Source organism: Mitsuaria sp. 7 (assembly GCF_001653795.1).
In the GTDB taxonomy this organism is placed as follows: domain Bacteria; phylum Pseudomonadota; class Gammaproteobacteria; order Burkholderiales; family Burkholderiaceae_C; genus Roseateles.
Window position 1 is genome coordinate 5,667,526 of record NZ_CP011514.1, and the last position, 115,343, is coordinate 5,782,868.

Genomic DNA, 115,343 nt, shown 5'->3' on the forward strand with positions numbered 1-115,343 from the left:
TCTCCCGCTTGCGGGAGAGGGCAGGGGTGAGGGCCAGCGGCGGCGGAAGTACGGAGGCCCCTTGCGGGAGACCGCCTACCTGACTCGTGTGGCGCGTTGGCCGCCGAGGCATGAGGCCCCGGAGTCAAGCTCCGAAACCTCACGCCTCACCGTCCCCCATCACTTCCGTACTGCCCCGGTTTTGCTACCGAGGACTTCGTCGGGCTCTCGGCTCGATTACTTCGAGCGGATCTTGGCGAGACGCGGCTTCGGCCAACGCAACGCCACGATCGCCAGGACCAATGCAGCGAGCCACAGGCCGCTCATCGCGCCACCGCCACCGCCACCGCTGGACGGCGTGTCAGTCGTCGTGGGGGTCGAGGCAGGCGTCGAGGGCGGCGTTGCCGCCGGCGTCACCGCCAACACCGCCGCATTCGCATCCAGCATCCCGGCGCCGCAGGTGCTGGTCGTGCAGTTGCACTCGAGCTGCGGCTGCGCGCTGTTGCCAGCCACGCACTGCGCGACGCCCGCCGTGGCTGTGGGGAAGGCCCGCGCCGACGACTGCAGCGCGGTCTTGATCTTGGCCGGCGTCAGCGTCGGATCCACCTGCAGCATCAGCGCGACCGTGGCGCTGACCAAGGGCGTCGAGAAGCTCGTGCCGGTACCGGTGTAGTTGAAAGCGGCGCTGCCCGCGACCGGGGTCGTCGTGCCGCTGTTGGTGGTGGAGAGGATCGGATACAGGCAGGCGCCGGTCGAATTGACGCAGTTGCCACCCGGCGCGCTGATCGTCACCTGCGGCCCGAGGTTGGAGAAGCCGACCTTGGTGCCCGAATGACGCAGGCCCGCCACCGCGATGACGTTGTTGCAATTCGCCGGCGTGCCGACGTTGATGCCGCCCTCCTTGGTCGGATCGTCGTTCTCGACGCCGTTGCCTGCCGCCGCGACGACCGTCGCGCCGGCCGAGACCGCCGCGGTGATCGCGTCCTGATAGGTGCTGGAGCAAGCCCCGTCACCGCCCAGGCTCATGTTGATGACCTTGGCCGGGAAGTTGTTGGTGGGGAGGCCCGGCACGGTGATGCCCGCCGCCCAGCGCATGCCCGCGGCGATGTCGGAGGCCCAGCCGCCGCACTTGCCCAGCACGCGCACCGGCAGGATCTTGGCCCCGTAGGCCAGGCCGGCCATGCCCTGGTTGTTGTTGGTGATGGCCGCGATCAGGCCCGACACGCGCGTGCCGTGCCAGGAGCTGTTGCCGATGTCGTCCGCCGTGCAGCTGCTGCCCAGCCGGCCGCTGTCGATGTCGGACTGGCTGACCCAGTCGCCGGGATCGCTCGGGTCGCTGTCGGCGCCGTCGCCGTCGTTGGCGGTCGCGATCACGCTGGTGCCGCTGTTGCCGAAGCCGATCATGTCGTAGCCCTGGACGAACTGGCCGGCCAGGTCCGGGTGGTCCATGCGCGCGCCGGTGTCCAGCACCGCGACGACGACACCCGTGCCCGTCGACTTGTCCCACGCAGCCGGCGCGTTGATTGACGAGAGCACCGTCGAATCAGGCGCCTTCAGGTACCACTGGCCCGCGGTGACGCCATTCGCGGCGGCGGTTGCGTACAGCGGATCGTTGGGCACGGAGAAATGCTTCTGCCAGCGGTCGACCTCGACCGACTCGACGTCGCTATCGGCGGCCAGCCGCTTGGCGAGCTCCGCGGAGCTCATGCCGCTGGCGGTGTAGACGTGGGTGCGGCTGTCCAGGCTGCGACGCGCGTGCAGCGTGGCCGCATGTCTGAGGCCGAGCGTGGTGCCGCGCACCTGCGCGATGTCTTTCGCTTCGGAGGCCGTCGCGCGCACCGCGAGCGGCCTGGCCTTGACCGCGTCCGCCTGCGCCTTGAAGCGCACGATGACGCGCGCGAAATCGGGCTGCTGATCCGGCTTCAGGGCCACGGCGGTGGCTGCGCCGGCGGTGCCGACTCCGAACAACCCGAACACAGCCACGACAGTAGCCAGACGCTTCGGCAAAGACAGCACGGACATGCGGAAACTCCACAAAACTGAGCTAACCAGTTTAGGGGCGAGGCTGCTAAGAAATTGCTAATGAGCCGACACATTTGCTGCGAGGCACCACCTCCAAAGGGGGATTCATCACGCAAAGAGGAGTCATCCACGGACGAAGTGGTGACCGTTCGTATCAGAGGGGGTCTGGGGCCTTCCGAAGGCGTTGCGAGGTGTTTCCGGAGAGGCCGCGGCGGAAACGAAAAAGCCCCGCCAGGGCGGGGCTTCGGAAGGCGGGAACGAGGCCCGCCTGTGTCGTTGACGTCGCTTACTTGGCGACGACCTTGACCATTTCGAGCACCTTGTTCGAGTAGCCCCACTCGTTGTCGTACCAGGACACGAGCTTGACGAAGGTGCCGTCCAGGGCGATGCCGGCGTCGGCGTCGAAGATGGAGGTACGCGGGTCGCCGCGGAAGTCGGTGGCGACGACCTTGTCCTCGGTGTAGCCCAGCACGCCCTTCAGGGCGCCTTCGCTCTGGGCCTTCATTTCGGCGCAGATCTCGGCGTAGGTGGCGTTGTTGTTGAGCTCGACGGTCAGGTCGACGACGGAGACGTCGGAGGTCGGCACGCGGAAGGACATGCCGGTCAGCTTCTTGTTCAGCTCGGGGATCACGACGCCCACGGCCTTGGCGGCGCCGGTCGAGGACGGGATGATGTTCTCGAGGATGCCGCGGCCGCCGCGCCAGTCCTTGTTGGACGGGCCGTCGACGGTCTTCTGCGTGGCGGTGGTGGCGTGCACGGTGGTCATCAGGCCGCGCTTGATGCCCCACTTGTCGTTCAGCACCTTGGCCAGCGGTGCCAGGCAGTTGGTGGTGCAGCTGGCGTTGGAGATGATGGCCTGGCCGGCGTAGGTCTTGTCGTTGACGCCGTAGACGAACATCGGGGTGTCGTCCTTGGACGGGGCCGACATGATCACCTTCTTGGCGCCGGCGGTCAGATGCTTCTCGCCGGTTTCCTTGGTCAGGAACAGGCCGGTGGCTTCGACGACGATGTCGGCGCCGACTTCGTTCCACTTCAGCTCGGCGGGATCCTTGACCTGGGTCAGGCGGATGCGCTGGCCGTTGACGATCAGCGTGTTGCCGTCGACCGCCACATCGCCGTCGAAGCGGCCATGGACGCTGTCGTACTTCAGCATGTAGGCCAGGTAATCGGGCTCGAGCAGGTCGTTGATGGCGACGATCTGGATGTCCTTGAAGTTCGCCACGGCGGCGCGGAACACCATGCGGCCGATGCGACCGAACCCGTTGATACCGATCTTGATGGTCATGAGGAAAGTCTCCTGCGAGTGAAATGAATCGATGACGTCATGGGCGCGTCGCCCAGCCAGTGGACGTCGTGCCTCGGAGGTGTTCGGCCCGGCGCCGCGCGGGGCCACCACCACAGGCGTGGAGGCAGCGGGCGGGGTCGCCGGGAACCCTTGATTTGAACAGATAGTCGAGGACCGGCGTTTCGAGCGGGTTACCGGGTTACGAGGAATTTCAAAGCGCGGGTACATCGCCGGTCCTGGACGGTGGCTCGAAGCGGAACGCCAATGAAAAAGGGGTGCCGAAGCACCCCTTGTCGACGATCGCCGAAGCGCTCGCGATTTACTTCAGACGTGCCTTGCCCAGCACCACCTTGACGGTGTCGGCGACGTTCTCCGGCGTGAAGCCGAAGTGCTTGAACAGCACGTTGGCCGGGGCCGATTCGCCGTAGGTGTCCAGGCCGACGACGGCGGACACGCCGTACTTCCACCACAGGTCGGTCACGCCGGCCTCGATGGCGACGCGCGGCAGGCCTTCCGGCAGGACGCTCTTCTTGTACTTGGCGTCCTGGCGGTCGAACAGGCTTGTGCAGGGCATCGAGACGACGCGCACCGGGATGCCGGCCACGGCCAGCTGCTGCTGGGCCGCGATGGCCAGCTGCACTTCCGAGCCGGTGGCGATCAGCACGGCTTGCGCCTTCTTCTTCAGGCCGACGTCGGACGGCTCGCTCAGCACGTAGCCGCCGGTGGTGATGGCGTCGACGGCCTCGCCCGACTTCTTCAGGTAGGGCAGGTTCTGGCGGCTCAGTGCGAGCACGCTGGGGCGCTGGCTGTTGGCCAGGGCCAGCGTCCAGGCCACCGCGGTCTCGGCGGTGTCGGCGGGACGCCAGACGTCCAGGCCGGGGATCAGTCTCAGGCTGGAGACGTGCTCGACGGACTGGTGGGTCGGGCCGTCTTCGCCCAGGCCGATGGAGTCGTGCGTGAACACGTGGATCACGCGCTGCTTCATCAGCGCGGCCATGCGGATGGCGTTGCGGCTGTAGTCGCTGAAGGTCAGGAAGGTGCCGCCGTAGGGGATGAAGCCGCCATGCAGCGCGACGCCGTTCATGATCGCGGCCATGCCGAACTCGCGCACGCCGTAGTTGATGTGGCGGCCGCCGTTGGAGCTGCCGTCCTCTTCCAGGCGGAAGGCGGGCGTGCTCTTGGTGTTGGTCAGGTTGGAGCCGGTCAGGTCGGCCGAGCCGCCCAGCAGCTCGGGCATCGCGGCGGTGAAGGCTTCCAGCGCGATCTGGCTGGCCTTGCGGGAGGCGACGGTCTCGGCCTTCTCATGCGCGCCGATGACGGCCTGCGCGGCGACGTCGGCGAAGTTGGGCGGCAGCACGCCGGCGATGCGGCGCGAGAACTCGGCGGCCAGTTCCGGGAATTGCGTCGCGTAGGCGTCGAACTTGTCGTCCCAGGCCTTTTCGAAGCCGTTGCCGGTGCCCTTGGCGTCCCAGTCGGCGTAGACCTCGGCGGGCAGCACGAAGGGCTCGTGCGACCAGCCCAGCGCTTCGCGGGTCAGCTTGATTTCCTCGGCGCCGAGCGGTTCGCCGTGGGCCTTGGACGTGTTGGCGCGGTTCGGGCTGCCCTTGCCGATGTGGGTCTTCGCGATGATCAGCGAGGGCTTGTCCTTGCTGGTCTTGGCCAGCGCGATGGCGGCGTCGACGGCGTCGACGTCATGGCCGTCGACCGGGCCGACGACGTTCCAGCCGTAGGCGGTGAAGCGCTTGGCGGTGTCGTCGCCGAACCAGGGACCGACCTGGCCGTCGATGGAGATGCCGTTGTCGTCGTAGATCGCGATCAGCTTGTTCAGCTTCCACGAGCCTGCCAGCGAGCAGGCTTCATGGCTGATGCCTTCCATCAGGCAGCCGTCGCCGAGGAAGACGTAGGTGTGGTGGTCGACGATGGCGTGGCCGTCGCGGTTGAATTCCTTGGCGAGCTGCTTCTCGGCCAGCGCGAAGCCGACGGCGTTGGAGATGCCCTGGCCGAGCGGGCCGGTGGTGGTCTCGACGCCGGGGGTGATGCCGACTTCCGGGTGGCCCGGGGTCTTGGAGTGCATCTGGCGGAAGGCCTTGAGTTCCGAGACCGGCAGGTCGTAGCCGGTCAGGTGCAGCAGGGCGTAGATCAGCATCGAGCCGTGGCCGTTGGACAGCACGAAGCGGTCGCGGTCGGCCCACTGCGGGTTGGCCGGGTTGTGGCGCAGGTGGCGCTTCCACAGCGCGACGCCGATTTCGGCCATGCCCATGGGGGCGCCCGGGTGCCCGGAGTTGGCTTGCTGGACGGCGTCCATCGCCAGGGCACGGATGGCGTTGGCCATCTGGGTGGTGTTCGGGGTGACGGCGGCAGCGCTGGTCTCGGCCATGGTGGTGGTCTCGGGCAGTTGGGGCAAACCCGGCATTCTAGTGACCCTCCGCGAACTCGCTTTGGGCGCCCCGCTTTGTTGCGAATCCTCGCCATAGCTGGGCTATGGCTCCGGTTCGCGCCTAGCGGTGCATCCCAAAGCGAGTCCGCGGCGGGTCACTAGAGGGAGCGGTGGGACGGAACACTACACTCGCGCTCGAAATTTCCTGGATTGACGATGCGAGCCATGATCCTCGCGGCCGGGCGCGGCGAGCGCATGCGGCCGCTGACCGACCAAACGCCCAAGCCCTTGCTGAAGGTGCGAGGCAAGCCGCTGATCGAGTGGCACATCGAGGCCTTCGCGCGTGCCGGCATCCGGGACATCGTGATCAACACGGCGTGGCTGCACGAGCAGTTCGAGGCGACGCTGGGCGACGGCGCGCGATTCGGCGTGACGCTGCATTACAGCCACGAAGGCGAGCGCTACGGCCGCGCGCTGGAGACGGGTGGTGGCATCGCGACGGCGCTGGATCTGCTGTGCGCGGACGGCGAGGACGCGTTCTGGGCGGTGTCGGCGGACATCTTCATTCCTGACTTCGAGTTCGATGCGGCGCAGGCCGCGGCCTTCGCGGCGAGCCCGCTGCTGGCGCACCTGTGGTTCGTGCCGAAGCAGCCGCGCCATCCGACGGGCGACTTCGGTATCGACGCTGCAGGCTTCGCCACGATCGATGGCGACCTTGAGGTTTACAGCAACATCGGCCTCTACAAGCGCGCGTTTTTCGACGGCGTGCAACCGGGAGAGCACCAGCGCATCCGCGCGAGCCTCGACCGCGCGATCCACGCGCGAGCCGTGACGGCCGAGCTCTACACCGGGCCGTGGGCGAATGTGGGATCGCCGGAGCAGTTGGAAGAGCTCAACGCGCGGGGATGAAATCGAGTCTGTCGACGACCTGACAAGACCTGGCACTTTGGTGGGAAGTGCATCCCCCACGCGACCCCACGATGGCGGAACTGCCGGAGCTGTTTGATTTTTATCAGAGAGTGAGTCCGCGTGCGGTTGCACGATGCACGCAGGTGCTTCAAACACACCAGCGCTCCAGCCTTCGCGATCAAAGCGAGGCTCTTCCCGTACTTATGGTTTACGGGCGAGATGGGTCATTCCGTGAGGGTGACCACACGACGGAGTGCTGCGTGGTTTGACATCTCGCCCACCCCTTCGATTTGATCGACCGCATGTCGCGGCTCGGCAATCGAAGCCGGTGGTTTCCAAAGTTCTTCGGAGTCTTACGAACATGGGAACCCTGCATCAAACGCGTACCCACGAAGCGCGCGGTCCGATCCGCGATCGCCGTCCGCTGGCGGGCTGCGACCTCGGCTCGCTCATCAGCCTTCAAAACGAATGGGGCATGAGCGACGCACAGCTCTTCGGCCTGCGCCTCGGCGCCGACGCGGTCTGCCTGCGCACGGACGTGTCCGTCGCCTCGGCGATCGCCAACCTGCGTCACACGCTGGTGTCCGCAGCGGCGACGCTGTCGATGGTCGAGGACAACTGCGTGGAGGGCGATCCCTCTCGCCACGTGGTCGAGAGCGTGCGCCAGTCGCTGCGCGAAGGCCTCGGCATGCTGGGCATCGTCGGCCGCGCAGTCGACGAGGTGCCTGTTTGAGATCGCAATTTGCGATCTCAAAGGATGAAGCATCGCAATTGAATTGGGGGAGGAATCGAAGGGCGCAGTGCAGACTGCGCCCTTCGTCGCTTCATGAGACGAAGTTGGAGCAGAAAAGGCGAGCCGGTGCCGCGGATCCACCGAGACCGCGCAACAGATTGGTGCAGCTTCTGTGGACAAGACCTGACCCTCCTCCCACCTAGGAAGGAAGCGCCAGAAGTCTTTGATTTAAATCAGAGAGCGTTCGGGTCGATGCGCAGAGCATGCGTACTTGTGATTCCGATTGCGGCTCGACAAACGAGAGCGGCGGTTGAGATCTCGTTCAGCCTCGTTGAATCGATCTGGAGAAGTAACCCGTGCCCATCTTCCATCGCACCGCGCTGGCTCAGGAGCTGGCGACCCACATCCTGGACGACGACCTTGCACCTGCACGGTCCGGCCTTTTTCTCGGCGCCCGTCGTCGCACCGGCAAGTCGACGTTCCTGCAGCAGGACCTCTGCCCCGAGCTCAAGCGCCGCGGCGCTATCGTCATCTACGCTGACCTCTGGGAGGAGCGCGACCAGGATCCCGGTGACGTCATCATTGAAGCCATCCGCGAAGAACTCGCTCGGCATGAAAGCGTCGTCATGCGCTTTGCGCGTTCGGCCGGCATGGAGCGAGTGAACATGGGTGGGGTCGCCTTCACCATGGATCGGGTCGGCCTCGGAAAGCAGGTGTCGCTGGCGAAGGCATTGGCCATGCTCTCAGATGAGTGCCAACGAATGATCGTGCTCATCGTCGATGAGGCGCAGCATGCGATCACGACGGACAAGGGAAGCAACGCGCTCTATGCGTTGAAGGCCGCTCGGGACAAACTGAACATGGGGCCGCACCACGGCCTTCGGATCGTGGCCACTGGATCGAATCGCGACAAGCTGGCCATGCTGGTGGAATGGAAGGATCAGGCATTCTTCTGCGCTCCGATGAAGGAGTTTCCTCCGCTCGGCGTCGACTACCTGAACTGGATTTGCGCGCGTGCACCGGCCTCCGCGGCGTTGAAGGCGGGAGCGTTGTCCACGCTCTTCGAGCGCTCGGGCTACCGGCCTGAATGGATGCAGATCGGCCTGAACGCACTTGCTGTGCGAGACAACTGGACCCCGGAAGAGGCGGCAGCGGTGTTTGCCGAGGCCATCGAGTCACGGGCCGATTCGCGCATTCAGAACCTGCTGGCGTTGATCGGACTGCTCAGCCCGCTTCAGTCGGCGGTACTCCGCGTGCTGGCCGCACAGGGCCGGCGTTTCGTACCGTTCTGGAACCGTACTTTGGAGACCTTTCGATTGGTGATTGAGCAGGACGACGGTAATGATGTCGACGAACCGATCAACGTCGAGACCGTTCAACAGGCCCTGGATGCGCTCAAGGACAAGGGATTTCTCTGGCGCTCCGTCCACGGCGTCTATGCCCTGGAGGAGTTCGGCATTCGTGAGGCGCTGGAGGAGGGGCGCCTGCTGACGGAGTCGACGCAACGTGTCACGCTGATGGGGAGCCAAGCCGTATGAGGCGGCACGCGGGCTGGATGCCACGCATTCGGCCCGAGAGCAGCAACCCGCGGCGACCTTCTACGTGAGAGTCGCCGCGATCAAGCCACTCACCGCGCCGAGCCCACCGGCCTCCCGGCCCAGCGCTCACACTGCTGCCGCACCAGCTCATTCAGCAGCTGTTCCTTCTCCACGACCCCGCGCGCCCACGTCGCGTCGTTGCCCTGCCAGCGCATCTCCTCGCGCACATACCGCAGCGCCGGCTCCGCCTTCAGCGCGACCGCATGCGGCTCCAGCGCATGCAGCGTGACGTTCAGGTCCTCACGCAAGCTGCGGTGCTCACCGCTCTTCGGATCGACGAAGGTACCGTCCAGCCCGAACCGGCAGGCCTGGAACCGGTTGAACGTGTAGGGCAGGTAGTCGTCCTCATGCAGTTCGAAAGGCTTGTCGTGCGAGATCCACCTTGCCAGGCACTGGATCAGCGCCGCCAGCGCCGAGGCCTTCTCGATCGTCAGCGGCGTGTCGAGCACCCGCACCTCGATCGTCCCGTACTCGGGCTTGGGCCGGATGTCCCAGTAGAAGTCCTTCATGCTCTTCACGACGCCCGTGTGGGTCATCTTCTCGAAGAACACCAGGAAGTCGTCCCAGGTCAGCACGAAGGGCGCGCGCCCCGACAGCGGGAACGCGAACACCGAGTTCAGACGCGCCGAATGGAAGCCGGTGTCATTCCCCTGCACATACGGCGAGGACGCCGACAGCGCGATCAGATGCGGGATGAAACGCGACAGCCCGTGCAGCAGTCGCAGCGCATGGTCCGGGCCTTCGCAGCCGATGTGCACGTGCTGCCCGAACACCGTGAACTGCTTGCTCAGGTAGCCGTACAGCGACGAGATCTCCTGGAAGCGCGGCTTGTCGAAGATGCGCTGCTTGCTCCAGTGCTGGTACGGGTGCGTGCCGCCGCCCGACAGCCCGAGGTTGAGCCGATCGGCGCTGCGCACCAGCGCATCGCGCGTGGTGGTCAGCTGCTCCAGCACCTGCTCGTAGTTCGTGCAGACGTTGGTGCAGAGCTCGATCATGCTGTCCGTGATCTCGGGCGTGACGTCGCCCGGCACGGTCTCGCCCTTCATTACCCGCAGCAGATCTTTCGAACCCGGCATCAGGTCGTAGTCGTGACGGTTGACGATCTGGAGTTCGAGCTCCACCCCCATCGTCAGGGGCTTGGAAATGGCAAATGGTTCGAGGCTCATCGCTTCGCAGCCTCCTTGACTACAGGCGTTTCAGGGTGATGTTCACCGGCGAGGCGCAAGCCCCACTGCACGGCGATCGGACCGACCAGCTCCATCAAGGCGATCGTCGAGAGGATGACCGGCGCGAGCAGCGCCGCCGTCTGCGGATGGTGCAGCTGCACCTCGCTGAAGAGCACGAGCATCGTGCCCGACACCGGGCTCAGGCACACCGCCAGCGCGATGCCCTGACGGGCGTCGATGCCGCTCAGGCGCGCCATGCCGGTCAGAGCCAGCGCCTTCGCGAGCAGGCGCAGCAGCAGCAGCGCCAGCGCCAGCACCGCGCCCGTCGCGAGCGCCTGCAGCGTCCACGCGGAACCGACCGCGACGAACAGCATCAGCACCAGCACCCCGCCCGCCGTGCCGAAGTGGCGCGGCCAGACCCACGGCCGTTCCGTCGTGTTGCGCAGGATCATGCCGGCGAGCAGCGGGACCAGCAGCGTCGAGAGGTTCAGCACCCGCGCCACGCTCAGCGCCACCAGCACCAGGCCGAGCAGCATCAGCACCGAGTTCTCGTTGCGCAGGTCCAGCCGGCGCATCAGGTTCGCGGTCAGTCGCGCCAGCAAGGCCGCGACGATGATCGAACCGATGAAGGCATACAGCGGCTGCGCGACGGCCTCCAGCCAGTCGCCCTTCTGGTCCAGCGCGAGCCAGCCCAGCAGCAGCTTGTGCGCGAGCACGCCGTAGATCGTGTTCAACGAGGTCAGCGCGAGCATGCGCTCGCTCACCTGACCGGCGGCGCGCAGTTCCGCGCCGACGCGGCCGACCACCGCGGCGCTCGATGCCATGGTCAGCACCGCGCAGCTGAACGCCACCAGCGGACTGACGCCCAGCAGCATCAGGCCGATGCCGACGACGACGAAGGACGCGAGCGCCTCCGCCGCACTGGCGCCGAGCAGCGCCTTGTTGTTGCGCAGCCAGCGCAGGTTCACGCGGGAGCCCATCTCGAACAGCAGCAGCGCGAGCGCGAGATCGACCACCAGCCGCAGCCGCGCGTCGAGCGCACCGTTGGCGAAGATGCCGTGTCCGAGCGCCGCCAGCACCATGCCGACGACGCTGTAGCCGACCACGCGGGGCAGGCCGAGGCGGCGGTTGACGAATTCGCCGAGCACGCCGGCGGCCACCATCGTCAGCGAGGCCCAGAACAGCCAGTCGGGCCGGGGCGGCCAGCTGCTGAACTGCAGGAAGTTCGCAAAGTCGTTCATCAAAGCAGGAGACCCTCGTTAATGGACGGCCAGCGATTCTAGGGCGCCGACCGTCATCGCGCCCGGATGCGGGGGCGACGTCGCGCCAGGGCAATCGGCGCGCGCGCCCCGGGAAGCCCGCAGGCATCGGGATCCGCCCGCGGGTCAGTCCTTGCCTGGGCGTCATCGGGTCGGGTTTGCCGTCATTTCTGCCTGCCAATCCCTGCGGGTCGGTTGTCGCCCGTCCCGACTGAGGCGCGTTTCACTCCTCGGGGATGACCGATGACGTCCACCAAGCCTTCTTCTTCCGCCGACGACACCGAGCGTGCGTTGTCGTCCACCTCATGCGAGGTGTCTGCGGCCTCCTGCAACGCTCATGTCCATGTCCATGCCGATGCCGCCCACGCCGTCGACGGTGGGCGCCGCCGCCTGCTGGGAGGGGTTGCCGCAGCCGGCGTCCTGGGCGCACTGCCGATCGATGGATTCGCCAGATGCTTCGAGCGCAGCGGCTCGCTCTCAGTGCACTTCACGCATGGCGTGGCCAGCGGTGATCCGCTGTCCGATCGTGTCATCCTCTGGACGCGCGTTCGCGCCCAGGATGCGGATGACTGCCGGGACGTGCCGGTGGAATGGAAGATCGCGCGCGATGCCGCCCTGACCCAGATCGTCAGCCGCGGCCAGGCGAGCGCCCGCCAGTCCAACGACTTCTGCGTCAAGGTCGACGTCGTGAAACTGGAGCCGGGGACGCGCTACTGGTACTGGTTCGAAGCCGCTGGCGAAACATCGTCGATCGGCCAGACGAAGACATTGCCGGTGGGCGACGTGAAGCAGGTGCGCTTCGCGGTCTTCTCCTGCGCCAACTACGCGGCCGGCTTCTTCAACGTCTACGCCGAGGCGGTCAAGCGCATGGAGGAGACCGGCTGCTACGACGCGCTCCTGCACCTCGGCGATTACATCTACGAGTCAGCGGCCGACTATCCCGCCAACAAGGACGCCCAGGCGCTGGGCCGCTTGATCGATCCCCCGCACGAGACGGTGACGCTCGACGACTATCGACGCCGCTACGCGCAGTGCCGCGCTGACGGGCACCTGCAGCGCTTGCACGGACTGGCCCCGATGATCGCCGTCTGGGATGACCATGAGTTCGCCAACGATGCCTGGAAGGACGGCGCCGCCAATCACCAGGAGGAGGGGGAGGGACCCTTCGACTCGCGCCGGTACGCGGCGGCGCGGGCATGGCGGGAATGGCTGCCCGTGCGTGACGGACACGATCATCTCGCGTGCTACCGGGCCTTCGATTTCGGCAACCTGGTGTCGTTGAACATGCTCGACACGCGCGTCCCCGGACGCTCGAAGCCGCTGGATGTCGGGAACTATCTGTCGCGGAAGGGCTTCGACGAGGCGCGCTTCAACGAGCATCTCCGTCGCGAAGACCGTCATCTGCTGGGACGGGAACAGATGGCGTGGCTGCTGGCTCGCATGCGCATGTCGACCGCGACATGGCAGATGCTGGGCCAGCAGGTCCTGATGGGGCGGATGGAGGTGCCGTTGGCCCTGCTGATGGAGGCGAAGGTGCCGGGAAGCGGCTTGTCTCCTGAGGCCTACCTGACCGTCCAAGCTCAGCTGAACAAGGGCATCCGCCCGACGCCGCATGAGTTGGCCTTGTACGGGCTGCCAAGCGTTCCGTACAACCTCGATGCCTGGGATGGGTACCCGATCGATCGCGAGAGAGTCTTGCAGGCCGCGCGGCGGCGGCACAAGAATCTCGTGGTGCTGGCCGGGGACACGCACAACGCCTGGGCCAGCAATCTGCACGATTGGACGGGGAAACGGGCCGGCGTGGAGTTCGCGACGCCTTCGGTGACTTCCCCGGGGCTCGAGGTCACCCTCGCCAAGGGGCATGCCGGACGCTTGACCCCCGAGGAGTCGGCAGCAATGGCCCGGCTCTTCACGAATCTCGTCAAACCATTGGCGTACGCGGAGCTAGCGCGTCGCGGCTACCTGGAGATCACCGCGACGCCCGGGCAATGCCAAGGCGACTGGATCCTGGTCGACGAGGTGAAGGCGACGGCGTATGGCGCCGTAGTCGCCAAGTCGCTGCACGTGATGCCGGGGGTGGGGAATCCCGGTCTGATCTAGGTTCCGGACTTCACGACGCGGAGCTCATCACTGTCGAGCCATTCGCCCATCGGACCGCGTGAGCGCCGGCGCAGCGCGTCCTCGTCCGTCGAGGGCGCCTCCAGGACGCCTTCCCATCCGTTGCGGCCTGCGCGCTTGACCGCGTAGAGCGCCTCGTCCGCCAGGGCGATCGTCGCGGCCCAGTCGAGCGCGCGCGGGAACGCCCGCGCGAGCGGGAAGGCCGCGAAGCCCACCGAGCAGGTCACGTCGACCGTCCGGCCTTCGCCGAGGTCGAACGGCGCGCCGCTGACCTGCAGACGCGCGCGTTCGGCGAGCTCGGCGGCATGCGCCCGCGAGGTGTCGCGCGCGACGATGAGGAACTCCTCGCCGCCCCAGCGGACCAGGTAGTCCGCCTCGCGGAACACGGCGGTCAGGCGCTCGCGCATCTGCTGCAGCACCGCGTCGCCGGCCGCGTGCCCGAGGCGGTCGTTCAGCGCCTTGAAGTGGTCCAGGTCGAGCAGGAAGAAGATCAGGTCGCCGTCTTCCGGCGGCGCCACGCCGTCGTTGTGCGCCTGCTCGTGGCGACGCACCGCGAGCGCCACGTCCGCATCGATGTGCTGCGTCAGGAAGCGGCGGTTGCGCAGGCCCGTCAGCGGATCGGACAGGCTGGATTCCTCCAGCGCCACCGTTTTCGCCTGGAGATCGAGCGAGAGCCGTTCGAGCTCGGCCGTGCGCGCCCGCACCTTGATCTCCAGCGCCATCTGCGAACGCCGCAGGTACGAGGTCCGCAGCGCCACCAGCAGGTAGACCAGCGCGATCAGCGTCGCGCCGCCGAGCGTGCGCGCCCACCAGGTCTGCCACCAGTCGGGCAGCACGCGGATCGGGATGTCGAGTTCCAGCGGACTCCACACGCCGTTGCGGTTGGTGCCGCGCACGCGCAGCCGGTACCTGCCCGGATCGAGGTTGGTGTAGACCGCCACGCGCAGGTCGGCGCCGGTGCTGATCCACTCCGGATCGAAGCCTTCCAGCTGATACGCGTAGCGGTTGCGTCCGGGCTCGCTGAAGTCGAGCGCGGCGAACTCGACGCTGAAGCTGCGGTTGTCGGCGCCTATGGTCAGGCCGTCCTCGGGCAGCTTGCCGGCGGCCAGGCGCTGGCCGTCCACGCGCAGTTCCGTCGTGACCAGCGCGGGCTGATAGGCCCAGGCCTCGAAGCGCTCCGGCGTCACCACCAGCACGCCCTTGCTGCCGCCGAACAGCAGCCGCCCGTCGCACGTCTTCATGTAGGCGCGGAACCAGCCCGTGCCGATGTCGACGCCGTCGGCGTTGGTCAGCTCGTAGTAGTTGTCCTTGACCGGGTCGTAGACGAAGTTCTGCGACCAGATGCGGCCCTCGCCGTCCTCGAGCAGGTTGGCGCCGAAGGCGCGACCGAGCACGCCGTGTTTCTCGCTGACGCGCTCGAACTCGGCATCGCGACCGTCCCAGCGGGTGAGCCGGTGCAGGCCCGCCGCGGTGTCCACCCACAGGCGCTGCTTCGAATCGACCAGCAGGCCGACGATCGAGTGGTGGCTCAGGTCGCGGCCCGGACGGGCGCGCGCGGGGATCAGCTCCGTGCCGCCGGGCGCGAGGCGGTACAAGCCCTTCTCGGTGCCGACCCAGAGGCCGCCGTCCTCGGTTTCGGACAGCGCGTTCACGTCGCCGGTCAGCGGTTGGCCGCCTTCCTGCCGGAGCCGCACCGGCGTCGACGGCGCGGTCTGTACCGAGGGGCCCGATTGGCTCGATTGGCTCGATTGGCTCGATTGGCTCGATTGGCTCGACGGGGTCGGTGGCTTCGGTGGCGTCGGTTGCCCGGAGGGCGGTGGTGCTCCGGCCGGCAGCCGGTAGAGCCCGTCCTGCGTGCCGATCCACAGCGTGCCGTCACGGCCGGCGAGGAGCCGCCGCGCGCGGCCCGTGCCGGCCTGGATGACGCGCAGCAGCTGCCGCTCCCGCGTGTACTGGTGCAGGCCGCCGTCGCTGCCGAGCCAGATCGTCCCGTCCTTCATCTGGACGAGGCTGGAGATGCGCCCGCCCGACAAGCCACCGCGCTGCCCTGGAGCAGGGCGCAGCGTGGCGATGGAGCGCAACTGCTCGTCGAGCACCGTCACGCCGCTTTCGTTGCTGCCCAGCCAGATCTCGCCGGTGTCCAGCTGCACCATCGCGCGGGTGCTCGGATCGATCAGCTGCGCCTGCTTGCCCGGATCGCGGCCGCGCACCCAGGTGCTGGTGTTCGACGGGTTGTGTCGCTGCAGACCGCCGCCGTAGCCGCCGGTCCAGATCCAGCCGGCGCGGTCGCGCATCAGCGCGCGGACCTCGTTGCCGCCGAGGCTGCCGCGATTCAGCGGGTCGTGCTTCATGGTGCGCAGCAACTCGCCGCCGGCGACCGAGCGCAGTTCCAGGCCGCCGTTGCGACCCAGCCAGAGATGGCGGTCGTCCAGCGTCACGAAGGTGTTGACCGAGCCGTTCACGGCGTCCTCGGCGCGCTCGAGCAGCGTGCCTTCGCCGGTCTTCGGATCGACGAGGGCGAGGTCGCCCTGCTGCGTGCCGGCCCAGACGCGGCCGTCCGGCGCGACGAACAGGCTCAGCACGATCTTGCCGGCGAGCCCCGGCTTGCCCGGCGTCGAGAACACCGGTTCGAAGCGGTCGGAGCCAGCGCGCTTGCGCGCCAGGCCTTTCCAGGTGCCGACCCACAATGAGCCTTCGCGGTCGACGGCCAGCGACTGCACGCGGTCGTCGGGCAGGCCGCCCAGCGCGCGGTCGCCCTGGCGGAAATGCTGGAAGCGGCCCTCGACCGGGTCGTAGCGGTCCAGCCCGTGGCCGATGGTGCCGATCCAGAGCTGACCGTCGCGGTCCTCGGCCAGCGCGCGGATCGTGCCGGCGGAGACCGCGCTGCGCGGCAGCTGCGGATTGGCGTCGGAGCGGAACAGCGACAGCTTCTCGCTCTGCGGGTCGTAGGCCGCGAGGCCGTCGGCCTCGGTGCCGATCCACAGGCGGCCGTCGCGCGCCACCAGCAGTGCACGGATGAAGCCCAGGCTGCGCGCCGAGCGCACGCCGTTCTCGATCGGCGCGCCCGGTTGGCGGAAGTTGTAGCCGTCGAAGCGCACCAGCCCGGCGCCGGTGCCGATCCACAGGAAGCCGGCGCGGTCCTGCGCGATCGCCGAGATGATGTTCAGCGGGACCGGGGCGTCGATGCCGACGGTCTCGAAACGCGGCTCGGCGAGCAGCGGGACCTCGGGCGGCGCGGGCCGGTCCAGGCGGTCGGTACGCGCTTCCTCCGGCGACGCCGCGACCCCGTCCGGCGCGATCGCCATGGCCGAGGCCAGGACCAGCACGACGGCGGCGCACAGACTCGGGATCAGGGGAAGGGCACGTCGTCGCAGCATCGCGCGGGATGCTAGCTGGCGCCCCGCCCGATCTGCGGCACCGGCGCGACAACCCGGCCCCGTCAATGAGGGGCTTGGCGGGCGGTCTGCGGACAAACCCCGAGGGGGCGGGCCTACTTCGCCAGCGGCAGCGTGAGGGCGTCGATGCGCGCCAGGATCTCCGGCGTCAGCTTCGGCGTGACGGCGAGCGCGCCCAGGTTGTCCTGCAGCTGCGAGAGCTTGCTCGCGCCCAGGATCACCGTGGACACGCGCGGGTTGCGGTTGATCCACGCGATCGCCAGCTGCGCGAGCGTGCAACCCAGCTCATCGGCGATCTTGCCGAGTTCCGCGACCGCCGCGTTGCGCTGCGGTTCCTGCAGCTGCTCGCGCAGCCAGGACATGCTCTCCAGCGCGCCGCGGCTGCCGGCCGGAACGCCGTCGCGGTACTTGCCGGTCAGCAGACCCGAGGCCAGCGGGCTCCACGTCGTCAGTCCCAGGCCGATGTCCTCGTAGAGCCGCGCGTAGTCCTTCTCCACGCGCTGGCGGTGGAACAGGTGGTACTGCGGCTGCTCCATCACCGGCTTGTGCAGGTGGTGGCGCTCGGCGATCTCCCAGGCGGCGCGGATCTCGTCGGCGCTCCACTCGCTGGTGCCCCAGTAGTGCGCCTTGCCCTGCGTGATCATGTCGCTCATCGCGCGCACGGTCTCCTCGATCGGCGTGTGCGGATCGGGACGGTGGCAGTACACGAGGTCGATCTCGTCCAGCCCGAAGCGCTGGAGCGAGCCGTCGATGGCCTGCATCAGGTACTTGCGGTTCAGCGTGTCCTTGTAGTTGACCGTGGTGCCCGACTTGTCGATGCCCCAGTAGAACTTGGTCGACACGACGTAGGTGTGGCGGCCCCAGCCCAGCTGCCTGAAGACCTGGCCCATGATCTCCTCGCTCTTGCCGAGCGCGTAGGCCTCGGCGTTGTCGAAGAAGTTGATGCCGGCGTCGCGGGCCGCGGCCATCAGCTCGACGGCCGAGCCGGTATCGACCTGGTTGTGATACGTCACCCAGGAGCCCAGGGACAGTTCGGACACCTGCAGGCCGCTGCGGCCGAGTCGACGGTATTGCATGCTTTTCTCCATGGTTGCTTTTCTGAGAGGCGCGCAAGCGTAGCGGAGGCCGGCGCGGCTGTCAGACGCCGGGTCGAATGACCCGACCACGACGTCTCGGGCAAGCCGTGGGATGGGCGCTGTCCGAGCGGCGCGGAGGTGGGGCGGCGATATAGTGATCCGCGACCGGTCGCCTGACGCGACCGCAGCCGTTTCACGGGTCGATGCCATGCCCCAGCCTTCAGACTCCGCCGCCCATGACGGCGCCGCCTCCGCGGCCGCCGATGCCTTCGATGCCTCCTTCGACGGCAATGCGCCGCCGCTGCGCCTCGCGGTGATCGGCGCGGGCCCGGCGGGCCTGGCGCTCGCGCTGCTCGCGGCGCGCTACCTGCCGCAGGCACAGATCAGCCTCTTCGACGCCCGACCGCTGGAGCGCGACGTCTCCGGCGATCCGCGCACGATCGCGTTGTCGCTCGGCAGCGTGCAGTTGCTGCAGCGCCTGCGCGTGTGGCCGGCGGCGCAGGCGCAGGCGATCCGCGAGGTCCACGTGAGCCAGGCGCCGCCGACGCTGTCCAGTCCCTGGTTCGGTCCGTCGGGCGAGCCGGAGGTCCACCTCTCCGCCGCCGAGCAGTCGGTGCCGCAGCTCGGCGCCGTGCTGGCCTACGGGCAACTCGTGACCCCCTTGCAAGCTGCGTGGCAGCAGGCGAGCGCGCTGGAACCCAAACGCCTGATCAGCCGCTTCGGCCAGCCGGTGGACGGCATCAAGCAGGACCGCGCCGACGAGGTCGAGATCGACGCCGGCATCGCCGAGCGCTTCGACCTCGCGGTGGTCGCCGAGGGCGGCGTGTTCTCCGACCAGGCGCGCAAGGCGCTGGCGCACGACTACCAACAGAACGCCTGGGTGGGCACGGTGACGCTGTCGCCGGACAGCCCGGCGGGCGTGGCCTACGAGCGCTTCACGCGACGCGGGCCGCTGGCGCTGCTGCCGCTGCCGGACCGCGACGGCCAGCGCCGCGCCGCGTTGATCTGGTGCCAGCCGCAGGACGAGGACGAGGTCGCCGGACTGACCGACGCGCAGCGGCTGACGGTGATCCAGCAGCAGTTGCCCGACCGCGTCGGACGCCTGCAGGGCATCGGTCCGCTGAAATGTTTCCCGCTGGGCCTGAACGCCGAGCGCACGCTGGTGGAAGGCCGCCGCATCCGCATCGGCAACGCGGCGCAGACGCTGCATCCGGTGGCCGGGCAGGGCCTGAACCTGGGCCTGCGCGACGCCTTCGCGCTGGTCGAGGCGCTGCGGCGTGATCCGCGCATCGACATGGCGCTGCGCCGCGTCGAGTGGCAACGCGCGCCGGACCGCTGGGCGACCATCCTCACCACCGATTTCCTCGCTCGCAGTTTCGCGTGGCGCTGGCCGGGGTTGCCGGCCGCGCGGGGCCTGGGCCTCGCCGCGCTGCAGGCCTTGCCGCCGCTCAAGCGCGCGCTGGCCGGGCAGATGATGTTCGGCCGCCGCTGACCGCGACCTTCCCATGAGCAGTCCCCCGGGCGCGGCGAGCACCGCCGGCGCCGTTCCTCTTCACGATTACGCCGAACCCGGCACCACCGCCTACCGGCGCATCGCGTTCGCGCTCTTCCTGGCGGGCTTCACGACCTTCTCGCTGCTCTACAGCGTGCAGCCGCTGCTGCCGCTGTTCGCGGCGGAGTTCCACGTCGGCGCGGCGGCGAGCGCCCTGTCCTTGTCGTTGGCGACGGGCGCATTGGCGTTCGCGATCCTGTGCGCGGGCGCCCTGTCCGAGAGCATGGATCGCAAGCGCCTGATGTTCGCGTCGATGGCGATGGCCGCGGTGCTGAACCTGATCGCGTCGGTGGTGCCGAGCTGGCACGCGATGCTGGTCGCGCGGGCGATCGAGGGCCTGGTGCTGGGCGGCGTGCCGGCCGTGGCGATGGCCTACCTGGCCGAGGAGATCCACCCCAAGGGCCTGGGCCGCGCGATGGGCCAGTACGTCGGCGGCACGGCCTTCGGCGGGATGATGGGACGGGTCGGCGTGAGCGTGCTGAGCGATGCCTTCGGCTGGCGCCCGGCGATGTTCGTCGTCAGCGTGCTGGGGCTGGCGGCGGCGATCGGGTTCTGGTTCCTGCTGCCGCCCTCGAAGCACTTCGTGCGCCGGACCGGCGTGAAGCTGTCGGAGCACGTCGCCGCGTGGCGCGGGCACCTGACGCATCCGATGCTGCCGCTGCTGTTCGCGATGGGCTTCCTGATGATGGGCATGTTCGTCGCGGTCTACAACTACGCCGGCTTCCGGCTGATGCGGGCGCCGTTCTCGCTCAGCCAGAGCGCGATCGGATTGATCTTCTGCGCCTACCTGTTCGGCATCGCCGCGTCGGCGGCGGCGGGCGGCCTGTCCGACCGCTTCGGTCGCGCGCCGGCGCTGCTGTCGGGCATCGCGCTGGCGACCACCGGCGTGCTGCTCACGCTGGCGACGTGGCTGCCCGCGGTGATCGTGGGGATCGTGCTGCTCACGATCGGCTTCTTCGTCGCGCACTCGGTGAGCAGCGCCTGGGTCGGCGCGCTCGGCGGGCGCAGCAAGGGGCATGCGGCGTCGCTGTACCTGCTCGCGTACTACATCGGCTCCAGCACGCTGGGCGCGATGGGCGGATGGTTCTGGGACCACAGCGGCTGGGGCGCGCTGGTGGGGTACGCGCTGGCGGTGCTGGCGGTGGCGGCGCTGACCGCCAGCGGCTTGCGTCGCCGGGCGAAGCAAACCGCTGGGTGACGCGCTGGGTGACGCGCCGTCTGAGGCGCCGCCTGACGCATGGTCAGGTGCACCGTACGGCGCAGGGATCAGCCGAAGGTGCCCGCGCCGGAGCCGTCGCCCATCTGGAACTCAGCCGCCGCGCCGGACTCGTTGTGGTCCCTCATCGCGTCCCAGGCCATGTCCATCAGTTTCCCGGCGCCCCAGCCCCGGACAAAACTGATGATGCAGACGGGGCTGGCGATGCCGCCGCCGACCTGGGACATCAGGCCCAGGTCCAGTTCTTGGATGTCATTCATGTCGCTACTCACTTCCTTCAAGTGGATCAACAACGGCCCGCGGGGCGAGTCCCTGCAGACCGGGCAGCGTCAGTAGCGACGGGCCCATGAGGCGGCATGACACCTCGCGGGGAAGTGACACGGATCAGGGCGTGCGCACTCGGCAACTTCAGGTCATTTCCCGACGCGCGTGAATCCGAAGAATGCGGTCTCTCATGAATTCTGAGAGACCCCATGCACAACGACGCTGTCCTTGCCCGATCCACGCCGACGGTCCCCCGATTCCCGGAAGAGGAGCGCCATTTCTCGCAGCCTGCGGACGCTCGTCCGGCCGCGCCCTTCCGCGACGAGTTCCTCGATCCCGAGCCCGGGCTTTCGCCGATGCGCGCCGGTCGATGCGCCTTCATCCAGGCGCTTGCCCGTCCGCTCGATCGCGCCTTTCTGAGCGAGTTCCTCGTGGACTTCACGTGGGCGTCGTCGCTGCTGGAGGGGAGCAGCTATTCGGTCCTCGACACGGCCACGCTGATCGAATGCGGCGAGCGCAATCCGACGAAGCCCATGGACGAGGCCGTGCTCGCGCTGAACCATCAGCGCGTCGCCGCGCATCTCTGGGCGGACCGGGAGTGGAGCGTCGCCAACCTCTGCCGCATGCACGCGTTGCTGACCGACGACCACGGTCTGGCGGAGGTCTGCGACTCCGATCACTTCCTGCCCGTCGAGCAACGCGGCCGGCCGAGGGAGTTCCAGGACATCCGTCTGCGTCAGTCGGCCTACCTCCCGCCCTTCCGTCCGGGGACGGGTCACGCGACCTCGCTGCTCGGACAGGTGATGGCCGTCGCCCGCACCTTGCATCCCGTGCAGGCGGCCTTCTACCTGCTGACCCGCGTCGCCTACATCCAGTCCTTCGCCAACGGCAACAAGCGGACTGCGCGCATCGCCGCCAACCTGCCTCTGCTGGAGTCAGGACTTCTGCCGCTGTCCTACGTCGACGTGGACAAGGCTGAGTACCTCCGCGGCATGGTGGCCTTCTATGAGCTCGGCAGTGCTCGCGTCCTCGAACGGACGTTCATCCGCGCCTATGCGAAGTCGGTCGTGCGCGCGAGTCGCGTGCCCGCCGCGATGCTCGCCGACGGCTTCAACGTCGACGCAGTCAGCGAGCAACTGGCCGAGTACATCACCACCGGTCACCGTCCCGCCGATCCGCACGCGGTGGTTTTTCTCGAGTGATCTTTCCGACTCGTCGGACGCCCCGGGCAAACGCTGTCCGGGCGCACCTGATTGGTGATCCTTGTCGACACGTCCACCTACCTGACACGACGCTGAACACCCCGATCGGGGTTTGCGAGTAAGTAGTGGCATGCGTGCAATTCGACACGCTTGATGCACCATGTGCCGAGAAGGCTGACGCCCAACGACGGGCCGTTTGTTGTCTGACGGCTTCCTCGTTGGAGGGTTGGCATTCCGACCCCTCATGCACAAAGACCATTCGGAGACAAACATGAAGTTCAGCGCGCGTTGGATCACCGCTACCGCACTGGCCGCCGCCAGCTTCGCCGCCCTCGCGGCCGACCCGATCAAGATCGGGGTCTCGGGCCCGTTCACCGGCGGCTCGTCGTCGATGGGCGTCAGCATGCGCGACGGTGTGCGATTGGCAGCCCAGGAAATCAACAAGAACGGCGGCGTCCTGGGTCGGCAGATCCAGCTCATCGAACGCGATGACGAAGCCAAGAATGAACGCGGCGTGCAGATCGCCCAGGAGCTGATCAACCGCGAGAAGGTCGCCGCCACCGTCGGCTTCATCAACACCGGCGTCGCCCTGGCCGCCCAGCGCTTCTACCAGGACGCCAAGATCCCGGTGATGAACAACGTGGCCACCGGCTCCGTCATCACCCAGCAGTTCAAGGACGCGCCGGACAACTACGTGTTCCGCAACGCCGCCCACGACAGCATCCAGGCGCCGATGATCGTCGAGGAAGCCATCACCCGCCGCGGCTTCAAGAAGGTCGCCATCCTGGCCGACTCGACCAACTACGGCCAGCTCGGCCGCGCCGACCTGGAGAAGGCGCTGGAGCTCAAGGGCATCAAGCCGGTCGCCGTCGAGAAGTTCAACATCAAGGACGTCGACATGACGGCCCAGCTGCTGAAGGCCAAGGAAGCCGGCGCTGAAGCCATCCTGACCTACGGCATCGGGCCCGAGCTCGCGCAGATCGCCAACGGCATGACCAAGCTCGGCTGGAAGGTGCCGATGGTCGGCAGCTGGACGCTGTCGATGGCCAACTACATCGACAACGCCGGCCCCGGCGGCGAAGGCGCGCGCATGCCGCAGACCTTCATCCAGGAACCGACGACGCCCAAGCGCCAGGCCTTCATCGTCAACTACCTGAAGACCTTCAACCCGAAGAACAGCCGCATCGACTCGCCGGTGTCGGCCGCGCAGGGCTACGACTCGATCTACCTGCTGGCCGCCGCGATCAAGCAGGCCGGCGGCACCGACGGTCCCAAGGTCAAGGCGGCGCTGGAAGACCTGAAGGCGCCGGTCGAAGGCGTCGTGACGACCTACAACAAGCCGTTCACCAAGACCGACCACGAGGCCATCACCGCCAACATCCCGGTGTTCGGCGAGGTGAAGGGCCAGCGCGTGGTCTACGCCTACGAGAACGACTTCAAGGCCGCCTCCGAGGTCAAGGTCAAGGACGTCAACGCCAAGGGCGCGCTGACCCAGAAGAAGTGACCCCCTGAAACGGCCGCCTCGCGCGGCCGTTTTTCCGGGAGCCGTCCTCGCGACGGCTCCTCCGACTTCCCAGCAGTTCCGGACTCCGTATGCAGATCCTGACCCAACTGGTGTTCAGCGGCATCGCGCTCGGCATGATCTACGCGGTCATCGCCTTCGGCTACCAGCTGACCTTCTCGACTTCCGACACCCTCAACTTCGGCCAGGGCGACGCGCTGATGCTGGGCGCGCTGGTCGGGCTGACGCTCGTCGGCCACGGCGTCAACTACTGGCTCATGATCCCGATCGTGTGCCTGTTCGGCGCGGTGCAGGGCGCCTTCGTCGAGCGCATCGGCGTGCGGCCCGCCATCAAGATCAAGTCGGAGTTCGGCTGGATCATGTCCACCATCGCGCTGGGCATCATCTTCAAGAACGTCGCGGAGAACGTCTGGGGTCGCGACGACCTGAAGTTCCCCTCGCCGCTGCCGGAAGCGCCGATCAAGTTCCTGGGCGCCAACGTGCTGCCGATGGAGATCCTGGTCGTGGGCGGCGCGCTGGCGATGATGCTGGCGGTCGAGCTCTTCAACCGGCGCTCGATCTACGGCCGCGCCGTCGTCGCGACCTTCAACGACCGCGACGCCGCCAAGCTGATGGGCATCAACACGGGGCTGGTGATCACCTTCTCGTATGCGCTGTCGTCGCTGACGGCGGCCTTCGCCGGCGTGCTGATCGCGCCGCTCACGCTGACGGGCGCCACGATGGGCGCGGTGCTCGGCCTGAAGGCGTTCGCCGTGGCCATCATCGGCGGGCTGACCTCGGGCATGGGCATCATCGTCGGCGGCATCATCCTCGGCATCGCCGAGACGACCACCGGCTTCTATCTTTCCACCGGCTACAAGGACGTGCCGGGCCTCGTGCTGTTGCTGATCGTGCTGGCCTTCAAGCCGGCCGGCCTGTTCGGCAAGACCGCGATCAAGAAGGTCTGAGCCTCATGAGTGCCACCGCAAAGATCAATCCCAAGAAACTCGTCGCGGGCGGGATCGCGCTCGTCGCGCTGCTCGCGTTCCCGCTGGTGTCGGGCAATCCGTACTACATCCACCTGGTCGAGACGATCCTGATCTACGCGATCGTCCTGTTCGGGCTGGACATCGTCGTGGGCTACACCGGGCAGGTGTCGCTCGGTCATGCCGGCCTGTTCGGCGTCGGCGCCTACACGGCCGGCGTGCTGGTCATGAAGTTCGGCCTGCCGATCTACCTCACGCTGCCGGCGGCGATCGCCGTGACGGCGGGCTTCGGCGCGCTGCTGGCGCTGCCCGCGCTGCGCGTGACCGGCCCGTATCTGGCGATGGTGACGCTGGCCTTCGGCACCATCATCCAGATCCTCATCAACGAGATGGACTTCCTGACGAACGGGCCCATGGGCATCACGCTCACCAAGCCCCAGCTGATGGGCCACACGATGACCGAGGACGAGTACTACTGGCTCGTCGTGGTGATGCTGATCGCGGCGCTTGTCTTCGTGCACCGCGTGCTGCGCTCGCACCTCGGGCGCGCGTTCGAGGCGCTGCGCGGCAGCCCGGTGGCGTCGGACTGCATGGGCGTCTCGGTCTACCGCTACAAGGTCTACGCCTTTGTGATCAGCGCGGGCCTGGCCGGCCTGGCCGGCGCGCTGTACGCCTACTCCGAGCAGTACATCTCGCCCAACACCTACAACTTCGAGCTGACGGTCTTCTTCCTGCTGGCCATCATCATGGGCGGCCGCAAGACCCGGACCGGCGCGCTGCTGGGCGCGGCGATCATCGTCGTGCTGCCCAAGCTGCTCGACGACCTGGAGCTGTTCCGCTACGTGTCGGTGATCTTCGCGGTCATCGTGGCGGCGGTGACGGTGGTGGCCTATCGGCGCGGCAAGGTCAACGGGACGCAGGCGGCCATTCCGGTGGTCGGCAGCATCGCGCTCGCGGCGCTGTCCTTCGTGCTGCAGACGATGACCGACTGGCGGCTGTCCATCTTCGGATTGATCACGCTGTTCGTCGTGTACTACCTGCAGGACGGCATCGTCGGTTTCGTGCGCAACGCGCTGCACATCAAGGCCAAGCCGGTGGGCGAGGGCGGTCCGGTGGCGGAGAAGCCGTCCGACGCGATCTCCCAGGCCACGGGTGCCGGCGCTGGCGACGAGATCCTGATCGACGCGCGCGGCGTGCTGATGCAGTTCGGCGGCCTGAAGGCGCTGAACAACGTCGACCTGCAGGTGCGGCGCGGCACCATCCACGGCCTGATCGGGCCGAACGGTTCGGGCAAGAGCACGATGATGAACGTGCTGACCGGCATCTACGTGCCGACGGCGGGCGACCTGAAGTTCGTCGATCGCTCGCTGGTGGGGCGGACCTCGGCGGACATCGCGCTGTCGGGCATCGCGCGGACCTTCCAGAACGTGCAGCTGTTCGGCGAGATGAGCGCGCTGCACAACGTGATGGTGGCGCTGCATCACAGCTTCGGCAGCAACCTGGTGCAGGTGGCGCTGCACGCGCCGCGCTACACCGAGGAAGACGCGAAGGCGCGCGCCCGGGCGTTGAGCCTGCTGGACTTCGTCGGCCTGGCGGACCTCGCGTTCGAGGAAGCGCGCAACCTGCCGTACGGCAAGCAGCGGCTGCTGGAGATCGCCCGCGCGCTGGCGCTGGACCCGCGGCTGCTGCTGCTGGACGAGCCGGCGGCGGGGCTGACCGCGCCCGACATCAAGGAGCTGATGCGCATCATCGGCAAGATCCGCGACCACGGCATCACGGTGATCCTGATCGAGCACCACATGGACGTGGTGATGGGCATCTGCGACGTGGTGTCGGTGCTGGACTTCGGCCAGAAGATCGCCGAGGGCAAGCCGGCGCAGGTGCAGGCCGATCCCAAGGTCATCGAGGCCTACCTCGGCGGCCAGGCGGCCTGAGCGCGGAATGCAACGGAACGGACTGACATGCTGAAGATCGATCAACTGCATGCCGGCTACGGCAAGGTCGAGGTGCTGCACGGCATCTCGGTGGAAGTGCCCAAGGGCAAGGTGGTGACGCTGATCGGCTCGAACGGGGCCGGCAAGACGACGACGATGCGCGCGGTGTCTGGGATGATCGCGCCGAGCGCCGGCCAGATCACGCTCAACGGCAAGCGCATCGACGGGCTGGAGTCGTATCACATCGCCCGCCTCGGGCTGGCGCATTCGCCGGAAGGCCGCCGCGTCTTCGCGACCATGAGCGTCACCGACAACCTGCGGCTGGGCGCGTTCCCGCGCTACACCGGCGCTCGACCCAAGGGCGACGTGGAGGCCGACCTGGAGAAGGCGATGGAGCTGTTCCCGCGCCTGAAGGAGCGGCGCCAGCAGCTCGCAGGCACGCTGTCCGGCGGCGAGCAGCAGATGCTCGCGATGGCGCGGGCGACGATGCTGAATCCGGATGTCGTGCTGCTGGACGAGCCGTCGATGGGCCTGGCGCCCATCCTGGTGGACGAGGTGTTCCGCATCATCGCGCGGCTGAAGTCGGAAGGCGTGACGATGCTGCTGGTGGAGCAGTTCGCCGCGGCCGCGCTGGCCGTGGCCGACTACGGCTACGTGCTGGAGAACGGCCGCATCTCGCTGCACGGTCCAGCGGAGAAGCTGCGCACGGATCCGGCGGTGAAGGCGGCGTATCTGGGCGGGGGGCACTGATCCGCCTGAGCGCGGTCATGGGGAGAGGACGGCCAAGGTGTGAGCGATGTGTTCACTCGGGAAGTCGATATTGACCGTCCTCGAACCAGCATAGATCGAAGCCGTCGCGCATCAACACGCATTCCAGGCGGTTGTTGCTTGGCGCCGGACATCGCTGCAGGTATTTCACGAGCGTGTTGGCGTCTTCGCTGAACACGTGTGAAATCCCTTCGAGGTGGCATTGCGCGATGAGTTTGAAATCGTCCTTCACCCTCACCCGGTCCTCCGAACTCTCGCGCTCCCGGGCCGTGTTCGCGATCAGTTGCCCGCAACGAACTGGCCAGCGTGATCAGGAAACTGGTGTCCAACAGCACGCTGTTCAATGCGAGTCCCCACGCAGATCGTCCACCCAGGAGGTGGCGTCAGGCACGTCCTTCCAGGCATCGTCGCCGCGGCTCACCAAGCGCCGCATGGCCTCTTCGTCGACCTGCGCGTCGTATTCGACGAACTCAAGGAGGCGTGCATTCCGGAGTTCTTGCGTCACCAAGTTGAGCTCAGCCTTGATGCGCAACATCGCCATCTTGTAGAGGCGATTGACCTTCTCGCTGCGAAGCAACTCCTTGTCTGTGGAGACCGTCAGCGTTGTGCCATCCGGCAGCTTCACGTGTGCATTCGGGCGCGTCGCGCCGCCAAGATCCTGGACTTCACCTCGGACGTATCGCTCGACAGTCACCCAGTGATCGGCGTCATCCGCATGGAAGTCCGAGCCAGCGTTCACGACGATGGCACTCGGGAGCATGGGTGCTGAGATCTGAACAGAAACGCCAGAATGCAAAGCCGCTTTTTGCCAACGCAGCATCACCTCCTTGCGCTTGGGATCCAGGCCATCAAGACTGGTCGCGATGGACAGCGCACGAAGGTCCGAGAACAGTCGCGGCGCCGCAGCGATCGGGGCGGTCTGAATTGCTAGCGAGCCTCGCCGGACGGCGACTTCAAGCGTCTGGGTGTCGATCTCTTTCGACGAACCGCGAAGGAACGCTTGGACATCTTCCGTGAACCGAACCAGCTCGGCCAACCGCACGCGGTCCGGGGAAGCCTCGAAGCCTCCGGACAGATCCTCAAGCGACAGGGTGATTGGCTGAGCATCCATGATCCAACGATTCTAGGCGCGTGTCCGGACTCGACGGAGCAGCCATGAGCGAGGCCCGCTCACATCGATCAGGTATCGCGCCTGCATCGACAAGTCGGAATCGTCATCGCATCGACCGCGAATGCACAGGTGTCAGCCGCGACGCGCTTGCATAGAGTGACTGCATCGCCCAAACGGGCTTTCAAGCAGTCGAGGTGGATGCATGACGACGTCTCAACGTGAACCGGATCTCCCGCCGGTCGAGGTCTGGAAGCGCCAGGGCCTCTATCCGTTCTCCCACGATCCCGAGACACCGGTCGAGTTGCTGGAGCGCCAGCTCTTCGATCAGGTGGCCTGGCATCTGTCCCGCTTCCATCCCGTGTTCCGGACCTTGGCGCCGGCGGCGATCGCGCTCCAGTTCCGCGTGCTGAGGCAGGCGGTCGAATGCGGCCCGGAAGAGCTTCAGGTCCTGTTGACCGAGGTGCTGAACCTGCCGATCGAGGAGCGCCAGATGTTGGCCGAGCTGCTCAAGGACGTCTCGCTGTCGTCGGTGATCCGGGAGGCCCATGTGGTCACCCAGCGACTTCAACTGCTCGACGGCTTGGAGACCCTGCTCTTCGACGAAACGCTCCAGCCGCATGTCAAGGAGCGCGGGGAACTGCATCGCATCGTGTCCCGCAATCCCTGGCTGTTCGGTGACGAGTTCGCGCTGTCGGTCGACAACCGGTCGTTGACGGAGGTGCTGCGCAAGCACCGTGAGCTGCTGGGAGCGGAGGTCGCGATCGATGAGCCGTCCCAGATCCCGGGCGAGAAGCGCTCGATCATCGATCTCATGTTCTCCCGTGCGACGAGGCGGCACCAGCCGTCGACGCTGGAGCACCTCGTGGTGGAGTTGAAGGCGCCGCACGTCGCGATCGGGCGCAAGGAGATCAACCAGATTTCAGGCTATGCGCTGGACGTCACGGGCGACGAGCGCTTCCTGTCGGTGAAGGTCAGGTGGTCGTTCTGGCTGGTGGGTCGGGACATCCAGGAAGGCTCGCGGAATCTGGCGAGGCTTCAGGAGGAACTGCATCTGCGCAGCCCGTTCAACTACTCCGTCCACGTCGTGACCTGGGCGCAGTTGATAGACGAAAACCGTGCCCGCCTGCAGTTCCTCCAGGAGAGCCTGGACTACAAGGCCAGCCGCCAGGCGGGACTGAAGCACCTGCAGCGTCGTTATCCCGACTGTCTGGGCGAGGTGGTCCAGCGCGCGCAGGAGCCTCGGGCCTCTTATGCGCGAGCCGGATGATCCGAGGCGAAGGGGCGGCACCGCCGCCGCCTTCGCCTTCGCTCACTCAATCAGACGAACATCCCGCCCGACGCCTCCACGCGCTGCGCGTTGACCCAGCCGCTGTCGTCCGACAGCAGCGAGGCGACGACCGGGCCGATGTCGCCCGGCAGGCCGGCGCGGCCGAGTGCCGTCACCGAGGCGATGAAGCCGTTCACTTCCTTGCTGTCGCGCACCGCGCCGCCGCCGAAGTCGGTCTCGATCGCGCCGGGCGCCAGCGTGTTCACGCGGATGCCGCGCGCGCCGAACTCCTTGGCCATGTAGCGCGTCATCACCTCGATGCCGCCCTTCATCACCGCGTACGCGCCGTAGCCGGGGATCGTGAAGCGCGCCAGGCCGCTGGACACGTTCAGCACGCTGCCGCCGTCGTTGATCAGCGGCAGCAGCACCTGCGTCAGGAAGAACGGGCCCTTCAGATGCACGCGCATCAGTTCATCGAACTGGGCTTCGGTCGTGTCGGCGATCGGCGTGTGCACGCCCATGCCGGCGTTGTTGACCAGGTGGTCGAAACGCTCGACCTGCCAGTGCTGCTTCAGCGTCTGCTTGAGCGCCTCGGCGAAGGCGGGAAAGGCGCCGCTGTCGCCGACGTCCAGCTGCAGCGCCGCCGCACGGCCGCCGAGCGCGCGGATCTCGTGGACCACGGCCTGCGCCTCGCCCTGCTGGCTGCGGTAGGTCACGATGCTGTCGATGCCGCGGCGCGCCAGATGCACCGCCGCATTGCGGCCCAGGCCGCGGCTGCCGCCGGTGATCAGCGCGATCTTGGTGTGGGATGAAGTGGTCATGGTGAGCGCCTGTTCGGGTGTGTTGATCGGATGCAGGCACTTTATTGATCGACGAATGGCGTATAAACCACCTCAGCCTGATTTGACCGTTCGTCCAAGGTGAACAAATGAACGAGGCCGTTGTCCTTTCCTCACCGCCGCCGTCGATCGACACGCTCCAGGTCTTCGTCCGCGTCGCGGAGCTCGCCAGCTTCACGCAGGCGGCGCAGAGCCTCGGCCTGCCGAAGGCGAGCGCCTCGACGGCGGTCCAGCGGCTGGAGGCCAGCCTCGGGACGCGGCTGTTCCACCGCACCACGCGCCGCGTGCAGCTGACGCAGGACGGCCAGTCCTGCTACGAGCGCTGCAAGGACCTGCTCGCCGATCTCGACGACATGCAGACCATGTTCCAGCCGGCGGCCAGCGGACTGCGCGGCCGGCTGCGGGTCGACATGCCGACGCGGGTGGCGCATGACATCGTCGTGCCGCGGCTGCCGGAGTTCCTCGCGGCGCATCCCGGGCTGGAGCTCGAACTCAGCAGCACGGACCGTCGCGTGGATCTCGTGCGCGAGGGCTTCGACTGCGTGCTGCGCGTCGGACCGCTGAGCGATTCGACCCTGGTCGCGCGACCGCTGGGCGGGATGGAGATGACGAACCTGGCCAGCGCGGAATACCTCGCCGCGTTCGGTGTACCGCAGTCGCTGGAGGACCTCGCCCACCATCGGCTGATCCAGTACGCCACGACGCTGGGTCAGCGCTGCCCGGGCTTCGAGTGGTGCGACGCCTCCGGCGCGACGCGCTTCGAGCCGATGGCCGGGGCGCTCACGGTGAGCGATTCGGGCTCCTACACGGCGGCCTGTCTCGCCGGCCTTGGCATCACGCAGGTGCCGCGCCACGGGTTCGAGACCGAAGTGCTGGATGGTCGTCTGGTCGAAGTGCTCCCGCAATTCCGACCCGCGCCGATGCCCGTCCACCTGCTCTATGCGCACCGCCGGCAGCTTCCTCGGCGTGTCCAGGCCTTCATGCAGTGGCTGGCCGACCTGATGGTGGCACGTCTGTTGCCGCTATCCTCTGCTTCTCCGGCCCCGACCGCCTGATCCGCTGATCCCCTTGCGTTCCGACCCCTTCCTGGACCCGCACTCCGACCCGTCCCGGCAAGCGCGCGCCGCGCTGCTGGCCGGTGACGCCGTGGCCGCGCAGGCGCCCGGGGAGGAATGGCTGCTGCTGGCGCTGGAGGAGGGCGACGAGGCGCAGCGCGCCCAGGCGCTGCTGCACCTCGCGCGCTGCGACCGCGTGCTGCACCGGCCCGGCGAAGCGCGTGCGCGGAGCGAGCTCGCGGCCCGGCTGTTCCGCCAGCAGGGCGATGCGGTCGGCGAGGCCGGCGCGCTGTCGGTCCTGGCGCACAGCGCCTCGACCGCCGGTCACCACGAGGAAGCGATCGAGGCGGCGCTGCTCGGCCTGCGGCTGGCGCAGTCGCGCGGCGACGGCGCCACGCTGGTGGTGGCGCTGCAGGACCTCGGCGCCTGCCACGTGTGGGCGCGCAATTTCGACAAGGCGGCCGAAGTGCTGCGACAGGCCGCCGATGCGGCCAATGCGAGCAAGCCGCGGATCAGTCCGCTGATCGCCTGCCTGTGGCTGGCGCTGGGGTCACTCCTTGCCTATGCCGGCGAGCGCGAGCAGCGTGGCCAGCTGCCGCCGCTGGGCCCGCTCGAAGGCCACCTGATCAACGCACGGCATCTGCTGTCCGAAGGCGATGCCGAGTCGCACTGCTGGTGGACGCTGATGCAGACGATGGCGCAGATCTGGAAGGGCGCCACGGCCTACGCGCAGCCGGAGCTGCAGCAGACGCTCGCGCAGCTGCCGGAGCAGGAGCGCCACTGGCTGGTCGCGCTGGCGGGCTGGGTGCAGGCGGAGCTCGCCTGGGCGCGCCGCCTGTGGCCGCAGGCGCGGCGCGCGGCGGCGCAGACAGTGACGGCGGCGGACGCCGTGCAGCACGAGCCGCTGGCGCAGCTCGGCGAGCTGATCGCGAGCCAGATCGAGGAACAGCAAGGGCAGCCGCAACGCGCGCTGCAACGGATGCGCGCGCTGCGCGAGCGCGAGGCGCGCGTGCGCATCGCCAGCCTCGCGAGCCGCGAGGCGACGGTGCAATGGCAGCTCGACGCGCGCCGCAGCGAGCGCGACCGCGCGCAGCTCGCGGACGAGGCCTTGCGGCTGGAGAAGCTGTCGATGGAGGATCCGTTGACGGAGCTGGCGAATCGCCGCAGCTTCGAGGATCACGCGCGGGCGCAGCTCGCGGGTGGCGGCGTGGTGAGCCTGGCGCTGATCGACGTGGACCATTTCAAGCAGGTCAACGACCGGCACTCGCACCTGGTCGGCGACCAGGTGCTGAGCCAGATCGCGCGACTGATGCGGCAGCACGTGCGGGAGCACGACATCGCCGCGCGTCTGGCCGGCGACGAATTCGTGCTGCTGCTGCGCGGTGCGACGGAAGAGATCGCGCAGCAGGCCTGCCTCCGGCTCGACGAGGCGGTGCGCAAGCACGACTGGAGCACGGTGTCCGAAGGCCTGCAGGTGAGCATCAGCATCGGTGCCGCGCAGCGCCAGGAGGGCGACACGCTGGAGACGCTGATGGCGCGCAGCGACGCCGCGATGTACGCCGCCAAGCGCGAGCGCAAGAGCGCCGCGATGGCGGGCACGTGGCTCACCGATGAGAGCGAAGGCGAGGGCGATTCGCCGGATTGATCCTGCGCGCCAACCGCGCGTGTTTCGATCAGATACGCAAGAACCTGCGTGGCGGTTTCGCCGAAAAAACGCCGTGGGTGAAAGTCGACCCCTCAGACCCGAGCCAAGAATGAACGCCTCTTCTGCAATTTGCCGTTAGGAGGCTTCATGACTCTGCTGATGGACGCTGCGGCTCACAACACGCCGTCGCTCCCCCCAACCACTTTGCCCATCCTGGATCGAGTGTCGAATGCCTTCGATGTGATTCCAGGGCCCTACTCCATCACGGCCCGGCGTCAGCTCGAAGCGATCAACCGTCTGATCCGCCTTCGTGAGGAGGGGCGTTTCACGCCCCCGCCGGCCGGGGCGGACAAGGGGCACATGCGATATGACGCCCCTGAACGGATGCTCGAGATTTACTCGAAGCATCGTCAGCTCTTAGAAGAGCCGCGAGGAGGCGGCGATGTCGTGGCGTGGACTCGGGAGACTCGCGATGAAGACCGTTGTCGTTGACTCGAATGTGGCGCTCGGATGGCTGGCGCTGCGCAAGGACAGCGAGTCGCTTCACCGCTATGCGGGGCGTCTGGCTGAAGCTTCGGCGTTGAAGGAGGCGCGTCTCATCGCGCCGTATGTCTTCACCGCAGAGTGCGCGTACACCCTGCTGAAGCGTGGACGTGCACAAGGCTGGCCGGAGGAGGAACTTCAGATGTACGCGGAGCTTCTCGACTTCTATCCGATTGCGATGGACGAGGATGTCATGCCGCTTCCGGAGCAGGTGGAGTTCGCCTTGCAGCACAACGTGCAGGGCTTCGACGCGCTGTACCTGGCGCTCGCGATCGAGAAGAACGCAGTGCTCGCCACGGCGGACAAAGGACTGCGGGCTGCTGCGGAACTCGCCGGTGTTGAAGTGTTCTGACCCGCAGGGGCCTCAGTGCCCCTGCTCCCTCGCCCGCTTGAGCAGCAGTTCCTTTTCGCGCTCATTGCCGGTCATCGCGGCGGCGCGTTCGAATTCCTCTTTCGCTTCGGCATTGCGGCCGAGCTTCGACAGCAGGTCCGCGCGCACGCTGGGCAGCCAGTGGTACTGCTTCAGCGCGGGTTCCTCCATCAGGCGGTCGACGATCTCAAGACCGACTGCGGGACCGAAAGCCATCGACAGCGCAACGGCGCGATTGAGTTCCACTACCGGCGACGGCTGCCGTACCGAGAGCGCTTCGTAGAGCGCGGCGATGCGCGGCCATTCGGTGTCTTCGGCGCGGCGCGCCCGCGCATGGCAGGCAGCGATCGCCGCTTGCAGCGCGTACGGTCCCAGGCCTTGACCGTCGTTCAACTCGGCAGCCAGGCGGTCCGCGGCTTCCAGCGCCGTCAGACCGCGTTCGATCGATGCCGCGTCCCAGGTCGATCGATCCTGCTCCAGCAACAGCACCGGCTGTCCCTGCGCATCGACGCGCGCCGCGGCGCGTGAGGACTGCAGCTCCATCAGCGCGAGCAAGCCCAGCACCTCGCCCTCGCGCGGCGCGAGCTTCACCAGCATGCGCGTCAGCCGCAGCGCCTCGTCGCACAGGTCCTGCCGGATCCAGCGCTCGCCGCTGGTCGCCGCGTAGCCTTCGTTGAAGATCAGGTAGAGCACTTCCAGCACGGCGGACAGCCGCTCCGTCAGTGCCTCGCCGCGCGGCAGTTCGAACGGTATGTTCGCCTCGCCCAGGGTGCGCTTCGCGCGGACCAGCCGCTGCGCCACCGTCGGCTCCGACTGCAGATACGCACGGGCGATCTCGCCCGTCGTCAGACCGGCCACCATCTTCAGCGTCAGCGCCACGCGCGCTTCCAGGCTCAGCACCGGATGGCAGGCGCAGAACATCAGCCGCAGCACGTCGTCGCCGATCTCGCGCGCCGCGCGATCGTCATCCAGGCTGTCGACGAAGTCCGGCACGATCATCGCCTCGCGCGCGTCGAGCTCATGGCCGAGCTGCTCCAGCTTGTCGCCGCTCAGCTTCACGTGGCGCAGCCGGTCCAGCGCGCGGTGCTTGGCCGTGGTCATCAGCCACGCCGCGGGCTTGTCGGGCAGGCCTTGCCGGGGCCAGGTCTCCAGTGCGGCGACGAGCGCGTCCTGCGCCAGTTCCTCCGCCAGCGGGACGTCGCGCGTCAGCCGCGACAGGGCACCGATGATCTTGGCGGACTCCTGCCGCCAGACGGTCGTGATCGCGCGATGGGTCTCGTCGGTCATGCGCGCGATCGTACGGCCTCGGACGCGGGGATGCCGCTCCGCATGCCGGGCGATCGCGCCCGCCCGGGATCAGGCGCCCGGGAACTGCGTGATGTCCATGTACATCAGCTCCCAGATGTGCCCGTCCGGATCCGCGTACGCCTGCGAGTACATGAAGCCCATGTCCTGCGGCGCGCGCGGCACGGTGCCGCCAGCGGCCAGCGCCTTGGCGATCAGCTCGTCCACCTGCGCCTTGCTCTCGCAGGACAGGCAGGTCAGTACCTCGGTCGTCGTGTGCGCGTCCGAGATCTTGCGCGGCGTGAAGGTCTGGAAGAACTCCTCCACCAGCAGCATCGCGTAGATGTCGTCCGAGATGACCATCGACAAGGCCTGCTCGTTGGAGAACTGCGGATTGAACTCGTAGCCCATCGCGCCGTAGAAGCGCTTGCTGCGCTCGACGTCCTTGACGGGAAGGTTCACGAAGATCTGCTTGTGGCGCATGACGAAGCTCCTGGCGGGTGTTTAGGGGAATGCGGTGGGGGTCCACACTCCCACGACGGTCGGGCTCCGCCGGTTTCGACAGACCCCGGCACGGTCGTCGAAAGATTCTTCAGGACCTTCAGGCCTTCGACTCCGCGTAGCACGGCACCATGGATCGGACCTCCACCGTGCACCACTCCGCCGCCGGGCATTCGCGGGCGATCGCCAGCGCTTCCTCGCGCGTCGTCACGTTCAGCCAGAAGAAACCGCCGACCATCTCCTTGGCCTCGGCGAACGGGCCGTCGATGGTCGTCATGCGGCCGTCGCGCTTGGCGACCCGCGTCGAGCCGTTGACCGACTGCAGCGACTGTGCCGCGTGCAGCAGTCCCTTGGCCTGCAGCTGGTCGGCGTAGGCGGTCATGCGGTCGTAGGCCTCGCGGCCTTCCTCCGGCGTGCGCGCCTCGCGCTGGCCGACAGGTTCGTTGATCAGCAGGATGTAGCTCATGCGGGTCTCCGGGAATGTGCGGGCTATTGGACACCACACGTCCCGGTCACTGTCAAAGGTCAGGGCACGTTCGGATCACGAAGACCAGCACCGGCTGGCTGCCGTCCACCCCCTGCGCCGTCGATCCGCCCGGCGCGCTGTCGATCCGTCGTTTCCCCGGGACGGGCCGCCATGACGGCTCCCTACACTGCGCCGCATGACTCCCGCCCCGTCCCGTCCCCTCTGGCGCGATGCCCGCCGACTGCGCGCCTCGTGGCACGCGTGGCTGAGCAACGATGCCCAGCCCAGCGGCCCCGGCTGGCTGCAGTGGGTGTGGACCGTGCTGTTCTCCTGCACGCTGGCCGTCGGCTTCACGGTCCTGGGCTTCGTGCTGAACGCGCGCAGCGCCCGCTGGACCGACCCTGCGATCTGGGCCTGGTGGTACTGGAAGAACGTCATCGTCTGCCTGACCATCGGCCTGATCATCCAGACGCTGTTCACGATCTTCGTGCCGCTCTTCGGCGGCCGCGCCCGCATCCGCACCTGGGCGGACTGGCAGCGCACGGTGTTCTTCTCCGCGGTGCCGCTGCTGGGCGTGCTGATCGGCTGGGTGTCGGGCATGTGGCTGGCGGGCCTGGCGGACTGGGTCCGCATGGACTGGTCCCAGGGCGGGAAGATCATCGGCATCACCTCCGCGCTCTCGCTGTGCATCACCTTCGTGCTGCATCACTGGTTCGCGTCGAAGAACCGCCAGCTCAAGGCGGAGCGCCGCGCCACCGAGGCGCAGCTGCGGCTGCTCCAAGGCCAGATCGAGCCGCACTTCCTCTTCAACACCCTGGCCAACGTCCACTCGCTGATCGACTACGACGCGCCCAAGGCCAAGGAGATGCTGGGCGCCTTCACCGCCTACCTGCGGGCGTCGCTGGGCGGCCTGCGGCGTGAGACGGGGCCGCTGGACGACGAGTTGTCCCTGGCCACCGCCTACCTGACCGTGCTGCAGACACGGATGGAAGACCGCCTGCGCTTCGAGATCAACGCCACGCCGGAGGCCCGCCTCGTGCCGCTGCCGCCGATGCTGCTGCAGCCGCTGGTGGAGAACGCGGTCCATCACGGGCTCGAGCCCAAGATCGACGGCGGCACCGTGAGCGTCGATGCCGCGCTGCGCGACGGCTTCCTGGTGATCGAGGTGCGCGACGACGGCGTCGGCCCCGGTGCCTCGCGCCGCGCCGGCAACGGCATCGCGCTGGACAACCTGCGCGAGCGGCTCATGACGCATTACGGCGACCGCGCCTCGCTGACCCTCGAACCCGCCGAGCCCGGTTGCCGCGTCACGCTGCGCGTGCCGCTGGATGTCTGATTCCTCTCTCTCCCGTCATCGACCATGACCATCACCACTCCCGCCGCCTTCACCGCGCTGATCGCCGACGACGAACCCCACCTGGCGCGCGCGCTCGCGGCGCAGTTGAACGCCGTCTGGCCGGAGCTCGACATCGTCCACATCGCCCGCAACGGCCAGGAGGCCGCCGAGCAGATCGCGGCGCTTCAGCCGGACCTGGCCTTCCTCGACATCCAGATGCCGGGCCTGACGGGACTTGAGGTCGCCGAAGGCATCGAGGGCGCGACGCGTGTCGTCTTCGTCACCGCCTACGACCAGTACGCGGTGCAGGCCTTCGAGCAGGAGGCGATCGACTACGTGCTCAAGCCGGTGGAGGCGGAACGGCTCGGTCGCACCGTCGAGCGGATCCGCCGCGCGCTGGCGAAGCGGGATGCGGACGCGTCAGGCGACGACGGCGTGGACGCACGTCTGCTCGCCGCGCTGCAGCGCCTGCATGTGCCGGGCAGCACGACGGCGAAGCCGGCCGGACCGCTGCGCTGGGTGCGCGCGACGCAGGGCGACCTGATGCACCAGGTCCCCGTCGACGAGGTGCTCTTCTTCCGCGCCGACGACAAGTACACCTGCGTCCAGACGGCGACCGCCGAGTACCTGATCCGCACGCCCATCCACGAACTCATCGCGCAGCTCGACGGCGAGCGCTTCTGGCAGGTGCACCGCTCGACGATCGTGAACCTGGACCATGTGAGCGGCACGCGCCGCGACGAGCTGAGCCGGCTGTTCGTGCGCGTGCGCGGCCATGCGAACGAGCTGCCGGTCAGCCGCGCCTACGTGCACCTGTTCAAGTCGATGTAGACGTCCGGGCGGTTGGTGACCGCGGGTCGACAGGAACGCCGCGACGACGGCCGGTTGGCGATCCGGCGGCGAAAGTCCCGTCACGAGCGAGACCTACACTGCCCGTCACATGCAGCTCGATCCCCGCTCGATCACCGTCATGACCGCGCTGATGGCCGCTGTCCTGGGTGCGGTGCTGCTCGGCGTGCGGCGTAACTATCCGCCGACGATCCGCGGATTGCTGCTTTGGGCCCTCGCGCCGATGACCTGCGCGCTTGCGGCCGGCGTCTACTCGCTGCAGGGCCTGCTGCCGGAAATCGCCGTGGCGCAGACCGGCAACGCACTGCTGCTCGCCGGCTGCGGGCTGTTCTATTTCGGCTCGCAACGCTTTTTCGGCCAGCGCGTGACCTGGCGCCTGTGGGGCGCGGTCGCGCTGCTCAGCCTGGCCGTGCTGACCTGGTTCCTGGTCTGGCCGGACTACCGCGTCCGCATGGTCGTCTTCACCGGAACGATGACCGCCTGCGTGCTCGCGCATGCGCGGCTGATCTTGCGCGACGGCCGCGGCTTCGCGGCGCGGTTGATCGGCGCCACGCTGCTGCTGCAGGCGCTCGTGCTCGTCGCGCGCGGCGCGGCGACGTTCTGGGTCGACGGCACGCAATCGTCGCGCTTCGCGATGACGACGGTGCAGACGGCCTACATCGCGAGCTACTGCTTCAGCGTGCTGCTGCTGAGCGTGGGCGTGCTGCTGATGGCCAGCGAACGCGTGCGCGAGGAGTTCGAGCTGCTCGCCACCCGCGACGCGCTGACCGGCGCGTTGACGCGTCGCGCGGTGCTGCAGGCCGGGGGTGAGGAATTCGACCGCTGGCGTCGCTACGGGCAACCGCTGTCGCTGCTGCTGCTCGACATCGACCACTTCAAGCTGGTCAACGACCGGCACGGTCACCAGGCCGGCGACCGCGTGCTGGCCGGCGCGGTGGCGGTGATGCGGGAGCAGCTGCGCGCGACGGACCGGCTCGGCCGCTACGGCGGCGAGGAGTTCGTGATCCTGCTGCCGTCCACCGATGCCGAAGCCGCGCATGCGTCGGCCGAACGCGTGCGCGCCGCGCTCGCCACGCATGTGCCCGAGCCGGGCATCCCGCCGTGCACGGCGAGCCTGGGCGTGGCCTGTGCGCAGGCGGGCGACGTCAGCGTGGACGCGCTTCTGGCGCGCGCTGACGCGGCGCTCTATCGCGCGAAGGCGAACGGACGCGACCGCGTCGAGTGAGGCGCGCGCCGCCGCCCCCCTTTTTCAAGACGAGGTGACCGGCGATTCACGTGCATACGCGAGGGCTGTTCGGGGACTAACACGTGGCAACGGTGTCAAGCCGCACTGCACAGTCCTACGGAAAGGTCCTCATGAAAAGAATATTCGAGTCCTTCGCTGCGCCGATCGTCCTGGCGGCCTCGGTGCTTCTCACGGCGGCAGGTGCCCAGGCCTCGCCCGGGGAAGATCCACCGAAGTCCTGGCGCTCGGCCAGCCAGACCCTGAGCCGCGCTTTGGCCCCGGAGTGGCTCGTCCATCCGGTGGGCCACCCCGCCTGCAGTGGCACGCTCATCGGCGCCAGGGTGGTCCTTGTGCCGCAGGTCTGCGCGTGGGGGGAAGACCGGCATCAGGTCGCCCATTCGGTCAGGTTCTTCAACAACAACTTCGAAGCGTCCGCCAAGGCCATCGTGATCCGCGGTCCCCGGGAGCACTTCAGCGTGATGCTGCTCGACCAGGACAGCGGACGGCGAGCCGCGCCCCTTCCCTCCTATTGGAGGGCGTCGCAACTGCAGGAGCAGCTGGGAAGCATGACGCTCTTCGGGATTCCTCCTGCCTTCACTGGCAACGTCGTCAAACGCAGCTTCGAGGCCGGGATCCCCGCCGTCAGCGACATCCGCGTTCCTCCGTGGACGCACGGCAGCAGCCCGGTGTACTTCCGGGGGATGGGGATCTTCCAGGAAGACGATGGCGTCGAATGGTTCATGGGCATGGTCGCCCACCACAGGGTCTCCAGAGAGCACCCGGGTGTGTCGTTGGACGGAGCCGACCGATCGCTCTATCGACAGTTGCTGAAGAGCGGGGCGCGCAACGACGCCTTGGCGTTTGCGATGAAGCGGCTGAACCCCTACGAACGGGCCGCGATGGACTGGGGCACCGACGAGGAGCGGCATCGGGCGGCGCTCTCTCCCGAGACTTTCGAATTGGGCGCCTTCGGCAACCGCGGCACGATCGGCAGCATCTATCCGCGCTTCAACAAGGCCAGGGAGCTGTTCGAGTTCTTCCGCCTGGTCGCCACGGATCCACAGCATCGTTACGGCCCGCTTCCGTCCGGCTCGCAGGACAACGCCCAGTGGGAGTTCCTCGGCACCGATCTGCCGGACCGGGCGTCCGCATCGGCCTCTTTCAAGAGCTGGGCGATGGACCGCGCGGGTGGGAAAGTCGGCGAGATCTTCGCGCGATGGAACGAGCGACAGCACAAGATCGAGTACTTCGAGTTGAAGCAGGTGAACGAGCAGGGGCTGTACGAGGACATCCCGGCAGACGCGCCCGACAGCCGGCATTGGGCCTATCGCGGCGCGGATCTGCCGGTGTCGCGGCAGGTGAAGGGGGTGGACTGCGGCGGTCGCACGGGGCAATAAGCCGAACAGGCCGCAGCCCCCTGTCACTTGAAGAACCAGTACCCCACGAGGATCGCGCCCACCAGGCCGACGACGTCGGCCAGCAGCCCGCAGGTCAGCGCGTAGCGCGTCTTCTTGATGTTGACGCTGCCGAAGTAGACGGCCAGCACGTAGAAGGTGGTCTCGGTCGAGCCCTGGATGATCGCGGCGAGCTTGCCCTCGAAGCTGTCGACGCCGTAGGTCTTGAGCACGTCCACCATCAGCCCGCGCGCCCCGCTGCCCGACAGCGTCTTCATCAGCCCGACCGGCAGCGCCGGGACGAAGTCGGTCGGCAGACCCAACGCGCCCACGCCGGCGGCGATGCCGCGCACGACGAATTCCATGCAGCCCGTTGTGCGGAACACCGAGATCGCCACCAGGATCGCGATCAGGTAGGGAATGATCTGCACCGCGACGCCGAAGCCTTCCTTGGCGCCTTCGACGAAGGACTCGTAGACGTTGATCCGGCGCCAGGCGCCGACGGCGATGAACATCACGATGATGGTCAGGATCACGCCGCTGCCCAGCACGCCGATGTACTGCGACATCACTTCCGGCGGATAGCTGTGCAGCCAGCCGAAGACGGCCGCCATGATCCCGATGAAGCCGCCGACGAACACCAGCACCGGCGCGCTGAACAGGTTGATGCGCTGCACCCAGGCCACGGCGATCAGCCCCGACATGAACGAGATGAAGGTCGCGATCAGCGTCGGCAGGAAGATGTCGGCCGCGTTGAACCCGACCAGCCCCTGGTCCACCGCCATCGCCTGCCGGATCGCGATCACCGTGGTCGGGATCAGCGTGATGCCGGCGGTGTTCAGCACCAGGAACATGACCATCGCGTTGCTGGCGGTGTCCTTCTGCGGATTGAGCTCCTGCAGCTCCTTCATCGCCTTCAGGCCCAGCGGCGTGGCGGCGTTGTCCAGCCCCAGCATGTTGGCCGAGAAGTTCATGACCATCGAGCCGCCCGCCGGATGGCCGCGCGGCACCTCCGGGAAGATGCGGCCGAAGAACGGTCCCATCGCGCGGGCGAACAGCTGGATCACGCCGGCGTTCTCGCCCACCTTCATCAGGCCCAGCCACAGGCTCATCACGCCGACCAGGCCGAGCGAGATGTCGAAGCCGGTCTTGGCCGTGTCGAAGATGCCGGACAGCACCTGCGTGAAGATCGTCAGGTCGCCCTGGACCAGCCGCGCCAGCGCGACCGCGAAGCCGATCAGGAAGAACCCGATCCAGATGAAGTTGAGCACCATGGGCGCGCATTATTCCGGCCGCGCGCACGCCCGGCCGCGGCGACTGGGGATTGCGAGCATCACGGTGTGGGGGCAGGTCATAACTCTTGTCTCGATGCCGCGCTGACCTGGACCTGTCGCGGATGCCTGAAGAAGGGAGGTCGAGGGCGAGGTCGCCAGGGGTGAAGGTCATTGAGCCGCCCGGCGAGGCAACGAAGAATCGTTCCTGGCGCCTCGCTGTCAGAGGCGCGAGGAGAGTTGTCTTGCAGTTCCGTTGTCGATTTCCGCGCCTGTGGTTGGCGGGTCTGTCCTGGCTGATCGGCGGCGCCGCTGGCGCGTCGACCCTGCCACCCTGGTTGTTGGGCGATGAGACCTGTTCGGCCACGCTGGTCACGCCGCGTGTCGCCATCTCCAGCTATTACTGCCTCGGACACGTGCGCCCCCTGCGGCGCACCGATGCTTTCACCATGCGGCAATGGTCGACCGGTGAGGCACTCTCCGGGCAGGTGATGGTCGATCTCAACGATGCACCCGTCACCTACGGCGCGATGCCCGGGCGGCAGCTGGCCTTGTTCGTGCTCGATCAGCCGTTGTCGGCCCTGAACGACGGAATGACTCCCTTGCCCAGCTATCGAGAGGAGACCTGGCTGATCCAGGACCGCGCCGTCTCCCCGACAGACTTGAGCATCCGTGTGCCGCAGCGGCCCCGCCATCGCCCGTCGGAGGCACGTCCAGCGGCGGAGTTGAACCGGTTCGGCACTTACGTGCAGGTGCGTGACTCGACGAGCGAGATCTACGCCACCCTCGGTGACCGTCCCCTGACTTATCGCTCGGTACGCTCGCTACGCGCGGCCGAGCCTCAGCGCTTCGACGTCGGTGACTTTCCACTTCCGCCCGATGACGGGCCGGGCGTCGATCACCTCGGACGATCGCTCAAGCGCGCGATGAACGGGGAGATCGTTCCGGACCGACTGATCGACGACACCTTGCTGCTCACCGTGGGAACGGCGACGGACGAGATCACACGCGTCTGGAGCGCGGCGGGCACGCTCGCCCGGTCGCGGCGCGGCGGACTTCACGTCGAATTCCCATACACGCCGGGCACGAGTGGCGGGGGGCTGCTGGCGTCGCGCGGGGAACTCCACGACCGGCTTGTCGGCCTGGTCACCAACGATCAGGTCCACCTCCGCTTGAGCGCCTTCTGGCCCGCGATCTATCGCGAATTGATGGCGAGGGGGCTGAAGGAGGAGGCGCTGGTCCTGGCGGGTCGTCTGATCGAGCAGCCGTCCGGTGCAGACCGTGCGAGGGAGGCCCGGATCGGTGACGTGCGCTTCTACGACAACCCCTACAGCGACCGGGTCGAGTTCTTCCGACGGATATCGTCCGGCGCCGAGGGGACTGCCAGCGTGTTCCCGACCGATGCCCGCGACAGTGACCAGTGGGCCTACCTCGGGACCGAGCTTCCCTCTCGCAGGGCCGTCGTGCACCCGAACCTGCGGGCGGGCGCCAATCGCTTCGCGGCCTGGACGCCGACCCCGCCGCTCAGCCCTCTTCCAGGAAGCGCTCCCGCACTTCCAGCACCTGCGGCAGCACGCCGATGAAGAGCTCGACCAGCGCCGGATCGAAGTGCCGGCCGGCCTGCGCGCGCAGGTGCTCGACGGCCTGCTCGATCGGCCACGCCGGCTTGTAGGGCCGGATGCTGGTCAGCGCGTCGAAGACGTCGGCGATGGCGACGATGCGGGCTTCCTGCGGGATCGCCTCGCCGGCCAGCCCTTCGGGATAACCGCTGCCGTCCCACTTCTCGTGGTGACCCAGCGCGACGCGGCGCGCCAGGCCCAGCAGTCCGGTCGTCTGGTCGCCGAGGATCTCGGCGCCGATGGCCGGATGGCGGCGCATCACCGTCCATTCGGCCTCGGTCAGCGGACCCGGCTTCTGCAGGATGGCGTCGGGGATGCCCAGCTTGCCGACGTCGTGCATCGGCGCGGCGTGCAGCAGGTCGTCCGCCTCCTGGTCGGTCCAGCCGGCGGCCAGCGCCAGCAACTGGGCGTAGTGGCTCATCCGCACGACGTGCCAGCCGGTCTCGTTGTCCTTGTATTCGGCCGCGCGGCCCAGCCGCTGCACGATCTGCAGCCGCGTCTCGCGCAGCTCGTCGACGCGCACCAGCGACAGGTGCGTGCGCACCCGCGCGCGCACGACCGGCGGGCTCACCGGCTTGGCGATGTAGTCCACCGCGCCGGCTTCGAAACCTTCGGTCTCGTCGCGCGAGTCGGCCAGCGCGGTGACGAAGATCACCGGCGTGCGCTTCGTGCCCGGCTGCGACTTCAGCACGCGGCAGACGTCGAGGCCCGACATGCCCGGCATCATGATGTCCAGCAGGATCAGCTGCGGGGACTCGGTCTTCGCGAGCTCCAGCGCCTTCTGCCCGTCGCGCGCGAACAGCAGCCGGTAGTCGTCCTGCAGCACGTGCCGCAGCACCTGCAGGTTGGCGGGCTCGTCGTCGACGAGCAGCAGCTTGGGGCGATGGTCGGCCATCATGGAGTCAATCCCGCGCACCGGACGCCGCAGCGGCGGCCGTGCTCAGCTGCGTGCGCAGCGACTGCAGCAGCAGCAGCGCCGCGTCGAAGTCGAAATCGTCCAGCGCCTGCGTCAGCGGCCCCACGCGGTCCGCGCCGAAGGCGGACCGCAGCGCGGCCAGCGATTCGTCGTCGAGCTCGCTGCGCTTGAGCGCGGCGGCCAGCCGGTCGATCAGCGTCTTCTTCTCGCGCAGTTCCTGCGCCACGGCGACTGCGGTCGCGGACGGTTCCGCCAAGGGCATGGAGGCGCTGGCGGCGAAACCGGACGGCGTGCCGTCGAGTTCCGCGACCGCGTCCAGCGTGTTCTGCAGCGCCAGCGCGAGGGTGTCCACGAGCGCCATCAGGTCCTCCTGCCTGCCGAGCCGGAGCGCCGTCTCGACGGGCTGCGCCGCCGCGAGCAGTCCCGGCATCGCCAGGCTGCCGGCCACGCCGCGCCATCGGTGCACCAGCCCGCGCATCTCGATCCATTGCCGCGTGTGCGTCAGCTGGTGCAGACGCGCGACGCCTTCGCGCTGTTCCTCGGCGAAGCGGCGCAAGCCGCGCTGCCAGGCCGTCACGCTGCCCCACAGGCGCAGGCCCTGTTGCCAATCCAACGGGCCCCTGGAAGCATCGGCGATGCGGGCATCGTTCGAGTGGCGCGTCGCCGGCACCGGCCCGGCCGAGGCCGGCGAGCGTCCCGGCGTCAAGCCCAGCACGCGGGCGATCTCGGCGAACAGCCGGGCCGGTTCCACCGGCTTGACCGCGAAGCCGTCCATGCCGGCGGCCAGCGCCGCCTGGCGGTCTTCCTCCAGCACGCTGGCGGTCAGGGCGACGACCGGCGTGTGGCCGCGACCCTGCGCGTGCTCGAAGTTGCGGATCCGGCGTGTCGCGCCCAGGCCGTCCAGCAAGGGCATGTGCACGTCCATCAGCACGGCGTCGAAGCGCTCGTCCGAGAAGGCCTTCAGCGCCTGCAACCCGTCCGAGGCCAGAGTGACCTGATGGCCCTCGCGGCCCAGGATGATCTGCAGCAGCTCGCCATTCTGCGCCACGTCGTCCGCCACCAGCAATCGCAGCGGCGGCAGCGTGACGGCGACCTCGGTCTCATCGGACTCGGCGCGCGACGCGTCGCCCGCCGACAGCGGCAGCCAGACGTGGAAGGTGCTGCCCTGGTCGACTTCGCTCTCGACGGTGATGCGGCCGCCCATGCGCTCGACCAGCTGGCGCGAGATCGTCGTGCCCAGGCCCGTGCCGCCGAAGCGGCGCGTCGTGGAGGCGTCCGCCTGCGCGAAGGCGTCGAAGATCCGGTCCAGCCGGTCGGCGGCGATGCCGATGCCGGTGTCGATGACGGCCAGGTGGATCTGTCCGCCCTCCTGGCGCATGCGCAGCGTGACCATGCCGCGCTCGGTGAACTTGATCGCGTTGCCGACCAGGTTCAGCAACACCTGCTGCACGCGCAGCGGGTCGCCCTTGAAGAAGCGCGGCTCGGCGCCCGGATAGTCGAGGTACAGCGCCAGGCTCTTGCGCTGCGCCAGCAGCTTCAACGAATTCAGCGCCTGCTCGCAGACGGTGCGCAGCGAGAAGTCGACGACCTCCAGCTCCATCGCGCCCTTGTCGAGCTTGGCGGTGTCCAGGATGTCGTTGAGCAGCGAGAGCAGCGAACGCGCCGACCCGCGCACCGTCGTCAGGTGGCGGCGCTGCGAGTCCGCCAGCGTGGTGTCCAGCAGCAGTTCGGTGAAGCCCAGGATGGCGTTCATCGGCGTGCGGATCTCATGGCTCATGTTGGCCAGGAAGGCGCTCTTGGCCGCGGCGGCGGACTCCGCGCGTTCCTTGGCCTCCTCGAGCTGGCGCTGCAGGCGCTTGGGTTCGGTGATGTCGAGGATCACGCCGTCGATCCACTGCGGCTTGCCGCCCGCGTCGCGCACCGCGCGGCCGCGCTCGGAGACCCAGCGCTCGCCGGCCTCGCGGGTGTGGACGCGGTACTCGATCGAGTAGGGCGCGTCCGCGGCGACGGCCGTCTCCACGGCCGCGTTCACGCGCTCCTGGTCGTGGCGGTGGATCAGCGCGGCGAAGTGCTGGGCGCCGTCCAGGAAGTCCTGCGCGGACCAGCCGGTCAGTTCCTCGACGGCGTCGTTGATCAGCAGCATCGACCAGTTCGCGTCCAGGCGGCAGCGGAAGGTCACGCCCGGGCTGTTGGCGATGACGGTGCGGTACTTGGTCTCGCTGTCGCGCAGCGCCTGCTCCATCGCCATCATGCGGCGACGTTCGTCCATCAGGTCGGTGTTGAGGCGACGCAGCGCCAGCAGCCCGTTGGCGCCGGCGGTGATCGCGCTGATGGCCAGCGCCATCACGGTCACGGCCAGCGCGAGCCAGCCGGCGTTCTCGATGCTCGAATTGCAGGGGCCGTCCCCCAGGCCGACGAAGCGCGCCGCGCCCATCGCCGTGTAATGCATCCCCGCGATGGCGCAGCCCATGACGACGCCGCCCAGCGCGATCGCCCAGTGGCGGTGGATCCGGCCGGCCAGGCCGAAGCGGATCCACAGCGCCAGCATCGCCAGCAGCACCGCCACGACGATGGAGGCGCCGAACCAGACGGGGTCGTAGCGCAGCGCGACGGACATCTCCATCGCCGCCATGCCGGTGTAGTGCATCGCGCCGATGCCGGCGCCGACGAGCACGCCGCCGACGATGAGCCGCCACGTCTCCAGTTGATGGCGCGCCAGCAGCGCCAGCGCGACCCAGGACGCGATCAGCGCCGGGACCATGGAGATCGCGGTGATGTGGGCGTCGAAGGAGATCTGCGCGCAGAGCTGGAAGGCCAGCATGCCGATGAAGTGCATCGACCAGATGCCGCCGCCCAGGGCCAGTGCGCCGGTGGCCAGGATGGCCTGGCGGCGCCAGCCCTTGGCCGGCTTGGCCACGCCCGCGACCTGCAGCGCCAGCGCCGAGGTCAGCGAGGCGACGACCAGCGACAGCAGCACCAGCGACCAGTCGTAGCGGCCGGTGAGCAGCAGCGTCGGGGCGCCGTCGCGGAGCAGGAAGAACTGCGGCAGGACCGCGGAGAGTTCAGGCACGGAGGGGGCAGGTCTTGCGCTCGCGCGAGCGCAGGACCAGGGCATGGGAGGAGTCCGCCATGGTGCCAAGAAGCGTCGTTCGCTATGCGGCACAAATGCGCGGGTTCTCCAGCCCAAATGAAAGCGCCCCGCGTGTGCGGGGCGCTCTGCGGCGGATATCGCCCAAACTCGACCGACCTCCCGGTCGGCTTCGCTGTCAGAACGCGGGAACGACCGCGCCCTTGTACTGGGTCTGGATGAACTTCTTCACCGCGTCGGTCTGCAGCGCGGCGGCCAGCTTCTTCACGGCGGGGGCGTTCTGGTTGTCGTCACGCGTGACCAGCCAGTTGGCGTACGGGGACTCGCCGCCTTCGATCGCCAGCGCGTCCTTGGACGGGTTCAGCTTGGCTTCCAGCGCGTAGTTCGTGTTGATCAGCGCCAGGTCGACCTGCGGCAGGATGCGCGGCAGCGTGGCGGCCCCGATCTCGCGGAACTTCAGCTTCTTCGGGTTGTCGGCGATGTCCTTGGTCGTGGACAGGATGTTGGCCTTGTCCTTGAGCTTGATCACGCCGGCCTTGTCCAGCAGCAGCAGCGCGCGGCCGCCGTTGGTCGGGTCGTTCGGGATCGCGACGGTGCCGCCTTCGGGCAGCGCGGCCAGGGTCTTGTGCTTGGTCGAGTAGGCGCCGAAGGGCTCCACATGCACCGCCGCGACGGCGACCAGGTGCGTGCCCTTGCCCTTGTTGAACTCGGTCAGATACGGCTTGTGCTGGAAGAAGTTGGCGTCCAGGCGCTTCTCGGCGACCTGCACGTTGGGCTGGACGTAGTCGGTGAAGACCTTGACCTCGAGTTCCACGCCCTGCCTGGCCAGTTCGGGCTTGATCAGGTTCAGGATCTCGGCATGCGGCACCGCGGTGGCGGCGACGGTCAGCTTCTCGGCGGCGGCGGTGCCGGCGGCAGCCAGGGACAGGGCCGCGACGGCGGCGGTGAACAGCTTCTTCATGGGTAAAACTCCTCTGAGGGACGGTGCCGGATGCCTGCTTGGGGCGCCCGGCGATGGAAGGGGGAGGCAGGGTTCAGCGATGGGAGACGCGGGCGACGAGCCAGTCTCCGAACATCTGCAGCAGTTGCACCAGCATCAGCAGCAGCACGACGGTCACGACCATGACCTCGGTCTGGAAGCGCTGGTAGCCGAAGCGGATGGCCAGGTCGCCCAGGCCGCCGCCGCCGATGACGCCGGACATCGCCGTGTAGCCGACCAGCGTGATCGCGGTGACGGTCAGCGCGGAGACGAGGCCGGGCAGCGCCTCGGGCAGCAGGCCCTGCCACACGATCTGGCGGGTGCTGGCGCCCATCGCGAGGCCGGCTTCGACGATGCCGCGGTCGACGCCGCGCAGCGCGGTCTCGACCAGGCGGGCCAGGAAGGGTGTCGCGCCGACGACCAGCGGCGGGATCGCGCCGGCCACGCCCAGCGAGGTGCCGGTGACCAGCAGCGTGAACGGGATGAGGACGATCAGCAGGATCACGAAGGGCAGCGAGCGCAGCACGTTCACGACCAGGGACAGCAGCGTGTACACCTTGGGCGAGGACACCAGCCGGTCGCGGTCGAACAGGTAGAGCGCGATGCCCAGCGGCAGGCCGAGCAGCGCGGTGAACAGCAGCGAGCCGCCCAGCATCAGCAGCGTGTCGCCGCCGGCGGTGGCGATCTCGGGCCAGTCGATGGCGCGCAGGGTGTCGAGCAGGGAAGGGGTGGCGGCGAGGCTCATGCGCGCAGCTCCTCGACCTGCACGCCGCGCTCGGCCAGCAGCTGGCGCGCGGCGGCGTGGTCGCCGCCGCTGACGGCGATCGTCAACTGCCCGTAGGGCTGCTTCTTGATGCGGTCGATGCGGCCGGCCAGGATGCCGAAGTCCAGATTGGCGTGGCGGGCGACCTCGCCCAGCAGCGGTTCATAGGTGCGTTCGCCGAAGAAGGTCAGGCGCCAGAGGCTGCCCGCGACATGCGCGTAGTCGTCGCGCTGCTCGCCTTCGTCGACATGTTCCGACGCCAGCACGAAGCGTCTGGCCGTCCCCGAACGGGGGTGGAGGAAGACCTGCGCCACCGGTCCCTGCTCGACGATGCGGCCGGCTTCGAGCACCGCGACGCGATCGCAGACGCGGCGGACGACATCCATCTCATGCGTGATCAGGACGATGGTCAGCTTCAGCTCGTCGTTGAGCTCGGCCAGCAGGTCCAGGATCGAGCGCGTGGTCTCGGGATCGAGCGCGCTGGTGGCCTCGTCGCACAACAGCACCTGCGGGTCCAGCGCCAGCGCGCGGGCGATGCCGACGCGCTGCTTCTGTCCGCCCGACAGCTGCGCGGGGTACTTGTCCGCCTGGTCGGCGAGACCCACCCGGGCCAGCAGCGCCTGCACGCGCGGAGCGATCCTGGCCTCGTCCCAGCCGGCGATGCGCAGCGGCCAGGCGACGTTCTGCGCCACGGTGCGCGAGCTCAACAGATTGAAGTGCTGGAAGATCATCGCGATCTTCTGCCGCGCGGCGCGCAGGCCGGCGGCGTCCAACGCCTGCAGATCCTGGCCGGCCACCGAGACGCGGCCGCTGTCCGGTCGCTCCAGCAGGTTGATCACCCGCAGCAAGGTGCTCTTGCCCGCGCCCGACGCGCCAATGATGCCGAACACCTCGCCCGATTCGATCTTCAGATCCACGCCCTGGAGCGCCGGAACACGGCGACCCTCGACGTCATACGATTTGTGCAGGCTTTGGAGTTCGATCACGGACAGATGAAGGACGCTAGCGGCAGGTGACACCCGTTGCCGTCGTGCGCCTCTTTGGGGCGGAAACCGTGATGCTTAGGGATTACCCGGCGTTTGGCAAGCAATCAATGCTTATATGCATATGCCGAGGTGGGGAATCTGCTGAATTCGAATAACGGAAAGAGCGTCTTCTCCACGCCGGACCTCGGTCGGACTCCCTCTCCCGCTTGCGGGAGAGGGTGGGGGTGAGGGCCAGCGGAGGTGGCAGTCAGCAAGATTTCCACGAAGGGGAGGCCACTCAGCCCGACGCACATCCTGCGCTGAGGGTCAGTTCTTGCGTGAGGCTGCAGGCCCTCACCCCTGCCCTCTCCCGCAAGCGGGAGAGGGAGTCAGAGAGCGAGGACTGATCAGACCGGAAGAGCGAGCGATGCGAGCTCTCTGACGAGATCCGCAATGTTGTTGCGCAGCGCAGATTCCGTGGCGATGCGCAGTTGCTCGCTCGGATTCAGGCTGTCGTCGATGCCGGCCTTCTGCGTCGTGCGCAGCGTGCGCTGATACAGCACCTTGCCGCCGCCGGCCGCACGCTCCGTCAAGGTGTAGCGGATGGAGAGGGCGACCTCCGGGAGCACCGGCACGTTCGGCTGCGCCAGCGCCAGCACCTCGACCTGCAACTGGTAGCGCCCCGTGTCGGGAACGTCCGGCATCAGACCCAGGCGCCGGAACGACTCCTGGTAGGTCTGGTTCAAGGTCATCGCGTTGATGCGGCTGCCCCACCACCGCGAGGTCTCCTGACCGCCGCTGACCGGCAGCAGGTCGATGTTGCGACGCAGCTGCGGGCTGAGCCAGGAGCGCAGCTGCAGCGAGTCCATGTCGGTCAACGACGACTCCAGCGGACGGGCCGGCGTGCCGCATCCCGCCAGCAGCGCGCAGGCGCACGCCGCGGCAGCCAGCAGGGCCATCGCGGAACGGAAAGGAGCGGGGCGGCGGTCGATCATGCCGGGCATCTTGCCTCCGCGAAGCGGGCGTCGATCGCCCGAAGTGGACCGCTTTCGAGGCTCAGAGTTCGAGGCTTGGTGCGCCTAATGCGCCTAATGCGCTTGAGGCGCTCAGAGCCGCCGGTGCTGCAGCGCCGGGAGTTGCTCGCGCACCTGCGCGATGCGCGCGGGATCGATCTTGGCGACCGCCAGGCCTTCGCCTTCGGGCACGCAGGCCAGGACCTCGCCCCACGGGTCGATGATCATGCTGTGGCCCCAGGTGCGGCGGCCGTTCTCGTGCGTACCGCCCTGCGCGGCGGCGATGACGTAGGCCTGGTTCTCGACCGCGCGGGCGCGCAGGAGCAGCTCCCAATGCGCCTGACCTGTCGTGAAGGTGAAGGCCGCCGGCACGCTGATCAGGTCGAGCGGTCGTTCACCGCTGAAGCTCATCGCGCGGTACAGCTCCGGGAAGCGCAGGTCGTAGCAGATGGACAGGCCCACACGCAGCGTCGCGCCGCCAGGGATCGCGGCGTCGACCGTCACCGGCGCTTCGCCGGCCTCGAGCACGCGGGCCTCGTCATAGCGCTCGCGGCCGTTGTCGTAGCAGAAGAGGTGGAGCTTGTCGTAGCGCGCGGTCAGCGAGCCGTCCGGCGCGAAGACGCAGGTGGTGTTGCGCACCCGCTCCGCCGGCACCGGCGCGTTGTCGATCGCCATCGGCAGCGTGCCGCCGAGGATCCACACGTCGTGCTCGCGCGCCGCGCGGCTGAGCGCGCCCTGGATGGGCGCGTCGAAGTCGCCGGGCCGTTCGGCGAAGGGCAGCTTGTCGGTGTCCTTGTGGCCCATCAGGCAGAAGTACTCGGGCAGCGACACCAGCGCGGCGCCCTGCCGGGCCGCCTCGCCGATCCAGTGGCGCGCCCGCTCGAGGTTCTCCTCCAGCCGAGTGCCGGAGACCATCTGGACCGCGGCGATGGTGACCGGCGCGGCGGTGCGCGGGCCGGCGTTGTGGGATGGCGTGCTCATGGGGCGGTCTCTCCTTGCGCGGTGGCCGTGCTGTTGTAGCTGCCTTGCGGTTGGGCGCGTCGCGGCAGCTGCTCGATGCGGGGATCGGACCAGGTGCCGGTGACGCGGAACTCCTCGCTGTTGGCCGCGGCCAGCGGCTTGCGCAGCAGCCACTGCGCCAGGAAGGCGCCCAGCCCGATGGCCGGATTCACCGCCGCGTAGGCGAGCGCCGCGCCGCCGGCATTGATCTCGGGCAGGACCAGGACGTGCAGGTCCTGCGTCTCGGCGGCGAGGTCCGCGCTGCCTTCGATCAGCACCGCGGCCTGCAGGCCCTTCATGCGCAGGTTGTCGCTGCGGGCGACGCCCTTGCCGATCCTGACGTCCCCGGTGACGTTGTCGAAGGCGAAGCCTTCCGCGAACACATCGCGGAAGTCCAGCATCAGCCGCCGCGGGATGGACTGCAGGCTCAGCACGCCCAGCAGCCGCCCGACGCCGGGCTCCGCCTTGAGGAACTGGCCCTTCTCCATCTCGACATTCAGTTGGCCGCTCATGCTCGCGTAGTCCGGCGACAGCGGCGAGCCCTGCCACGAGACCTTGCCGGTCAGCTCGCCCTTGCCGCCGCGCAAGACCTGGCCCTGGCCGAGCCGCTCCAGCAGTTTCCCGCCGTCCACGACGTCCAGCTTCCAGTCGAGTTCGGTCCGGCGCAAGGCCTGACCCGCCTCGGGCGCCCACTTGCCGGAGGCGCTCAGCGTCGCGTCCGCGCTCTTCAGCACGAGCCGGCCCAGGTGCCAGTCGCGCGCGTCGCTCTGCTGCTGGGCGTCGATCTCGAGCCGGCCCAGCCGCTTGCCGCGCAGCTCGAAGTCGTCGACGACGATGTCCAGCGTCGGCACCGACTTCGGCTGCTTGTCGAGCAGTTGCTCGACGCCGTCGACGTCGCTGCGCGGGACGGACAGGCGCGACAGCCGCGCATAGACGCGGCCCGGCTGGTTGGGCTTGGCGGCCCGCACCTCGATCAGGCCGCTGAGCTGCTGCGCATCCATCGAGACGCGCCAGCCCGCGCCGGCGTCGTGCGAGATGCCGGCGCTGACGCCGTTCAGCGTGCGGCCGGAGACCTGCAGCGTCTGCGCCTTGAGCGTGAGTTGCGAGGGCGCATAGCCGCCTTCGGCCATGCCGTCGGTGGCGCTGTCGAGCGCGGCGCCGTCCTTGGAGCCGGTCAGCGCCGGCAGCGCCGTCTGCCAGGCGTCGGCGTTGAACTGGTCGAAGGTGGCGCGGGCGACGACGCCCTGCGCCGGCAGTTCGGGCAGCTTCTCGCGCACGGCGACTGCGCCGCGCAGGACCTTGGCTTCGTGCGTCGTGACGTCGCGCTGGTAGAGCGCCTGCACCGGGCCGGCCTCGACGCGCAGCTCCTCGCGCTGCGTGCCGGCCGGCGCTGCGATTGACCGCGTGGCCACGCGCAGGGGCCAGGTCTCGTCAGCGGCCTTGTGCATCGGCGCCGGCAGGTTGACTGTGATGCCCTGCATCGGGCTGGCGACGGTGACCTCGGTCTGCCCGCCCCGGAGCACGCCCAGATCGAAACGCACCGCGGCCTGACCCGTCATCACCGACGCGACCTGCTGGAGCCCCAGTTCCGGCGCGTTGCGCAGCGCCTCGGCCGTCACCGTGCCCAGCGCCGAGAAACGCATCGAGCCGTCAGGCTGGCTGCCGCCGTCGAAGGTGGCGTCGCCGCCCAGCACGCGCGCCTGACCGCCGCGGATCTGCAGGCCCTTCTGGTCGAAGCTCACCAGGGCCTTCGCCTGGCCCAGCATCGGGGTGTCGGGCCGGATGCGCACGTCGTTGCCGGTCAGCGTGACCAGGCCCTTCACCGTCGTGTCGTCGATGTGCATCAACGGCAACCGCAGGTTGAGCTTGAGCGCCAGCGGACCGGTGGCGGTCGTGTTGTCCAGCACGTGGCTGGTGAGCGCCGCGACCGGCGAGCCCTTCACGTAGCGCAGGCCGTCGACCAGCGCGCCGCGCGCCTGGCCGTCGATCTCCAGCACCGGTGCGTGGTGGTAGAGATCGGGGATCGTGCCCTGGACGTTGAACACCTCCACGCCCATCAGCTTCGTCTTCGCGTTGCGGATGCTCATGGACGCGCGGTCGAAGATCAGCTCGGCGTCCAGCTGTTCCATCACGGGCCACGGCGACTGGAAGGCGGGATGCTCGTCGTCGGCCGGGTGGCTGGGGACGTAGGCCAGGTTCAGGTTGCGGACCTGTCCGGCCACGCGGAACTGCCCCTTGCTGCGCGGCGCGTCGAAGGGGAAGTCGAGCAGGTCGCCCTGCAGCCGCACCTGGATCTTCTGGACGGAGCCGTCGCGGATCGCGTCGCGGACATACCGTCGCGCTTCGTGACCCATCGAGGCGGGCAGGTAGCGCAGCACGCGCGGCGCGCTGATCTCCTCGATGCGGCCGGTCAGGTCGAGCTTGCCGGCGTCGTGCGCCCGCTTGCCCTCGCCGCTCTGCCAGGAACCGTCGATCTCCGCGCGCAGGTCGTCGTTGACGATCCGGACGCCGTTGAACTGCACCGACCAGCGCGTGCGGGGCTCCGACGGCGCCGAGGCGGCGCTCGCGACCGAGGCCGCCGCCAGCGGTCGGGTGACCGGCGCCGCGACCGGGATGGTGGGCGGCGCGCGCTTGCCCGCCAGGGCGGCTGGGCGCTGCGCCTGCCAGCGCAGGGTGGCCTCCGCCTGCTTCAGCGGCAGGGTGGCTTCCTCGAAGACACCCGGCAGCGTCACGTCACCGTCCTTGATCGCCAGCGTGGCCGTGCCGCCCTGCTCGTTCGCGTCGAACTGCAGATCGGCGCCGCTGACGCCGGGTCGGCCGGTCGGGGGGGCAGAGCCGGGATCCGCGGGCGGCTCCGGCGCCGCCGCGGTCAGATGCAGACCTTGCAACTGGCCCTTGGCGCGGTAGCTGCGCGGCGCGTCGAGTGAGCCGTCCCAGTGCAACTGCAGCGCGTTGAGCAGGCCGCCCGGTTTCATGTCGGAGATCAACTGGCGCTGCGCCTCGGCCAGCGGCAGGCGGGCCAGGATCTGCGCGCCGAGGGTCAGGTCCAGCTGCTGGGCCTGGAAGTCGCCGCCGGTCAACGCGCCGGTCTTGGGGTCGCGCTTCACATCCAGGAGCCAGTCCGACCGCGGCCAGTCGAGGCCGTCGCCCGCCTGGAAGCCGAGTCCCTTGGCCTCCAGCGACAGCGATTGCGGTGTCTGCTTGAGCACCAGCCGGCCGCCGATCTGCGCCAGCGCCAGTTCCGGCAGCCCCGGCGCGACGCGCAGCTTCACCGCGCGCAGGCCCATGTCCAGGGTCAGGCTGCGCGGCTCGCCGCGATCCACGTCCAGCCAGGCGCGCAGCGCGCCGTCGCCTTCGTTGAGCTCGAAAGGCAGGTCCACGTAGCGACGCAGCTCGCTGACGTCCGTGCGCGGCAGGTGGCCGAAGAGCTGTCCGCTCCAGCGCTGCAGATCGCCGGGTCGGTCGAGCAGGGACTGGGTGAATTCGCCGCGCAGCGTGAAGCGCTCGCCCCAGCCGGCCGGCGGCGTCGCGTCCAGTCGCAGACGGTGTCGGCGCAGACCGTTGCGCAGCACCAGGTTCAGGTCGAAGAGCTCCAGCGGCGGCGCCGCGCGCAATTCGTCGACCCAGCGGATGCGGCCGTGCAGGATGACGAATTCATGCTGCTCGAAGAACCAGTCGGCGGCGTTGTCGGAGGCCTGCGTGTCGGACGGGCCGTCGACGCTGAGACCGGCGATGTAGACACTACCCTTGGCATCCCGGCGCAGCAGCAGCTCCGGACTGTCCAGCAGCAGCTGGGAGAAGCGCAGTTCGAAGGCCAGCAGCGAGCGCGGCGACAGCGCGGCGCTGACGCGGGGCAGATGCAGGGCTTCGTGGCCGGCGGCGTCGGTGATGCGGACGTCGCGCAGGTCCAGCGTGGGGATCCAGCCCGAGGATTTGGCGCTGATGGCGCCGATCTTGACGGGTACCCCCAATGCCTGGGTGGCTTGCTTTTCGAGCTCGGGTCGCCAGTCGTCGATGTGGGGCAGAATCGCCCAGTGCAAGGCCAGCCAGGCCGCGATCAGCAGGGAGAAAACCCCTGCGGAAGCCACTCCGAGCCAGAGGGCGCAACGTGCCCACCAGCGTCGTTTCGCGACCGCGGAACCGGAGTCAGAACTGGTGGCGGCGGACGAAGACATGTAAGGGTGGACGGCGGTCGCCGAATCTAGCACAGCCATTCCGGCCATGAGCCAGCGAGAGCATTCTTTACCGATGGATTCAGTTGCCTCGGCAACCTCCGACCCGACGAGCGTTCCGACGCCCGCCGCGTCCGCGGAGCACAGCCGTTTCGTTCAGCGCATCCGCCGCCGTTACGCGGCTGAATTGTCGTTGCTGCCGCCCGGGCTGCCGGACGACGTCACGATGCGTGCCGTCGTCGACCAGCTCCGGCAAGCGGGACGCCCGCTCCCCGCCGCGTTGCGCGTGATGCGCCAGCTGGTGATGGAACGGCTGGCCGTGCTCGACGTCGAGCAGGGCGCCCCGATGACCGCCGTGACGCAGGCGATGACGCACCTGGCGGAAGTGACGCTGGACATCGGCGTCGTGGCCTGCCGCGCCGAACTCGATGCGCAGTACGGCGCGCCGCGCGACGCCGTCGGCCAGGACATCGACTTCTGGGTCGTGGGCATGGGCAAGCTCGGCGGGCGGGAGCTCAACGTCTCCTCCGACATCGACCTGATCTATGTCTACGAGGAAGACGGCCAGACCGAAGGCAACGGCGCCGGCGGTCAGAAGATCTCCGCGCACGAATACTTCGCCCAGCTGTCGCGGCGCCTGTCGACGCTGATCGGCGACGTGACCGAGGACGGCCAGGTCTTCCGCGTCGATCTGGCGCTGCGGCCGAACGGCAACTCCGGTCCGCCCGCCGTCAGCATGGCGATGCTGGAGGAGTACTTCCTCGTCCAGGGCCGGGAGTGGGAACGCTTCGCGTGGCTGAAGAGCCGCATCGTCGCGCCCCGCGAGAGCGTCAGGAGCGGCCGCGCGATGCAGTTGCGCAGCCTGGTGACGCCTTTCGTCTACCGGCGTTATCTGGATTACGGCGTCTTCGAAGGCCTGCGGCAACTCCATCGCAAGATCCGCGACGAGGCCCAGCGCCGCGCCGCCGGCCGGCCGGAGCGGGCCAACGACGTCAAGCTGTCGCGCGGCGGCATCCGCGAGATCGAGTTCATCGTCCAGCTGCTGCAGGTGGTGCGCGGCGGGCAGTTCCCCGAGATCCGGACCCGCTCGACGCTGAAGGCGCTGACGCGCCTGGCCGCGCGCGGGCTGATGAAGCCCGAGACCGCCACGGCGCTGGCCCAGGGCTACGACTTCCTGCGTCGCGTCGAGCACCGCATCCAGTACCTGGACGACCAGCAGACCCACTGCCTGCCCGCGGCGGACGAGGACATCGGCTGGATCGCGCGCAGCCTGAACCTGACCTGCAACAGCCACGCCTGTCCGCTGCTGGACAAGCTGATGGAGGTGCGGGAGCTGGTGGCGACCGAGTTCGATGCGCTGCTGCACGACGGCGTCGCGCCGGGCGGCAAGGGCAATTGCAAGAACGGCATGTGCGGCGGCCCGCCGCTGCCGATCGACAGCGAGGAATTCCTCGACAAGCTGCCCGCCGAACTGGCGGGCAACGTGCGCCGCTGGGCGCAGCAGGCGCGGGTGCAGAACCTGCGCGAGGAATCGCGGCTGCGGCTGGCCAAGCTGGTCGGACGTGCGGCGATGGCGGTGCGCCAGGGCGAGTGCACGATGGACGCGGCCCAGCGTTTCGTCGACTGGATCGAGCCGCTGCTGCGCCGCGAGAGCTATCTGGCGCTGCTGGTCGAGCGGCCGGCGGTGCAAGGCCGGCTGCTGCGTCTGCTGGGACTGGCGCGGTGGCCGATGCGCTACCTGATGCAGCATCCCGGCGTGATCGATGAGCTGGCCGACGCGCGGCTGCTGCACGAGCGCTTCGACGGACCGGCCTTCATCCAGGACCTGCAGGCGCGTCACGACGCCTGGGCCGAACACGGCGAGGCGAGCGAGGACGCGCTGCTGGACAGCGTGCGCCGCGCGCATCACGCCGAGGTCTTCCGCACGCTGGTGCGGGACGTGGAGGGGCAGATCAGCGTCGAGCAGGTCGCCGACGAGCTGTCGCTCTTGGCCGATGCGACGCTGCAGTGCGTGCTCGCCTGGGCCTGGGACCGCCTCAAGCAGAAGCATCGTCCGATGCCGCGTCTGGCGGTGATCGCGTATGGCAAGTTGGGCGGCAAGGAACTGGGCTACGGCAGCGACCTGGACCTGGTCTTCCTCTTCGACGACGAGGACGAGAACGCCTCCGAGATCTATGGCGCCTTCATCCGCAAGCTGATCACCTGGCTGACGATCCGCACCGCGGCCGGCGAGCTCTTCGACATCGACACCGCGCTGCGGCCCAACGGCAACTCGGGGCTGCTGGTGACGTCGTTGTCGTCGTTCGAGAACTACCAGGGCGGTCGCGGCAGCAACACCGCGTGGACCTGGGAACATCAGGCGATCACGCGGGCGCGTTTCTGCGCGGGCGATGCGTCGCTGGCCGAGCGTTTCGAGGCCACGCGCCGTGCGGTGCTGACCGCGCCGCGCGATCCCGCGGCGCTGCGCGAGGAAGTCGTCGCGATGCGCGAGAAGCTGCGCGCCGCGCGGCCCGTGCGGGCCGGGTTCTTCGACATGAAGCACAGCCCGGGCGGCATGGTCGACGCCGAGTTCGCGCTGCAGTACCTGATCCTGGCGCATTCCGCGCAGCATCCGGAGCTGCTGGCCAACGCCGGCAACATCGCGCTGCTGCAGCGCGCCGAGGCTTTCGGACTGCTGCCCGCCGATGTGGGCCGCGGAGCCGCCGATGCGTACCGCGAGCTGCGCCGCGTGCAGCATCGGGCGCGTCTGAACGAGCAGTCGACCTCGCTCGACGGCGAGGCCGCCGAAGCGCTCGCGCCGCAGCGCGACGCGGTGCTGGCGCTCTGGCGCGCGGTCTTCGGCTGATCTCGCGGAGCGGGACCGGATGCCGGGACGCGTGTGGCTCCTCGTGGCGATGGCCCTGGCCATCGGTTCGATGGCCGCCTGGATCCAGGCGCCCCACGTGCAGGCCGCGATGGAATGGCGGCCGGAGCTCGCGGGGCGTGAGCCCTGGCGCGCCGTCAGCGCGGCGTGGTTGCACTGGAGTCCGCAGCACCTGATCGCGAACCTCGCGGGCTGCGCCGTGATCGGTCTGCTCGGCATCGCCGCGCGGCTGACCGTGCGTGACGCGGTGGCCTGGCTGCTGGCGTGGCCGCTGACTCAGTTCGGGTTGCTGGTCGAGCCGTCGCTTGAGCGTTTCGGCGGCGCCTCCGGCGTGCTGCATGCGGGTGTCGCGGTGGCGGCGATCGGCATGATGCGGATGCGGGCCTCGCACGGGCGGGAGCGCGTGATCGGACTGCTCATCGGCATCGGACTGATCGTGAAGGTCGCGGCGGAGCGTCCCTTGTCGCTGCCGGCCTTGCGGCACTGGGACGGCTGGAACATCGCGATCGCGCCGCTGGCGCATCTGACGGGGCTGATCGCCGGCGTGACCGCGGCCCTGCTGTGTGCGTTGGCCGCGCGGGCCTGGACGCGTCGCACGAACCGCCGGGCATGATCCGGCGCCATGGAACGCAAGCAGCATCTCGACAGCACGGCCGTGGTCATCCTCCTGGGATGCTGCGTGCTGTGGGGCCTGAACCAGGTTGCGGCCAAGGCGGCGCTCACGGAGATCGGCCCGCTGTGGCAGGCGGCCTTGCGCTCGGGCCTGGCCGGCGCGCTGGTGTGGGCCTTCGCCGCGGCGCGCGGCATCGCGCTGTTCCGGCGTGACGGCAGCCTGCCGGGCGGGCTGCTCGCGGGCCTGCTCTTCGCCGCCGAGTTCGCCTGCATCTTCGTCGGCCTGCAGTACACGACGGCGTCGCGGATGGTGGTCTTCCTCTACCTGTCGCCCTTCGTCGTCGCGCTGGGCATGCCCTTGATCTCGCCGGCGGAGCGGCTGACGAAGCGGCAGGCTGCGGGACTGCTGGTCGCCTTCGGCGCGGTGGCTTTCGCGTTCGGCGAGGGCCTGCAAGGGACGGGGCCGACGATGCAGTGGCTGGGCGATGCGCTGGGCGTGCTGGCCGCGCTGCTGTGGGGTGGCACGACGCTCGCGATCCGTGCGACGAAGCTGTCCTCCGCCAGCGTCGAGAAGACGCTGCTCTATCAACTGGCGGTCTCCGCATTCGCGCTCGCGGCGGGTGCGATGGTGACCGGGGAAGCGCTCCCGCTCGACTGGTCCTGGCGCCTGCTGGGACTGTTCGGTTTCCAGGCGGTGATCGTGTCGTTCGTGAGCTACCTGCTGTGGTTCTGGCTGATCCGCCACTACCCGGCGACCAAATTGTCCAGCTTCACGCTGAGCACGCCACTGTTCGGCCTGATCGCGGGCGCGCTGCTGCTCGGCGAGCCGATCACCCCGCGCCTGATGCTCGCCCTCGCGGGGCTGGCGGCGGGGATCGTGATGGTGAATCGCTGAGTCGCTATCAGGGCGAGTTGAGGAAGTCGAGCGCAGGATTGCGGGGGCGTTGCGGGGGATCCTCGTCAAAATTGCGTTTGACCCAACGGGCGATTGGAGAGTTCTCAGGCAGCGCATCCTGGCGACGCTGTTCCTTCATGAATTGCTGGAGCATCTCGCCGAGAGAGACTTCGGGCTCCGCATTCCGGCTCACCTGCTTGATGGGAATGCCGGGGGTAGCGTCAGCCGTCAACTGCCGTTCAGTCGCTTTCATGATGTATGGCCTTCAGGTCAATGAGTGATGGAGCCGTGCTGCATAGCGCATGTTCAGGTTGAGGTCGAAGAAGTGTTTTCGATGGATCCATACCAGACCTTCTTCTTTGGTAATGGCCGCCACGTCGATCGGACCTGAGACAGTTTCGGATGACGACGTCACACGTTCTTTCAAGGACTGATGCTGGAGAAGAGAGGCTGCCAAATGCGCCATCTCTTCGACACCCAGGCTTTGGAGGACTCCAAGCAGCGGAGACCGGTTGACCAGCCGGTTCAGCCGCTTCCATTCAGACATGAAGTCGTGCTGACAGCTGTCGGAAATCTCGTCGACGCACGTATGTGGGACCTCGATGCCGGCCGTTCGAAGTTTCTCGAAGACCTTCTCGAAAGCGACCCGGCTTTGCTCATCGACGATGTTCTCGAGGGAGCGATCGAAGCCGTCTGTGAAGGCATTGATCATCGAGCTGATGGCGAGCGGTTGAATCATGGCGCCGTCGTCGAGGGTCACTTCGTAAGAGGTCTTGAATTGATGGAACAACTCACTTCCGACATGTCCGAAGATCTCCAGTTGCGTATATGCCGGGAAGATCTGGTCATCGCCGTAGCCGGCCACGACAAATCCTGAGCAAGGCAGAAGCGCTTGAGGCGCTGCATATCGAAGGCGATGCGCCAACTCGGCGACATCCTCCACATCCATAGCCGACAAGGGCTCGAACCCCGCAAATTGATTCAGCACGCGCTGTGTCCAGGGCTGTAGATCGTCGAGCAACCGTTGCAACGAATCGGCCGAAAGTGGTGCGGACACGCCCTTCACGGCAAGACGTTCGCGAATGCGTTCCGCCTGCCTGTTCCAAGCGGTTCGGCGCTCGTCGAGCGGTAGACCGACGTCGAAGATGGAGAGATCACCGTTGCGTGCCAGGCGGGCAATCTCGTTGACTGCAGAGTCGAACTGTTCGGTTGTGCGTCGGTCCCTGAACGCTTCGGGAAAGAGTCGATCGTTGGCGGTCAGAAAGTCGATGAGCGCCGTCGCATAGTCGCTCGCTTGGCCGAACGTCGTCGACCCGAGGTGGGATCGAAACAGCTTGATCGCCAGTTCCCACGGCACACCGTCAAGGTTCGCCGACCCGTAGACGGCCGCAGCCATGGAGCCATGCTTGGTCAACTCGAAGATCTTGTTCGCCGACTTTGAGTATCGCGGGTGTTGGGCGCCGGACGAAGTGGTCACGGCACTGTCAGCGCCGATGACGATCGCCCGTTTGTTGAGAAGAAGTATTTCGCTGGTCATCCGATTTCCCGCTTCAGCAGAACTGAGGGTTCGAGCGCCATCTTTCTTGTGCGGAGGCGATCGAAGGAAGACTGAAATTGTTGGTGAGCGACGTCGTCGCTGGCAATTCGCTCATTTCGGTAGGACCGATGCAATGGCATGCAGTTGCTCCCTCCAAATGGGAGCGCATGAGCGCTTGATGTCACCCCTTTGACCCTCGAATGGGGGTAGCGCTCGCCGCTTCGCATCACCGGCCACCGATTCGCCTCCGGAAATGTCGGGAGGGGCTCGCAGTCCGACAGTGATCCCCTCGCTGCCGGATGAGGACGGGGCGCCCGCGTGGCGTCCGACGTGCCCTCGTGATGTCGCCGGCAGACCTCGTCTGCAAAGGAAGGCGACCATGTTGTCCAACGTCAATAACCGCGCCGTCCCGTCGCCGATCGATACGACGCCCAGCGCGCCGCCGAACACGCCGGTGTCGACGTCGACGGGCGGGCAGGGCGGTGGCGCAGCGACGCAGTTCCCCGGGCTGGCGGCGCGTCCGGCCGGCCCGTCGTCGCTCGGTGCCGGCGCTCCTCCGCGCCGGTCGAATTCCTTGCCGACATTGCCTTCGCAACAGGCCACGACGACGGCACTGTCGTCGGGCAATCCGGCGCCGACGCGCCCGGCGCTGAGGCTCGACACCAACATTCCGCCCGTGCAGCCGCAGACGGTCTCGCCGAGCCAGGTGCCATTGCCCGAGACGCCGGTGTCGCCCAGCAAGGTACCGTTGCCCCGGACCCCGGTCTCCCCTAGCAAGGTGGCATTGCCTGACTCACCGGTGTCCCCGAGCAAGGTGGCATTACCCGACAGCCCCGTGTCGCCAAGCAAGGTGCCCTTGCCAGAGACGCCGGTCTCGCCCAGCAAGGTGGCGCTCCCCGAGACCCCGGTGTCACCGAGCAAGGTGGCGCTTCCCGCGTCGGGTTCGACGTCACCGGCGAGCACGACCTCCTCGCCCCAGACGCCGCCGCAGGAAGGCAAGCTCCCGGCGAAGGAGGACTCCGTCGCGGCAGGCAAGCTGCCGCAGAAGACCTCGCTGGGCGGTCCCCTGCCGACCGCGCCCAAGCTGTCGTCCACGACGTCCGCCGTCGCGTCCTCGTCCACAGCGTCGTCGTCCTCCTCCTCCACGCCACAGCCGTTGCCGAAGCCGAGCGCGAACCTCAAGCCGAAGCCGACACTGACGCTCGACAACCGGCCGTCGACGTCGGGCGTGACGCCCTCGACCACCACGGCGGTCGCGAAGCCCGCGGTCACCACGGCCACGGTCGCGCCCACGACCTCCACCACCGTCGCGCCTACCACCTCCACCACGGTCGCACCCACGACCACCAATCCCACCACCACCACCACCACAGCGGTCGCCTCCGCCAACACGCCCCTGCCGCCCGCCAACGTCTCCGGCAAGGAGCTCACCGATGCCTTGCTCGCCACGCTCGGACAGCGCGCGACGACCTACGGCGGCGGCCACGCCATCGCGTGGGCGGTGCAGGCGATCACGCTGATGAGCGGCGGCGCCGCCGGCGCATCGAAGGCCGCGCTCGGCGTGTCGTCCAACGTGCTCGGTGGTCTTGCGGCCGCGCTCGGCAAGGAGTTCATCGGCGAGCACATGAAGACCAAGCCGTCGCTCGGCGCGACGATCAAGTTGCCGAGCAACACCACCTTGCAGACCGAAGGCCCGCGCGTGATGGCCGGCTTCAATGACATGTGGACGGCCATCGCCGGCGGCATGAGCGGCGTGGCCCTGGCCAACAAGCTGACGCCCGCGATGACGGAGGCCTTCAAGGGCAAGGGCATGTCGGAGCCCATGGCGCAGGCCACGGCGATGATGGTCACGGCCATTGCGCAGCGCGCCGTGAGCGCCGGTTTCGACACCGTGTCCGACCTGACCAGCACGGCCATGAAGAGCAAGCTGCCCGGCGCCACCGGCGGCACCGCCGTCAACGACAAGGTGGACTACGCGACCATGAAGGCCGGCATGGCCGCCCGGATGATGATCAACTGGGGCCTGACCTTGCCGGTGGGCATTCCCGTGGGCCTGGGGAAGGTGCTGGCGGACGGCAACGCGTATGCGAAGGCGGCGGCGTCCAGCGCGCCCGCCTGGGCCGGCCTCAACGTCTGGATCAACACCAAGATGAACCTGGCCGCGAAGCTCAAGAAGGACGAACCCGCGGCCACCACGCCGCAGCCGCCCATCGCGATGACGCCGATGCGCCCGGGGAACGACAACAACGTCTGAAGTCCCACCGGGGGCACGCGCACCCCGGCGGCGCTCAACGACTCACGCCGCCTCACGCACGGGTGAGGCGCGCCCCGCCGGTCCGGTCAGCGTCCGTTCAGAGCTCGATGATCCCGCGCTTCAGCGCGATCGTGACCGCGTGGGTGCGGTCCTTCGCGGACAGCTTGCCGAGGATGGTGCGCATGTGGACCTTCACCGTCTCCTCGGTCAGCGAGAGGTGCTCCGCCACCTCCTTGTTCGCGTGACCCAGCGCCACCAGGCGCAGCACCTGCGTCTCGCGCAGCGACAGCGCGCGGCTGCCGGCGTGCTGCGCGATGGCGGCCTCGATGGCCGGCGGCAGCATCATGCGGCCGGCATGCACGCCGCGGATGGTGTCCAGCAGTTCGGTGCGCATCAGCCCCTTGAGCAGATAGCCCACCGCGCCGGCCTTGATCGCGCGCGCCGCCTGGAAGTCGCCGGGGAAGGTCGTCAGGATCACGATGCGCGCGTGCGGGAACTCCCGGCGGATGGCGGTCATCGCCTCGATGCCGTCCATGTCCCGCATGCGCAGGTCCATCAGCGTCACGTCGGGCTGGTGCTGGCGGAAGCGCGACAGCGCCTCGAGGCCGGTGGTCGCCTCGGCCACCATGCGCATGTCGGGTTCGGCGTCGATGACCGTCGTGATGCCGCTGCGCATCAGCGCATGGTCGTCGACGGCCATCACGGTGATGGGGGAGGAGGTCGGGGCGGAGTCGTTCACGCGCGGTCAGCGGTCAGGTCGGGAGCGCCGGTTCTCAGGCGCAAGGGTCGAAGCGTAGCCGCAGCAGGCGGTCGGAACCACGCCCGGGGGCGATGTCCCTCCCTCGAAAGAGTTAGCCCGGGCCTGTCGCGTCCGCGCCTCGCCCCACCCCCGCGGCTCGCCCGATCCGCCCGCCGCTTCTGCTAGTGTTCCGGCCCGATGACGTCGACCCTCGCGATGCCCGTTCCTCCCCGCCGCGCGCCCCTGATCGGCGTGGCGATGGCGGTCGCCATGGCCGTGGTGATGTCGGTCCTGCTGCTCGGCGCCTCGCCGGCCCGGGCGCTGGACCGCACGCTCGCCTTGAACCAGTTCCATCACCGCGCCTGGACGGCCGCGGACGGCGTGCCGATGGAGACCTGGACCATGGCCCAGACGCCGGACGGCCTGCTCTGGATGGGCGGTCCGAACGGCTTGACGCGCTTCGACGGCGTGCGCTTCGAGCGCTTCCGTCCGACGCCGCCGCAGGAGTTCCCGTCCGGCACCGCGGCCAAGGTGCTGGCGACGTCCGGCGGCGATCTGTGGGCCGCGTTCTTCCCGCGCGGACTGGTGCGCATCCGTGGAGAGCAGGTCTGGCGCGTGCCGGCGTCGGAGGCGGTGGCGGCCGCCCGCATCCGCTACATCGCCGAGGATGCGGACGGTGCGATCTGGGCGGGCGGGGCCACGGAGCTCTTCCGCTTCCAGAACGAGCGCTGGGAGCGCATCGATGCCTCGTGGGGCGTGGAGGGGCGCGCCATCGACGGCGTGGTCGTCGACGGGCGCGGCACGGTCTGGCTCTGCGACAACGAGCGGCTGCTCGGACTGCCGCAGGGCGAGACGCGTTTCCGCGCCGTCGGCGACTGCAAGGAGGCGACCAGCCTGCAGGTGCTGCGCGGCGAGGCCTGGATGGTGTTCGCCAACGAGATGCGCAAGGCGCCGGCGCTGTCGCGGCTGGCCATTGCGCGGGATCCGCGGCTGTCGACGCGGCGCGGGTCGTCGACGGTGGTGGACCGCGACGGCAACCTGTGGACCGTGTTCTGCCCGGCGGGCCTGTGCCGCCGCCGGCTGCCCTGGCCGCTGGAGGGCGACCGCGTGCCGCTGACCGGCGAGTACGAACGCTTGGCCGCACCGGAGGGCCTGTCGGGCGACTTCGGGATGATGATCCTCGAGGATGCCGAAGGCAGCCTGTGGGTCGCGACCAAGACGGGGCTGGACCGCTTCCGCCGCGCCCCGCTCGTGCCCGCGCCGATGCCGCGCGCCACGAGCAACTTCGCGCTCGCGGCGGATCCGGGCGGCGGGGTGACGGTGGCGGCCTTCTCGCCGGTGGCGTCGACCGTGTGGCGTCTGTCGGGCAGCGCGAGCGAGGCCGAGAAGGTGCCGGCGCCGAGCGCCCAGATCACCGCCGCGGGCCGCGACCGCCAGGGGCGGCTCTGGCTGGTCGGGCCCGCGGGTCTCTGGCGACGCGAGGGCGCGCGGTGGGAGCAGATTCCCAGACCGCCGGGCGTGGGGGAACGCTGGATCAGCGGCATCGTTCCGTACGGCGACGGCTTGATGGTCGCGTTCCAGCGCGGCGGCGTGCAGACCTGGGAGGACGGCCGCTGGTCGCCGCTGGCGCTGCCCGGTCTGCCGTCGCCGCTGGAGGCCGCGGTGACGTGGGCCGGCGACGGCACCTACTGGTTCGGGCTCAAGGACAACCAGGTGCTGCGCTGGAACGACGGCAAGGTGCGGCGTTTCGGGCCGGCGCAGGGCGTGGACGTGGGCGACGTGCTGCTGGTCCATGCCGGCCGGTCGCGGCTGCTGATCGCGGGCGAACGCGGCGTGGCCATCCTGTGGGACAACCGCTTCGTCTCCTTGACGACCGAGGTGCCGGAGACGCTGGCTGGCGTGTCCGGCATCGCCGAGACCGCGGACGGCGACCTGTGGCTCAACGGGCGCAAGGGGGCGGTCCATGTCCGGCGCGACGACCTGCGCAGTTTCCTGAACGATCCCGCCCAACCGCTGAAGCTGGAGGTGCTGGACACGCTGGACGGCCACCCGGGCGGCGCCACGGCGTTCTGGCCGCAGCCGAGCGTCGTGGAGGCCGCCGACGGGCGGCTCTGGTTCGCGGGAACGACCGGCGTGGCGTGGCTCGATCCGCAGCGCCCGCGACGCAATGCGGTCGCGCCCGTGGTGCGCATCACCGGCCTGCGCGCCCATGGCGTCGAGTACGCCCCGGGCGCGACGGTGACGCTGCCCAAGCATGCCGAGATGATGGAGCTGCGCTTCTCCGCCGCGAGCCTCGCGGTGCCGGAGCGGGTGCGTTTCCGCTACCGGCTGGACGGCGTCGACACCCGCTGGCGCGACGCGGGAACGCGGCGGGACACGGTCTACAACAGCCTGGGCCCGGGCAGCTACCGCTTCCACGTGCTGGCCATCAACAGCGACGGCGTCACGGCGCCAGAGGAAGCGGTCCAGGACATCGTCATCCCGGCCGCCTGGTACCAGACGGCGGTGTTCCGCGTGCTGTGCGTGGCGGCGGTCCTCGCGCTGATCTGGGCCTTGCACCGGCTGCGACTGAGGCAGGCCGCCCGGCGGGCGCGCGAGAAGATGCGCACCCGCATGGCCGAGCGCGACCGCATCGCCCGCGAGCTGCACGACACGCTGCTGCAGGGCGTGCAGGGGCTGATCCTGCGTTTCGAGGCGCACTCGGCGCAATTGCCGGCGGCGCATCCGGTGCGCGCGGCGATCGACGCGGACCTGGTGATGGCCGACGGCGTGCTCGACGAGAGCCGCCGGCGCGTGATGGCGCTGCGCGGCGCCGCGCAGGTGGGCGCCAGCCTGCCGAGGGCGCTGGAGGACATCGCGTCGCAGCTGGCGCGGGACTACGACGGCGAGTTCCGGCTGGAGATCATCGGCCGCGAGCGGCCGCTGCGGCCTGAGGTTCGCGATGAGCTGCGCCTGATCTTCGGCGAGGCGCTGCTGAATGCCTTCCGGCATGCGCGGGCGAATCGCATCACGATGACCTGGCGCTTCGGGTGGTGGTGGATGCGCGTGGAGCTGCGCGACGACGGCGAAGGTATGCCGGCCGATCTGGCGGCGACCGGCAAGCAGGGACACATGGGACTCGCTTCAATGCGGGAACGGGCGCGTGCCGTGGGCGCGCGTTTGACGATCTCCAGCGCGCCAGGGCAGGGCACGAGCGTGACCTTGACGATGCGTGCTTCGCGCGCGAGCTGAACGTCCTCCGCCCCTTCCTGCCATGACTTGAAGACGCTACGCCGGATGAGCGCTACGCTCGTCCAGATCATCGACCTGCAGAAGGAGCCCCCATGAGTTCAAGACTGTTTGCCTTGGCGACCGCCGCCGCGCTGATGTCGTCGCTGGCCGTGGCGCAGACGCCGGCTGCCAATGCCGCCGTCGCTGCCGCGGTCGCGGATGCGACCCGACCCGCCAAGGACGTCCAGCAGGACGCCACGCGCCGGCCGGTGGACCTGGTCGAGTTCTCCAAGGTGAAGCCCGGCGACAAGGTCATCGACGCGGTGCCCGGTGGCGGGTACTGGACGCGGATCTTCTCGACGCTGGTGGGCCCCAAGGGCAAGGTCTACGCCTACGTGCCGGCCGAGTTCGCGGTCTTCAAGTCCAACCCGTCCGCCACCGCGCGGGCCATCACGTCGGAGCCCGGTCATGGCAATGTCGAGCAGACCTCGAGCCCGCTGGCCGAGCAGCCGCCGGCGGCCATCCACAACACGCTCGACGTCTTCTGGACCTTCGAGAACTATCACGACTTCCACGACAGCTTCATGAAGGGCGCCGACGTGAACGCCTACAACAAGGCGGTCTTCAGCCTGCTGAAGCCGGGCGGGTACTACATCGTGGCCGACCATTCCGCCGTGACGGGGTCAGGTCTGAAGAACACCGAGGACCTGCACCGCATCGACCGTGCGACGGTCAAGGCGGAAGTGGAGAAAGCCGGATTTGTGCTCGACGGGGAAACCGATGCGCTGGCCAATCCGGCCGATGACCGCACGCTCAAGGTGTTCGATCCGGCGATCCGCGGGAAGACCGATCGCTTCGTGCTGCGCTTCAGGAAGCCGTGACGAGAAGCTGTGACAGGAAGCCGTGCTCTCAGGGCAGCAGGACGATCTTGCCGATGGTCTGACGGCTCTCCAGGGCGCGGTGCGCCTGCGCGCCATCGCGCAATGCGAGCGTCTGCGAGAGACGCAGCGTCACGTCGCCTGATCGGATCCAGCTGAACAGTTCCGTTGCGCGAGTCCGGCGTTCTTCGGCGGTGGTCAACACGTTCCACAGATCACCGCCGACGAGCGTCAGCGAGCGATCCATGAGCAGCCGGGGATCCACCGGCGCCGGGTCGCCCGCGGCCATGCCGTAGAAAACGACGGTGCCGCCGGTGCGCGCGGCGCCCAGGCTCTCGCGCAGCGTGGAGCCGACCGAGTCGTACACGACGTCCGCGCCGCGTCCGTCGGTGAGCGACTTCACCGCCTGCGACCACCCTTCGGTCGGGATCACGACGTCGGCGCCGACCTCACGCACGGCTTGTCGCTTGGCGTCGGTCGAGGCGATGCCGATGACGCGTGCGCCCAGGTGCTTCAGGATCTGCACGAGCAGCAATCCCACGCCGCCCGCCGCCGCATGCACGACGGCCCAATCGCCGGGACGCACCGTATAGCTGTCGCGGCACAGGTACTGCGCCGTCAGGCCCTGCAGCAGGGAACCGGCGGCGGTCTCGAAAGACGTGTCGTCCGGCAATGGAATGAGGCGGCTCACGTCGACCGCGCAGAGCGCCGCGTTGGCGAACGGACTGTCGGCGAAACCGACGCGCTGGCCGGGCTGCAGACCGCTGCCCTCCGGCGCCGTGACAACCTCGCCCGCCCCTTCGTAGCCGAGGATCCACGGCGGCGAACCGGCCAGGTGATAGTTGCCCTTGCGGCGGTAGACGTCGGCGAAGTTGAGCCCGACGGCGCGCATGCGCACCAGTGCCTGGCCGGGGCCCGGGACGGGATCGGGCACCGCTTCGTAGCGGAGGACGTCGGCATCGCCGAATTGATGGAAGACCAGTGCCTGCATGCCGTTCCCCTCAGAGCGATCGCGTCAGGCCGCCGTCGACGCGCAGGTTCTGGCCCGTGATGTAGCCGGCTCCGTCAGAGGCCAGGAAGGCGATGGTCGCGGCGATCTCGTCGCTGCGTCCGTAGCGCTGCATCGGCACGCTGTCGCGGCGTTCGTCGGTCGCGGGGAGGCTGTCGATCCAGCCCGGGAGGACGTTGTTCATGCGGATGTTGTCCGCTGCGTAGGTGTCCGCGAAGATCTTCGTGAAGGCGGACAGGCCCGCCCGGAACACGCCCGAGGTCGGGAACTGGCCGGACGGCTCGACCGCCCAGGCCGTCGAGATGTTGATGATCGTGCCCGACTTCTGCTGCTGCATCGTCGGTACCACGGCCCGCGACGCGCGCACGACGTTGAGCAGGTAGGTGTCCATGCCCCGGTGCCAGTCGTCGTCGGAGAGTTCGAGCAGAGGGCCGCGGGGCCCATGCCCCGCGCTGTTGACCAGCACGTCGATGCGACCCCAGCGTGCCAGCACCTGATCGACGAGACGCTTCAGATCCGACTCGGACTGGTTGGATCCGGTGACCCCGATGCCGCCCAGTTCGTGCCCGAGCGCTTCGCCCTTGCCCGACGAGGAGAGCACGGCGACCCGGAAACCGTCCTGCGCGAGACGCCGCGCCGCCGCGGCACCCATGCCGCTGCCTCCCGCAGTGATGAGGGCGACCTTTTCTACTGTCTCAACTGCCGTACGGATTGTCATGGCGCGCTTCCTGTGTCGTGCCGCTGCCGGATGGCGACGGCTCACGTGTTCCGATACGCTATCAGCGCCGTGTCGATCCGGCGAGCCCGCGCAGCTACATCCATCCAGTAGAAAAGCTACAGTCCAACCATGAATACGCCACTGGCGGGGCTCCCGTCGCTGAAGGCGCTCCGGATCTTCGAGGTCGTGGCGCGGCACCTGAACTTCCGGCTCGCGGCCGAGGAACTCGACGTGACGCAAGGCGCCGTGGCGCAGCAGATCCGCGCGCTCGAAGCCGACCTGGGCATCAAGCTCTTCGAGCGGCATCCGCGCGGTCTGGCACCGACCGGGGCTGGCGCCGCCTACGCGCGCCGTGTCCGACTTGCCCTGGAAGAGATCGCCGACGCCACGCGCCTGCTGCGCCCCGGCGACCGGCACGTCACGATCAGCGTGGCGCCGACGATCGCCACCAAGTGGCTGCTGCCGCGATTGCCGCGCTTCACGGCGCGCCATCCCGACATCGACCTGCGCGTCCTGGCGACGGAACGCGTGTCCAGCTTCCACGGGGAAGGCGTCGACCTGTCGATCCGATGTGGGCGTCCGCCGTTCGGCCCGGGTGTCGAGGCGCGACTGCTGCTCGAAAACAGGCTGATCGCGGTGGGGAGTCCGTCGCTGCTCGCCGGCGCGGCGGCGATGACACCGAAGCGGCTGGCGAGCTGCCCGCTGATCCACGACGGGCACGACGCCTGGCCCGCGTTTCTCGCGCAGGCGGGCGTGGCGTCTTCGTCATCGAAGGGCACCCGGTTCAACCAGACGGGCCTGGCGATCGACGCGGCGATCGCGGGGCAAGGCCTGGCCCTCACCGGCCGGTTCTTCATCGAGTCCGATCTTGCCGCCGGACGCCTGGTGCAGGTGATGCCGCAAGTGCTGTCGCTGGGCCTCGACTACTACCTCGTGTCGCCGAAGCATGCGCGCGGGGATGTACCGTTGGGAGATGTCGCCGCGTGGCTGCTCGAAGAGGCTGCGGGTGAGGGCGGCAGCGGATCGACGAGCGCTCAGAAAACATGATCGGCAAACTGCGAGGACCGATGAAATCGATGCCCGGACGCAGCCTCTGGCCGCTCCTGGTCATGGCCTTGGCTGTTGCATTCGTTGTGGCACGCGGCGCCGGCGCTGAAGAGCGCCTGGTGCCCGAAAACTGGAAGCTGGATTACCGCCAACAATCGATCGGCGCCATCGTTGATGAACTTGGCGCCCCGCAGGATGTTGCGACGGCCAAGCAGTTCCTGAATTGGGTGGAGCCGACGCCGACTGGCGTGCGTCTGCTGAAGGTGCTTTACCCAGACAAATGCGAGGCGGGCGAGAAGCCATCGTCTGTGCTGTTCATCGTTCTTCGCGGCGAGGAGAAGAAGCAGGTGCACTCGAAGGTCCTGTTCGACGCCAAGCCCGGCGCCAGTCCGCGGAGCGCCCCATGAACGCCGTCGACGGCAGAACGTCTGGAGGCTGCAACCATGACACGTAGGCGAAAGCTCCTGTGGTCAGTGCTTCTCATTGCTCAGGCGCTGTTGATCGGATATCTCGGTCGCGGCGTGCTCGATTGGGTTCTGGCGGCACATCCCGAGTGGGGCGAGCGGGGCGACCAGATCGGGCAGGCCTTGATCGGGCTGTTCATCGCCGCTGTTGCCGTGGTGCCGTACATGAAGCTCCACGGTCTGATCGGTCGGAATCGCGACTCGGAAAAGGGTAGCGACGAGGCGTGATGCGTGGCTGGCTGTGGCGGCCCAGGTCGGCACCGCGTCATCTCCGGCAGAAAAAAGGCCCCTGCTGCCTGACAAGCAGGTAACAGGGGCCGGGAAGGCTCAGCCTTTCAGCCGAGCACTTCAGTCACGATGCCGGCGCCGACGGTCTTGCCGCCTTCGCGCATCGCAAAGCGCATGCCGTTCTCGATCGCCACGGGCTTGTTCAGCGCGAAGCTGATCAGCGCCTGCGCGCCGGGCTCGACGACGCCGGTATCGGTGTCGACGCTGATGACGCCGGTCACATCGGTCGGGCCGAAGAAGAACTGCGGCTGGTAACCCGAGCCGAACGAGGTGTGGCGACCGCCTTCGTCCTTGCTGAGCACGAAGATCCGGGCGCGCCCCGTGCGGTAGGGCTTCAGCGCACCGGGCTTCACCACGACCTGACCGCGCACGACGTCGTCGCGCTTGACGCCGCGCAGCAGCAGGCCCACGTTCATGCCGGCACGACCTTCGGCCACGTCCTTGTGGAAGGACTGCACGCCGGTGACAACGACAGGGTCGTCGCCGGACGAACTGAGGCCGACGATCTCCAGGGAGTCACCGACGCGGATCACGCCGCGCTCGACACGGCCGCTGATCACGGTGCCGCGACCCGCGATGGTGTGCACCGCCTCGACGGGCATCATGAACGGGCTGGCGTAGTCGCGCACCGGGTCAGGGATGCGCGAGTCCAGTGCGTTCACCAGCTCGACGATGCATTGCACGGCCGGGTCGTCCAGCTCACCGCGCTCAGCCGCAGCCAGCGCCTTCATCGCGCTGCCGAAAACGAAGGCGGGCTCCGTGTAGCCATGCGTGGCCAGCAGCGCACCGATCTCCATTTCGATCAGCTCCGCGATGTCGGCGCGATCGCTCTCGGGCACCAGGTCCATCTTGTTCACGAACACCACCATGTGGGCCACATTCACCTGGCGAGCCAGCAGCACGTGCTCAATGGTCTGCCGGGCGGCGCCTTCGGTGCCGTCCACCAGCAGGATGGCGCCATCCATCTGCGAGGCGCCGGTGATCATGTTCTTGATGTAGTCGGCGTGGCCCGGGCAGTCGATGTGGGCGTAGTGGCGCTGGTCGGTCTCGTACTCGACGTGCGAGGTGTTGATCGTGATGCCGCGCTCGCGCTCTTCCTTGGCGTTGTCGATCTGCCCATAGGACAGCGCGCGACCGCCGAAACGTGCGGCCTGCACGGAGGTGAGGGCGGCCGTCAGCGTCGTCTTGCCGTGATCGACGTGACCGATCGTGCCGACGTTGACGTGGACCTTGGTGGTCATGATGTTTCTCCAATTCATTGATGAGTGAAAAGCCGGTTCGGGCCACTGGCCAGGTGGACCTCTCGGCGGGGTTGTCGGCGCGCGCGCCAGACCTGGGTGCCCGCGTGCGCGGACGAAAACAGAAAAGCCTGCGGGGTGTGGGCCACCCGGCAGGCTTTTTCATTTCGCCTGAAGGATGGACCTCCAGGCACACGCAGGCCCGGAGGGGTCTACACGGACCACTCCACGGAGGGGACGCACAGCACGGCGCTGCTTGCAGCGCGTGCGGCGAAGAATGAGGACGGATCTCGATCGGGGCTCATGGGCCGGGTCTCCAACGGAGGACGGAAAAAACAAAACCCGGTGGCTTGCGGCCTACCGGGTTTCGTTGAACTCAGGAGGCCGAGCCTCCGGATGGAATGGCTCTAGGGAAGCAGTGCTGCGTCATACGCCGCGCGCAGCGAGACCGCCGCGGATGTGCGGGTCTTGGCGGCGGCTTGCGCGGTTTGAGAGGTCTTGAACTGCTGCATAGGACCATCAGGCTAACACCGTGATAGGCGGCAAGCAACGGACGCGTTGCGCGCGCGCCGCAGCCGGCATGGCGCGCGCCGTGCTCCAGGCGGCCCCGCGAAGCTGACGAACGCGCGGCGAGAAACGACAGCAACAGCAGCTCCTCCGCTTCATCCCCCCTTTTCTGCAGTCTGTCGCCCCCCGCTGGGTCAGCGTGGGGTCGCTTGCTATGGTGTGCTACATCAGCAACACACCGGCGCTTCTGCGCCCCGCGTCATGCACAGCTGGAACGATCAAGCGCCGATCTATCAGCAGCTCGCCGACCGACTGGCGTCGCAGCTGCTCGACGGCGATCCGCCGGAGGGCGAAGCGCTGCCCTCCGTGCGCACGCTGGCTAGCCAGTACCTCATCAACCCGCTGACCGTCAGCCGCGCGCTGCAGGCCCTCGTCGACGAGGGGCTCGTCGAGAGCCGCCGCGGCGTGGGCATGTACGTCCGCGACGGCGCCCGCATCCGCCTGCTGCACACCGAGCGGGAGCAGTTCCTCCAGGAGGAATGGCCCCGGTTGCGGGAGAAACTTCGCCGCCTGGGCCTCCGGCCCCAGGACCTGAATTGGGAGGACGCATGAAGACGCTCATCGAGGCCAGCCACCTGAGCCTGAACTACGGCCGCAAGGCCGCCCTGCAGGACCTGACCTTCACCATCCCCGCCGGCCGCGTCGTCGGTCTGCTCGGCCACAACGGCGCGGGCAAGACCACGCTGATGAAGACGCTCGTCGGACTCAAGCGCGCCGAAGGCGAGCTCCGCGTGCTCGGACTCGATCCGCATGCGGACCGCGCCCAGCTCCTGACCTCGCTCTGCTACATCCCCGACGTCGCCGTGCTGCCGCGCTGGGCCAAGGTCTCCGAGCTGATCCGCCTCATGGCCGGCCTGCAGCCCGCGTTCTCCGCCGACCGCGCCCGGCAACTGCTCAAGCGGACCTCGGTCACCGAGAACGACAAGGTCAAGCACCTCTCCAAGGGCATGGTCACGCAGCTGCACCTCGCGCTGATCGCGGCCATCGACGCGAAGCTGATGATCCTCGACGAGCCGACGCTCGGCCTGGACGTGATGTCGCGCAAGAGCTTCTACGAGATGCTCATCGACGAGTGGTGCGACGGCGAGCGCTCGGTGCTCATCTCCACCCACCAGGTCGAGGAGGTCGAGACCCTGCTGTCCGACGTGCTGATGCTCGACGAGGGCAAGCTGGTGCTGAACATCTCGCTGGCGGAGATGGACGAGCGCTTCGTCGCGCTGTCGCATGACCCAGACGCCGCCGAGCTGGTCGCCGCCAACCACCCGCTGCTGCGCTACCGCGTGCAGGGCCGCCCCGCCGCGCTCTTCGACGGCGTGCCGCCCGATGCCATCGCGCATCTGGGCCAGCGCGTGCGCCCCAGCCTCGTCGACCTCTTCATGGCGCTGACCCGCAAGCCCGAGCGCCAGGCCACCGAAGCCTGATAGCCCCTCTTCCAAGGACCACCCCATGACGCTCTTCAACACGCTGCTGCTGCGCGAGTGGCTGCAATACAAGCGGGCCTGGATCGGCCTGGTGCTGGCACCCGTGCTGGTGCTGCTGGCGCTGGTGCCGTTCAGCCAGGTCGACGGCATCGACGTGCCCAGCCCCGAACCCGTGGCGCTGATCGCCGGCCTGCTCACCGTCGGCCTGGTGCTGGCGCTGGCCCTGGCCGTGTCCGTCTATCAGCTGATGGGCCTGGCCCGCCGCGACCAGCAGGACCGCTCGATCGAGTTCTGGTCCTCGCTGCCCGGCAGCCATGCGGCCAGCATCGGCGCGCCCATCGTCGCCCACGGCATCCTCGTGCCCGTGGTCGCCACGCTGCTGGCGCTGGTCGGCGGCGCGATCGTCGGCTCGGCGATGGCGTTCAAGGAATTCGGCTTCGCCGCGCTGCAGCAGACCCAGTGGGGCGCGCTCTTCGCGGCCACCCTGTGGCTCGGACTGCGGCTGGCGGTCGGACTGGTGCTCGCGGCGCTGTGGCTCTCGCCCATCGTGCTGGCGCTGATGGCCGCCTCGGCCTGGCTCAAGCGCTGGGGCGCACCGCTGCTCGTGATCGCGGTCGCGGCCTTCCTCAACATCTACAAGAACGAGACCGCCGCCGAGGTGCTGCGCAATGCGCTGATCACGCAGGTCGCCGGCGTCGGCCGCTCGCTGGTCCAGAGCGGGACCCGGCTGGTCATCGACTCGGACAAGGAGGGCCATCTCAACCTGCAGGACTTCTTCAACATGCTCTACGGCTTCCCGGATTACGCCCGGGAAGGCCTGCCGCAAGTGCTGCAGGCCGCGTGGCATCCGCAGTTCATCGGCGGGTTGATGGTCGCGGGCCTGTGCTTCTGGCTGCTGGTCCTGCAGCGCAAGCGCAGCCTCTGAAGGCCTCTTTCATCCCATCGTCGGGAAGGGGCTGACGCCGATGATCAGCCGGTGCAGCCCCATGACGAGCGCGATCCAGGCGACCACGCCGATCGTGACCGAGATCGCCGTCCCCTTGGCGGTCCCCGCGGGCGGCGGCGGCAAGGCGCGGCGGCGGGCCGAACGGAAGTCCAGCACCGCCCAGGCCAGGAAGGCGCCGAACAGCACGAGGTCCGCCACCGTGTTGTTGGCCAGCAGGTGGCCGAAGGCCCACAGCTTCACGGACAGCAGCATCGGGTGATGCAGCTTCGCCTTGAAGTGGTTGCGCGGCACATGCGACGCCGCCAGCAGGATCAGCGAGGGCAGCATCAGCAGCCCGGCGAGGTGGTTCATGCCGCGGGGCGTCGCCCACAGCGGATGCGGATCCAGCCGCGCCTGCCCGTAGCCCCAGATGATCAGCAGCAGGCCGATCACGGCGAGGGCCGTGTAGCTGAGCTTCCAGCGTTTCTCGCCCCAGTCGGCGAGACGGGCCTCGCGCCACGCCGGCGCGACGATGCGGACCGAATGCGGTCCGAGGAAGAGGATCAGTCCGAGGATGAGTGCCCACATGGTGAAGTCGCTCCTTGTCGGCGCGGACTATGCGCCCGCCGGGAGGACATCACCAGTGGCATCCGGATCAAGAGAGTCTTGTCGCGGACCGTTCGAATGCGGGCGCCGCGGGCGTGTCAGCGGACGGCAGGTCCGTCGGGGCCATGACCTGACGCAGATCGCCTTCGGCGTGATCGAGCCAGGCCATCGCGGCCAGCAGCGCCAGCACGGCGACGGCGATGCCGATCGCGGGCAGCAGCAGGCGTCGCCAGCGGTGGGCGGCAATGGGCGGTTGCGCGTGCACCGGGGGTGCGACGCCGTGCAGACGGGCGGGGGCTTTCATGGCGGAACTCCTCAGGACGTGGAGGTCGCCGCGGCGCTCAGCGGAGCACGGCGCCGAGACTCCACAGCAGCGACGGATAGACCGCGCCCCAGGCCACCGCGAGGATCGCAAGGGCCTTCAGGCCGATGACGATCGGCGGGACGTGCTTGATGGTGACGGCGGGCTTCGACATGGTGCGCTCCTTGAGCTGGCGACTCATGGATTGCAAACGGCGTGCCAGCGCCGCGCGTTGACGCGACCGTCTGTCGAAAACACGACGTTACTCACGCGCTACCGGACTGACATCGTCGGGGGCGCCGTCGACCGCGCCCCTCGCGCCCCTCGCGCCCCTCGCGCCCCTCGCGCCCCTCGCGCTCAAGCGCTCCGGTCGACCCGCAGCGCCAGCAGCACCGAGGTGTGCGTCTTGATCACGCCCTCGATGTCGCCGATCTCGTCGAGCAGCGCATCGAGTCGCGCGGTGCTGTCCGCGCGCAGCGTGGCCATGTAGTCGAACTCGCCGCTGACCGACGCCAGCTGCCGCAACTCCGGCAGTCGTGAGAGCAGCTTCACCACCTCGCGCCCGGCACGCGGCTGCACCGTGATGCCGACGAAGGCCTGCACGCCGCGCTCCACCGCCTCGCCGCCCAGCCGCACCGTGTAGCCGGCGATCAGGCCCTCCGCCTCCAATCTCGCCAGCCGCGCCACCACGGTGGTGCGGGCGACGCCCAACTTGCGTGCAAGGTCGGCGGTGCTTTCCCGCGCATTGACCTGCAGCAGCGCGATCAGGTCGCGGTCGGTCTGGTCGCGCAGCGTGGCGTGAGAAACGGTGGGGGCTTCGACCGCCGCGCCGGCGGACGTCTTCTTCGCATTCATGGGCAGGGCCTTCCACAGGCTGTGACGGAGTGCTCGGGATAAACCCTCGTTTTCGCCGGAATGGATGATCCGGCTGACGGATCGTCAGTATCGAGGTGTTTTTCGTCGAACTCGCGCTTTCTTTCGTCAGTCCACCTCGGGACACTGCCTCCATTCGCATCTGAAACCTCATCCGCACAGGATCACAAGGAGTACGACATGAAAGTGGCATTGCTGGGCGCCGGACACATCGGCCAGACGATCGCGCGACTGCTGCAGGGCAGCGGCGACTACCAGGTCACCGTGATCGACAAGAACGCCACCGCGCTGAAACTGCTGGCGGATCAGGGCCTCGCGACCAAGACCGTCGACACCGAGGACAAGGCCCAGCTCGCCGCCGCGCTGCGCGGCAACGAGGTGGTCGTGAACGCGCTGCCGTACCACCTGGCCATCACCGCCGCGCACATGGCGCTGGAAGCCGGCTGCCACTACTTCGACCTGACCGAGGACGTCGCCGCGACCAAGGAGATCAAGCGCATCGCCGAAGGCGCGAAGACCGCCTTCATGCCGCAGTGCGGCCTGGCCCCCGGCTTCATCGGCATCGTGGCGCACCACCTGGCCAAGAGCTTCGACTCGCTGAGCGACGTGAAGATGCGCGTCGGCGCGCTGCCCGCGTTCCCGACCAATGCGCTGAAGTACAACCTGACCTGGTCCGTCGACGGCCTGATCAACGAGTACTGCCATCCCTGCGAGGCGATCCACGACGGCGCCACCATCGCTGCGCTGCCGCTGGAAGGCCTGGAGCACTTCTCGCTGGACGGCACCGAGTACGAGGCCTTCAACACCTCCGGCGGCCTGGGCACGCTGTGCGAGACCTGGGAGAACAAGGTCCGCAACCTGGACTACAAGACCGTGCGCTATCCGGGTCACCGCGACCTGATGATGTTCCTGCTGGACGACCTGGCGCTGAAGAACGACCAGGAGAAGCTCAAGGACATCATGCGCAAGAGCATGCCCGCGACGATGCAGGACGTGGTGCTGGTGTTCGTGACCGTGTCGGGCATGAAGAACGGCGTGCTGATGCAGGAAGTCTTCGCCCGCAAGATCTTCGCGGAGCGCGACGGCGCACAGCCGCTGTCGGCCATCCAGATCACCACCGCCGCCGGCATCTGCGCCGCGGTCGACCTGTTCCGCGAGGGCAAGCTGCCGCAGTCGGGCTTCGTGCGTCAGGAAGAAGTGGCGCTGCCGGACTTCCTCGCGAACCGCTTCGGCAAGGCGTATCAACAGTCGCGCCAGGTTGAGTCCATCGGTTGAGCGGTCGGCCGACCGATCGATTCGATCGATTCGATCGATTCGATCGGCCCCTCGCACGACCTGCCTGAACGCCTGAAGGAGAATTCCCCGATGACTTCCACCACCACCGACCTGCTGGCCGCCCTGGGCGTGCCGGCCGCCGCCGTCACCGGCGGCACCATGACCGTCCGCAGCCCCATCGACGGCGCCGTGATCGCCGCGGTCCACGAGGCCAAGGCCGCCGACATGACCGCCGCGGTCGCGAACGCGCAGCAGGCCTTCCTGGCCTGGCGCACCGTGCCGGCGCCCAAGCGCGGCGAACTCGTGCGCCTGTTCGGCGAGGAGCTGCGCGCCAACAAGGCGGCGCTGGCCCGCCTGGTCTCGCTGGAAGCCGGCAAGGTGACCAGCGAAGGCGAGGGCGAAGTGCAGGAGATGATCGACATCTGCGACTTCGCCGTCGGCCTGTCGCGCCAGCTGCACGGTCTGACGATCGCCAGTGAGCGCCCGGGCCACCGCATGATGGAGCAGTACCTGCCGCTGGGCGTGGTGGGCATCATCTCGGCGTTCAACTTCCCCGTGGCGGTGTGGGCGTGGAACTCGGCGCTCGCGCTGGTCTGCGGCGACACCTGCCTCTGGAAGCCCAGCGAGAAGACCCCGCTGACGGCGCTCGCGACGCAGGCGCTGTTCGAGAAGGCCGTCGCCCGCTTCGACGGCGCGCCGAAGTTCCTGTCGCAGGTCCTCATCGGCGGCGCCGGCGTCGGCGAGGCGATGGTCGACGACACGCGCGTGGCGCTGGTCTCCGCGACCGGCTCGACCCGCATGGGCCGCGCGGTCGGCCCGCGCGTCGCGGCGCGCTTCGGCCGCTGCCTGCTCGAGCTGGGCGGCAACAACGCGATCGTCGTCACGCCGAGCGCGGACCTGGACCTCGCCGTGCGCGGCATCCTGTTCGGCGCCTACGGCACGGCCGGCCAGCGTTGCACGACGACCCGCCGCGTGATCGCGCATGAATCGATCCATGACGAGCTCGTCGCCCGCCTGGACCGCGCCCGCGCGCAGCTCAAGATCGGCAGCCCGGTCGAGCCCGGCAACCTGATCGGCCCGCTGATCGACAAGGGCGCCTTCGACGCGATGCAATCGGCCCTGGCCGCCGCGCGCGAGCAGGGCGGCGAAGTCAGCGGCGGCGAACGCGCGCTGGCGTCCCAGTACCCGGAAGCGTTCTACGCGGTGCCGGCGCTGGTCCGCATGCCGGCGCAGTCGGCCATCGTGAAGCACGAGACCTTCGCGCCCATCCTGTACACGCTGAAGTACAAGACGCTGGACGAGGCGATCTCGTTGCAGAACGACGTGCCGCAAGGCCTGTCCTCGGCGATCTTCACCAACGACATCCGCGAGGCCGAGACCTTCGTCAGCGCCAGCGGTTCCGATTGCGGCATCGCCAACGTGAACATCGGGACTTCGGGTGCGGAGATCGGCGGCGCCTTCGGTGGCGAGAAGGAAACCGGCGGCGGCCGCGAGTCCGGCTCGGACGCGTGGAAGGCCTACATGCGCCGCACGACCAACACCGTCAACTACTCGCGCGAGCTGCCGCTGGCACAGGGCGTCAAGTTCGATGTCTGAGCGGACGGCGGAACTGCAGGCGTTGACGGCGCTCAACGCCAAGGTCGCGGCGGCGGTGGACAGCGGGCTGTTCCAGCTGCTGCATGGCGCGCTCGGCAACGAGGCGGCCCGCGCCGCCTTCGCGCGGGTGCAGGTCGTGGAGTCGCTGCTGCGCCCGGCCGGCGAGCGCGTGTCGCGCGCCGAGCTGGCGCAGGCGCTGAACATGGCGCTTTTCCTCGACGTCACCGACCGTGTGCCGATGGCGGCGGCCTACGTGGCCGACCTGCAGCGAGACGGGCAGCAACTGGTCTTCGACCACGGTGCGCTGCGCACGGTGGCGTGGCCGTCCGGCGCGCTGCCGCCGGGCGAGGCCGCGATCACCCGCGTGTTGAGACCGCTGGGCTTCACGATGGCGGCGACCTATCCGCTGCCGCGACTGAAGATGACCGGCCGCGCCTGGCGCCACGCCGACTTCCCCGAGGACATCGCGCAGTTCTTCGTCTCGGAGCTGCATCCGGAGCGATTCTCCGGCAGCTTCCAGGGCGCGGTGACGCGGGTGCTGGCGACCTCGCAGGATCCGCTGACGCCGGGTGATCTGGCGCTGCTGGAGCACCTCGCGCGCGACGGCGATCTGCCGGCCGTGTCCGCGGTGGCACTGCTGCCGAAACTGGTCGGATGTTTCGCCCGGCAGCACGCGCTGTTCGAGGCGGACGACTATCAGCTCCTGCTCACCGAATCGGCCGAGATGGCCTGGATCGCGACCGAAGGCAACGCTTTCAACCATGCGACCGATCGTGTCGCCGACATCGAGTCCGTCGTCGCCGCGCAGCGCGCGCTCGACCGGCCGGTGAAGGACACGATCGAGACCTCGGCGACCGGGCGCGTGCGCCAGACCGCGTTCAAGGCGGCGCGCGTGATGCGCGAGTTCCTCGATCGCGGCCAGCGTGTGATGCTCGAAGTGCCCGGCAGCTTCCACGAATTCATCCAGCGCGCGCCGCTCGATGAATCGGGGACGCTGGACCTGGCCTTCGACGCGGGCAACGCGACCGGCATCTTCAAGATGACGGCTGGCGCGGCCAAGGACGCCGACACGACGGGCGAGGCCGCGGCGTGTTGAGCTTCCAGGCCGGCGGCTTCCTCGCGCAAGCGATCGCCGTCTGCGGCGAAGCCTTCGTGCAGGTGGGCGCGGACATCGAGCCGCGCTTCCTTCAGCCCGCGCGCTACGCAGCGGGGCGTGCCGCCGCACTGGTGCGCCCGGGCAGCCGCGACGAAGCGGCACGCGTGCTGGCGCTCGCCGCGGCTTGCGGTCTTCGTGTGGTGGTGCAGGGCGCGCATACGGGCCTGGTCCGTGCGGGCACGCCCGATGACGCGAACGGCGAAGTGCTCTTGAGTACCGAGCGACTGCGCGAGGTTTTCGAACTCGACCTGCTCGACCGCACGCTGCGCGTGTCGTCGGGCTTCCGGCTGTCGGAGATCAACGAACGCCTTGAGCCGCACGGCCTGTGGTTCCCCGTCGATCTCAGCGCCGATCCGTCGATCGGCGGCATGGTGGCGCACAACACCGGCGGCACGCGGATGCTCCGCTACGGCGATGTGCGCGCCAACACGCTGGCGCTGGAAGTCGTCCTGGCGGAACCGGCGGGTCAGGTCTTGCGCCTGGGGCAGGGACTGCAGAAGGACAACTCGGCGCTCGCGCTGGGGCAGTTGTTCATCGGTTCCTCGGGCAGCCTGGGGCTGGTCAGCGAAGTCACGATCAAGCTCGCGCCCCTGCCGCGCCAGCGCGCCGTGGCGCTGGTGGCGCCCGCGTCGCTGGCCGAGGTGTTCCCGCTCTACGCCGATGTGATGCAGCGCTGGGGCGGGCTGGTGTCCGCCTTCGAAGGCATCAGCCGCGCGGCGCTCGAAGCGGGGTTGCACGGCCAGGATGTCGCGCGTTGGTTTGAAGGGCAACTGCCGGACTACGCGATGCTCATCGAGCTCAGCAGCGAGCTGCCGGCGGATCAGCTCTCGCTCAACGGACTGCTGCAGTCCTGGCTCGAAGGCGAATTCGAATCGGGGCGGGTGCGCGATGCCGTGCTCGACGCCGACGAGGCGATCTGGGGCCTGCGCCATCGCATCAGCGAAGGACTGCGCGTGCAGGGCAAGGTGATCGGGCTCGATCTCTCGCTGCCGCGCAAGCACTTCATGGCCTTCCGCGAGCGCGGGGCGGCCTGGCTGGCCGAGCGATTCCCGCAGGCGCGCCTTGCGGATTTCGGCCACCTCGGCGACGGCGGCATGCACTTCAACATGGTGTGGCCGGCGAGTGCCGGAGCCCTCACACCGGAGCAAGAACTGACCCTGCGCGAGGGCCTGTACGCGCTGGTCGCGGAGCTCGGCGGATCGATCAGCGCGGAGCACGGGGTCGGCCCTCAACTGCAGTCGGCGTACCGGGCGCATTGGGAGCGCGTGGAGCCCGCGATGCTGGATTGGGCGAGGAGAGTACAGGCGTTGTGGGATCCGCACACCCGACTTGGAAAAGTGAGTTGGGGCGGTTGAATCGCTTGCCAGTATTCGAAAGCGTGCTAAAGTCCAATTCCTCGCTGCAACGCAAGTTGTGACGAGGAAATCCTGAAAGCCCAGGTGGCGGAATTGGTAGACGCACTAGTTTCAGGTACTAGCGGGTAACTCCGTGGAGGTTCGAGTCCTCTCCTGGGCACCAAATACGAAAAGCCGGCTTCAAGCCGGCTTTTCTCATTCTGAAGCCCAGGAAGTGATGTCCAGCGGACATCACGCGAGGACTCGAATGGTTTGGACCGGGAGGTCCAAACCGGGGTCGCGCTTGCGTGACCGAGTCCTCTCCTGCGAAGTCAGCGAGTGCTGTGGCAAAGTCGGGCGAGCATTTCGGATCTCTATGCCGCCACGTAAACCCGCCACCATCATCGACGTCGCTCGCGAAGCGGGCGTCTCCATCAAGACGGTATCCCGGGTCCTGAACCAAGAGCCGGGCGTCCATTCCGAAACGCGCGAGGCGGTGCTGAAGGTCGTGGCCGACCTCAAGTACCGGCCCAAGCAATCGGCGCGCAGCCTTGCGGGCGGACGATCCTTCCTGATCGGCCTGCTGTATTACGACCCGTCCGCGGCCTTCGTCGGAGGTGTCCAGCAGGGCGCGACGCTGCGCTGCCGCGAGGCCGGTTACCACCTCGTCGTCGAGTCGCTCCACAACGACGCCCCCGACCTCGCGATGCAGGTCGACCGCATGGTCTCGGCGCTGCGTCCGGACGGCATGATCCTCACGCCCCCGCTGTGCGACAACCCGCAGGTGCTGGCCGCGTTGCGCGAGAGCCAGACGCCGTGCGTGCTGATTTCTCCCGCCGCCGATGAGCCCGAGCATCCGAGCGTCCGGATGGACGACGTGCATGCTGCCGAGGAGATCACCAACCTGCTGATCAGCCTGGGCCACACGCGCATCGCGATCATCAAGGGCGCGAAGGAGCAGGTCGCCTCCAGGCGCCGCTACCAGGGCTACCTGGCCGCGCTGAAGGCGCACAAGCTGCCGCTCGACAAGGACCTGGTGGTGCAGGGCGACTTCACCTTCGACACCGGGGTCGAGGCGGCTTATCAGCTGCTGAGCCGCCGCCAACGTCCGACCGCGGTCTTCGCGAGCAACGACGACATGGCGCTGGGCGTGCTCGCCGCGGCGCAGCGGCTGGGCCTGGCGGTGCCGGGCGACCTCTCGATCGCCGGCTTCGACGACACGCCCGCCGCCGCGCGCGTGTGGCCGCCGCTGACGACGGTGCGCCAGCCGATGGACGACATGGCGCGCGCCGCGGTCGACCTGCTGATCGGCGCGCCTCGCGACGCCGAGCCCGACGCGGAAGCCGAGGAGGCCGCGAAGATCCGTCACCGCGTCCTGCCGCACGAGCTCGTCGTGCGTGACTCCACCGCCGTGCTTGGCACGAAGGCGGCGCCGCGCCTCAAGAAGGTCTGAGGGGCTGAGCGTTCTGATGGGCTGATGGGCCGATGAATCGCGGAAGGCCCGAAGGCCGTCCGCGCGACGCGCCTTCAGGCGACCCGCCGCCCCGTCCGTGCGAGGAGTTGCTCGATCAACACCCGATGCGGCGGCAGGTCCCGCAGCGCATGTGCGCCGAGCTGCGCGATCGTCGCGAACTCCCGCCGGGCTTCCTCGCCGCGCCTCAACGCGGCCGCGCCGCTCCCCAGCTGCGTCTCGAATTCCATCCCGTAGAGAACGTACTGCCAGCTCGCCGGCAGGTACATCTCGACGTCGGTGATGAAGTCCAGCCGCTGCGGCGGGCGGCAGCGCCACATCGCGAGCTTCTCTTTCAGCGACTCGGTGAACGAGGCCGGATCCGCGTTGTCGCGCCAGAACGCCGTGTCCGTGCGCTGCGTCAGCCCGTAGTGCAGCTTGATGAAGTCGACGATGCGCGCGTAGCGCTCCTTCATGAACGCGTTGAAGTGATTCGCCACCGGCGCCGTGTCGCCGTTGAACGGGAACAGCTGTCCGATCAGGTAGGCCGCCGTCTCGATGAGTCCGATGCCTGACGACTCCAGCGGCTCCAGGAAACCGCCGGACAGGCCGACCGCCACGCAGTTCTTCACCCACTGCGTCTCGCGATACCCGATGTTGAGCGCGAGCTTGCGCGGCGTCAGCGCGTCCGAGGCCGGCCCGATGTAGCGGCGCAGCGCGCGCTCCGCCTCCTCGTCGTCGCAATGCCGGCTGCTGTAGACATGGCCGATGCCGCGCCGCTCCTGCAGCCCGATGTCCCAGATCCAGCCGTGGTCCTGCGCGTTCGCGATCGTGTACGACGCGATGGGCGCATCGGGCCGCGCATACGGCACCTGCATCGCCAGCGCGCTGTCGACGAAGAGCACGTCGCGCATCGACTTGAACGGCGAGCCCAGCGCCTCGCCGATCAGGCGCGCGCGGAAGCCGCTGCAATCGACGTAAAGCCCGGCCGTCAACGTGCCGGCCTCCTTGGTATGCACGGCGGCGATCGCGCCCTGTTCATCGAGATCCACGCGATCCACCGTCGCGATCACGCGCTTCACGCCGAGCGCCTGACCATGCTCGGCGAGCAGCGCCGCGAAGCGCCCCGCGTCGAAGTGATACGCGTAGTTCAGCGGTCCGAGGAAGTCCCCGTCGCTCGCGCGCTTGGGGCCGTGCCGCGCGTCGGCGACGGCCTTCTGCAGCGTCACCGCCTCGGCGAAAGCGCGCCCCTTGCCGGCGTCGCCCATCAGCCAGTACGGCAGCAGTTCCGGCGCACCGGGCCGCTGGCTCGGCTGGCTGAACGGATGGAAGTAGTGATCCGCGCCCGGCGTCCCCGGCGGGCGCACCCAGTGCTCGAAGCGGATGCCCTGCTTGTAGGTCGCCGAGCAGGCGTCGAGGAACTCCGCCTCGCCGATGCCGATCGCCGACAGCGTGCCGCGGATCGAGGGGAAGGTCCCTTCGCCCACGCCGATGATGCCGATGTCGCTGGACTCCACCAGCGTGATGCGGACGCCGCCGTGCGCGGTGCCGAGCTGCCGCGCGAGGAACGCGGCGGTGAGCCAGCCGGCCGTGCCGCCGCCGACGATGAGGATGTCCTGGATGGGCTGCATGTGTTTGTCTCCTACGGGTAAATGATAGTGAGCAAAATGACAACGATGTCAATCGGAGCGTTGACAACGTTGTCATGCGTTGCCTACGATGCACTCAAATTAGAAGAACACGCCCACCCGGAACAGAGCTTCGAATCGAAAGCCACCAGGAGACAACATGACTGACCGCCTCATCCGCCGGCCGCGCCTCGGCCTTTCCTCGCCCGTCCAGATCGCCGTGCTCGCGCTGCTGGCCGGAGCGGCCCACGCCCAATCGACCGAGGCGCCGGCGCCCGCGCCGCAGGCTGAAAGCAGCAGCACCGCCTCGACGTCGTCGGCCGACGCCAAGGAGAACAAGGCGCTGCCCCAAGTCGTCGTCACGGCGACCAAGCGCGCCACCTCGCTGCAGAAGACCCCGATCGCGGTGACCGCGATCAGCGCGTCGACCATCGACGACGCCCACGTCAAGAGCATGCTCGACGTGTTCAACCTCGTGCCCAGCATGCAGGGCACGGGGCAGGGCGACCACGGCATCGTGAGCATCACGCTGCGCGGCATCGGCAACGACTCCGCCAAGACCGAGTACGCCGACCCCGAGGTCGCGCTCTTCGTCGACGGCGTCTTCGCGCCGCGTCCCGAGGGCGCCGCGACCATGCTGTTCGACCTCGACGGCATCGAAGTGCTGCGCGGCCCGCAGGGCACGCTGTGGGGACGCAACTCCACCGTCGGCACGATCAACATGAAGACGGCCAAGCCGGTGTTGAAGGACAACTCCGGCTACGTCGAGCTGGGCACCGGCAGCTACAACCGCCTGGGCGCGAAGGGCGCGATCAACATCCCGCTGGGCGACACGCTCGCGGCGCGCGTGGCCTTCATCCACGAGCAGCACGACGGCTACGTCGATTACCAGAAGCCGACGCAGTACACGCTGGCGCAGCAGCAGGCCGCCTACAACGCGGGCAACACCGCCGGCACCTTCCCGCCGTTCCAGCCGCTGAACTACAACCTGTTCACGACGGGCGGACCGAAGTACAACGCGCAGGACCAGACCGCCGCGCGCCTGAGCCTGCTGTGGCAGCCGATCAAAGAGTTCCGCTGGGACGTGTCGGTGGAGCAGTTCGCCGACCGCGGCACGCCGGCGATGAGCCTGATGCAGACGCCGCGCGAAGGCCAGAAGTTCTGGTCCGCGCTGATCGACACGGCGCCGTCGCTCAAGCGCGACTCGACCTCGATCCGCAGCCGCGCGGAGTACGACATGGGCGGCATGTCGCTGGCCTACGTCGCGGGCTACACGCACTTCAAGGGCTCGGGCACCTACGACCAGGACCTCGGCGTGCAGATGCCGACGAGCTTCACGACGGGCGCCAACCACCAGGAAGACAACACCGTCTGGACCAGCTACCGCAGCCAGAGCCATGAGCTGACGCTGCAGAGCACGGCCAAGCAGACCATCGACTGGGTGCTGGGCCTGTACTACGCGGCCGAGGACAACGGCATCCGCTTCGACATCCCGATCATGAACGGGACGCAGCAGGGCACCGTGAGCTGGCAGGGCTCCTTCATCCAGCCCAAGGAGACCGTCGATTCGAAGGCCGCCTTCGGCCAGGCGACCTGGAACCTGACCGACGCCTTCCACGTGACCGGCGGCCTGCGCTACACGCACGACGACCGCAAGAACATCGGCGGACGCGGCTGGACCTGGGCCTACAACGCGGCGGCGCCGCAGATCCCGCTGAACCCGACGATCGACCCGACCGATCCGGCCAACGGCTACCAGGCCGGCAACATCAACGACGCGCACTACACGGGCAGCAAGACGACCTGGCTGGCGCGTGCGACCTACGACATCGACAAGAGCTCGATGGCCTACGGCAGCGTGTCCACCGGCTACAAGTCCGGCGGTACGGGCGACGGCGGGCTGCCCTACGGCCCGGAGACGCTCACCAACTACGAGGTCGGCTACAAGACCTCGCTGCTGGACGGCCGCATGACCTTCAACGTCAGCGCGTACCACATGAAGTTCAAGGACTTCCAGTTCAGCGCACCGGTGATCGTCAACGGCAACCGCCAGTTCGCCTATTCCAACGCGGAGGGCGCGAAGGTGTCGGGCATCGAGCTCGAGACCGCCTGGATGATCACCAACGACGACAAGCTGATGTTGTCGGCGTCGTACACGAAGACCAAGCTCGGTCAGCTGGTGGCGGCATCCAACGACTACCAGCTGCCGACCTGCTTCGATGCGACGCTGGGCGGCACCTGTCTGAACGTGACGGGGCACGAGCTGCCGCACGCGCCCAAGGTGGCGATCCAGCTGATGTACGAGCACGTGTTCCCGCTCGCCAACGGCGACCAGGTCGCGCCGCGCATCAGCTACCACTACCAGTCGTCCAACTGGCTGTCGGTCTTCAACCTCGGCGAGGGCGATCGTCAGAAGGCGTACTCGACGGCGGACATCAGCGTGCGCTACTCGTCGAAGAAGAACTGGTACGTCGACGGCTTCGTGCGCAACGTCTCGGACGAGAAGATCAAGACCAGCGCGGGCAGCGCGGTGAGCTTCGCCAATCCGGTGTGGACCGCGCAGTACGCGGCGCCGCGGACCTTCGGTCTGAACGCGGGCTACAACTTCTGAGCGCTGTGCCCGACCTCCACCTGACCCGGCGATCGGCGGCGCGTGCGCTGCTGGTGGCCGGGGCAGCCGCCGCGCTCCCTGCAGCCATCCCTGCAGCGGTTGCGGCGGCCCAGGTGGCCCCGACGCGCGCGCCGACCTCGGTGCTGCGCGTCGCCACATTCCCCGACCTCGACCGTGCCGCGATCGCGGCCGCGCCCCGGTGGCGCGCGCTGCATCCGGAGGTCGAGCTCAAGTTGCTGTCGATGCAGTACGCGGATCACCACCTGTCGATGACGACGGCGTTGGCCACAGGCTCCGGCCTGCCCGACGTGATGGCGATCGACCTGCGCTACATCGGCAAGTTCGCCGGTTCGGGCGGCTTCGTGGATCTGAACCAGGCGCCGTTCAACGCGTCCGCGCATGCGGACGACTACGTCCGCTACGCGATGGCGCAAGGCGTGGGGCCGAACGGCGCGCAGGTCGCGATCCCCGCCGACATCGGCCCGGGCACGCTGATCTACCGCAAGGACCTGCTCGACAAGGCCGGCATCAGCGAAGCGGAGATCACCCGCGACTGGTCCTCGTACCTCGCCGCGGGCGAGCGCATCCGCAAGACCACCGGCGCCTACCTGATGGCCGATGCCGCCGACCTGCGCGACATCGCGCTGCGGCAGGGACTGCAGGATGGCGAGGGCCTTTACTTCGATGCCGAGGGGCGCGTGCTCGTCGAGTCCGCGCGATTCCGCCACGCCTTCGAGCTCGGCCGCGCCGCGCGCCGCGCAGGCCTGGACGCACGCGCCATCGCGTGGACCAACGACTGGGCGGCGGGATTCAAGCAGGGCCGCATCGCGACGCAGATGATGGGCGCGTGGCTCGTGGGCCAGCTGCGCAACTGGATCGCGCCGCAGACGGCGGGGCTGTGGCGCTCGGCGCCGCTGCCCGGCGGCGTGCAGGCCGCCTATGGCGGCTCGTTTTATGCGATCCCGAAGAAGGCCGCCAACAAGACCGCTGCGTGGGATTTCATCCGCCTGATGACGGCCGACGCAGAGGTGCAGCTCGAATCGCTCAAGGTGCTCGACAGCTTTCCCGCGATGCGCGCGGTGCTGCGGGATCCGGTGATGGACGAGCCGATCGCCTTCCTCGGCGGCCAGCGCGCGCGCCAGCTGTGGCGCGAGACCGCGGCGCACATCCCCGCGATTCCGGTGAACCGCTTCGACGTCCTGGCGACGACGGTGATCCGCGACGAGTTCGAGCGCGTCATCGCCAGGGGCAAGGCCATCACCGAAGCGCTGGCCGATGCGCGCCATCTCATCGAGCGCCGCGCGCGCCGCCGCTGAGGAGCCACGGATGACCTCGCGCCGGCTCGCACCCTACCTGTTCATCGCGCCGTTCTTCGCGCTGTTCCTGGTGTTCAGCCTGTTCCCGCTGGTCTTCTCGATCTACCTGTCGCTGCAGCAGTGGAACCCGGCCGAAGGCCTGCACACGATGCACTGGGTCGGGCTGGAGAACTACGGCTACGCGCTCACCGACCCGTGGTTCTGGGATGCGCTCTACAACACCGCCTGGTTCGCGCTCGTCGCCGGCGTGCCGCAGCATCTGGTGGCGCTGCCGCTGGCCTTCTTCATCCATCGGCGTTTCAAGCGCGGGCGCGACCTGGTCGTCGGCGCGTACTTCGTCCCGTACATCACGTCGAGCGTCGCCATCGCGCTGATCTTCACGACGCTGTATTCCAAGGACTACGGCCTGATCAACGCCGCGCTGGCCGAGCTCACGCGCATCCCGTTCATCGGCAGCCCGCTGGCGTCGCTGACGGCGTTGAAGGACGGCGGCGGCATCGACTGGCTCGGCGACGCCGACGTCACGCGGCCCGCCGTGGCCTTCGTCGTGTTCTGGCGCTACCTCGGCTGGAACCTCGTGCTCTACCTGTCCGGCCTGCAGGTCATCGACAAGGACCTCTACGAGGCCGCGACGCTGGACGGCGCCACCGAGTGGCAGCAGTTCTGGCACGTCACGCTGCCGCTGCTCAAGCCCATGATGTTCTTCGCGGTGACGCTGACCATCATCGGCAACCTGCAGCTGTTCGAGGAGCCCTTCATCCTCGTCGACGGCGAGAAGGGCGTGTCTTCATCGGTGATGACGACGGCGATCTTCATGTACCGGACGGCGTTCTCTGACGGCGACTTCGGCACCGCGTCGGCGATGTCGTGGCTGATGTTCGTGCTGATCGCCGCGCTGACCTGGGTCAACGCGCGGCTGTTCGGCCGTGATCCGAGGAGCCGCCATGGCTCGCGCTGAACGCCATTGGCCGGCGTGGCTGATCGTCGTAGGCGGCGCGGTCCTGCTAGTGGCGCCGCTGTACTTCACCTTCGTCTTCGCGACGCACGGGCGCTCGGAGATCTTCGACAACCCGCCGCCGCTGTGGTTCGGCGACGCCGCGCCGTCCAACCTGCGCCTGCTCGAAGAGCGCCTGCCGTTCTGGCGCAACCTCGGCATGAGCCTCTACGTCGCGTCCATGACGACGGTGCTCAACCTGCTGCTGTGTTCGCTCGCGGGCTACGCGTTCGCGATCTACGAGTTCCGCTTCAAGCGCACGCTCTTCGCGATCGTGCTCGGCTCGATGATGCTGCCGGCCTTCATGCACATGATCCCGAGCTTCATGGTGATGGACGCGCTGGGCTGGATCGACGAGCCGCGCGCGCTCTACGTGCCGGCGGCCGCGAGCGCGCTGGGCATCTTCCTGATGCGGCAGTACATCGGCTCCGCGATCCCGCCCGACCTGATCGACGCCGCGCGCATCGACGGCTGCGGCGAACTGCGCATCTTCTGGAGCATCGTGCTGCCGCTGCTCACGCCCGCGCTGGGCACGCTGGGACTGATCACCTTCATCGCGAGCTGGAACAACTTCGTCGCGCCGCTGGTCGTCATGCGCTCGGCCGAGAACTACACGCTGCCGCTGGCGCTGCGCTCGATGCAGGCGCCCAACAACACCGAATGGGGCGCGCTGATGATCGGCAGCGCCATCGCGATGCTGCCGCTGCTGGTGGCGTACTTCTTCAGCGCCCGGCGGCTCGTCGCCGGGCTCACCTCGGGCGCCGTGCGCGGCTGACCGAAACGACCGCCGGAAACGCCATGCCCACTCCTGCGACCACTCCCCCGATTTCCTCGAACCCCTCGACTTCCTCGACCTCCTCGACCTCGACTGACACCACCATGCACGCGAACGACGCCAACCCCGCCGCAGATACCGCCACCTTCCAATCGCTGATCCAGTCGTTGCCTGCGGACTTCCAGTGGGGTTCCGCCACCAGCGCCGCGCAGATCGAGGGTGCTGCCCGCGAGGACGGGAAGGGCGAGTCGATCTGGGACCGTTTCTGCGCCCAGCCGGGCCGCATCAAGGACGGCTCCAACATCGACGTGGCCTGCGACCACTACCGCCGTTATCCCGAGGATGTGAAGCTGATGAAGTGGCTGGGGCTGGAGGCCTACCGCTTCTCGTTCTCGTGGCCGCGCGTGCAGCCGCTGGGACGCGGCGCGTGGAACGAGGCCGGCTTCGCGTTCTACGACCGGCTGATCGATGAACTGCTCGCCGCCGGGATCAAGCCGAACGCGACGCTCTATCACTGGGACCTGCCGCAGGCGCTGGACGATTCGATCGGCGGGCTGCTGTCGCGCGACGTGGTGCCGCTGTTCGCCGAGTACGCGGCCGAGATCGCGCGCCGCTTCGGCGACCGGTTGTCGACGATCGCCACGCTGAACGAGCCGTGGTGCTCGGCCACGCTGGGCTACGAGACCGCGCAGTTCGCGCCCGGCCACACCAGCCGCGCCGAGGCCTATCAGGTCTCGCACCACCTGCTGATGATGCACGGCGCCGCGATCCAGGCGATGCGTGCGGTGGGCTCCAAGGCGCAGCTCGGCATCGTGCTGAACCACACGCCCTCCTTCCCGGCCGATCCGCTCAGCGAGGACGACCGCCGCGCCGCGCGCATCGACGACGGCACCAACGTGCGCTGGTACATGGATCCGGTGTTCCGCGGCCAGTACCCGGCGGACATCGTCGAGCACCTCGGTACCGATGCGCCGAAGATCCAGGAGGGCGACCTCGCGCTGATCCAGCAGCCGCTGGACTTCCTCGGCATCAATTTCTACACGCGCAGCGTGCTCAACGGTCAGCAGCAGTTCGTGACGCCGCCGGGAGAACTCGGCTTCACCGACATGGGCTGGGAGATCTATCCGCAGGCGCTGACGCAGCATCTGCTGCGCATCACGCGCGAGTACACGCCGCCGCCTATCGTCATCACCGAGAACGGCATGGCCAACGCGGACAGCGTGGTGGACGGGCGCGTGCCGGACGCGGCGCGCATCGCCTACCTGCGCGGTCACCTGGAGGCGCTGGCGCAGGCGGTGGCGCTGGGCGCCGACGTGCGAGGCTATTTCTACTGGAGCCTGCTGGACAACTTCGAGTGGAACTCGGGCTACCTCAAGCGCTTCGGGCTGTTCCACGTCGACTACGCGTCGCAGGAGCGGCTGGCCAAGGACAGCGCGCACTGGTATCGGGACGCGATCGCGGCGTTCAAGGCCGGGCGTTGAGCGCGACGCGCTAAACACCGGTCGCGACCCCATCCGCCGTCGGGATCCGCCGGCGGGCTGTGGCAGCATCCGAGGCTTCTGCGGGCAGGCGACGGACTTGCCACGCGAAGGCAGGGAGCACCGGTGAAGGAAGACAAGGCATGAGACAGGGCGCGAAGGCGGCGCCGGCGCGTTTGCTGGCGGATGTGGGGGCGACGCACGTGCGCTTCGCCAGCCAGGGCGGCGCGGCGGATCCGCTGGAACACGTGGCGCGGTATGTCTGCCAGGACTTCGACACGCTGGCCGATGCGATCTTCTATCACCTGCATCGCGAGGGCCTGTCGACGCCGCGCAGCTGCGCGATCGGCATCGCGACGGCGGTCACCGGCGACCACGTCCGGATGACCAACCACCACTGGAGTTTCTCCACGCGCGCGCTGCAGTCGGCGCTCGGGGCCGACCGGCTGCTGGTGATCAACGACTTCACCGCGCTCGCGTTGGCGCTCCCGGGCATCGATCCGCGATCGACGCGCAAGGTCGGCGGCGGCGAGGCGGTCGACGGCGCGGCACGCGGGTTGGTCGGCCCGGGGACGGGGCTGGGCGTCTCGGGCCTGCTGCCGTCCGAGGACGGGACCTCGATGGTCGCCGTCGGGGGCGAGGGCGGGCATGCGACGCTCTCGTCCTACGATCCCGAGGAGCGCGCCGTGCTCGACCTGCTGCACCGGCGCTTCGGCCACGTGTCGGCGGAGCGCGCGGTGTCCGGTCCCGGTCTCGAAAACCTCTACACGGCGCTCGCCGAACTGCGCGGCCTCAAGCTCGCGCCCGGCGAAGGCCGCATCGCACCGGCCATCACGGCCGCGGCGCTCGCCGATGAATCCTTCAGCAGCGACGTCGTGAACATGTTCTGCGCGCTGCTCGGCGACATCGCCGGACATGTCGCGCTCACGCTCGGCGCGCGCGGCGGGCTCTACATCGGCGGCGGCATCGTGCCTCGCCTCGGCGAGTGGTTTGATCGCAGTCCGTTCCGGGCGCGCTTCGAAACCTGCGGTCGGCTGACCTCCTACCTGCGTGCCATCCCGACCTTCGTCGTCCACGAGGCGGATCAGGCGCCGCTGCTCGGCGCAAGCCGGGCGCTGGATCGGGAAGGGCTGACGCACTGAGGGCGACTGTCCTTCCGCGGCCTGGGCGTTGGCCGCCGATGCATGGGGCCTTGGCGGCAAGCGCCAAAACCCCACGCATCACCGTCCCCCCTCACTGTCGTCCTGCCACGGTTTTGCGACCGAAGACTGCAATGAAAAACGGCCGGGGATGCCGGCCGTTCTTGGTGGGGTCAGGTCTTACCAGATCCGGATGCGGTCCTCGCTGGACTTGAACATCTTGTCGCCCGGCTTGGTCTTGAAGGCCTCGTGGAAGCCATCATGGTTGACGGCAGCACCATTGGCGCGGAACTCCGGCGGGGAGTGCGGATCGATCGTCAGCAGCTGCAGCTTGCGCTCCTCACGCGCCTTCTCGCGCCACGCCTGCGACCAGCCCATGAAGAAGCGCTGCTCGCCCGTGTAGCCGTCGATCACCGGGGCCGGCTTGCCGCCCAGCGAGCGCAGGTAGGCCTTGTAGGCGATCTGCAGGCCGGACAGGTCGGCGATGTTCTCGCCCAGCGTCAGCTTGCCGTTGAGGTGCTTGCCGGCGATGGGCTCGTAGCCTTCGTACTGGGCGACCAGCCGGTTGCCGATGGCGTCGAAGGCCTTGCGGTCGTCGTCGGTCCACCAGTTGCGCAGCTTGCCGTCACCGTCGAACTGGCTGCCCTGGTCGTCGAAGCCGTGGCTGATCTCATGCCCGATCACGGCACCGATGGCGCCGTAGTTCACCGCGTCGTCCGCCTTCGTGTTGTAGAAGGGCGGCTGAAGGATCGCGGCCGGGAAGACGATCTCGTTGAGCGTCGGGTTGTAGTACGCATTGACCGTCTGCGGCGTCAGCAGCCACTCGCGGCGATCGACCGGCTTGCTGGCCTTGGCGGCCTGGCGCTTCCATTCGAAGATCGATGCGCGCAGGTTGTTGCCCACCGGGTCGCCGGCCTTCACGGTCAGCGCAGCGTAGTCGCGCCAGACGTCCGGGTAGCCGATCTTCACCATGTACTTCGACAGCTTGTCCTGCGCCTGCGCCTTGGTCGCCGGCGTCATCCAGCTCAGCTTGTCGATCGACTCCTTGTACGAGGCCAGCAGGTTGTTGACCAGCTCCGCCATCCGCGCCTTGTCCGCCGCGGGGAAGTAGCGGGTGACATAGACCTCGCCGACGGCTTCGCCCAGCGCGCCGTTGACGTTGCCCACGGCCTGCTGCCAGCGCGGCAGCTGGCTCTTCGCGCCGGTCAGCGCCGCGCCGTGGAAGGCGAAGTGCGCGTCGCGGTAGACCTTGGGCAGGGTCGAGGCATTGGCGTCGATCGCGCGGAAGGTCAGGTAGAGCTTGAGGTCGTCCAGCGGCGCCTCGCCCAGGATCTTCGCCGCGCCGGTCAGGTAGCTTGGCTGCGAGGCCGACAGCTTGTCCAGGCCCGGCAGAGACGCCGCGGTGAAGAAGGCGTTCCAGTCGAAGCCCGGCGCCTTCTGCGCCAGCTCGGCCGGCGTCATCGGGTTGTAGGTCTTCTGCGGATCGCGCAGCTCGACCTTGTCCCATTGCACCTGCGCCAGACGTTCCTCGAGCGCCAGCACGCGCTGCGCGCTGCCGGCCGGATCGGCGATGCCCGCGGCCTTGGCCAGCTTCTGCAGGTAGTCGACATAGGCGCCGCGCGCCTTGCCCAGGCGCTCGTCGTCCTTCTTCAGGTAATAGTCGCGGTCCGGCAGACCCAGGCCGCCCTGCCAGGTCTGCAGGCGGTTGATGGTGGGGTCCTGGTAGTCGGCCTCGATGCCCAGCGGCACCGGCAGGTCGACGACGCCGGTCTGCGCGCCCAGCCAGGTCGCGAGCTGTTCGCGCGTCTGGATGGCGGTGATGCTGTCCAGCAGCGGCTTGACCGGCGCGAGGCCGGCCTTGTCGATCGCCGCGGTGTTCATGTAGGCGGCGTAGTAGTCGCCGATCTTCTGCTCGACGGTGCCGGCCTTGGCCTTCTTCTTCGAGAGGTCCTCGATGATCGAACGCGCGCGCTTGTCCGAGAGGTCCGCCAGTTGATGGAAGGCACCGTAGGAGGACTTGTCCGCGGGGATCTCGGTGGTCGAGAGCCAGTGGCCGTTGGCGGCGCGGAAGAGGTCGTCCTGCGGGCGGACGGTCTTGTCGTAGCCCTTGAGGTCCAGGCCCGATTGCGGCGGTGCCGCCATCGCGAAGCCGCCCAGCTGCATCAGCAGGGCGAGGGTGGTGAGGCGGAGGGCATTCTTCATCGCAACGAACTCTTGAGCGCGGGCCGGGCCCGACGAGGCCGCCAGCCTATGCCAGAAGACAGCCCCATGACAAAAGGCATGAGGCCGCCTGTGGTGCCCGTCGCACCGGGACTTTCCAGCTTGTCGGGAGGCGCATCAAGTGGCTGGGCAGCGCCCGCCGGTACCCGCCAGCGCTGCGGCCTTTACCTCGGCTTTACCGGTGGGGCCGTTTCCCGTCGTGGTGGTTCCCGTGCCTCGCGGTGCCGATGCCGGCGATCGCGTGCTCAGCGTGAGCGCCGCGATGACGAGCGCCGCGCCTATCCATTCCTGCATGGCCGGATGCTGACCCAGCGCGACGCTCATCAGCAGCGCCGAGACCGGCACGCCGTTCAGGAACAGGGTCCCGCGCGAGGCGCCCAGCTGCCGTACGCCGAAGTTGAAGGCCACCACCGCGGCCACCGTGGGGACCGCCGCGATGTAGATCAGATGCGGCGCGACGGTCGTCACGTCCTGCCAGGCGGGCGCGGCGATCCAGCCGCCGGCCGTCGCGACGAGCGCGAACGCCACCTGCCACGGCAGTGCGGCGATGGCGGTCAGGCCGGTGTATTCGAGCGGGCTGAGGTCCGGCACCTTCGCCGCTCCCCGCGTGTAGAGCACCCAGCCGACCGTGCCCAGCAGCGTCAGCGCGTCGCCCAGCAGCATGTGCGGCGGACCGTCGGTGCGTCCCAGCACGCCGGAGACGAGGATGACGCCGCTCAGCGCCAGCACGGCCGCACCGGCGACGCCCAGTCCCGGGCGCTGGCCGTCGAGCAGCCAGCGCAGCAGGAGGGTCGTCATCGGCATCGTGGCCATGAGCACCGCGCCGTGCGAGGGCAGCGAGAGCTTCAGCCCTTCCAGCACGAGGATGCCGAAGAAGCCGTAGCCCAGCACGCCGTAGCGCGTCAGCGTGCCCCAGTGGGCGCGGAGCTTGGCCCAGGGCCGCTCGCCGAAGAAGACGACCAGCAGCGTCATGCCGATGCCCGCGAGCAGGTAGCGCACCGCCGTGAACCAGACGGGATCGAGCCGGCTCAGCACCGGCTTGCCGACGAGGAACAGGCTGCCCCACGAGACCGCCGCGAACAGCATCGCGACGGTGGCGGCATAGGGATTGGAGAGGCTCATGGCGCCCTTCGCTTTCGCAAGACTTCGATGGGAAGGAAGTCTGGGCGACGCTTCGCGCGGGGTCCATGCGCATCTTTGGAACACGCGTTCCGGGAATGTGAACAACGGTCCCGCGGCGGCTTGTCAGAATGCGGACCCATGGAGCTGTACCAGCTGAAGAGCTTTCTGGCCGTCGTGGCCGAACGCAACCTGACCCGCGCCGCGGAGAAGGTGTTCACGTCCGTGCCCGCCGTCAGCGCGCAGATCAAGGCGCTGGAGGAGGAACTCGGCGTCCAGCTGTTCGAGCGCAGCTCGCGCGGCATGACGCTGACGTCCGCCGGCGAGAAACTCGCCGAAGAAGCCCGCCGGACGCTGGACGCGGCGCAGCGCTTGCGGCACGCGGCCGCACAGATCCGCGGCGACGTGCAGGGCGTGCTCCGCATGAGCACCGTCAGCGATCCGATCTCGCTGCGCCTGGGCGACGTGCTGGTCAAGCTGGCGGAGCGGCATCCCGGCATCGGCCTGCAGCTGATGCAGCGCCTGTCGCTGCAGAGCGTGCAGGCGCTGCGCCGGGGCGAAGTGGATTGCGCCTACGTGCTCCACGACAACGAGGCGGCGGAAGGGCTCGTCGTCAATCGTCTGCGACGGATGGAGCTCGCCATCGCGGTGCCGCGCCGCTTCGCCGACCGCGAGTGGCCGGTCTCGCGGGACGCGCTGCTGTCGCTGCCCTGGATCGGCACACCGGTGGTCTGCGGGCTGCGCGCCGCGGCCGAACGGCTCTTCCAGAGTGCAGGCCGGGAACCGCCACACAGCCTGATGGCAGAGACCGAGTCCGCCGTGCGCGGCATGGTCGCGAGCGGCCTCGGGGCCGCGATTCTCCGGCTCGATCAGGCGCAGGCGGCCGTCGAGGCCGGCGAGCTCCGCATCTGGCCGCACTGGCAGGACGAGACCTGGCTGTGCTGGCTCCAGAAGGAGGGGCCCGAGGAGCATGCATTGACCGCCGTGCGCGAGTTGGTCGAGGAAGTCTGGCGGGACTGAAGGGCGCGCCGCTTCCGGAGCTTCTTCTTTCGACCGACCGGTCGGGCTGCGATACTCCGTCGATCACAACGGAGACTGCATCGTGGAGACCCTGCAGATAACGACCGACGCTCGCGGCGTGACCCGCGTGATGATGAACCGGCCCGAGGTGTTCAACGCCTTCGACGAGGCCATGATCGCGGACCTCGATGCCGCTTTCGCGCGCCTCGGCCAGGATCCGGCCGTGCGGATCGTCGTGCTGGAAGGCGCCGGCAAGGCCTTCAGCGCCGGCGCCGATCTCCAATGGATGAAGCGCGCGTCCGAAGCGACGCAGGAATGGAATGTCGAGGACGCGCGGCGCTTTGCCGGCATGCTGGACCGCATCGCCCGCTGCCCGAAACCGACGATCGCCAAGGTCCACGGCGTGGCGCTGGGCGGCGGCGTCGGGCTGACGCTCGCCTGTGACATCGCGGTTGCCGCGGTCGGCGCGCAGTTCGCGGTCAGCGAGGCGCGCTTCGGCATCCTGCCGTCGGTGATCGGACCCTACGTGATCAACGCCGTCGGCCCGCGCGAGGCGCGCCGGCTCGCGTTGACCGCGAGCCGCATTCCTGCCGCCGAAGCCCTGAGGATCGGCATGCTGCATGAGGTCGTGGAAAGCGACGCGGCGGGCGGGCTCGATGGCGCTGTCGAACGCTGGATCGCGGAACTGCTACTGAACGGCCCTTCGGCGCAGGCGGAGATCAAAACCTTGTTCTCCCGACTCGAGGTGGGCCCGGTGAGCGCCGAGGTGCGCGAACTGACAGCACAGACCATCGCCCGCGTGCGCATGGGCGCCGAGGCGAAGGAGGGCTTCGCCGCGTTCCTCGCCAAGCGACCCGCCGCCTGGGTGCCGAAGAAGGACGCCTCGGACTGAATCAGCACGGGGCGACATGAGACTGCATGAAGCGGGTCGGCACGCGGAGCGTCGCCGAACTGGATTCGAAGCAAGACACGAAGAGAAGATCAGGAGACTGCAATGACGGAATCGAAGGGATCCTGGCGCGTCGCGACGGCCGAGGCCGAGCACGCGACGGTGGCAGTGATAGGCGCCGGCGTGATGGGCGCGGGCATCGCGCAGGTGGCGGCGCAGGCCGGACACCCGGTCCAGTTGATGGACCTGCGCGAAGGCGCCGCCGCGGCGGCGATCGCGCAGATCGGAAAGGCGCTCGATGGACTGGTGACGAAGGGCCGCATGGAGGCGGCCGAGCGCGAGGCGGTGATGGGGCGGCTCGCCCCTGCCGCCGCGACGGCGGAACTGAAGGACGCGGCGCTCGTGATCGAGGTGATCGTCGAGAAGCTCGAACCGAAGCAGGCGCTGCTTCGGGAGCTCGACGCGCTGCTGCCGCCCGACGCGCTGATCGCGTCCAACACCTCGTCGATCAGCATCACCGCGCTGGCCAACGGGATGACGACGCCCCGCCGTCTGGTGGGCATGCACTTCTTCAATCCGGTGCCGCTGATGAAGCTCGTCGAGGTCGTCTGCGGCGCGGAGACGGCGCCGTCTGCCGCATCGGCGGTCGAACAGCTGTCACGCCGCTGGGGAAAGACGCCAGTGCGCGCGAAGTCAACGCCAGGGTTCATCGTGAACCGCATCGCGCGCCCGTATTACGCCGAGACGCTGGCCTTGCTCCAGGAGCAGGCCGGCTCACACGCGCAATTGGACCGCGCGCTGCGCAGCGCCGGCTTCCGCATGGGGCCTTGCGAGTTGATGGACCTGATCGGGCACGACACCAATTACCTGGTGACGCAGTCGGTGTTCGAGGCCAACTTCGGCGACAAGCGCTATCAGCCGTCGCTGGTGCAGAAGGCGCTGGTCGACGGCGGCCGGCTGGGACGCAAGTCCGGCAAGGGCTTCTACAACGGCATACCCGCCGTGACGCCGCCGGTCGCCCCCGTCGACGAGGATGTCGGCGCGGTGACGCTGGCGGGGCAGGGCGTGCTGGTCGAACGGCTGGGCGACTGGATGATGACGCGCGGCGTCGCGTTCGAGCGGGATCCGGCGGCGGACTGGCAGGGCGTGGCGATGGAAGGTCTGCAGTTGCACCTCACCCTGGGACGTTGCGCCGCTCAACTGGCGCATGAGCGCCACCAGCCCGGTCTGGCAGTGATCGACTGGCCGTTGTCGCCGGATCGCATCGACGGCCTGGCCATCGCCTTTGCGCCGCGCGTCGATGCCGAGTCGCGGGCACGTGCGGAGGCGCTGCTGCGTCATTTCGGCTGGGAGCCGCTGGTGCTGCGCGACGTGCCTGGACTCGCGGTCGCGCGGACGATCGCGATGCTCGTCAACGAAGGCGCGGATGCGGTCTGGCAAGGCGTCTGCGACGAGGCCGGCGCCGACACGGCGATGAAGCTCGGCGTCAACTATCCGGCGGGTCCTTTCGAATGGCTGGCGTTGCTCGGCGCGACGAGGGTCGTCGACGTGCTGGACGGACTCTTCGATGCGTATCGCAGCGAGCGCTACCGCGTCAGCCCGCTGCTTCGGCAGCGTCTGTGGGCCTGAACGAGGCGTTCCACCCAAGCGGACAGGGACACCCGGCCCACCCATGAAAAAAGCGACCCTCGGGTCGCTTTTTCGCTGGCGCTTCTGGATCCGGCGTCTGAAGCCTCAGAGCAGCATGCGCAGGTGCGCTTGCGCCTGCAGCAGCGGCGGCAGGCAGTGCTCGACCATCTGTTCCATGCTCATGCGGGTCGCGTGAACGCTGATGGCCATCGCGGCGACGGTGTCGCCCTTGTAGTTCTTCAGCGGCACCGCCACCGAGCGCAGGCCTTGCTCCAGTTCCTGATCGATCAGCGCGTAGCCTTGGGCACGGGCGCGGGCGATCTCGATGCGCAGGCGTTCCGGATGCGTGATCGTGTGCGGCGTCAGCGCGGTCAGTTCCTGCCGGGCGATGAAGGCGTCGACTTCCGCCTGGGGCTGCGCCGCCAGCAGCACGCGGCCGTTGCCGGTGCAGTAGGCCGGCACGCGGGTGCCCGGCTGCAGCGTCGGGGAGACCACGCGGCCCGCGCTCGTCGCCGAGATGCAGATCACGTCGTTGCCGTCCAGCACGCCAGCCGACGAGGCTTCCTTCATCGCATACGCCAGCTTGTGCAGCTCGGGTTCGATGATGCGCGGCAGGCGGGCGGAGTGCATGTAGCTCTGGCCCAGGCGGAGCACCTTCGGGGTCAGCGCAAACATCTTGCGGTCCTGCGACACGAAGCCCAGGTGGGTCAGCGTCAGCAGGTAGCGGCGGGCTGCCGCGCGGGTCAGGCCGGTACGGCCGGCGACTTCGCTGATGGTCAGTCTGGGGCGTTCCTGATCGAAGGCTTCGATCACGGCCAGGCCCTTTTCCAGGCCGGCGACCAGGTCGCGCTTCAGCGGACCGGTCCGGACTTCAGCGTCAGGGGCGGGGATGACCGCTTGGATCGCGGTCAATTCATCATCGTGGGCTCGTGCAGCGGACATGGCGGAGAGGGAGGACGTGCGTTTGACGCCCAAATCTGCTGGGCGTAAGCAGGTGATGTCCACGACTATAGGGACAACCCTGTGAAGAATGTTTGCCAGGGCAAATGTTTTATCCGCAAATCGCACGCTTGTGCATCAAATTGGTGCATTTTCTGCGCAGAACGCCCCACCTCCTGGGTGCAAGAGGTGTTCGTGGGCGTTCAGCGGGAAAAAGGTGCGCGAAACCGCGGTCGGTGGTCGCTAAGCAGGCGGTCAATAGTCAGACATCATGCTTGTCACCGCATACCCTACATATATGAGCGGTATGCGCCATCAAACGAAGTCAGTATCACATGCGATGTGCGATTGGCGCCTACGTGGTCCTACGTGCGCCCATGACTATTTCTTTGGCGCCCCCAACCTTTGGCTATAGGTCGCGCCAGAGCGGCAACGGTGGATGGTGGCGGGCGGCGTTCATCCGCTGCACCAAAAAGAGGTCAGACAACCTGGGCGATTGCTGGAATCCTCAAATGTCCTCCAATGATCAGGTTCCACCATGAACGAGGGACAAGGAGCCGACCTGTGCCGGCTCCCGAGAAGGTCAGACGCGCTCGACGACGATCGCGATGCCTTGACCCACGCCGATGCACATCGTGCACAGCGCGTAGCGGCCCTGGATGCGGTGGAGCTGATTGATGGCCGTCGTGACCAGCCGCGCGCCGCTTGCGCCCAGCGGATGGCCCAGCGCGATGGCGCCGCCGTTGGGATTCACGCGCGGGTCGTCATCCTGCAGGCCGAGGTCGCGCAGTACCGCCAGTCCCTGGGCGGCGAAGGCTTCGTTCAATTCGATGACGTCCATCTGGTCCAGGGTCAGACCGACCTGGGCCAGGACCTTGCGCGCCGCCGGCGCGGGGCCGATGCCCATGATGCGTGGCGCGACGCCGGCCGTCGCCATGCCGAGCACGCGCACCCGCGGCGTCAGGCCGTGCCGGGCGACCGCCGCCTCGCTGGCCATCAGCAACGCGCAACTGCCGTCGTTGACGCCGGACGCGTTGCCGGCAGTCACGCTACCGTCCGGTCGGACGACGCCCTTGAGCCTGGCCAGCGCCTCCAGGCTGGTCTCGCGGGGATGTTCGTCCTGGCTCACGACGACGGCGTCACCCTTCTTCTGCGGAATCGTGACCGGACAGATCTCGGCGTCGAAGAAGCCGCTGCGCTGCGCTGCCAGCGCCTTGGTCTGGCTGGCCAGCGCCATGCGGTCCTGCGCTTCGCGTGCGATGCCGAAGTCGACGGCGACGTTCTCGGCCGTCTCCGGCATCGCGTCCACGCCGTACTGGGCCTTCATCTTCGGATTGATGAAGCGCCAGCCGATGGTCGTGTCGTAGATGGCGTTGGCGCGGGAGAAGGCGGACTCCGCCTTCGGCACGACGAAGGGGGCGCGGCTCATGCTCTCGACGCCCCCGGCGATCAGAAGGTGGGCTTCGCCGGCCCGGATCGCACGTGCGGCGCTTCCGACGGCGTCCATGCCGGAGCCGCAGAGCCGGTTCAGCGTCACGCCGGGCACGCTGATCGGCAAGCCCGCCAGCAGCGCGGACATGCGCGCGACGTTGCGGTTGTCTTCACCGGCTTGGTTTGCGCAGCCGTAGAACAGGTCATCCAGCGCTTCCCAATCCAGCGACGGGTGGCGCGCCATCAAGGCCTGGATGGGCATTGCCCCCAGATCGTCCGCGCGGATGGACGACAGGGCGCCGCCGTAACGCCCGAAAGGGGTGCGCTGCGCATCGCAGATGAAGGCGTGCATGAAAAGTCTCCTGTATCTTTATGAGAATGCGAGGTTCGAGGGATCATAGGGGGGCGCAGGAAAAACCTGTGACAAGTTGCACGGTCCCTCCAGGATCATGCGCAACGCCGTACGGTTGACGCGCTTTTGATTTAAGTTGCGCCCCTCCGCAGCCGAAGCTGCTGACGAGGGCGTCCGAACCGGGACGCGGAACTACAAGAATGAAGGACAGATCGGCCGACCCGCTCATCGATGTGAACCAGCTGAAAGTGGGGATGTTCATCCATCTCGACCTCGGCTGGATGTCGCATCCGTTTCCGCTCAGCAGCTTCAAGCTGAGTTCGGAGGAGCAGTTGCTGATCCTGCGCCGCCTGGGCCTGAAGCAGGTGCGCTGGAGTCCGGGCAAGAGCGACCTGCCGCTGGAGGCGACGCCGATGCCGGCGCCTGTGCCCGCCGCGACCGTGGTCGAGGAGAACCGCAGCGCCGAGGATGAAGTCCGCGAACGCCATCGCCGCCTGCTGGCCGAGCAGCGCGACGCGTTGCTGTTGTGCGAGCGCCAGTACGCCGAGGCGGCCACCGCCTTGCGCGATCTGATGGATCTGGTGCCGCGTGAGCCGACGGATGCGCGCGACCGGTCGTCCGCGTTGTCTCGCGCGTTGCTGGACAAGATGCTGGTCGAGGGCGACATCAACATCCGGCTGCTCAACGAAGGCGCCGGCGACCGCGGGACCGCGCACGCGCTCAACGTCGCCGTCATCGCGATGCTGCTGGGCCGGGCCTTCGGCCTGGGTCGTGACGAGATGCTGGACCTCGGGCAAGGCGCGCTGCTCCATGACATCGGCAAGATGGAGCTGACGGCCCGCTTCCGCCACCGCGACGACAGCTTCACCGCCGCCGAGGTGGCCGCCTACCAGCAGCACGTCGCCAAAGGCGTGGTGCTGGGACAGAAGATGGGCGTGGGCGCCGGGCCGCTGCTGATCATCGCGCAGCATCACGAGCACGCCGACGGCAGCGGATTCCCGCAACGTCTGAATGCGGATCGCATGAGCATCGGCGCCCGCATCGTGGCGCTCGTCAACCGCTTCGACGGCTTGTGCAATCCGCTGCTCAGCTCCAAGGCGATGACGCCGCACGAAGCGCTGTCGTTGATGTTCGCGCAGGGGCGCAGCCGTTTCGATGCGACCATGCTCAACGCCTTCATCCGGATGATGGGCGTCTACCCGCCGGGCTCCGCGGTGCAATTGACCGACGACCGCTATGCGTTGGTCGTGGCCGTCAACTCGTCGCGCCCGCTCAAGCCCAAGGTCATGGTCCACGACCCCAAGGTACCGCGCGACGATGCGCTGGTACTGAACCTCGAAGAGTTGCCCGACCTCGGCATCCGGCGCAGCGTCAAACCGCAGCAACTGCCGCGCGCTTCGTTGGACTACCTCAGCCCGCGCAGCCGCATCGCCTATTTCTTCGAGTCCGCCGGCCCGACGTCCCTGCCGCCTGCTCCCCACGGGGAGATGGCTGCGTGACCCTGCCGACCCGAACCGCCACCGCGCCTCCCGCGGTGGTCAATACCGCGTTCCTGCCGTTGATCGACGGCCTGCAGGAGGGGGTATGGCTCGTGGATGCGCGCACCCATTGCGTCGTTGCAGTCAACCGCGCGTCGCAGCAGTTGCTTGGGTTGCAGGCCAAGGATCTGGTTGGAAGCAGCGTCGAATCGCTGGCGTCGACGCCGGAGGATGCGCTGTTCTGGATGGACGCCGCGATCGGTCGCCGCGAGAGCCTCCACACCGACACGATGATGCGCCACGCCGACGGCCGCATGCTGTGGATATCCCGCCGGATCAGCCATGTCGCGCAATCGCAGGGCGATGGTTTGTGGCTGATCGCGATGCGCGACCAGACCCTGCAGCGCCAGCACGATGAGGAACGCGAGACGCTGCTCGCTGAACTGCGCGCCACGCTCGAATCGACCGCGGACGGCATCCTGGTCACGGACCTCGCCGGCCGGATCCGCAGCTTCAACCAGCGGCTGGCGTCGCTGTGGGGTATCCCCGAGGACCTGCTCAACGACCGCAACGACGACGCCGTCCAGGCGTGGATGCGGCGAAGCGTGGTCGACGGCGCCGCCTATGCGATGCGGCTTGGCGCCATTCAGGAATCGCCGTTGCTGCACACGAGCGACAACCTCAAGCTGATCGACGGTCGCGTGCTGGAGCGCGTGTCGCTGCCGCAATGGAGCCGGGGCCGGCCGATCGGTCGCGTCTACTCGTTCCGCGACCTCAGCGAGAAGCTTGCTGCGCACCAGCGCATCGAGGAGCTGTCGCACAACGACATGCTCACCGGGCTGCCGAACCGCCGCGCGCTGATGGAACGCCTCGACTACGCGCAGGCCATGGCCCGCCGCGAGACGACGCCGTTCGCGCTGCTCAACGTCGACCTCGACCGCTTCAAGCAGATCAACGACACGCTGGGTCACTCCTACGGCGACCGCGTCCTGAAGGAAGTCGCGTTGCGACTGAAGGAGTCGCTGCGCGAGGTCGACACCGTCGCGCGGCTTGACGGCGATGAGTTCGCACTGCTAATCCACCAGGCGGACGCTCGCGGCGCCGAGCACGCGGCGCGGCGCGTCCAGGAGGCGATGTCGCGGCCGTTCTGCTTCGACACGCTCAGCTTCACGGTCACCTGCAGCACCGGCATTGCCCTGTTCCCCGGCGACGGCGCCAGCGCCGAAGAGCTGTTGGCCAGTGCCGAGCGTGCGATGCATTGGGTCAAGGAGAGTGGCCGCAGCGCCTTCCGCTTCCACCAGCCACGCAAGGACGTAGACCTGCTGTCGCGCATGCGGCTCGACCACGCCATGCGACAGGCACTGCAGGAGCATGAGTTCCGCCTGCATTTCCAGCCGCAGGTCTCGCTGGAAACCGGTGAGCTCGTCGGCGCCGAAGCGCTGATCCGCTGGCGCGATCCGCTGCGCGGAGACGTGCCGCCGTCCGAGTTCATCCCTGTGGCCGAGGAGAGCGGGTTCATCATCGCGATCGGCCAGTGGGTGCTGCAGCAGGCGGTGGCGCAGGCCGCAGCCTGGCTCAAGAAGGGCTTGCGCGTGCCGGTTGCGGTCAATGTGTCGGCGCTGCAGTTCCAGCAGACGCAGTTCGTCGAGCAGGTCGCGCAGGCCCTTCGTGCCTACGATCTGCCGCCGTCGTTGCTGGAGCTGGAACTCACGGAGTCCGTTCTGCTGCGCGATGCCGAAGAGGCGCTGCATCGGATGGAGGCGCTGTCGGAGCTCGGCGTGCTGATGTCGATCGACGATTTCGGGACCGGCTATTCCAGCCTCGGCTATCTGAAGCGCTTCCCGATCCAGCGTCTCAAGATCGACCGCAGCTTCGTCAAGGGGCTGCCAGGCGACGCAAGCGATGCCGGTATCGTCAACGCGATCGTGCAGATGGGGCGCGCGCTCAATCTGAAGGTGATCGCCGAAGGCGTTGAAACCGACGCGCAACGCGATTTCCTCGCGCGCTGCGGCTGCCACGAATACCAGGGTTTCCTGTGCGCGCCCGCGCTCGAGACGCGGGCCTTCGAGGAGCGTCAGGTCCAGATCGCCGCACAGGCTGAAGCCGGCAAGCTGGCGCGTCAGCAGGCCGCCTCCGCGCCGCGCGCCGTGCGCGCCTCCGTGCACCTGCTCCGCGGAGGCTGAGTCGCACCGCGTCGCCGGCGCATCGGGATCGACCCGGGGACCGGACCGGGCGGGGGGTCGGGAGACCTCTCCACTGCCGGTCGCGCGAGGGCGGCACAATGCGTCGATGGCCGCCGTCGACGGCCGGGAGACAAGCGTGCTGTACAAGTTCAAATCGAAGGCAGGGGCTGACGTCATCATGTTGGCAGCCCATGGCGATCAAGCGCTGCAGGCCCTGGGCCGCGGACCCGCGCCCCAGGGAATCTTCCAGGCGTCGGATCTGTCCGCGCTGATCTCGCAAGGCGAGGCGGCGATCGCGGACGAACAACGGGCGTTGGATCGTGCCGCGGAGGAGGCCCAGGCCGAGGATCGCAAACCTCCGCCTAAGCCCGAAGTGACGCTGCGCCAACGCCTGTGGCCGCTGCTGGAGTTGATGCGTGCCGCGCAGGCCGCCAACACGGACGTGGTCTGGGGCGTCTGAGTGGAGTCGACCCTGATCCTGGCCATCCGGCACGGCGAGACAGCCTGGAACCGTGAAGGTCGCCTGCAAGGTCACCTGAACCTGCCGCTGAACGCACGGGGTGAGCGCCAGGCCGAGCGGCTCGGTGCCGCGCTGGCCGACCAAGCGATCGACGCGATCTATGCCAGTGACCTGGATCGCGCTGCGGTGACGGCCCGGCATCTGGCGGCGCCACACGGACTCGAGGTGCGCCATGACGAGCGTCTGCGGGAGCGCGCCTTCGGCATCCACGAGGGCAAGCTCTGGACCGAGATCGAGTCAGGGTTCCCTGAGGACGCACTGCGCTGGCGCCGGCGTGACCCCGACTTCGAGCCGCCCGGTGGTGAGAGTCTGATCGCGCTCTATGACCGCTGCATCGCCGTCGTGTCCGAGCTGGCCACGGCACATGCGGGGCAGACGATCGCGATCGTCGCGCATGGCGGGGTGATGGACTGCCTGTACCGTGCCGCGACCCGCATCGATCTGCAGGCGCCGCGCAGTTGGGTCCTCGGCAACACGAGCGTCAACCGGCTGCTGCATTCCCCGCAGGGGTTCAGCCTGGTCGGATGGAACGACGATCAGCATCTGCAAGGCCTGGCGCTGGATGATCCAGGCGTGCCGGGCTTCATGCCCGCCGTGGTCGCGACCGCCAAGGCCTGAACGCGGGATCGCCGGCTCCCAGGAGGGCCGGCGGCCGCCGACATCGACAGAAGCGCCGCATCGAGCGCTCATCGAGGAGACACATGACCGACGCACAGATCATCGTGCTGGCCACGCCGGTGTTTTTCGCCCTGATCGGGCTTGAGTACTGGATCGGGCTGCGCCGCGGCCGCAATACCTATCGCCTGAACGACGCGGTGAGCAGCATCGCGCTGGGCATGCTCAGTCAGGTGGTGGGCGTGCTGACCAAGCTTTTCACGCTGGGCATCTACACCTGGGTCTTCGAGCGGGCCGCGTTGACCCGCCTGGACGCGGGCGCCTGGTGGGTCTGGCTGCTGGGGCTGCTGCTGTATGACTTCCTCTACTACTGGCACCACCGGCTCGGCCACACGACCGCGCTGCTCTGGGCCGCGCATGCCGTCCACCACCAGAGCGAGGACTACAACCTTTCCACCGCGCTTCGCCAGACCGGCAGCGGTTGGCTTGTCGGCTGGCTCTTCTACCTGCCGATGGCGATCCTCGGCTTCCCGCCGCTGGTCTATGCGGTGGTCGCGCTGATCGACCTGCTCTACCAGTTCTGGGTGCACACGCAGCAGATCGGAAAGCTGGGCTGGTTCGATCGCTGGTTCTGTTCGCCGTCCAACCACCGCGTGCATCATGCCGTCAACGATCCCTATCTGGATCGCAACTACGGCGGAATCCTCATCGTCTGGGACCGCCTGTTCGGCAGCTTCCACGAGGAACTGGATGGCGAGCCCTGCGTCTACGGCACGCGCGATGCGCTCCAGAGCTGGAACCCCTGGACGGCCAACGTCCAGGTCTACGCCAGGCTCCTGGCCAAGACGCGACGCACGACGCGCTGGCGGGACAAGTTGCGCCTCTGGTGGGAGCCAGCCCACTGGGAGCCGGGATTGGGTGCCCGCATAGCGCCCGGATACGACCCCCATGCAAGGCCGCTGTTCGACCCGAAGGTCGCGTCCTCGCACGCCTGGGCGGCGGGGGTGATGTTCCTCCTGCTGCTCGGTGCGGTCGCGCTGTTCCTCTGGAACGCCCATCGACTGGGCCCGATCGAGCAGATCGCCGTCCTCGCCGCACTGCTCGCGGGACAGGTGCTGACGGCCCGCCTGTTATCACCCACGAACCCTCTGGTTCACCCCTAACGGGGAACTGTTGCAATTTTGCGTCGGGCGTTATGGGTGCGTGCAACGCACTTCTATACTCCGCACACCTTGCAGTAAAGCCATTGAGCCAGACCGGCTGAAACCTCCAACTGGATGAAGGTGGGTATGAAAAAGATTGCATTCGCTGCGGCCATCGCGGCCCTTTCCGCTCCCGTGTTCGCGCAGAGCTCCGTCACGCTCTGGGGCCGTATCAACACCTCGGTGGAAAGCATCAAGACCGGCAATGCCGACCGCGTCGCCTCGGTGATCAACAACAACTCGCGTCTTGGCTTCAAGGGCACGGAAGACCTGGGCAGTGGTCTGAAGGCCAGCTTCGCGCTGGAACATGGTCTGAACTCGGACGACGGTCGCGCCACGAACCCGACGGCGTTCTGGAATCGTGAAGCCAGCGTGCAGCTGGCGGGCGATTTCGGTGCGATCCGTCTGGGCCGCTGGACCCCGGGCTCGTACTATGCGACCGCCGACTACGTGTCGATGCACAACCACGATACGGGCACGTCGGAAGACAAGCTGTACTCTGGCGCCGGTTTCACGCAGACCAACAAGGTCGGCTACTTCACGCCGAACATCAGCGGCTTCAACGCTGAACTCGCGCTGCACGCCGGTGAAGGCGTCGATGAGCGCGGTTATGACCTCGCCCTGAACTACGACCAAGGTCCTCTGCACCTGGGCGCTGGTTACAGCAAGCAAGGCTCGGCCAAGCAGTACGCGTTCCGCGGCCTGTACGAACTGGGTGCCTTCACCTTCGGCGGCTACGTGCAGCGCGAAGAGTCGGGCAGCCCGCTGACCGCTGGCGGCAAGGACAGCCGTTGGATCGGCCGCGCCGCTGTGATGTACACGCTGGGTCAATCGGAATTCCACCTGAACGTCGGTGGAACCAAGGCTGGCGCTTACTCGTTCAACAATGGTCAGAACGGTGGCAAGCAGTACACGATTGCCTACAACTACAACCTGAGCAAGCGCACCAAGGTCTACGCGTTCTACACCGCCGTGGACGCCACTACCGCGAACAAGGTCAACGACCTGAACTCGTTCGCCCTGGGCATCCGCCACAACTTCTGATCTTCAGATCACGAAGCAGAAAGGCGCTCTTCGGAGCGCCTTTTTCGTTGTTGCGGCGGTGGCGCCAAGCCCGTTGTCCACGAGCCCGTCACCTTCATTCGAGGTCGAACAACCGTCCCGCCTGCTTCGGCGGCGCGACGCCGAGGTGGCGATACGCCGCCAGCGTGGCGATCCGACCGCGCGGTGTGCGCTGCAGGAAACCCTGCTGTATCAGGTAGGGTTCGATCACGTCCTCGATGGTGCCAGGCTCTTCCCCGATGGCGGCTGCGACGTTGTCCAATCCCACCGGCCCGCCGTCGAAGCGGTGCACCACCGCTTCCAGCAACTTGCGGTCCATCAGGTCGAAGCCCAGCGGATCGACGTCCAGCATCGCCAGCGCCTTCTCCGCAATCGTGCGCGTGATGGTTCCGTCCGCCTTCACGTCGGCGTAATCGCGGACGCGGCGCAGCAGCCGGTTGGCGATACGAGGCGTGCCGCGCGAACGCCTCGCGACTTCGAGCGCGCCTTCCGGATCGATAGGCGCGTTGAGCAGCGCCGCAGATCGGGTCACGATGCGCTGCAGTTCATCAGCGGTGTAGAACTCCAGGCGCGCGACGATGCCGAAGCGGTCGCGCAGTGGATTGGTGAGCATGCCGGCGCGGGTGGTCGCCCCCACCAGCGTGAACGGCTGCAGATCTAACTTGATTGACCGAGCCGCCGGACCCTCGCCGATCATGATGTCGATCTGGTAGTCCTCCAGTGCCGGGTAGAGGATTTCCTCGACGACTGGCGAGAGCCGGTGGATCTCGTCGATGAACAGCACGTCGTTGCGTTCGAGGTTGGTCAGGATCGCCGCGAGGTCCTTGGGCTTCTCCAGCACCGGGCCACTGGTCTGACGCAGGTTCACGCCCAGTTCAGCAGCGACGATGTGGCTCAATGTCGTCTTCCCCAGGCCCGGCGGTCCGAACAGCAGCACGTGGTCCAGTGCCTCGCGACGCTTCTTCGCAGCACCGATGAAGATCTCCAGCTGTTCCCGCGCCTTGGTCTGGCCGACATACTCGTCGAGCAGCTTGGGACGCAGCGCGCGTTCGATCGCGTCCTCGTTCGGCGACGCGGGCTGTGCACTGATCAGGCGGGCCTGCTGCGGCGCGGGCGTGAAGTCGTCGGTCTGGATGCTCATGTTGGGAGGGTACGCCGCGCGCGTGGTTTCATGACAGGTGCTTCATCGCCAGCTTGATGCCTTCGCTGACGCCGATGTCCGGCGGCAGCGTCTTCAACGCGATGCCTGCTTCCTTCTCGCTGTAGCCCAGCGCGACCAGGGCCTGCAGGATGTCAGCCTGCGCGTCGTTGGCCACGGAGACCGGCTGCGACAGGTCCGGGCTCAGCTTGCCCTTGAGCTCCAGCAGCAGCCGCTCGGCGGTCTTCTTGCCGATGCCCGGCACCTTCACCAGCCGGCCGGCTTCCTGCTTGGACACGGCCTGCGCCAGATCCCCGACCGACATGCCCGACAGCAGCGAGAGTGCCATCTTGGGGCCGACGCCGCTGATCTTGATCAGTAGACGGAAGGTGCTGCGCTCCTCGGCGGAGAGGAAGCCGAAGAGGACGTGTGCGTCCTCCCGGATGCTCAGGTGCGTCAAGAGCGTCGCGCGTTCGCCCAGGCCCGGCAGGTTGAAGAAGGTGCTCATCGGCACGTCGACTTCATAGCCGACACCTTGGACATCGATGAGGATCTGCGGGGGCGATTTTTCCGCGATGACGCCGGTGAGCTTGCCGATCATGGCCGCGGATTATCCGCGTTCGGCAGCGATCCGACGGCGATTTGCTGGATGTTTGTCCAGTATTTTCCCGAGGCGCGCGACCGCCCCTCGAGATCCCGTGCTCAAAGCGTTCAGTTCCTGCCGAACAGTCCCAGGCGCTGGGCTTCCAGCGCGGCCTCGGCACGCGAGCTCACGTTGAGCTTGCGGTAGATCTGCTTCACATAGTCGGCGATGGTGTGACGCGACAAACCCAGCTGCACGCCGATCTCGGGCAGCGTGAAGCCCTTGGCGACGCGCAGCAGCACTTCCGTTTCGCGGTCCGTCAGGGACACCTCATGCAGCACCTGTGCGGCCTGGGGCCGGCGTTGCGACGTGAAGTAGGCGATGACCTTGCGCGCAATGGACGGCGACAGCGGCGGCTCGCCCTGGCTGATGCGCTGGAGCTGCTCGACCAGCAGTTCGCGCGACTGTTCCTTGAGCAGATAGCCGAAGGCACCAGCCTGCAGGGCAGGGAAGAGATGTTCGTCGTCGTCGTGGATGGTGACGATGACCGATTGGACTTCGGGCTGCTTCTCGCGCAGCGCGGAGATCACGTCGACGCCGGAACCGTCAGGCAGGCCCAGGTCCAGCAGCGCGAGCGTGAAACGCTGCGAGTTGACCTGCTGCAGCGCGTCCTGCACCCGCGAGCATTCAGTGACGACCGCGTTGGCGAACACCTGTTTGACCAGGACCTTGAGCCAGGCGCGGATTTCGGGAATG

The 115,343-nt window shown here is 68.2% G+C and carries 95 protein-coding genes and 1 tRNA gene (1 of these 96 running past the window's edge); 54 read left to right on the plus strand and 42 right to left on the minus strand.

Going from position 1 to position 115,343, the window contains the following annotated elements; all coding sequences use genetic code 11:
• Positions 1–216: 216 nt before the first annotated feature.
• The 3 genes from ABE85_RS24925 to tkt all read right to left on the minus strand — a co-directional run bounded on the left by ABE85_RS24925 (position 217) and on the right by tkt (position 5,699).
• Positions 217–2,001, minus strand: coding sequence for a S8 family peptidase (locus ABE85_RS24925; RefSeq protein WP_067281229.1), 1,785 nt, complete (start codon positions 1,999–2,001; stop codon positions 217–219).
• A 286-nt stretch (positions 2,002–2,287) separates the two neighbouring features.
• Positions 2,288–3,286: a type I glyceraldehyde-3-phosphate dehydrogenase gene (gap, locus tag ABE85_RS24930; protein ID WP_067281231.1), complete on the minus strand. Its 999-nt coding sequence runs from the start codon at positions 3,284–3,286 to the stop codon at positions 2,288–2,290.
• A gap of 319 nt (positions 3,287–3,605) precedes the next feature.
• Entirely contained in the window at positions 3,606–5,699 is a 2,094-nt protein-coding gene (gene tkt / locus ABE85_RS24935; protein WP_082938931.1) for a transketolase, read from the minus strand.
• A gap of 180 nt (positions 5,700–5,879) precedes the next feature.
• On the opposite strand from tkt, the gene murU reads away from it, so the two are divergent.
• The 3 genes from murU (at position 5,880) to ABE85_RS24950 (ending at position 8,843) form a co-directional block, all read left to right on the plus strand.
• Positions 5,880–6,572 (plus strand): N-acetylmuramate alpha-1-phosphate uridylyltransferase MurU, encoded by a 693-nt coding sequence (gene murU, locus ABE85_RS24940; protein ID WP_067281236.1) that lies wholly within the window; start codon positions 5,880–5,882, stop codon positions 6,570–6,572.
• Positions 6,573–6,933: 361 nt separating this feature from the next.
• The gene (locus ABE85_RS24945) at positions 6,934–7,305 is read left to right on the plus strand and encodes a hypothetical protein (RefSeq protein WP_067281238.1); all 372 of its coding nucleotides are present in this window, start codon (positions 6,934–6,936) and stop codon (positions 7,303–7,305) included.
• Positions 7,306–7,661: 356 nt separating this feature from the next.
• Positions 7,662–8,843, plus strand: a complete 1,182-nt coding sequence (locus ABE85_RS24950) for a hypothetical protein (protein WP_067281240.1) — start codon at positions 7,662–7,664, stop codon at positions 8,841–8,843.
• Positions 8,844–8,932: 89 nt separating this feature from the next.
• Here the strand turns inward: ABE85_RS24950 and ABE85_RS24955 are convergent, their stop codons facing one another.
• Entirely contained in the window at positions 8,933–10,069 is a 1,137-nt protein-coding gene (locus ABE85_RS24955) for a YbdK family carboxylate-amine ligase (protein WP_067281242.1), read from the minus strand.
• Positions 10,066–11,310 (minus strand): cation:proton antiporter, encoded by a 1,245-nt coding sequence (locus tag ABE85_RS24960; protein ID WP_067281247.1) that lies wholly within the window; start codon positions 11,308–11,310, stop codon positions 10,066–10,068. The genes ABE85_RS24955 and ABE85_RS24960 overlap by 4 nt, the downstream gene beginning before the upstream one ends.
• Before the next feature lie 261 nt (positions 11,311–11,571).
• On the opposite strand from ABE85_RS24960, the gene ABE85_RS24965 reads away from it, so the two are divergent.
• Entirely contained in the window at positions 11,572–13,428 is a 1,857-nt protein-coding gene (locus tag ABE85_RS24965; RefSeq protein WP_082938933.1) for an alkaline phosphatase, read from the plus strand.
• Here ABE85_RS24965 and ABE85_RS24970 read toward each other — a convergent pair.
• Together ABE85_RS24970 and ABE85_RS24975 are read right to left on the minus strand one after the other, a co-directional pair.
• Positions 13,425–16,823, minus strand: a complete 3,399-nt coding sequence (locus tag ABE85_RS24970) for a ligand-binding sensor domain-containing diguanylate cyclase (RefSeq protein ID WP_082938934.1) — start codon at positions 16,821–16,823, stop codon at positions 13,425–13,427. The genes ABE85_RS24965 and ABE85_RS24970 overlap by 4 nt on opposite strands.
• Positions 16,824–16,936: 113 nt before the next feature.
• On the minus strand, positions 16,937–17,917 hold the full coding sequence (locus tag ABE85_RS24975) for an aldo/keto reductase (RefSeq protein ID WP_067281253.1): 981 nt from the start codon (positions 17,915–17,917) through the stop codon (positions 16,937–16,939).
• A 208-nt stretch (positions 17,918–18,125) separates the two neighbouring features.
• On the opposite strand from ABE85_RS24975, the gene ABE85_RS24980 reads away from it, so the two are divergent.
• Positions 18,126–19,409, plus strand: coding sequence for an FAD-dependent monooxygenase (locus ABE85_RS24980; RefSeq protein ID WP_082938935.1), 1,284 nt, complete (start codon positions 18,126–18,128; stop codon positions 19,407–19,409).
• 13 nt (positions 19,410–19,422) lie between these two features.
• Entirely contained in the window at positions 19,423–20,667 is a 1,245-nt protein-coding gene (locus ABE85_RS24985; RefSeq protein WP_067281255.1) for an MFS transporter, read from the plus strand.
• A 68-nt stretch (positions 20,668–20,735) separates the two neighbouring features.
• On the opposite strand, the gene ABE85_RS24990 is transcribed toward ABE85_RS24985, so the two are convergent.
• Positions 20,736–20,945: a hypothetical protein gene (locus ABE85_RS24990; RefSeq protein WP_067281258.1), complete on the minus strand. Its 210-nt coding sequence runs from the start codon at positions 20,943–20,945 to the stop codon at positions 20,736–20,738.
• A 213-nt stretch (positions 20,946–21,158) separates the two neighbouring features.
• On the opposite strand from ABE85_RS24990, the gene ABE85_RS24995 reads away from it, so the two are divergent.
• The 5 genes from ABE85_RS24995 (at position 21,159) to ABE85_RS25015 (ending at position 27,322) form a co-directional block, all read left to right on the plus strand.
• Positions 21,159–22,151, plus strand: coding sequence for a Fic family protein (locus ABE85_RS24995; protein ID WP_067281265.1), 993 nt, complete (start codon positions 21,159–21,161; stop codon positions 22,149–22,151).
• Between the two features lie 271 nt (positions 22,152–22,422).
• A complete protein-coding gene (locus tag ABE85_RS25000) occupies positions 22,423–23,655 on the plus strand; it encodes an ABC transporter substrate-binding protein (RefSeq protein ID WP_067281267.1) in 1,233 nt (410 codons plus the stop codon).
• An 89-nt stretch (positions 23,656–23,744) separates the two neighbouring features.
• Positions 23,745–24,620, plus strand: a complete 876-nt coding sequence (locus ABE85_RS25005; RefSeq protein WP_067281269.1) for a branched-chain amino acid ABC transporter permease — start codon at positions 23,745–23,747, stop codon at positions 24,618–24,620.
• A gap of 23 nt (positions 24,621–24,643) precedes the next feature.
• Positions 24,644–26,572 carry a branched-chain amino acid ABC transporter ATP-binding protein/permease gene (locus tag ABE85_RS25010; RefSeq protein WP_197507407.1) on the plus strand — a complete coding sequence of 643 codons (1,929 nt, stop codon included), beginning with the start codon at positions 24,644–24,646 and terminating at the stop codon, positions 26,570–26,572.
• Positions 26,573–26,599: 27 nt separating this feature from the next.
• The gene (locus ABE85_RS25015; RefSeq protein WP_067281273.1) at positions 26,600–27,322 is read left to right on the plus strand and encodes an ABC transporter ATP-binding protein; all 723 of its coding nucleotides are present in this window, start codon (positions 26,600–26,602) and stop codon (positions 27,320–27,322) included.
• Between the two features lie 52 nt (positions 27,323–27,374).
• Here the strand turns inward: ABE85_RS25015 and ABE85_RS25020 are convergent, their stop codons facing one another.
• Complete coding sequence (locus ABE85_RS25020; RefSeq protein WP_067281275.1) at positions 27,375–27,572, minus strand: hypothetical protein; 198 nt, start codon at positions 27,570–27,572, stop codon at positions 27,375–27,377.
• A 108-nt stretch (positions 27,573–27,680) separates the two neighbouring features.
• Complete coding sequence (locus ABE85_RS25025) at positions 27,681–28,451, minus strand: hypothetical protein (protein ID WP_082938936.1); 771 nt, start codon at positions 28,449–28,451, stop codon at positions 27,681–27,683.
• 202 nt (positions 28,452–28,653) lie between these two features.
• Between ABE85_RS25025 and ABE85_RS25030 the strand changes: the two genes are divergently transcribed.
• Complete coding sequence (locus ABE85_RS25030) at positions 28,654–29,718, plus strand: hypothetical protein (RefSeq protein WP_067281277.1); 1,065 nt, start codon at positions 28,654–28,656, stop codon at positions 29,716–29,718.
• A 50-nt stretch (positions 29,719–29,768) separates the two neighbouring features.
• On the opposite strand, the gene ABE85_RS25035 is transcribed toward ABE85_RS25030, so the two are convergent.
• The gene (locus tag ABE85_RS25035) at positions 29,769–30,539 is read right to left on the minus strand and encodes an SDR family NAD(P)-dependent oxidoreductase (RefSeq protein ID WP_067281279.1); all 771 of its coding nucleotides are present in this window, start codon (positions 30,537–30,539) and stop codon (positions 29,769–29,771) included.
• 107 nt (positions 30,540–30,646) lie between these two features.
• Between ABE85_RS25035 and ABE85_RS25040 the strand changes: the two genes are divergently transcribed.
• The 4 genes from ABE85_RS25040 (at position 30,647) to ABE85_RS25050 (ending at position 34,152) form a co-directional block, all read left to right on the plus strand.
• Positions 30,647–31,612 (plus strand): LysR family transcriptional regulator, encoded by a 966-nt coding sequence (locus ABE85_RS25040; RefSeq protein WP_067281281.1) that lies wholly within the window; start codon positions 30,647–30,649, stop codon positions 31,610–31,612.
• 13 nt (positions 31,613–31,625) lie between these two features.
• Positions 31,626–33,257, plus strand: a complete 1,632-nt coding sequence (locus tag ABE85_RS25045; RefSeq protein ID WP_067281283.1) for a GGDEF domain-containing protein — start codon at positions 31,626–31,628, stop codon at positions 33,255–33,257.
• 147 nt (positions 33,258–33,404) lie between these two features.
• Positions 33,405–33,749 (plus strand): hypothetical protein, encoded by a 345-nt coding sequence (locus ABE85_RS27795; protein WP_157522901.1) that lies wholly within the window; start codon positions 33,405–33,407, stop codon positions 33,747–33,749.
• Positions 33,730–34,152, plus strand: a complete 423-nt coding sequence (locus ABE85_RS25050) for a type II toxin-antitoxin system VapC family toxin (RefSeq protein WP_067281285.1) — start codon at positions 33,730–33,732, stop codon at positions 34,150–34,152. Before ABE85_RS27795 ends, ABE85_RS25050 begins: the two co-directional genes overlap by 20 nt.
• Before the next feature lie 12 nt (positions 34,153–34,164).
• On the opposite strand, the gene ABE85_RS25055 is transcribed toward ABE85_RS25050, so the two are convergent.
• The 3 genes from ABE85_RS25055 to ABE85_RS25065 form a co-directional block, all read right to left on the minus strand.
• Complete coding sequence (locus ABE85_RS25055) at positions 34,165–35,457, minus strand: RNA polymerase sigma factor (RefSeq protein WP_067281286.1); 1,293 nt, start codon at positions 35,455–35,457, stop codon at positions 34,165–34,167.
• Positions 35,458–35,526: 69 nt separating this feature from the next.
• On the minus strand, positions 35,527–35,937 hold the full coding sequence (locus ABE85_RS25060; protein ID WP_067281287.1) for a VOC family protein: 411 nt from the start codon (positions 35,935–35,937) through the stop codon (positions 35,527–35,529).
• A 118-nt stretch (positions 35,938–36,055) separates the two neighbouring features.
• The gene (locus ABE85_RS25065; protein ID WP_067281290.1) at positions 36,056–36,421 is read right to left on the minus strand and encodes a YciI family protein; all 366 of its coding nucleotides are present in this window, start codon (positions 36,419–36,421) and stop codon (positions 36,056–36,058) included.
• A gap of 196 nt (positions 36,422–36,617) precedes the next feature.
• Here ABE85_RS25065 and ABE85_RS28605 point away from each other — a divergent pair, with 196 nt between their 5' ends.
• From ABE85_RS28605 to ABE85_RS25085, 4 genes are all read left to right on the plus strand, one after another.
• A complete protein-coding gene (locus ABE85_RS28605) occupies positions 36,618–37,757 on the plus strand; it encodes a sensor histidine kinase (protein WP_067281292.1) in 1,140 nt (379 codons plus the stop codon).
• A 24-nt stretch (positions 37,758–37,781) separates the two neighbouring features.
• Positions 37,782–38,588: a LytTR family DNA-binding domain-containing protein gene (locus tag ABE85_RS25075; RefSeq protein ID WP_067281299.1), complete on the plus strand. Its 807-nt coding sequence runs from the start codon at positions 37,782–37,784 to the stop codon at positions 38,586–38,588.
• A gap of 109 nt (positions 38,589–38,697) precedes the next feature.
• Positions 38,698–39,831: a GGDEF domain-containing protein gene (locus tag ABE85_RS25080; protein ID WP_067281301.1), complete on the plus strand. Its 1,134-nt coding sequence runs from the start codon at positions 38,698–38,700 to the stop codon at positions 39,829–39,831.
• A gap of 83 nt (positions 39,832–39,914) precedes the next feature.
• Entirely contained in the window at positions 39,915–41,228 is a 1,314-nt protein-coding gene (locus ABE85_RS25085) for a hypothetical protein (protein ID WP_157522904.1), read from the plus strand.
• A gap of 23 nt (positions 41,229–41,251) precedes the next feature.
• On the opposite strand, the gene ABE85_RS25090 is transcribed toward ABE85_RS25085, so the two are convergent.
• Complete coding sequence (locus tag ABE85_RS25090; protein WP_067281307.1) at positions 41,252–42,499, minus strand: nucleoside recognition domain-containing protein; 1,248 nt, start codon at positions 42,497–42,499, stop codon at positions 41,252–41,254.
• Between the two features lie 242 nt (positions 42,500–42,741).
• On the opposite strand from ABE85_RS25090, the gene ABE85_RS25095 reads away from it, so the two are divergent.
• Complete coding sequence (locus ABE85_RS25095; protein ID WP_067281309.1) at positions 42,742–44,079, plus strand: hypothetical protein; 1,338 nt, start codon at positions 42,742–42,744, stop codon at positions 44,077–44,079.
• Here the strand turns inward: ABE85_RS25095 and ABE85_RS25100 are convergent.
• The 8 genes from ABE85_RS25100 to ABE85_RS25135 all read right to left on the minus strand — a co-directional run bounded on the left by ABE85_RS25100 (position 44,021) and on the right by ABE85_RS25135 (position 56,926).
• Positions 44,021–45,013, minus strand: coding sequence for a two-component system response regulator (locus tag ABE85_RS25100; protein ID WP_067281311.1), 993 nt, complete (start codon positions 45,011–45,013; stop codon positions 44,021–44,023). The two genes, ABE85_RS25095 and ABE85_RS25100, sit on opposite strands and share 59 nt — an antisense overlap.
• Before the next feature lie 4 nt (positions 45,014–45,017).
• Entirely contained in the window at positions 45,018–48,101 is a 3,084-nt protein-coding gene (locus ABE85_RS25105; protein WP_231993178.1) for an MHYT domain-containing protein, read from the minus strand.
• A gap of 196 nt (positions 48,102–48,297) precedes the next feature.
• Entirely contained in the window at positions 48,298–49,080 is a 783-nt protein-coding gene (locus ABE85_RS25110) for a MetQ/NlpA family ABC transporter substrate-binding protein (RefSeq protein WP_067281313.1), read from the minus strand.
• Positions 49,081–49,153: 73 nt separating this feature from the next.
• Positions 49,154–49,843: a methionine ABC transporter permease gene (locus ABE85_RS25115; protein ID WP_067281315.1), complete on the minus strand. Its 690-nt coding sequence runs from the start codon at positions 49,841–49,843 to the stop codon at positions 49,154–49,156.
• Positions 49,840–50,847, minus strand: a complete 1,008-nt coding sequence (locus ABE85_RS25120) for a methionine ABC transporter ATP-binding protein (protein WP_067281318.1) — start codon at positions 50,845–50,847, stop codon at positions 49,840–49,842. The genes ABE85_RS25115 and ABE85_RS25120 overlap by 4 nt, the downstream gene beginning before the upstream one ends.
• Before the next feature lie 386 nt (positions 50,848–51,233).
• Positions 51,234–51,821, minus strand: a complete 588-nt coding sequence (locus tag ABE85_RS25125) for a hypothetical protein (RefSeq protein WP_157522907.1) — start codon at positions 51,819–51,821, stop codon at positions 51,234–51,236.
• 111 nt (positions 51,822–51,932) lie between these two features.
• Positions 51,933–52,820 (minus strand): carbon-nitrogen hydrolase family protein, encoded by an 888-nt coding sequence (locus ABE85_RS25130; protein ID WP_067281325.1) that lies wholly within the window; start codon positions 52,818–52,820, stop codon positions 51,933–51,935.
• Positions 52,817–56,926 carry a YhdP family protein gene (locus tag ABE85_RS25135; protein WP_067281334.1) on the minus strand — a complete coding sequence of 1,370 codons (4,110 nt, stop codon included), beginning with the start codon at positions 56,924–56,926 and terminating at the stop codon, positions 52,817–52,819. Before ABE85_RS25135 ends, ABE85_RS25130 begins: the two co-directional genes overlap by 4 nt.
• Before the next feature lie 160 nt (positions 56,927–57,086).
• Here ABE85_RS25135 and glnE point away from each other — a divergent pair, with 160 nt between their 5' ends.
• Genes glnE through ABE85_RS25150 form a run of 3 tightly spaced genes read left to right on the plus strand, consistent with a single transcriptional unit; the run spans position 57,087 to position 61,380 of the window.
• Positions 57,087–59,855, plus strand: a complete 2,769-nt coding sequence (gene glnE / locus ABE85_RS25140; RefSeq protein WP_067281336.1) for a bifunctional [glutamate--ammonia ligase]-adenylyl-L-tyrosine phosphorylase/[glutamate--ammonia-ligase] adenylyltransferase — start codon at positions 57,087–57,089, stop codon at positions 59,853–59,855.
• A gap of 19 nt (positions 59,856–59,874) precedes the next feature.
• Complete coding sequence (locus tag ABE85_RS25145; protein ID WP_067281339.1) at positions 59,875–60,486, plus strand: rhomboid family intramembrane serine protease; 612 nt, start codon at positions 59,875–59,877, stop codon at positions 60,484–60,486.
• Between the two features lie 9 nt (positions 60,487–60,495).
• Positions 60,496–61,380, plus strand: coding sequence for a DMT family transporter (locus tag ABE85_RS25150; protein ID WP_067281342.1), 885 nt, complete (start codon positions 60,496–60,498; stop codon positions 61,378–61,380).
• A 7-nt stretch (positions 61,381–61,387) separates the two neighbouring features.
• Here the strand turns inward: ABE85_RS25150 and ABE85_RS25155 are convergent, their stop codons facing one another.
• From ABE85_RS25155 to ABE85_RS25165, 3 genes are all read right to left on the minus strand, one after another.
• Positions 61,388–61,633, minus strand: a complete 246-nt coding sequence (locus tag ABE85_RS25155; protein WP_067281345.1) for a hypothetical protein — start codon at positions 61,631–61,633, stop codon at positions 61,388–61,390.
• A gap of 12 nt (positions 61,634–61,645) precedes the next feature.
• Complete coding sequence (locus ABE85_RS25160; RefSeq protein ID WP_067281348.1) at positions 61,646–62,917, minus strand: hypothetical protein; 1,272 nt, start codon at positions 62,915–62,917, stop codon at positions 61,646–61,648.
• Positions 62,918–63,028: 111 nt separating this feature from the next.
• The gene (locus ABE85_RS25165) at positions 63,029–64,198 is read right to left on the minus strand and encodes a hypothetical protein (protein WP_157522910.1); all 1,170 of its coding nucleotides are present in this window, start codon (positions 64,196–64,198) and stop codon (positions 63,029–63,031) included.
• Here ABE85_RS25165 and ABE85_RS25170 point away from each other — a divergent pair.
• Complete coding sequence (locus ABE85_RS25170) at positions 64,146–65,171, plus strand: hypothetical protein (protein WP_157522913.1); 1,026 nt, start codon at positions 64,146–64,148, stop codon at positions 65,169–65,171. The genes ABE85_RS25165 and ABE85_RS25170 overlap by 53 nt on opposite strands.
• 97 nt (positions 65,172–65,268) lie before the next feature.
• Here the strand turns inward: ABE85_RS25170 and ABE85_RS25175 are convergent, their stop codons facing one another.
• The gene (locus ABE85_RS25175; protein WP_067281354.1) at positions 65,269–65,871 is read right to left on the minus strand and encodes a response regulator transcription factor; all 603 of its coding nucleotides are present in this window, start codon (positions 65,869–65,871) and stop codon (positions 65,269–65,271) included.
• A 255-nt stretch (positions 65,872–66,126) separates the two neighbouring features.
• Between ABE85_RS25175 and ABE85_RS25180 the strand changes: the two genes are divergently transcribed.
• On the plus strand, positions 66,127–69,141 hold the full coding sequence (locus ABE85_RS25180) for a sensor histidine kinase (RefSeq protein ID WP_157522916.1): 3,015 nt from the start codon (positions 66,127–66,129) through the stop codon (positions 69,139–69,141).
• A 92-nt stretch (positions 69,142–69,233) separates the two neighbouring features.
• A complete protein-coding gene (locus ABE85_RS25185) occupies positions 69,234–70,001 on the plus strand; it encodes a class I SAM-dependent methyltransferase (protein ID WP_067281362.1) in 768 nt (255 codons plus the stop codon).
• 28 nt (positions 70,002–70,029) lie between these two features.
• On the opposite strand, the gene ABE85_RS25190 is transcribed toward ABE85_RS25185, so the two are convergent.
• Both ABE85_RS25190 and ABE85_RS25195 read right to left on the minus strand, forming a co-directional pair.
• On the minus strand, positions 70,030–70,989 hold the full coding sequence (locus ABE85_RS25190) for a quinone oxidoreductase (protein ID WP_067281365.1): 960 nt from the start codon (positions 70,987–70,989) through the stop codon (positions 70,030–70,032).
• 10 nt (positions 70,990–70,999) lie between these two features.
• The gene (locus ABE85_RS25195) at positions 71,000–71,725 is read right to left on the minus strand and encodes an SDR family oxidoreductase (RefSeq protein WP_067281368.1); all 726 of its coding nucleotides are present in this window, start codon (positions 71,723–71,725) and stop codon (positions 71,000–71,002) included.
• A gap of 129 nt (positions 71,726–71,854) precedes the next feature.
• Between ABE85_RS25195 and ABE85_RS25200 the strand changes: the two genes are divergently transcribed.
• The 3 genes from ABE85_RS25200 (at position 71,855) to ABE85_RS25210 (ending at position 73,464) form a co-directional block, all read left to right on the plus strand.
• Positions 71,855–72,772, plus strand: a complete 918-nt coding sequence (locus ABE85_RS25200; protein ID WP_067281370.1) for a LysR substrate-binding domain-containing protein — start codon at positions 71,855–71,857, stop codon at positions 72,770–72,772.
• A complete protein-coding gene (locus tag ABE85_RS25205; protein WP_067281372.1) occupies positions 72,769–73,179 on the plus strand; it encodes a hypothetical protein in 411 nt (136 codons plus the stop codon). The genes ABE85_RS25200 and ABE85_RS25205 overlap by 4 nt, the downstream gene beginning before the upstream one ends.
• 66 nt (positions 73,180–73,245) lie before the next feature.
• Complete coding sequence (locus ABE85_RS25210; protein WP_157522919.1) at positions 73,246–73,464, plus strand: hypothetical protein; 219 nt, start codon at positions 73,246–73,248, stop codon at positions 73,462–73,464.
• Between the two features lie 107 nt (positions 73,465–73,571).
• Here the strand turns inward: ABE85_RS25210 and ABE85_RS25215 are convergent, their stop codons facing one another.
• Entirely contained in the window at positions 73,572–74,765 is a 1,194-nt protein-coding gene (locus ABE85_RS25215; protein WP_231993180.1) for an elongation factor Tu, read from the minus strand.
• Positions 74,766–75,530: 765 nt separating this feature from the next.
• On the opposite strand from ABE85_RS25215, the gene ABE85_RS25220 reads away from it, so the two are divergent.
• Genes ABE85_RS25220 through ABE85_RS25230 form a run of 3 tightly spaced genes read left to right on the plus strand, consistent with a single transcriptional unit; the run spans position 75,531 to position 77,675 of the window.
• Complete coding sequence (locus ABE85_RS25220) at positions 75,531–75,881, plus strand: GntR family transcriptional regulator (protein ID WP_067281385.1); 351 nt, start codon at positions 75,531–75,533, stop codon at positions 75,879–75,881.
• A complete protein-coding gene (locus ABE85_RS25225; RefSeq protein WP_067281387.1) occupies positions 75,878–76,750 on the plus strand; it encodes an ABC transporter ATP-binding protein in 873 nt (290 codons plus the stop codon). Before ABE85_RS25220 ends, ABE85_RS25225 begins: the two co-directional genes overlap by 4 nt.
• Before the next feature lie 25 nt (positions 76,751–76,775).
• The gene (locus tag ABE85_RS25230; protein WP_067281390.1) at positions 76,776–77,675 is read left to right on the plus strand and encodes a hypothetical protein; all 900 of its coding nucleotides are present in this window, start codon (positions 76,776–76,778) and stop codon (positions 77,673–77,675) included.
• 9 nt (positions 77,676–77,684) lie between these two features.
• Here ABE85_RS25230 and ABE85_RS25235 read toward each other — a convergent pair whose 3' ends face one another.
• The 4 genes from ABE85_RS25235 to ABE85_RS25245 form a co-directional block, all read right to left on the minus strand.
• On the minus strand, positions 77,685–78,263 hold the full coding sequence (locus tag ABE85_RS25235) for an NnrU family protein (protein ID WP_067281395.1): 579 nt from the start codon (positions 78,261–78,263) through the stop codon (positions 77,685–77,687).
• Between the two features lie 67 nt (positions 78,264–78,330).
• On the minus strand, positions 78,331–78,585 hold the full coding sequence (locus ABE85_RS25240; protein WP_067281397.1) for a hypothetical protein: 255 nt from the start codon (positions 78,583–78,585) through the stop codon (positions 78,331–78,333).
• 37 nt (positions 78,586–78,622) lie between these two features.
• The gene (locus ABE85_RS28670) at positions 78,623–78,757 is read right to left on the minus strand and encodes a hypothetical protein (protein ID WP_255362632.1); all 135 of its coding nucleotides are present in this window, start codon (positions 78,755–78,757) and stop codon (positions 78,623–78,625) included.
• Between the two features lie 182 nt (positions 78,758–78,939).
• The gene (locus tag ABE85_RS25245) at positions 78,940–79,437 is read right to left on the minus strand and encodes an Lrp/AsnC family transcriptional regulator (RefSeq protein ID WP_082938941.1); all 498 of its coding nucleotides are present in this window, start codon (positions 79,435–79,437) and stop codon (positions 78,940–78,942) included.
• Between the two features lie 198 nt (positions 79,438–79,635).
• On the opposite strand from ABE85_RS25245, the gene ABE85_RS25250 reads away from it, so the two are divergent.
• From ABE85_RS25250 to ABE85_RS25275, 6 genes are all read left to right on the plus strand, one after another.
• Positions 79,636–80,730 carry a saccharopine dehydrogenase family protein gene (locus ABE85_RS25250; RefSeq protein WP_067281398.1) on the plus strand — a complete coding sequence of 365 codons (1,095 nt, stop codon included), beginning with the start codon at positions 79,636–79,638 and terminating at the stop codon, positions 80,728–80,730.
• A 90-nt stretch (positions 80,731–80,820) separates the two neighbouring features.
• Entirely contained in the window at positions 80,821–82,326 is a 1,506-nt protein-coding gene (locus ABE85_RS25255; RefSeq protein ID WP_067281399.1) for an aldehyde dehydrogenase family protein, read from the plus strand.
• Entirely contained in the window at positions 82,319–83,422 is a 1,104-nt protein-coding gene (locus ABE85_RS25260) for a 2-oxoadipate dioxygenase/decarboxylase family protein (RefSeq protein WP_082938942.1), read from the plus strand. Before ABE85_RS25255 ends, ABE85_RS25260 begins: the two co-directional genes overlap by 8 nt.
• On the plus strand, positions 83,416–84,837 hold the full coding sequence (locus tag ABE85_RS25265; RefSeq protein ID WP_067281400.1) for an FAD-binding oxidoreductase: 1,422 nt from the start codon (positions 83,416–83,418) through the stop codon (positions 84,835–84,837). Before ABE85_RS25260 ends, ABE85_RS25265 begins: the two co-directional genes overlap by 7 nt.
• A 78-nt stretch (positions 84,838–84,915) precedes the next feature.
• Positions 84,916–85,000, plus strand: a tRNA-Leu gene (locus ABE85_RS25270).
• A 192-nt stretch (positions 85,001–85,192) separates the two neighbouring features.
• Entirely contained in the window at positions 85,193–86,269 is a 1,077-nt protein-coding gene (locus tag ABE85_RS25275; protein WP_067281402.1) for a LacI family DNA-binding transcriptional regulator, read from the plus strand.
• A gap of 74 nt (positions 86,270–86,343) precedes the next feature.
• Here the strand turns inward: ABE85_RS25275 and ABE85_RS25280 are convergent, their stop codons facing one another.
• Positions 86,344–87,897 (minus strand): tryptophan halogenase family protein, encoded by a 1,554-nt coding sequence (locus ABE85_RS25280; RefSeq protein ID WP_067281404.1) that lies wholly within the window; start codon positions 87,895–87,897, stop codon positions 86,344–86,346.
• A 157-nt stretch (positions 87,898–88,054) separates the two neighbouring features.
• Between ABE85_RS25280 and ABE85_RS25285 the strand changes: the two genes are divergently transcribed.
• The 6 genes from ABE85_RS25285 (at position 88,055) to glk (ending at position 96,210) form a co-directional block, all read left to right on the plus strand.
• A complete protein-coding gene (locus ABE85_RS25285) occupies positions 88,055–90,505 on the plus strand; it encodes a TonB-dependent receptor (RefSeq protein WP_067281406.1) in 2,451 nt (816 codons plus the stop codon).
• Positions 90,506–90,510: 5 nt separating this feature from the next.
• Positions 90,511–91,821, plus strand: a complete 1,311-nt coding sequence (locus tag ABE85_RS25290) for an extracellular solute-binding protein (protein WP_197507154.1) — start codon at positions 90,511–90,513, stop codon at positions 91,819–91,821.
• 10 nt (positions 91,822–91,831) lie between these two features.
• Complete coding sequence (locus ABE85_RS25295) at positions 91,832–92,779, plus strand: carbohydrate ABC transporter permease (RefSeq protein ID WP_231993181.1); 948 nt, start codon at positions 91,832–91,834, stop codon at positions 92,777–92,779.
• Positions 92,766–93,590: a carbohydrate ABC transporter permease gene (locus tag ABE85_RS25300; protein WP_067281409.1), complete on the plus strand. Its 825-nt coding sequence runs from the start codon at positions 92,766–92,768 to the stop codon at positions 93,588–93,590. The genes ABE85_RS25295 and ABE85_RS25300 overlap by 14 nt, the downstream gene beginning before the upstream one ends.
• A 104-nt stretch (positions 93,591–93,694) precedes the next feature.
• Positions 93,695–95,071, plus strand: coding sequence for a GH1 family beta-glucosidase (locus ABE85_RS25305; RefSeq protein WP_082938943.1), 1,377 nt, complete (start codon positions 93,695–93,697; stop codon positions 95,069–95,071).
• Positions 95,072–95,211: 140 nt separating this feature from the next.
• On the plus strand, positions 95,212–96,210 hold the full coding sequence (gene glk / locus ABE85_RS25310; protein WP_067281412.1) for a glucokinase: 999 nt from the start codon (positions 95,212–95,214) through the stop codon (positions 96,208–96,210).
• Between the two features lie 177 nt (positions 96,211–96,387).
• On the opposite strand, the gene ABE85_RS25315 is transcribed toward glk, so the two are convergent.
• Positions 96,388–98,409, minus strand: coding sequence for a M13 family metallopeptidase (locus tag ABE85_RS25315; RefSeq protein WP_067281413.1), 2,022 nt, complete (start codon positions 98,407–98,409; stop codon positions 96,388–96,390).
• 135 nt (positions 98,410–98,544) lie between these two features.
• Positions 98,545–99,549 (minus strand): DMT family transporter, encoded by a 1,005-nt coding sequence (locus tag ABE85_RS25320; protein ID WP_067281415.1) that lies wholly within the window; start codon positions 99,547–99,549, stop codon positions 98,545–98,547.
• Between the two features lie 138 nt (positions 99,550–99,687).
• Between ABE85_RS25320 and ABE85_RS25325 the strand changes: the two genes are divergently transcribed.
• From ABE85_RS25325 to ABE85_RS25335, 3 genes are all read left to right on the plus strand, one after another.
• Positions 99,688–100,566, plus strand: coding sequence for a LysR family transcriptional regulator (locus ABE85_RS25325; protein WP_067281416.1), 879 nt, complete (start codon positions 99,688–99,690; stop codon positions 100,564–100,566).
• A gap of 82 nt (positions 100,567–100,648) precedes the next feature.
• On the plus strand, positions 100,649–101,458 hold the full coding sequence (locus tag ABE85_RS25330) for an enoyl-CoA hydratase-related protein (protein WP_067281418.1): 810 nt from the start codon (positions 100,649–100,651) through the stop codon (positions 101,456–101,458).
• Between the two features lie 102 nt (positions 101,459–101,560).
• Positions 101,561–103,084, plus strand: a complete 1,524-nt coding sequence (locus tag ABE85_RS25335; RefSeq protein ID WP_067281420.1) for a 3-hydroxyacyl-CoA dehydrogenase — start codon at positions 101,561–101,563, stop codon at positions 103,082–103,084.
• 105 nt (positions 103,085–103,189) lie between these two features.
• Here ABE85_RS25335 and ABE85_RS25340 read toward each other — a convergent pair whose 3' ends face one another.
• Complete coding sequence (locus ABE85_RS25340) at positions 103,190–103,996, minus strand: IclR family transcriptional regulator C-terminal domain-containing protein (RefSeq protein WP_231993182.1); 807 nt, start codon at positions 103,994–103,996, stop codon at positions 103,190–103,192.
• Between the two features lie 610 nt (positions 103,997–104,606).
• Positions 104,607–105,806 carry a 3-oxoadipyl-CoA thiolase gene (gene pcaF, locus ABE85_RS25345; RefSeq protein ID WP_067281423.1) on the minus strand — a complete coding sequence of 400 codons (1,200 nt, stop codon included), beginning with the start codon at positions 105,804–105,806 and terminating at the stop codon, positions 104,607–104,609.
• 200 nt (positions 105,807–106,006) lie between these two features.
• Here pcaF and ABE85_RS25350 point away from each other — a divergent pair, with 200 nt between their 5' ends.
• From ABE85_RS25350 to ABE85_RS25375, 6 genes are all read left to right on the plus strand, one after another.
• On the plus strand, positions 106,007–107,305 hold the full coding sequence (locus tag ABE85_RS25350; RefSeq protein ID WP_067281425.1) for an HD-GYP domain-containing protein: 1,299 nt from the start codon (positions 106,007–106,009) through the stop codon (positions 107,303–107,305).
• On the plus strand, positions 107,302–109,467 hold the full coding sequence (locus ABE85_RS25355) for a bifunctional diguanylate cyclase/phosphodiesterase (RefSeq protein WP_067281427.1): 2,166 nt from the start codon (positions 107,302–107,304) through the stop codon (positions 109,465–109,467). Before ABE85_RS25350 ends, ABE85_RS25355 begins: the two co-directional genes overlap by 4 nt.
• Before the next feature lie 106 nt (positions 109,468–109,573).
• The gene (locus ABE85_RS25360) at positions 109,574–109,927 is read left to right on the plus strand and encodes a DUF1840 domain-containing protein (RefSeq protein ID WP_231993183.1); all 354 of its coding nucleotides are present in this window, start codon (positions 109,574–109,576) and stop codon (positions 109,925–109,927) included.
• Complete coding sequence (locus tag ABE85_RS25365) at positions 109,928–110,605, plus strand: histidine phosphatase family protein (protein WP_067281429.1); 678 nt, start codon at positions 109,928–109,930, stop codon at positions 110,603–110,605.
• An 83-nt stretch (positions 110,606–110,688) separates the two neighbouring features.
• Positions 110,689–111,765 carry a sterol desaturase family protein gene (locus ABE85_RS25370; protein ID WP_067281431.1) on the plus strand — a complete coding sequence of 359 codons (1,077 nt, stop codon included), beginning with the start codon at positions 110,689–110,691 and terminating at the stop codon, positions 111,763–111,765.
• A gap of 126 nt (positions 111,766–111,891) precedes the next feature.
• Entirely contained in the window at positions 111,892–112,848 is a 957-nt protein-coding gene (locus ABE85_RS25375) for a porin (RefSeq protein WP_157522922.1), read from the plus strand.
• A 94-nt stretch (positions 112,849–112,942) separates the two neighbouring features.
• On the opposite strand, the gene ruvB is transcribed toward ABE85_RS25375, so the two are convergent.
• From ruvB to ABE85_RS25390, 3 genes are all read right to left on the minus strand, one after another.
• Positions 112,943–114,007 (minus strand): Holliday junction branch migration DNA helicase RuvB, encoded by a 1,065-nt coding sequence (ruvB, locus tag ABE85_RS25380; protein WP_067281436.1) that lies wholly within the window; start codon positions 114,005–114,007, stop codon positions 112,943–112,945.
• Between the two features lie 28 nt (positions 114,008–114,035).
• Entirely contained in the window at positions 114,036–114,605 is a 570-nt protein-coding gene (gene ruvA / locus ABE85_RS25385) for a Holliday junction branch migration protein RuvA (RefSeq protein ID WP_067281438.1), read from the minus strand.
• A gap of 110 nt (positions 114,606–114,715) precedes the next feature.
• On the minus strand, positions 114,716–115,343 hold the 3' portion of the coding sequence (locus ABE85_RS25390) for a response regulator transcription factor (protein ID WP_067069232.1). 26 nt of this gene lie beyond the right edge of the window; the window shows 628 of its 654 coding nt (coding positions 27–654); its start codon lies beyond the right edge, outside the window; it ends in the stop codon at positions 114,716–114,718.

Coding starts and splice junctions, on each gene's coding strand:
- ABE85_RS25375 (WP_157522922.1), top strand. CDS start 111,892: ATGAAAAAGATTGCATTCGCTGCGGCCATCGCGGCCCTTTCCGCTCCC.
- ABE85_RS25325 (WP_067281416.1), top strand. CDS start 99,688: ATGGAGCTGTACCAGCTGAAGAGCTTTCTGGCCGTCGTGGCCGAACGC.
- ABE85_RS25205 (WP_067281372.1), top strand. CDS start 72,769: ATGATCGGCAAACTGCGAGGACCGATGAAATCGATGCCCGGACGCAGC.
- ABE85_RS25320 (WP_067281415.1), bottom strand. CDS start 99,549: ATGAGCCTCTCCAATCCCTATGCCGCCACCGTCGCGATGCTGTTCGCG.
- ABE85_RS27795 (WP_157522901.1), top strand. CDS start 33,405: ATGACTCTGCTGATGGACGCTGCGGCTCACAACACGCCGTCGCTCCCC.
- ABE85_RS25360 (WP_231993183.1), top strand. CDS start 109,574: ATGGCCGCCGTCGACGGCCGGGAGACAAGCGTGCTGTACAAGTTCAAA.
- ABE85_RS25200 (WP_067281370.1), top strand. CDS start 71,855: ATGAATACGCCACTGGCGGGGCTCCCGTCGCTGAAGGCGCTCCGGATC.
- ABE85_RS25040 (WP_067281281.1), top strand. CDS start 30,647: ATGAACGAGGCCGTTGTCCTTTCCTCACCGCCGCCGTCGATCGACACG.
- ABE85_RS25225 (WP_067281387.1), top strand. CDS start 75,878: ATGAAGACGCTCATCGAGGCCAGCCACCTGAGCCTGAACTACGGCCGC.
- ABE85_RS24985 (WP_067281255.1), top strand. CDS start 19,423: ATGAGCAGTCCCCCGGGCGCGGCGAGCACCGCCGGCGCCGTTCCTCTT.
- ABE85_RS24980 (WP_082938935.1), top strand. CDS start 18,126: ATGCCCCAGCCTTCAGACTCCGCCGCCCATGACGGCGCCGCCTCCGCG.
- ABE85_RS24960 (WP_067281247.1), bottom strand. CDS start 11,310: ATGAACGACTTTGCGAACTTCCTGCAGTTCAGCAGCTGGCCGCCCCGG.
- ABE85_RS25030 (WP_067281277.1), top strand. CDS start 28,654: ATGACGACGTCTCAACGTGAACCGGATCTCCCGCCGGTCGAGGTCTGG.
- ABE85_RS25075 (WP_067281299.1), top strand. CDS start 37,782: ATGACCATCACCACTCCCGCCGCCTTCACCGCGCTGATCGCCGACGAC.
- ABE85_RS24945 (WP_067281238.1), top strand. CDS start 6,934: ATGGGAACCCTGCATCAAACGCGTACCCACGAAGCGCGCGGTCCGATC.
- ABE85_RS24975 (WP_067281253.1), bottom strand. CDS start 17,917: ATGCAATACCGTCGACTCGGCCGCAGCGGCCTGCAGGTGTCCGAACTG.
- ABE85_RS25080 (WP_067281301.1), top strand. CDS start 38,698: ATGCAGCTCGATCCCCGCTCGATCACCGTCATGACCGCGCTGATGGCC.
- ABE85_RS25275 (WP_067281402.1), top strand. CDS start 85,193: ATGCCGCCACGTAAACCCGCCACCATCATCGACGTCGCTCGCGAAGCG.
- ABE85_RS25245 (WP_082938941.1), bottom strand. CDS start 79,437: ATGAATGCGAAGAAGACGTCCGCCGGCGCGGCGGTCGAAGCCCCCACC.
- ABE85_RS25155 (WP_067281345.1), bottom strand. CDS start 61,633: ATGAAAGCGACTGAACGGCAGTTGACGGCTGACGCTACCCCCGGCATT.
- ABE85_RS25125 (WP_157522907.1), bottom strand. CDS start 51,821: ATGATCGACCGCCGCCCCGCTCCTTTCCGTTCCGCGATGGCCCTGCTG.
- tkt (WP_082938931.1), bottom strand. CDS start 5,699: ATGCCGGGTTTGCCCCAACTGCCCGAGACCACCACCATGGCCGAGACC.
- ABE85_RS25090 (WP_067281307.1), bottom strand. CDS start 42,499: ATGGTGCTCAACTTCATCTGGATCGGGTTCTTCCTGATCGGCTTCGCG.
- ruvA (WP_067281438.1), bottom strand. CDS start 114,605: ATGATCGGCAAGCTCACCGGCGTCATCGCGGAAAAATCGCCCCCGCAG.
- ABE85_RS28605 (WP_067281292.1), top strand. CDS start 36,618: ATGACTCCCGCCCCGTCCCGTCCCCTCTGGCGCGATGCCCGCCGACTG.
- ABE85_RS24925 (WP_067281229.1), bottom strand. CDS start 2,001: ATGTCCGTGCTGTCTTTGCCGAAGCGTCTGGCTACTGTCGTGGCTGTG.
- ABE85_RS25300 (WP_067281409.1), top strand. CDS start 92,766: ATGGCTCGCGCTGAACGCCATTGGCCGGCGTGGCTGATCGTCGTAGGC.
- ABE85_RS25370 (WP_067281431.1), top strand. CDS start 110,689: ATGACCGACGCACAGATCATCGTGCTGGCCACGCCGGTGTTTTTCGCC.
- glnE (WP_067281336.1), top strand. CDS start 57,087: ATGGATTCAGTTGCCTCGGCAACCTCCGACCCGACGAGCGTTCCGACG.
- ABE85_RS25115 (WP_067281315.1), bottom strand. CDS start 49,843: ATGAGCCTCGCCGCCACCCCTTCCCTGCTCGACACCCTGCGCGCCATC.
- ABE85_RS28670 (WP_255362632.1), bottom strand. CDS start 78,757: ATGTCGAAGCCCGCCGTCACCATCAAGCACGTCCCGCCGATCGTCATC.
- ABE85_RS25130 (WP_067281325.1), bottom strand. CDS start 52,820: ATGAGCACGCCATCCCACAACGCCGGCCCGCGCACCGCCGCGCCGGTC.
- ABE85_RS25025 (WP_082938936.1), bottom strand. CDS start 28,451: ATGGATGCTCAGCCAATCACCCTGTCGCTTGAGGATCTGTCCGGAGGC.
- ruvB (WP_067281436.1), bottom strand. CDS start 114,007: ATGAGCATCCAGACCGACGACTTCACGCCCGCGCCGCAGCAGGCCCGC.
- ABE85_RS25280 (WP_067281404.1), bottom strand. CDS start 87,897: ATGCAGCCCATCCAGGACATCCTCATCGTCGGCGGCGGCACGGCCGGC.
- ABE85_RS25160 (WP_067281348.1), bottom strand. CDS start 62,917: ATGACCAGCGAAATACTTCTTCTCAACAAACGGGCGATCGTCATCGGC.
- ABE85_RS25350 (WP_067281425.1), top strand. CDS start 106,007: ATGAAGGACAGATCGGCCGACCCGCTCATCGATGTGAACCAGCTGAAA.
- ABE85_RS25305 (WP_082938943.1), top strand. CDS start 93,695: ATGCACGCGAACGACGCCAACCCCGCCGCAGATACCGCCACCTTCCAA.
- pcaF (WP_067281423.1), bottom strand. CDS start 105,806: ATGCACGCCTTCATCTGCGATGCGCAGCGCACCCCTTTCGGGCGTTAC.
- ABE85_RS25180 (WP_157522916.1), top strand. CDS start 66,127: ATGCCCGTTCCTCCCCGCCGCGCGCCCCTGATCGGCGTGGCGATGGCG.
- glk (WP_067281412.1), top strand. CDS start 95,212: ATGAGACAGGGCGCGAAGGCGGCGCCGGCGCGTTTGCTGGCGGATGTG.
- ABE85_RS25110 (WP_067281313.1), bottom strand. CDS start 49,080: ATGAAGAAGCTGTTCACCGCCGCCGTCGCGGCCCTGTCCCTGGCTGCC.
- ABE85_RS25050 (WP_067281285.1), top strand. CDS start 33,730: ATGAAGACCGTTGTCGTTGACTCGAATGTGGCGCTCGGATGGCTGGCG.
- ABE85_RS25150 (WP_067281342.1), top strand. CDS start 60,496: ATGGAACGCAAGCAGCATCTCGACAGCACGGCCGTGGTCATCCTCCTG.
- ABE85_RS25295 (WP_231993181.1), top strand. CDS start 91,832: ATGACCTCGCGCCGGCTCGCACCCTACCTGTTCATCGCGCCGTTCTTC.
- ABE85_RS24990 (WP_067281258.1), bottom strand. CDS start 20,945: ATGAATGACATCCAAGAACTGGACCTGGGCCTGATGTCCCAGGTCGGC.
- ABE85_RS25235 (WP_067281395.1), bottom strand. CDS start 78,263: ATGTGGGCACTCATCCTCGGACTGATCCTCTTCCTCGGACCGCATTCG.
- ABE85_RS25255 (WP_067281399.1), top strand. CDS start 80,821: ATGACTTCCACCACCACCGACCTGCTGGCCGCCCTGGGCGTGCCGGCC.
- ABE85_RS25335 (WP_067281420.1), top strand. CDS start 101,561: ATGACGGAATCGAAGGGATCCTGGCGCGTCGCGACGGCCGAGGCCGAG.
- ABE85_RS25060 (WP_067281287.1), bottom strand. CDS start 35,937: ATGCGCCACAAGCAGATCTTCGTGAACCTTCCCGTCAAGGACGTCGAG.
- ABE85_RS25250 (WP_067281398.1), top strand. CDS start 79,636: ATGAAAGTGGCATTGCTGGGCGCCGGACACATCGGCCAGACGATCGCG.
- ABE85_RS25215 (WP_231993180.1), bottom strand. CDS start 74,765: ATGACCACCAAGGTCCACGTCAACGTCGGCACGATCGGTCACGTCGAT.
- ABE85_RS25000 (WP_067281267.1), top strand. CDS start 22,423: ATGAAGTTCAGCGCGCGTTGGATCACCGCTACCGCACTGGCCGCCGCC.
- ABE85_RS25220 (WP_067281385.1), top strand. CDS start 75,531: ATGCACAGCTGGAACGATCAAGCGCCGATCTATCAGCAGCTCGCCGAC.
- ABE85_RS25260 (WP_082938942.1), top strand. CDS start 82,319: ATGTCTGAGCGGACGGCGGAACTGCAGGCGTTGACGGCGCTCAACGCC.
- ABE85_RS25005 (WP_067281269.1), top strand. CDS start 23,745: ATGCAGATCCTGACCCAACTGGTGTTCAGCGGCATCGCGCTCGGCATG.
- ABE85_RS24970 (WP_082938934.1), bottom strand. CDS start 16,823: ATGCTGCGACGACGTGCCCTTCCCCTGATCCCGAGTCTGTGCGCCGCC.
- ABE85_RS25230 (WP_067281390.1), top strand. CDS start 76,776: ATGACGCTCTTCAACACGCTGCTGCTGCGCGAGTGGCTGCAATACAAG.
- ABE85_RS24995 (WP_067281265.1), top strand. CDS start 21,159: ATGCACAACGACGCTGTCCTTGCCCGATCCACGCCGACGGTCCCCCGA.
- ABE85_RS25240 (WP_067281397.1), bottom strand. CDS start 78,585: ATGAAAGCCCCCGCCCGTCTGCACGGCGTCGCACCCCCGGTGCACGCG.
- ABE85_RS25065 (WP_067281290.1), bottom strand. CDS start 36,421: ATGAGCTACATCCTGCTGATCAACGAACCTGTCGGCCAGCGCGAGGCG.
- ABE85_RS25035 (WP_067281279.1), bottom strand. CDS start 30,539: ATGACCACTTCATCCCACACCAAGATCGCGCTGATCACCGGCGGCAGC.
- ABE85_RS25015 (WP_067281273.1), top strand. CDS start 26,600: ATGCTGAAGATCGATCAACTGCATGCCGGCTACGGCAAGGTCGAGGTG.
- ABE85_RS24965 (WP_082938933.1), top strand. CDS start 11,572: ATGACGTCCACCAAGCCTTCTTCTTCCGCCGACGACACCGAGCGTGCG.
- ABE85_RS25175 (WP_067281354.1), bottom strand. CDS start 65,871: ATGGCCGTCGACGACCATGCGCTGATGCGCAGCGGCATCACGACGGTC.
- ABE85_RS24955 (WP_067281242.1), bottom strand. CDS start 10,069: ATGAGCCTCGAACCATTTGCCATTTCCAAGCCCCTGACGATGGGGGTG.
- ABE85_RS25100 (WP_067281311.1), bottom strand. CDS start 45,013: ATGATGGCCGACCATCGCCCCAAGCTGCTGCTCGTCGACGACGAGCCC.
- gap (WP_067281231.1), bottom strand. CDS start 3,286: ATGACCATCAAGATCGGTATCAACGGGTTCGGTCGCATCGGCCGCATG.
- murU (WP_067281236.1), top strand. CDS start 5,880: ATGCGAGCCATGATCCTCGCGGCCGGGCGCGGCGAGCGCATGCGGCCG.
- ABE85_RS25285 (WP_067281406.1), top strand. CDS start 88,055: ATGACTGACCGCCTCATCCGCCGGCCGCGCCTCGGCCTTTCCTCGCCC.
- ABE85_RS25055 (WP_067281286.1), bottom strand. CDS start 35,457: ATGACCGACGAGACCCATCGCGCGATCACGACCGTCTGGCGGCAGGAG.
- ABE85_RS25195 (WP_067281368.1), bottom strand. CDS start 71,725: ATGACAATCCGTACGGCAGTTGAGACAGTAGAAAAGGTCGCCCTCATC.
- ABE85_RS25315 (WP_067281413.1), bottom strand. CDS start 98,409: ATGAAGAATGCCCTCCGCCTCACCACCCTCGCCCTGCTGATGCAGCTG.
- ABE85_RS25190 (WP_067281365.1), bottom strand. CDS start 70,989: ATGCAGGCACTGGTCTTCCATCAATTCGGCGATGCCGACGTCCTCCGC.
- ABE85_RS25185 (WP_067281362.1), top strand. CDS start 69,234: ATGAGTTCAAGACTGTTTGCCTTGGCGACCGCCGCCGCGCTGATGTCG.
- ABE85_RS25145 (WP_067281339.1), top strand. CDS start 59,875: ATGCCGGGACGCGTGTGGCTCCTCGTGGCGATGGCCCTGGCCATCGGT.